The sequence below is a fragment of the Stenotrophomonas sp. P2112 genome (assembly GCF_041897515.1).
In the GTDB taxonomy this organism is placed as follows: domain Bacteria; phylum Pseudomonadota; class Gammaproteobacteria; order Xanthomonadales; family Xanthomonadaceae; genus Stenotrophomonas; species Stenotrophomonas sepilia.
Genome location: NZ_CP169216.1, coordinates 3477704 through 3593046, shown reverse-complemented (window position 1 = coordinate 3593046; position 115343 = coordinate 3477704). Strand labels below are relative to the sequence as shown.

Here is a 115343-nt window from a genome sequence, read left to right as displayed (position 1 = left end):
TCACTACGCCGTCGCCGTGGTTTGCGCGGCGGGCGCGGCCGGATGTCGGTGAGCAGGCCGGCCAGGACACCCGCATCGATATTCCCGCCGGACACCACCGCGCACTTGCGGCGGCCAGCGACACGGCGGCCTGCTGCCAGCGCCAGCGCACCGGCGCCCTCGGCGATGATGTGTTCTTCCAGTGCCAGCCGGACCAGGGTTTCACGCAGTTCGGCTTCGCGCACGATCACTACGTCGTCCAGCAGCGAGGTGCACAGGCGTCGGGTCAGGAAACCGGGAATCTTCACCCGCACGCCGTCGGCCAGCGAGGCGACGGGGGCGATCTCGCGTACGTCGCCGCGGATGGCGCGCGCCATTGAGTCAACGCCTTCCACCTGGGCACCGATCACGCGCACGCCCTGTGATTTCAGCGCCAGTGCAACGCCGGAGGCCAGGCCACCGCCGCCGATCGGCACGATCACCACGTCCGGTGCGTGCGCGGCCAGCTCGATGCCGACCGTACCCTGGCCGGCAATCACATCGGCGTCGTCGAACGCGGAAAGGAAGCGGTAGCCGTGGCGTTGTGCCAGTTCAACCGCGAAGGCGTAGGCCTCGTCATAGCTGGTGCCATGCTGGCGCACGGTGGCGCCCCAGTGAGCGACGCCGGCGATCTTGGTGGCCGGCGCGCCATGTGGCATCACGGTGATGGCCGGAACGTCCAGGCGGTAGGCCGCCCACGCCACGCCCTGGGCATGGTTGCCGGCCGAGGCGCAAATCACCGGCCGGGTATCGCCGCGCTCGCGGCCGGCCAGCAGCGCGTTCAACGCGCCGCGCACTTTGTAGGACCCGGTGCGCTGCAGGTTCTCCAGCTTCAGCCAGGTGCCGAAGCGCTCGGCATGGTGCAGCGGGGTAGGCGGCAGGAAGCGGCGCAGCCGGGCCTGCGCCGCCAGTACGTCGGCGACGCTTACGTCGCCGACATCGCTTTCCTGGCTGGCATCAGCGGCCGGCATGGGCCACCAGCGGGGTGCAGGCGACCGCCGCATGCGGGCACGGGCGGCGAAGAAGACGCCTCCGTACCGGCACCGTGGTCACTACGGTACGGGTGTTCATACGGATGCTCCTTCCACGGCGGTGACCTGCACGGACACGCAGTCGTAGATCTTCTCGATCTGCCGGCACAGCGTTTCCGCCGGGCGCTGGCCATCCACCACCAGTTGCAGGTGCCAGCGGCCATCGTCGGCGGCCACCGGCGCACCGCTGATCGCACGCGGCGCGAAGCCACGGCGCTCGGCCATGCCGATCACGCGCAACAGCGCGCCTTCGGCCGGGTGCAGCACCAGGTCAAGCCGGTAGTGCATTGGGGATCTCCTGGCGGGCATGGGCGGGGTTGCTTTCCAGCATCGTGCTGTTGGCGGTGTTCGGTGGCACCAGCGGCCATACGTTGGCGCGTGCATCGATGGCCACGTGCAGCAGTGCCGGGCCGGGTTCGGCCAGCAGCGCGGCTAGGCCACCCTCGACGTCATCCCGCGCGTCGATGCGGGTGGCGGAAATGCCGAACACCTGCGCCAGCGCCACGAAGTCCGGGTTGTCGGACAGGTCGATCTCGCTGTAGCGCTCGGCGAAGAACAGCTCCTGCCATTGCCGCACCATGCCCAGCGAACTGTTGTCCAGCAGCACGATCTTCACCGGCAGGCGGCAACGCGCGATGGTCGCCAGCTCCTGCACGTTCATCATGAAGCTGCCGTCGCCGGACACCAGCACCACGGTGCGATCGGGGCAGGCGAACTGCGCACCCATCGCGGCCGGCAGGCCGAAGCCCATGGTCCCCAGCGCGCCACTGGTCAGGTGGTTGCGCGGGTGGTTGAAGCGGCAGTGCTGCGCCACCCACATCTGGTGCTGGCCAACGTCGCAGGCGATCACCGCATCGGCCGGGGCCAGCTCGCTCAGGCGCTTCAGCAGCGCCGGGGCGTAGATGTGCTGGCCCGGTGCGTCGTAGCGCGCTGCGAAACGATCGCGATGCTGTGCACAGCGCTTGCACCATGCGTCCTGGTGGGCCTTGGGGGAGGGGAAGGCCGCACGCAGGGCGCGGATGGCGTGACCGACGTTGCCGGGCACGGCGACATCGGCGCTGCGCAGCTTGGAGATCTCATATGCGTCCGCATCGATGTGAACGACGCGGGCGAACGGTGCGAACTCGGCCAGCTTGCCGGTGGCACGGTCGTCGAAGCGTGCGCCCAGCACCAGCAGCAGGTCGCTTTCCTGCACCGCCATGTTGGCCGCGCGGGTCCCGTGCATGCCCAGCATGCCCAGCGACTGCGGATGGCTGGCCGGCAGTGCGCCCAGGCCGCGCAGCGTCATCACGGTGGGGATGGCACTGGCCTCGACGAAATCGCGCAGGTCCTGCACCGCATCACCCAGCGCGATGCCACCGCCGGCGTAGACCACTGGCTTCTCGGCCGCGGCCAGCGCGGCAATGGCTTCGGCAATGGCGGCCTCGGCCGGCGCCGGCGATGGTTCGACGCTGCTGGGCGCATGGGCCGGCAGATGGCTGGCGTCGGCCAGCTGCACGTCCTTGGGCAGGTCGATCAGCACCGGGCCGGGGCGACCTTCGCGGGCGATCCGGAACGCATCGGCCACCACGCGCGGCAGGTCATCGACGCTGCGCACCAGCCAGCTGTGCTTGACGATCGGCATCGTCAGGCCGAACACATCCAGTTCCTGGAAGGCGTCGGTGCCCAGCAGCGGCGTGCCGACCTGGCCGGTGATGCAGACCATCGGTACCGAGTCCAGCATCGCATCGGCGATGCCGGTGACCAGGTTCGACGCGCCCGGCCCGGAGGTGGCCACGCAGACGCCCACCTGGTTGCTGGCGCGGGCGAAACCATTGGCGGCCAGGGCGGCACCCTGCTCGTGGCGCACCAGGATGTGCTTCAGCGACGAGTCCACCAGCGCGTCGTAGAACGGCATGATGGTGCCACCGGGATAGCCGAACAGCGTGCGGACGCCTTCGGCCTCCAGCGCCTGGGTCAGCCAGCGCGCGCCGTTGGGCGGCGCGCTGCGGTGTGTGGAAGAGTTCATGGGGGAACCTTGCAAAGCGGGTGGGGGAGGGCCGCGCGGTTACGCGGCCTGTCCTTGCAACCAGACCATCTTGGCGCGCAGTTCCTTGCCCACCTTTTCGATCGGGTGCTCCAGGTCGGCCTGCTTGAACCTGTTGTAGTTCGGCAGGCCCGCTTCGTACTCGGCCACCCAGTTCTTGGTGAAGGTGCCGTCCTGGATGTCCTTCAGTACTTCCTTCATGCGTGCCTTGGTGCCGGCGTCGATCACGCGCGGGCCGCTGACGTAGTCGCCGTACTGCGCGGTCTCGGAGATGAATTCCAGCATGCGCGAGATGCCGCCTTCGTAGAACAGGTCGACGATCAGCTTCAGCTCGTGCAGTACTTCGTAGTAGGCGATCTCCGGCTGGTAGCCGGCTTCCACCAGGGTCTCGAAACCGGCCTGCACCAGCGCCGACGCACCACCACACAGCACCGCCTGCTCGCCGAACAGATCGGTCTCGGTCTCTTCCTTGAAGGTGGTCTGGATCAGGTTGGCGCGGGCACCGCCGAGGCCGGCCGCATAGGCCTGGGCATGCTGCGCGGCCTTGCCGCTGACGTCCTGGTAGACCGCCCAGATGCACGGCACGCCACGGCCGATCTCGTACTCACGGCGCACCAGCGCACCCGGGCCCTTCGGCGCGACCAGCACCACGTCCAGATCGGCGCGCGGCTCGATCATGCCGTAGTGCACGTTCAGTCCGTGGGCGAACAGCAGGCACGCCCCCTGCTTCATGTTCGGCGCCAGCACATCGTTGTAGAGCTTCTTCTGCACCATGTCGGGGGTCAGCACGGCGACCAGATCGGCGTCCTTCACCGCATCGGCGGGCGCGACCACGGTGAATCCATCGGCCTGGGCCTTGGCTTCGGTCGGACCGCCCGGACGCAGGCCTACCACCACGTCGAAGCCGGATTCGCGCAGGTTCAGTGCGTGGGCGCGGCCCTGGCTGCCGTAGCCGATGACGGCGATCTTGGTCTGGGGCAGGTCGTTGGTGCTCATGGGGGAGGTTCCTTGCGGTGGGAAGAAAAAAGAACGGCCGGTCGTCGAGGTGACGTGCCGGCCGGTCAGGGGAAAGCGGTGGAGGGGGCGCCGCGCATCGCACAGGCACAGCCACCACGAGGCGTGGTGCTGCAGGTCCGGGTTGTGCGATGAGCGTTGGTCATGGTGGTTGCGTCTGAAACCAGGTTCTGAAATGAAAAAACCCGCACCGGGGCGGGTGCGGGTTTTTGAAGAGTTCCGGTGTGTCTGTTGCTTACACGCTGGCTCGTCCCGCACCTGTGGGTTGGGTAATAAGTACGAGCACAAGAATCGAACGCAGCGAGGCGGCGCCGATGGCGGCGGCTTCGATGTGGGTTCGCGGTGGCGTGTTGTGATGCAACATGCGATCGAGAGAAACACAGGCGTTTTGGCGGTGTCAACCCTCACGACAGTTTTTTTATCGGTTTCCAGTGAGTCCAGCGAAATCGCTTGCGCCGCAAGGATGGTTGCCACTGAAAGTGTTTCAGTGAACCCGAATTCACTCCTTTCAACACGCTTTTTGCGCGGATTCCGGGTCGCTGTTCGCCATGCTGGGGCGGACCCTGGTCGGCACCCACCGAAAGGCCATCGCCCATGACCTCTGCCCGATACCGCATGAAGGCCGCAGCGGCGAAGATCGCGGAACCACCTTCCACCGGAACCCGACCGTGTCCCGACGCCTTGCCCGCTCCCTGCTCGCCGCCGCCGTGCTGGCTGCCGTGCCTGCACTGTCCATCGCCGCCGACCGCATCACCGGCCACGCCTTCGCCACCCGTTCGGAGGTGATCGCCCCGCATGCGATGGCGGCTACCTCGCAGCCGCTGGCCACCCAGATCGCGCTGGACGTGATGAAGGGCGGCGGCTCGGCGGTCGACGCGGCGATCGCGGCCAATGCCGCGCTCGGCTTGATGGAGCCGACCGGCAACGGCATCGGTGGCGACCTGTTCGCCATCGTCTGGGACCCAAAGACGCAGAAGCTCTACGGCTACAACGGCTCGGGCCGCTCGCCGAAGTCGCTCACCCTGGCCGAGTTCCAGCGTCGTGGCCTGAAGGACATCCCGGCCACCGGCCCGTTGCCGGTGTCGGTGCCCGGTGCGGTCGACGGCTGGTTCGCCCTGCACGACCGTTTCGGTCGCAAGCCGATGGCCGATAACCTGGCGCCGGCCATCCGCTACGCCCGCGAGGGCCACCCGGTGGCCGAGGTGATCGCCTACTACTGGGACCGTTCGGTGCCCAAGCTGTCGCAGTACCCGGGCTTCAAGGAGCAGTTCACGATCAACGGCCACGCCCCGCGCAAGGGCGAGATGTGGAAGAACCCGAACCTGGCCAGCACCCTGCAGAAGATCGCCGACGGCGGGCGCGACGCCTTCTACAAGGGCGAGATCGCGCGCACCATCGGTGACTACTTCAAGGCCAACGGTGGCTACCTGAGCTACCAGGACATGGCCGACCACCACGGTGAATGGGTCGAGCCGGTCAGCAGCAACTACCGTGGCTACGATGTCTGGGAGCTGCCACCCAACAGCCAGGGCATCGCTGCGCTTCAGATCCTCAACGTGCTGGAAGGCTACGATTTCTCGAAGATCCCGTTCGGCTCACCCGAGCATGTGCACCTGTTCGTTGAGGCGAAGAAGCTGGCCTTCGCCGACCGTGCGCGCTTCTACGCCGACATGGCATTCCAGCCGGCGCCGGTGCAGAAGCTGATCTCCAAGGAGTACGCCGCGCAGCGCCGCGCGCTGATCTCGATGGACAAGGCCTTGAAGGAAGTGCAGCCGGGCACACCGAAGCAGCTGGAGGAAGGCGACACGATCTACATGACGGTGGCCGACGCCGACGGCATGATGGTCTCGTTGATCCAGTCCAATTACCGCGGCATGGGCAGCGGCATGGCGCCGCCGGGGTTGGGCTTCATCCTGCAGGACCGCGGCGAGATGTTCGTGCTGCAGAAGAACCATCCCAACGGATACGCACCGGGCAAGCGCCCCTTCCAGACGATCATTCCGGCGTTCATCACCAAGGGGGGCAAGCCGTATGCCAGCTTCGGCGTGATGGGCGGCGCGATGCAACCGCAGGGCCATGCGCAGATCGTGATGAACCTGGTGGACTTCGGTATGAACCTGCAGGAAGCCGGTGATGCGCCGCGCATCCAGCACGAAGGCTCGACTGAACCGACGGGTCAGGCCACGGCGATGACCGACGGTGGTGAAGTGAATCTGGAAACCGGCTTCCCGTACGAGACCGTGCGCGCGCTGATGCGCAAGGGGCATCGCATCGTGTTCGCCGACGGTCCGTACGGCGGGTACCAGGCGATCATGCGCGATCCCGAGACCGGGGTGTACTACGGGGCTTCGGAGAGCCGCAAGGACGGGCAGGCGGCGGGGTACTGAGGTTTCCCGGCCACCGGGCTGAGCCCCCTCGCGGCTGAGCGCTGGAGCAGGTCCATGCGCTGGGGCGTGCGGGTGGGAGTGTCGGAGGACGCCGTAAATACGTCCTTGTAGGCTTAGCCGCGCCATCCATGGCGCGGATACCCCCGCCACTCCCACCCGCACGCCCCCCGAAAATTTCCGTGCGCGTCAGCCACGGAAGAGAAGGAAGAAGATCAAGAGCAAAGGCAACAGCGACAGCCGCGCGCTGTGGGTTGGGGTCGGATCCGTTTTCCGAAGGAAAACGGATCCGACCCCTTCTTGTTTTCCGATACACCTGATCCACGCATGGCGTGGATCTACTGCCGTCACTGGGAGATCGTCGGAGGCGGGGAGGGGGCAGATGGCGGGACCGTCCACGGCATGGATGCCGTGGCCGAGCCTACAGGGACGTACTTGCGGCGTGTCCCGCCATCTGCCCCCTCCCCGCCAAGCAAGCAGAAGCCCAGAGCCGCCTTGGCTTCTGCACTTGCACTTGCACTTGCTTGAAAAAGCGGTACAGCCGCAGGCTGCAAAACACCCTCAATCCTGATCGTGCGCGCGTGCGGCCTCGGCCTGCGTCTCCTCCTGCGCCGCCATCTCGCGTGCAATCCACGCATCGATCATGTGCCGCTGGCGCTGCGCCTGCCGCCGCTCCCGGGTGTATTCCTGGTCCAGCACCCGGTACAGGGACACCATCACAAGAAGCATCAGCAGCGCGAACGGCAGCGCAGCGATGGTGATCATGCCCTGCAGCGCCTCCAGTCCCCCTGCCAACAGCAAGGAACCCGCCACGAGCGCAATGCCGACACCCCACGCCACTTTGTGCTTGCGCAATGGCTCGCCCGCGTCGTCCGTGGACATGCTGGCCAGCACAAGTACCGCAGAATCAGCCGAGGTCACGAAGAAGATCATCAGTAGCACCAGCGCAATGCACGACAGCAGCAACGGCAGCGGCATGCTGTCGAACATGGTGAACAGCACCGTTTCATAGCCGTTGCCCAGTGCCTGCAGCAGGTCGGCCTGGCCGAAGATCTGCATCCAGATCGCGGTGCCACCGAACACCGAGAACCAGAAGAAGCCCAGCAGCGTCGGTGCCAGCACCACGCCGATCACGAACTCGCGCACGCTGCGCCCGCGCGAGATGCGCGCGATGAACGAACCCACGAACGGTGCCCAGGAGATCCACCAGGCCCAGTAGAAGATCGTCCAGTCCGCGACCCAGGTGCTGGACGAGAACGGTGACATGCGCAGGCTCATCGTCACCAGCTGATTGAGATAGGAGCCCAACGTCGTCGTGAAGGTGTTGAAGATCGCGCCAGTCGGGCCGAGTACCAGCACCAGCGCGAGCAGCAGTGCAGCCAATGCAAGGTTGAAGTTGGACAGCCATTTCATGCCGCGGCCGACGCCGCTGAGCGTGGACGCCATGTACAGTACGAAAGCCACTGCGATGATGGTCAGCTGCAGCGGCACGCCCGCCTGCACGCCGAACACGCGTTCCACGCCGGCCGCGATCTGTATCGTGCCGAAGCCCAGTGCTGTAGCCACGCCAACCGCGGTGGCGACGACCGCGGAGATGTTGACCATATGCCCGATCCAGCCACGATGGTGACGGCCGATGATCGGTTGCAACATATCGCTGATCTGGCCACGGCCGTTGCGGTTGAACTGGAACCAGGCCATTGCCAGGCCGATCAGCGCATAGATGGCCCACGGGTGCAGGCCCCAATGGAAGAACACATAGCGCATGGCAGCACGCGCGGCGTCCATGCTCTCTGGCGCCAATCCTTCGGGCGGCTTGCTGAAATGCGAGATCGGCTCGGCTGCGCCCCAGAAAACCAGGCCGATGCCCATGCCGGCGGCGAACAGCATCGACATCCAGCTGGCCCGCGAGAACTCCGGCTCGGCGTCTTCGCCGCCGATGCGCAGGTTGCCGAAGCGACCGAAGGCCAGGTACATCAGGAACACCAGGGCCAGGAACACCACCAGCAGGTACAGCCAGCCGATACCGCGGATGAGTTCGCCGAGGATGCTCTGCACCACGGTATTGAAGGGGCCGGGTGCAATACCGGCAAGCAGCACCAGCATCAGAACCAGTGCGATGGAAACACGAAACACCATGAAGGAGCTTCTCCGATCAAGGGATTGAGGGGAGCGAGCAGAGCTTGCAGCGAAGGGCCGGCGGCATGCGGCGCGAACCGGGCAGGGGCCGCGTCGGCGGCGAAGGAAGCATCGGTCGCGGGAGCGCGACGGACGTGCACGTTACTGAACGCGACGTCATGGTTCTGTTAACGAATAGCGATTGGGGTCAGATCCGGAGGCGGGCGGTCTATGCTCTAATGCACACCAAGAAGCGGGGGTACCGGGCCATGTGGCCACGGTTGAGACAGTCCCTTGGAACCTGATCCGGCTCATACCGGCGTAGGGAAGCTTTGCAATGCAGCCGTGCCCGGACTCCGCCCAAGGACCGTCCGTGCGCGGGTGCCGTGCGCCGCCGCTTCGTCCCTGACCTTCCTGGACGATGCCCGATGAACGCACAGCTCTCCGCCCTGCAGCAACAGGCCCAGCAACTCTCCGAATCCGTGACCCGGCCCATTCCCGGCTCGCGCAAGATCCACGTGCCTGGTTCGCGCCCGGATCTGCAGGTGCCGATGCGGGAGATCGCGTTGACCCGCACCCCGACGCTGTTCGGCGGCGAAGAGAATGCACCGGTCACGGTCTACGACACGTCGGGCCCTTACACCGATCCGGGCGTGCGTATCGATCTGTCCGCCGGCCTGCCGGCACTGCGTCGCGGCTGGGTGGAGGAACGTGGCGATACCGAGCAGCTCGAAGGCCTGAGTTCGTCGTTCGGGCGTGATCGCGAGCATGACCCGAAGCTTGATGCCGTGCGCTTCCCCGCGCGCAGCCTGCCGCGTCGTGCACGGGCAGGCGCGAACGTCACCCAGATGCACTACGCGCGCCGCGGCATCATCACCCCGGAAATGGAATTCGTTGCCATCCGCGAGAACCAGCAGCTGGAAGCGATCCGCGATGCGGGCCTGCTGCAGCAGCATCCGGGCGAGGCGTTCGGCGCTTCGATCCAGAAGATCATCACCCCGGAGTTCGTGCGGGATGAAATCGCGCGCGGCCGCGCGGTGCTGCCCAACAACATCAACCATCCGGAAAGCGAGCCGATGATCATCGGCCGCAACTTCCTGACCAAGATCAATGCCAACATCGGCAACAGCGCCGTTTCCTCGGGAATCGCCGAGGAGGTAGAGAAACTGGTGTGGGCGATCCGCTGGGGCGGTGACACCGTGATGGACCTGTCCACCGGCAAGCACATCCATGAAACCCGCGAGTGGATCATCCGCAACTCGCCGGTGGCGATCGGTACGGTGCCGATCTACCAGGCGCTGGAGAAGGTCGATGGCCGCGCCGAAGCACTGACCTGGGAGATCTTCCGCGACACGCTGATCGAGCAGGCCGAGCAGGGCGTGGACTACTTCACCATCCACGCCGGCGTACTGCTGCGCTACGTGCCGCTCACCGCCAAGCGGGTGACCGGCATCGTCAGCCGCGGGGGCTCGATCATGGCCAAGTGGTGCCTGGCGCATCACAAGGAGAATTTCCTCTACACGCATTTCGAAGAGATCTGCGAAATCATGAAGGCCTACGACGTGACCTTCTCGCTGGGTGACGGCCTGCGCCCGGGCTGCATCGCCGATGCCAACGACGCCGCGCAGTTCGGTGAGCTGGAAACGCTGGGCGAGCTGACGAAGACTGCCTGGAAGCATGATGTGCAGACCATGATCGAGGGCCCCGGCCACGTGCCGATGCAGCTGATCAAGGAGAACATGGACAAGCAACTGCGTGAGTGCGGCGAGGCGCCGTTCTATACGCTGGGGCCGTTGACCACCGATATCGCACCGGGCTACGACCACATCACCAGCGCGATCGGCGCGGCGATGATCGGATGGTTCGGCACGGCCATGCTCTGTTACGTGACGCCGAAGGAGCATCTCGGCCTGCCCAATCGCCAGGACGTGCGCGACGGCATCATGGCCTATCGCATTGCCGCGCATGCAGCCGACCTGGCCAAGGGCCATCCGGGGGCGCAGGTTCGCGACAACGCATTGAGCAAGGCGCGCTTCGAGTTCCGCTGGGAAGACCAGTTCCACCTTGGCCTGGATCCGGAGAAGGCCAAGGAGTTCCATGACGAGACGCTGCCGAAAGATGCGCACAAGCTGGCCCACTTCTGCTCGATGTGCGGCCCGCACTTCTGTTCGATGAAGATCACCCAGGATGTGCGTGACTACGCCGAAGCCGGCATGAAGGAGAAGTCGGAGGAGTTCCGCGCGGCTGGCGCAGAGGTCTACCACCAGGGATGACGAGCAGCCGGGTGCCGGCCGCTGGCCGGCGGCCGGTTGTGCAGGGGCCGGGAGGAGTGCTGGCCAGCGGCCGGCACCACCGCTCATCACGCCGCTCCCCGCTATGCTCCGCGCATCACCCTGGGGGAAGGACACCATGCCCGTTGCCATGACCACCCGTTGGCTGGCCATTGCCCGCCGTCATCCTTCGGCCTGGCTGCTGGGTGCCCAGTTGATCGCGGTGCTGCTGTACCCCGCGCTGGATGACACCGCTGCCGGTCGCGCGGCGCTGGGCATGTTCGGCATGGCGGTACTGGGCCTGGCGCTGTGGGTGGTCCAGCGCAGCCCACTGGGCACCTGGCTGGCACTGCTGCTGGCCATCCCGTCGGTGGTGTTCTCGCTGGCTGGCGCATTGCTCGACCGCAGCGCACTGCTGACCACCGCACAGTTGCTGGAGAGCCTGCTGTACTTCTATACGGCCGGCGCCCTGATTGCCTACATGCTCCAGGACCACAAGGTCACCCGCGACGAACTGTTCGCCGCAGGCGCGACATTCACCTTGCTTGCATGGGCATTTGCGTTCGCATTCGCGGTATGCCAGCAGTGGTACCCGGGCAGCTTCCAGGGCACCGGCGGAGGCTCGCAGCGCAGTTGGATGGAGCTGCTTTATCTCAGCTTCAGCTTGCTGTCTGGCGTCGGCTTGAGTGACGTTGTGCCGTTGCATCCACAGGCACGCGCACTGGTCATGCTGGAGCAGTTTTCCGGCGTGATGTACGTGGCTTTGGTGGTTTCGCGGCTGGTCGGATTGACCATGTTGCGGCGCATGTGAAAATGAACGCCAGATAAAAATTTCGCGCCCGAAAGGGCGCGAATGATGTCGCAAATTATGTGAATTCGTCGGCGAGAGAGAGCCTGATGTCGACCACGCGATAGGCGAGGTAACTTGCATAGGCTAGTATTCGCGCGCTCGATTGTTTTTGCGGTATGCGCCGATGCTTTGTGCGGAGTCTGGCTTTTCGCTGTTCCCAGGACGGGGCGGTATCGAAGGCAAACACTGCCCGGGACCTGTCTCTACTGTGTAGCAGAAAATGAACAGCAGCGAAATCCAGTTCCCGGTATCCGATCGGATCCGGATAGGAGAGTGCACCGTCACTCTGTCCTCGCGCGAAGTCGAGGTCGTCGGCGCGCGTCGCCCGCGCCGGCTGACGCCGAAGGCGCTGGGCGTGCTGCGCGTGCTGCTGCGGCAGCCGGGTCGCGTTGTCACCCGCGACGAGTTGTTCGCCGAGGTATGGCCGGACACGCTGCCGACCAACGATGTGCTGACCCAGGCCGTCACCCAGCTGCGCAAGGCGTTCAGCAACGACGACGACAACGGCCAGGCCTACATCGAAACCATCGCCAAGACAGGCTATCGGCTTCTGGTCCCGGTGCAGGTGCTGGACGATGCCGAGCCCGTGGCCGCAGGCGTCCCCGACGACGAAGGCATGGCCGCGCAGCCGGTGACCACTGCTGCGTTGCCTGCGCATCCACAGGCAGCGCGCCGCCGCTGGCGCCATATCCGTCGGCGCGTGCTGCTGGTGCTGGGCGTGTTGATGCTGGCCACGCTGCTGGTGTTGACCACGCTGCTGCTGCGTCGTGCACCGGCCGGCAGCTCGCCGGTGGAGGCTGCCGTGGAGAACGGTACGCGGGTGATCGGCAGCCCGCAGCGACCGTATCGGTTGATCACCGCAACCAGCGGCTTCGAAACCTATCCCACGCTGTCACCGGACGGTTCGCTGGTGGCCTATGAGGGCGCCAACGAGGATGGCAACGGCGGTGGCGCGATCAAGCTGCAGACCTCCGGCAACGCACCGGCGCGCCAGTTGCTGGCGCCACCGGCCGGTGCCGTCGATCGCTTCCCGAACTGGTCGCCGGATGGTCGCGAAATCGCCTTCGCGCGGTTCTCCGCCGACGGCGGCTGCCAGGTACTGATCGCCAGCGCCACCGGTGGCGCACTGCGCCAGGCCACACGCTGCGATGGCACGGAGCTGCTCAGTTTCGACTGGACGCCAGATGGGCGTGGCCTGGTGTTCGGCAGCATGGTCGGTCGCTACGCGCACCGTGGCATCCGCGTGCTGGACCTGGCCAGTGGCCAGTGGCGCGCGCTGGCCTACAGCGTCGACCAGGATGACTTCGACTACGCACCGCGTTATTCGCCTGATGGGCAATGGCTGGTGTTCGTGCGCAACCCGCAGCTGGGTGATCTGTGGCGGGTGCCAGCCGCAGGCGGTACGCCCGAGCAGTTGACCAACGAAGCGGCAGAGCTGCGCGGCTGGGCCTGGCTGGACGATGGCCGCACCATCGTCTTCGGTCGCCGCGTCGACAGCGAGGCGCGGCTCTATTACCTGGACGTCGAGCGGCACACGTTGCGCGATGCCGGCCTGGATGATGCGCAGTGGCCAGCGGTGTCGCGACGCGGTGGCATGCTGGCGTTCGTCCACCGGCGCGCGCAGTTCGGCGTGTTCAAGGTGCCGATGCAGGGCAGCGGCTCGCCCGAGCGACTGTTCGCCTCCAGTGGCCGCGATGGGCAGCCGATGGCAGCGCCTGATGGCCGCCAGCTGGTCTTCACCTCCGATCGTTCCGGCAGCTTCGCCCTGTGGTGGGCGGACATGCAGCGACCGGATTCGCTGCGTCCCATCGAAGGGCTGCGGCCGGAAGCGCGGCAGGCGCCTGACTGGTCGGCCGACAGCCGGCAGTTGCTCGTGGTTGGCCGCGATGCGCATGGGCGCACGGTGCTCTATGAAATCGCGCCACGCGATGAACGCCTGCAACCCTTGCCGGTTCCTGCCGAACAGCCGTTGCAGGCACTGTATGGCGCCTCGCCGCAGCAGCTGTTTGTGGTCGAGCGCGATGCCGACCAGCGCACGCGGTTGAGCCTGTTCGATCGCAGCGTCCAGCCCTGGCGCCGATTGGCCAGCATCGATGGGGTGTCGCAGGCGCGCTTTGACCGGAGCAGTGGCCGCGTGTTGTTCACCCGCTTGGCCGCCGGTGGCCTGTGGTCGGCGGATGCCGCGTTGTCCCCGGCCAGCGTGCAGCAGATCAGCGATGACCGGCCCAGCCGCTGGCGATACCGGGCCTGGACCGTGACCGGCAACAGCGGCATCGGCTACCTCGGTACCTCGACCACGTGTGGCACCACCTTCGTGCGCATCCAGCCCGGCCGCGAGGAGCCGGAACGTTGCCTGGACGCAGAACGGCTCAGCGCCGGCAACGGGCTCAGTGCCAGCGCCGACGGAAAGGACCTGTTCGTGGCGATGGCGGTCAGCGATGGCGCTGACATCGGCGTGATGCGGTTGCCCGAACGCCCGCCTGCACTGTTCCCCGCATTCTCCAAGTTGTTGTTGTTCAAGGGAAATGGGCCTTCGTAATTTCTTCGTCGGGATCTCGTCGCGAATTCGTGGCGATCTCGTCGGACCTTCCTGACGCAGTGCCGCCTGATTTGGCAAAACGGAGTCCTGTACTAGGCAAATCCGTGGTGCCCCCATGCGTCAACTCTCGCTGGCCGATCGCGGCCAAACTGTTTCCCTGGACCGGTCGCTCGACGACGTCGCACCGACCTGCCTGGGCGTGGCCCGGCTGGGCAGCCTGCAGACCGCCGGCTCCAGCTTCACTGTCTGGATGCAGGTGCGTGGCAGCTCGTGGGTCGAGGCCAAGGAAGGGCGCTTCCGCCTGCGCCAGGGCGAGTGGATCGCGTTCGAGAAGGAATCGCGGCCGCTGGTGCAGGCCGGTCGCAACGGGTTGTGCGTTGGCCTGAACCTGAACATCGAAGCGCTTCGCGTGCTGACCGAGATGGCCGACTGCGGCCTGTATGCAGGTCGTGGCCGGATGAACCGCACTGATGCGCGCGTGGCGCTGCGCCTGTGGCGCGACGCGCTGGCCAGCGGCCAGCCGGCACAGGCCCTGCGCCCGCTGCTGCTGCACCTCGCGGGCCTGCAGCGCGGCCTGGCCGACAACGTGCAGCGCTGCCCGGGCCGCTCGCGCAGCCGCAAGCGCCAGGTGTTCGGCCGCATGCAGCGCGCGCGCCTCTATCTGGAAGGCAACAGCCACCGGGTGGTGCGCATCGGCGAACTGGCCGAGCTGACCAACTTCTCCAGCTGGTACCTGTCCAAGACCTTCCAGAGCCTGTACGAGGAAAGCCCGCAGTCGCTTTCGGCACGACTGCGCCTCGAACGCGCCGCTGATCTGCTGCGCGACACCGACATGATGGTGGGCGAGGTCGCTGCCGCCAGCGGTTTCGACAACTGCTGCAGCTTCGCGCGTGCGTTCCGCGCCCGCTACGGCCAGTCCGCATCGCGCTTCAGGGAGAACGGCGGCTTGCTCCCGCCACAATCCGCAAAGTCTCCGGTTGGTTCGCGCAAATACAGCGCTGCAACGCAATCGTAACGTGCTGGGGTGTTTTAACACGCTGCTAACACGTACCTTGGAGAGATAGATGAACGTTCGTAATCCCGCAGTGCGGTTCGGCTTGCTGCCGGCCGGCATTGCGCTGGCGCTGGCGCCGGCCTTTGCTTCGGCGCAGGAAGCAAAGGGCACCACCGACCTGGACCGCATTTCGGTCACCGGCTCGCGCATCCGCGGCGCTGCCGTTGAAACCCAGCAGCCGATCGTCACCCTCAGCCGTGAGAACCTGGAAAAGCAGGGCTACACCTCGGTTGCTGACGTCCTGCAGAACCTGACCTCGGCCGGTTCCCCGGCCATTTCGCGTTCGGAGTCGCTGGCTTCGGGCGAGAACGTGGGCGGCTACTACGTCGACATCCGCAACCTGGGCGCCCAGCGCACCCTGGTGCTGATGAACGGCAAGCGCCTGGGCGCAACCACCGCCGGTTACCAGGATCTGAGCCAGATCCCGATGGCGGCCATCGAGCGCATTGAGATCCTGAAGGATGGCGCCTCGGCCATCTACGGTTCGGACGCCATCGCGGCCGTGGTCAACGTGATCACCCGCAAGCGCTTCGACGGCGCTGAAGCCAGCGTCTATGTCGGTCAGTACGGCAAGGGCGACGGCGACACCGAAACCTATTCTTTCACCCTCGGCAGCATGGGCGAGCGCGGCGGTGTCACCATGTCCGCCGAGTATTCCAAGCAGGATCCGGTGTGGGCGAAGGATCGTTGGTTCAGCCGTGACGGCAACGCCGGCCCGAACTACCCGCGTTCGGGCGCCAGCCCGATCAACCAGAAGGGTGGCTTCTGCGACCCGTGCGTCACCCCGAACTTGAAGCAGGGCGAGCCGGGCTATGTCGGCCCGAGCGACCAGCGCTGGTACACCCTGCGTGACGGCGGCAACCCGGCCAACCGCGCCGACTACCGTCTGGAAACCTCTGCTGACGCCGTCAATGCCAACGAGCAGATGATGGTGCAGACCGGTATCGAGCGTAAGTCGCTGTACGTCAACGGCAACTACGACTTCACCGACGCGATCTCGTTCAACGCTGACGTGCTCTACAACGAGCGCAACACCACCCAGCAGATCGCGGGCTATCCGTACCAGTCGGCGTCCTTCGGCACCCCGCTGTCGGCCGACAGCGCATTCAACCCGACCGGTGAAGACCTGACCTTCCGACGCCGTCTGTGGGAAGTGCCGCGCACCACCGAAAGCCAGGTCAAGACCCTGCGCTTCGCCCCGAGCATCAGCGGCTTCTTCGACTTCGCCGGCAAGACCTTCGACTGGGACGTCGGCGCGCTGTGGAACCGCAACGAAACCACCAAGCGTGGTCACGGCGACATGAGCCTGATCGCATCGGAACAGGCGCTGGGCGCTTCGTTCATCGGTGCTGATGGCGTCGCCCGCTGCGGCACCAGCATGTCCGATCCGCTCGCCACCAGCGGCTGCCGTCCGTGGAACCCGCTGCTGCCGTTCGGCGTTGCCGGTGCCGGTTCGCTGGCCGACCAGGCCACCCAGGACTTCTTGTTCCCGTACTTCACCGATACCGGTCTGACCAAGACCACCAGCTTCACCGCCAACCTGTCGGGTTCGATCGTGACCCTGCCGGCCGGTGACCTGGGCTTCGCCGTGGGCGTCGAGCACCGCAAGGAAGAAGGCCGCTTCTCGCCGGACGCCTTCGCGCAGTCGGGCCAGTCCACCGGCCTGGGCGCGCAGACCACTCAGGGTGAGTACTCGCTGGACGAGGTCTACCTGGAACTGAACGTGCCGGTCCTGGCGGACATGCCGTTTGCCAAGGAACTGACCCTGAATGCTGCGACCCGTTACTCGGATTACAGCAACTTCGGCGACACCCTGAATTCCAAGTTCGGCTTCACCTGGCGTCCGCTGGACGAGCTGCTGGTTCGCGGTACCTGGGCTGAGGGCTTCCGTGCTCCGACGATCGACAACCTGTACGGTGGCCTGAGCAGCAGCTTCGAGTCGTACACCGATCCGTGCGGCATCACCGCGCCGGGTTCGGTCAACGGCAACGCGGCCTGCTCGGCGGCGGGCGTCCCGGTTGGTTACACCCAGCTGGGCCAGGGCCTGATTCCGTGCACCTCGACCCCGTGTGCGACGCCGGACCAGTTCATCTCGGGTGCCAACCCGAACCTGACCCCGGAAACCTCCAAGAGCACCACCATCGGCCTGGTCTGGAGCCCGCGCTGGGTGCAGGGCCTGGACATCTCGCTGGACTGGTACAAGTACGAAATCAGCGACATGATCATCGCTGACAGCGTCGACCGCATCCTGCGTGACTGCTACGTGTTGGGCGATGCTTCGCGTTGCGCCGCACACACCCGTGCAGGCGATGGCCACATCAACGGCATGACCTACGGCCTGGCCAACCTCGGCCAGATGGAAACCCAGGGCTACGACCTGGGCATCAAGTACCGCCTGCCGGAGCTGGCCATCGGCCAGTTCGCGATCGACTGGCAGACGAGCTACCTGGCCAAGTACGACGAGCAGGGCCAGAACGCTGACGGTGACAACATCACCATCGGCCGTGTGGGTGAGCCGGGCCTGTTCCGCGTGCGTTCGAACCTGGGCCTGACCTGGTCGAAGGGTGACTTCGGCGTGGCGTACACCGCGCGTTACTACTCGGGCATGAACGAAGCCTGCGTGGCCAACCGTCCGTGCGACGACGCCGACCGCTACCAGAACGGTGAGAAGTCGCCGCTGCGCAAGACCGGCTCCAACACCTTCCACGACCTGCAGGTCAGCTGGAAGGCACCGTGGGATGCCACCATCGCGCTGGGCGCCAACAACGTGTTCGACCATAAGGGTCCGATCATGTTCACCCAGCCGAACTCGAGCTTCGCCTACTACGGCGGCTTCGACGTGGGTCGCTTCCTGTACATGAAGTACACCCAGCGCTTCTGATCCATCGAAGTGCGATAGCAGAACGAGGAGGGCGGACCGCAAGGTCCGCCCTTTTCATTTCTGTAAGGAAATTCTGATCATGTCGAGAAGGTGAGTGCAGTCACTGTCTGCTCTTGTCACATTCAGCACAGTAGGCGCGTCCAATACCGGACACTGGGAGATGGATATGAAGCGCACGCTTTTCCGCCAGGTATCGGCCGCAGTCCTGATCTATGCAACGCTGGTGGGCTCGCTGTCCGCACAGAACATCATCGTCTGCGGCGGCGGTGTGTACTGCGAGCAATTCCGGCTGGAGTGCCTGGCCAAGGGCAACGCCCCGGCCCTGTGCGAGCGCCAATGGCGTCTGTGCGTGCTGGACGCCTGTCCGCAGCGCTGAGACAGGAAAAAGGGCGCGTCCGTTGGACGCGCCCTCATGCGAGGCGGAGGCAGGCGCCCGCGTGCCGCTCAGGCGTCAGTGGGTGTCAGTCCCATCAGTGCATTGGCGTGCTCGCGCCATTGCGGCAGTTTGTTCAGCACGCCTGCACGCTGCAGGTAGTCCTCGTCCACCGGATCGCCATTGACCAGCGCCAGGGCCACGTGCACCGCGCCGGTCACCCAGAAGCTGCGGGTGTTGGCGCGCTGCGGCTGCAGGTGGAAGGCCACCGCTTCGATGATCGGCATCGGCAGGCCCCACAGGCCCAGCAGGTAGGCGCCGGCCTCGGCATGGCCTGGGCGGGTATCGCCGGCCAGCGCGGGCTCGCTGCGCTCGTTGCGCACGCCGGGCAGCAGCAGGCCGATGTCGGCCAGCAGTGCGGCGGTCGCCCCCAGTTCGGCGCTGGACTCGGGCAGCAGGCGTGCGGCCAGCCGGGAGGCGAGCAGTGCGCGCTGCTGCAGTGAGTTGCGCTCGGCAGCCGACAGCGTCGGCGCGGAGAACACTTCGCTGGCCAGCACCAGGTCACGCAGCGTGGCCAGGCCCAGCCGGGTGACCGCGGTGCGCAGGTCGGCAATGGTGCGGCCCTGGCTGAAGAAAGCCGAGTTCGACAGTTGCAGCACCTTGGCCGCGATGGCCGGATCGGCGGCGACCAGCTTGGCCACATCGGCACTGTCGGTATCGTCGTCATGTTCCAGGGCCTGGGTCAGGCTCAGGTACAGGTGCGGTGGCGATGGCAGTTTCTCGATACGGCCGATGGCATCGCGCAGGCGCGGGCTGTCCAGCACTTCGCGCAGTTCTTCCAGGCTGGTCAATGCCTCCAGCAGCACTTCCGGCGCCAGCGGCAGCGGCAGGAAGCGGTGGGCGACACCGATCAGGCGCGCCGGCGGCGGGCGGTTGCCATGGTGCGCATCGACCAGCGCGATGCGGATGGTTTCCGGGCGCAGTGTCCGGATCTGGCCCAGCAGCGTGGTGGCATTGAGATCGGGCAACTGCGGGCAGACGATTACCGCGTCCACGCCCTGCGTGGCCACCGCGGTCATCGCGGTCTGGCCATCGGCGGCGGTCAGCGGCTGCCAGTCTTCCCCAAGATCGGCAATGAATTCGGTCAGCTCAGCCGGCAGGCTGGCTGCATCCCCAACAAGCAGAATACGCACGACACGTTCCCCTGGCTGTCTCGACGATGGATGTCGATGACGTGTGAAGTGACGCAATTTACCTAATACGGCAGCAAGAGTGATGTGCCGTCGTCATGAAACGTGACCCGCATCGCTCCGGCAGGGTATCGCCGGAGCGATGCGGTTCAGGCTCAGGCCTTGCTGTCGAGATGGCGCTGGTGCGCCTCGATCAGGATCTGCTTGGCCTCAGCGGCGCCACCCCAACCGTCCAGCTTGACCCACTTGCCCTTCTCCAGGTCCTTGTAATGCTCGAAGAAGTGGCCAATGCGCTCCAGCCAGTGGCTCGAGACCTGGGCGATGTCTTCGACGTGGGCGTAGCCGCTGAAGATCTTCGAGACCGGCACGGCCAGGATCTTCTCGTCGCTGCCTGCCTCATCGCTCATCTTCAGCACGCCGACCGGACGGCAGCGCACGACCGAGCCCGGCACCAGCGGCAGCGGCAGCACCACCAGCACGTCGGCCGGATCGCCGTCGCCACACAAGGTGCTCGGCACGTAGCCGTAGTTGCACGGATAGCGCATCGGGGTGGACAGGATGCGGTCGACGAAGATCGCGCCGGTTTCCTTGTCCACTTCGTACTTCACCGGTTCCGAGTCCTTCGGGATCTCGATGATGACGTTGATTTCTTCCGGCGGGTTCTTGCCGGGCGAGACGAGTTCCAGGCCCATGGTGTGCTCCAGGTGGGGATATAGACGGATAGCTCACCATTTTATGCCTTTGCCGGGCGCTGTGCAGGGTAGGGCTGGGCCGACCTGCGCGCTCGGCCATGGCGGAGGAGCCAGAGCGGGCTTTCCCGATGGGTTCGACCCGGTCCCCGCGGCAGGCTGGACGTCCTTGCCAAGGAGACTTGCCATGAACTGGAACCGCTTGGGCTGTTGTGCCTTGCTGCTGCTGGCGCCGCTGCCCGCGCTCGCGCGCGGGTTGCATGTCAACCTGATTGACTATCCCTCCGACGAGGCCGGATGGGACCGTGCCTTTGCGCTGGAGGACGCGGTCGCCGGCGAATTCGCCGCATGGTGTGCCGACACCTTGTGTGAAGGTGATTACAGCAACTACCGGGTGATGGAGTTCCGCTGCGCCGTGCTCGCCCACCGCGGCACCGTGCAGCGCTGTGTCTGGGTGGTGGCCGCCAGCGAGCTGGAGGTTGAGCCCGACACGGGACACGTGCGGATCGACAACGGGAGCTGGGTCTGTCCGGTCGAAATCCAGCCCGGGGTGCCCGTCGACGCGTTCTACGCCTCCCTGGAAGCGCCGGGCGGCCTGACCGCGCCTTTGCCTGGGCTTGACCACGGCATCTTCGATGGGTTGCCTGAATGCCTGCGCACGCAGGGGAGGGTGGGCTGATGGGGAGCTTCCGTAGATGCTGGCTGTTGTGTGGCGTGCTGTCTGTCAGCCTGCCGTGCGCCGGTGTCGCGCAGGCTGCGCCTGCGTTCGTCGATGCGCGGGATTACGCCGGCCCGGGGGGCGGCCACGAGCGTTTCCTTGCTGCCGAGCGGCAACTGGTGCGTGGCTTCGATGAGGTATGTGGCGATACCTTCTGCGAGGGCGAGTACATCAATCTGTGGGCCATGCGCCTGCGCTGTTCCGTGGACCAGGCCACGGGGGTGGTTGTCCAGTGTGTATGGACCTTCGCCGGTAGCAACACCAGGGTAAAGTCCAGCGGCCTGATCACGGTCAACCGCGGACGCTATGCCTGCGTGCTGCCGCTGGCAACCGGAACACGCCTGGAAACCCTGTTGCAGGTGTGGGAAACGGGGGACGGGTTCGATGCGTTGCACGCGCCGCTGCCCGGCACGACTGCCAATACGTACGACGCACTGGCTGATTGCCTGTAGTCCCGGCAACGATACGAATGTGACTTATTCGCATTACCGGAGTAGCATGCGCGGTGCCTCCCGTCTGTCGTCCCGGCTCCGCGCATGTCCTCCAATGCTGCCTCCCTCACTGAGCTGCTGATCCGCGAGCGGCCCGCGCTGCTGCGCCGGGTGCAGCGCATCCTCGGGGGCGACAACGGCGCCGAGGACGTGATCCAGGCGGTCTGGTTCAAGGCCCGTGGGGTCGGTGACAGCCAGGCGATCGGCAACCCGCGGGCCTATCTGTATCGGCTGGCCGCCAACCTTGCCACTGACCACGGCCGCGAATCGAGCCGCCGCAACCGGCTGCTGGTCGACCACTACCTGTGGGGGGCCGACGAGGTGATCTCCACCGAGGAGCAGGCCATGGCACAGGATGAGCTGCAGCGGGTGCTCGATGCGGCGGGTCACCTGCCGGAGCCGACCCGCACCATCTTCCGGCTCAACCGCCTGCAGGGCCTCACCCAGGCCGAGATCGCACGCCGCTTGGGGGTGTCGGTGACCACCGTCGAGAATCATGTGCGCTCCGCGCTGCAGCGCCTGGCCTGGGCGCGCAGCGGTCGATGAGCGCGCCGGCTTGGGGCTGGCCTTCGCGCAGACGTCTTGATCACTGGACCGTGGATGCGGTCTAGTTCCCCGCCTGCGCTTGAATGCGCCTGTCCGCCAGCCGATGAGCCCGCCGAACATGCAGCCCGCCGCCAATGACGATGCCCTGGCCGAACAAGCCCGGGACTGGATCGCGTGGCTGGCCTCGGGTGACATCAGCGATGCACGCATGCAGGCGTTCGAGCACTGGCTGCAACAGCCGGGGCACCGCAGGGCCTTCGAACACGAGCGCGCGTTGTGGCGCAGTGTCGGGCCGCGCCCACAGGCCGCCGGGGCCAGCCGATGGCGTGGGCCGCATCGACTGCGCTGGGCGATGGCTGTGGCGGCAATGCTGGCGATGCTGGTGGCATGGCCGGAGGCGTGGCTGCGCCTGCAGTCCGATCATCGCAGCACGCATCAGGTGCAGCACGTGCGGCTGCCCGATGGCAGTCGGGCGGTGCTGGATGCGGACAGTGCGATTGCCGTGCGCTTCGATGCGGACGCCCGCGAGGTCGAGCTGCTGCGCGGGCGCGCCTGGTTCGAGGTAAGCCCGGATGCACAGCGGCGTTTCAGCGTGCGCGCCGGCAATGGCCTGGTCGAGGACATCTCGACCGCGTTCACCGTGGCGCGTGGAGACGAGGGGGTGGAAACCCAGGTTGGGCAGGGCAGGGTGCGCGTGGCCAGCCCGGCCGACGGTGGCTGGACCTACCTGCAGCAGGGGCAGCGCGCCGTCTACACTGAACGTGGCGGGGTCATGCGACGGGCTGACGTGACCGCCGACAGCGTCGGCGCCTGGCGCCAGGGCGAGCTGCTGCTGGAGCAGGCCAGCGTCGCCGATGCGGTGCAGTGGGTGGGGCGCTATCGCGCGGGGCCGACCTTCGTGCGCGGTGATCTGTCACGTCTGCCTGCAGTGAGTGCTGCGTTGCGCATCGACCGCCCGGAACAGGCGCTGGATGCGCTGGCGGCAACGGCAGGTCTTCAGGTTACTCGTCTTCCATTCGGCGTCGCCATCGTGCAGTAGATCCACGCCACGCGTGGATGAGCGTCCCTGTGCCGACCATCGGTCGGCACCCACCGCTACCACCGGCCGACCAACGGTCGGCACCCACCGCGCCCCGTCGGCATCCCCCGCGACCGCAAATCGCTCTTGGGGTTGTCGCGCGCCCAGCCGTCTTACCCGGCGAACGTACCCGCCGTCGCCACGTACGTCGCCGTGTCCGCCCGTGTTGCGGATGACGCCGCGTTCGCGGCACCGATTACCTGACAGGTTCTTCCATGTTCGACTCCCACCGCTCGGGCCGCGTACTGCGCCCGTCCCCTCTATGCATTGCGTTGCTTGCCGCCGGGCTGGCCAGCACGACGCCACCCGCACTGGCGCAGAGCGCCCGCAGCGACCACGCGGCTGTACTGCGCTTCGAAATTCCTGCACAACCGCTGGATGAGGCCCTGCGCAGCTACATGCGCCAATCCGGCGTGCAGGTCGTGTACCCCACATCGCTGGCACACGGCGCAACCTCCCACGCGGTCAGCGGCAGCCTGTCGGCCAACCAGGCGTTGCAGCACCTGCTGCAGGGCAGTGGCGTGGCGGTGCGCCGGGTCAGCGCCGATGCGGTCACTCTGGAGGCAGCAACGCCGGTGCGGGCCGACAGCGGTGTGATCGTCACCGGCACGCTGAGTGTGGCCGGCGACCGCGTCGACAGCGGTGCGAACAACGATGAAGCACGCCTGCTCGACAGCTACCGCAGCGTGGGTTCGACCACCACGCTCGACCGCGCGCATCTGGAGCGCTTCCGCGGCACCTCCAACGGTGACATCGTCAAGGGTGTGGCCGGTGTCACCGCCGGTGATCCGCGCGTCGGCAATGGCTTCGACGTCAACATCCGTGGCATCCAGGGCCAGGGCCGCGTACCGGTGATCATCGACGGTGGCCAGTCCAGCATGGACACCTACCGCGGCTATGCGGGCCAGTCACAGCGCACCTACCTCGACCCCGACCTGATCTCCAGCCTGACCATCACCAAGGGCCCGAGCCTGCAGGCCAATGCCTCCGGTGGCATCGGCGGTATGGTCGAGATGGAGACGCTGAAGATCGGTGACGTGCTGCGCGAGGGGCGCGACCTCGGCGTGCGCGTGCGCAGTGGCCTGGCCAATGGCAGTGCCAACAACCTGCCGTCCTACAGTGCGACGCCGCGCACCGATCGTAGCGCCACCGGCAGCCAGTTCTTCAACGTGGCCGGTGCCGGTCACTGGGACCGCTTCGACCTGGTTGCGGCCTACGCGTACCGGGACAACGGCAACTACTTCTCCGGCAAGCACGGCTACGATGATTTCCCGCAGACCCGTCGCACGCTGGCGCCGCTGAATCCGCCGCGCACCGAAGTGTTCAACACCTCCTCGCGTTCGAAGTCGGCGCTGCTCAAGGGCACCTGGCGCATCGATGACACGCAGAGCCTGGAAGCCGGCTACCGCCGCTATGAAGGCACGGCCGGCGAGATCATGGCCTCGCAGATCATCCGCGTCGACCGTGACCGCATCCCGCAGTGGGATCCGGGCCACGTCGACATGGACAGCTACACCCTGCGCTATCGCTTCGATCCGGACAGCGAGCTGATCGACCTGCGCGTCAATGCAGCGTACACCGACACCGACAGCGTGATGTACAACAGCCTGACCGGCATCACGCCGTGGTACTTCGATCGCCGCACCGAGTGGTACGACGCGCCCAGTTTCAGTGGCGATCCCGGCTACAAGGATGCCTACCGGAACCCGCTGCGGCAGAAGCGCTTCAACCTGGATGCCAGCAACACCTCGACGTTCGGCACCCGCGCCGGAGCGTTCACGCTCGACTATGGCCTGTCCTACAGCGACGAAGATATCGCCCCGGGCGGCTCGGGCCCGATCATGCACGATGACCTGGTCAACAACCGCTTCCTGCGTAATGCCGAGCGCAAGGAATACAGCGCCGTGGCCGCGCTGAAGTGGCAGCCAGACGAACACTGGGAGCTGCTGGCCGGTGGCCGCTGGAACCGGGTGGACGTGCACGACCGCAACCGGCTGGCCACGCCCGATGCCTACGAGGTGCAGGGCCAGTACCGCTACACCGAGCTGCTCAACGGCAACCCGGCACTGCCCTCGTGGCGCGCCAAGCGCATCGCGTTGCTGAACTGGTATCCGGATGCCAACGGCAACTTCACCCAGGCCTCGCTGCTGGCCTCGCCGTACAAGAAGGGTACGGTGGGCGACATCGCCGGCTGGAACTTCTACGACGCCGGCAAGCCGCAGGATCTGGAAGTGCCGGTCAGCTGGAGCTGGTCGCAGCCGATCCGCCGTCGCGACACCGCGTTCTCGCCGACCGCCAGCGTGGCCTACCGTTTCAGCGAAGACACCCTGGTCTACGTGAAGTACGCCGAAGGCACCAAGCTGCCGAGCCTGTTCGAGACCACGCTGGGCCTGTTCACCGCTGCCAAGCCGGTCGGTGAGCTGAAGCCGGAGCGCGCGCGCAGCTGGGAAATCGGTGCCAGCACCCTCCGCTACGACCTGTTTACCGCTGGCGACCGCCTGGCGCTGAAGCTGGCGTACTTCGATACCCGCATCGACGACCTGATCACCCGTGACTACCGCACGCTTTCGGCCGGCCTGATCCGCAACGTCGATCAGTTCAAGGTCTCGGGCATGGAATTCCAGTCCAGCTATGACAGCGGCAAGGTCTTCGCCGACCTGTCCGCGCATTACTATGTCAAGGCCAAGACCTGCGCGCCGGACATCGCCGCCGAGCGTCGTGCCTATGGCGCGCAGCGCAGGAACGACGAGCTGGCCAATACACCCAACTGCGTGGACGGTGGCTTCGAGGGCTCGTACACCAACACCCAGAACCCGCCGCGCTACACAGTCAACCTGATCCTGGGCTCGCGCCTGTTCGACGAGCGCCTGACCTTCGGCGCCCGCATGGTCCACAACGCTGGCCCCATCAGCAAGTTGGACAAGGACTGGAACGTGGGCCTGTCGGCGATCCAGCAGCTGTACCGGCCGAACACCTTGGTCGACCTGTTCGCCAGCTGGAGCTTCAACGACCAGCTGTCGGTGGAAGCCGGCGTCGACAACCTGACCGACCGTTACTACCTGGACCCGCTGGCCCTGGGCGTGATGCCGGCACCGGGCCGCACCGCGCGGTTGGCGTTGACCTGGACGTACTGATCTGCGGGGTCGGATCCCTTTCCTGCGGAAAGGGCTCTGACCCCAGCGGGAAAGACAACGGTAGCGCCGGGCCATGCCCGGTGCCTTCCGCCAGGCACTTACAGCCCACTCGAAGCCTTCACCGCATCTTCGTGCAGCGACTCGTTCAACTCGTCCACCACGGTGGTCCATGCCGCATCGGCCTGCAGCGACTCGGCCAGGAACTGGCGCTGGGCATCGTTCCAGTAGGGCGCCTCGACGACTTCGACGTCGGTGGCCAGCTGGTGCTCGCGGATGAAGCGGGCGATGCCTTCGGCGCTGGCGTCCAGGCCCAGCTGCAGGAACAGGTTGGTCATGCGCGGTTCGGTGGTGATCATCGTCGGTTCCGGATGGACAAGGGGATGGCCCATTATCGGTGTAGACGGCCTTGGGGAAAGCCCCGCGGCAGACGTCTACAGCAGGACGACCCTCCTGGCATTCCCCCATGAACGCACACATCGCTCCCGAAGACAGCCGCAGCCTGCGGCTCAAGGCCGCCACCCGCGACAGCCACGTTGCGCTGGACAAGCGCATCATGGCCGGTGACATCTTCGCCGACCGCAGCAACTTCGCCCGTTTCCTGCGCGTGCAGTATCGCTTCCACCGCAGCATCGATGCGCTGTATGCCAACCCTGCCCTGGGCGAATTGCTGCCCGATCTTGGAGAGCGCCGGCGCCTGACACAGGTCGCGCGCGACCTGCAGGACCTGGAGCAGGCCCTGCCTGGCGCGGACATCGACGCGCTGCCCTCGGACCTCGCGCTGCCGACTGCGTTGGGTTGGCTGTACGTGGCCGAAGGCTCCAATCTCGGTGGCACCCTTCTGTACAAGATGGCGGCCAGGCTCGGCCTGCACCGTGATTTCGGCGCCCGCCACTTGGCCGCCCATCCCGATGGCGCAGCGCGCCACTGGCGCGAGTTCACCGCTGTGCTGGACGCGGTGCCGCTGAGTGCCGAGCAGGACCAGCAGGTGATCGATGCAGCCGACGCTGCGTTCCGCAGCGTGTACCGCCACGTCGAAGTGGAATTCGCCTGATGGGCGGCGCGCGCCCGCAGGTGCAGCGCTGATGCGCTGGCTCTGGTTCGCGCTGGGCTGGCTGATGGTCGGCCTCGGGGTGATCGGCGCATTGCTGCCAGTCATGCCGACCACCATCTTCCTGATCCTCGCGGTGGGCTGCTTCGCGCGCAGCTCGCCGAAGTTCGAGCAGCGCCTGCTGGCGCATCCACGCTACGGCCCGTCGCTGCGGCTGTGGCGCGAGCAGGGTGCCGTGTCGGGCAAGGGCAAGGCGTTTGCCAGCGCAGGCATGGCGGCGGGCTTTGCCCTGTTCTGCTGGGGCGCGCATCCGTCGTGGCGCCTGTTGCTCGGCGTGGGCCTGTTCTTTGCCGCCAGCGCCGGTTACGTGCTCAGCCGGCCGGCACCGCGACCGGAGCCCCATCCGGTCGTGGAAGTGGACGACGCCAACGATCCTCGCGCGGCCCGCCGCCGCCCGAGGTGGCCGGCGACCCGGTGAACGTGATGGTGCCCGTGCGGTTCTTCCTGCGCGGGCGGTGACCGCCATCGGGGTCGGATCCCTTTCCTGCGGAAAGGGTTCTGACCCCGTCGAGCCTGCCATCCACGCGTCGCGTGGATCTACAGCAGCGGCACCAGCAGCAGCGCCACGATGTTGATGATCTTGATCAGCGGATTGATTGCCGGGCCGGCGGTGTCCTTGTACGGGTCACCGACGGTATCGCCGGTCACCGCAGCCTTGTGCGCTTCGCTGCCCTTGCCACCGAAGTGGCCATCCTCGATGTATTTCTTGGCGTTGTCCCAGGCGCCGCCGCCGGTGGTCATCGAGATGGCCACGAACAGGCCGGTGACGATCGTGCCGATCAGCAGGCCGCCCAGTGCGCGCGGCCCCAGCAGCAGGCCGACCACCACCGGCACGGCGACCGGCAACAGCGAGGGCACGATCATTTCGCGGATCGCCGAGCGGGTCAGCATGTCCACCGCCTTGTCGTACTGCGGCTTGCCGGTGCCCTGCATGATGCCGGGGATCTCGCGGAACTGGCGGCGCACTTCTTCCACCACTGCGCCCGCCGCGCGGCCGACCGCTTCCATCGCCATCGCACCGAACAGGTAGGGAATCAGGCCGCCGATCAACAGGCCGATGATCACCGTGTGGTCGCTGAGATCGAAGCGGAACTCCTGGCCGGGATTGGCTGCCTGCAGGTTGTGGGTGTAGTCGGCGAACAGCACCAGTGCCGCCAGCGCCGCCGAGCCGATCGCATAGCCCTTGGTCACGGCCTTGGTGGTGTTGCCCACCGCATCCAGCGGGTCGGTGATGTCGCGGATCTCCGAAGGCAGCTCGGCCATTTCGGCGATGCCACCGGCGTTGTCGGTGATCGGGCCGTAGGCATCGAGGGCGACGATCATCCCTGCCATCGACAGCATCGCGGTTGCGGCAATGGCGATGCCGTACAGGCCGCCCAGCGCGAACGCACCCCAGATCGCCGCACACACCGCCACCACCGGCAGCGCGGTGGATTTCATCGAGATGCCGAGTCCGGCGATGATGTTGGTGCCGTGGCCGGTGGTCGAGGCCTGCGCCACGTGCTGCACCGGCTTGTACTGGGTGCCGGTGTAGTACTCGGTGATCCACACGATCAGGCCGGTCAGGACCAGGCCGATCAGCGCGCAGCCATACAGCGCCATCGGTCCATGCACGTTGTCGGACATCAGTCCGGTGGTGATCGGGTAGAAGGCGATGGCGGCCAGCACGCCGGAAACGATCACGCCCTTGTACAACGCGCCCATGATCGAGCCGCCTGGCTTCACCTTGACGAACAGCGCGCCGATGATCGAAGCGATGATCGACACGCCGCCCAGTACCAGCGGATACAGCACCGCGTTGGCACCGGCTTCGGCCAGCATCAGGCTGCCCAGCAGCATGGTGGCGATGACGGTCACCGCGTAGGTCTCGAACAGGTCGGCCGCCATGCCGGCGCAGTCGCCGACGTTGTCACCGACGTTGTCGGCGATCACCGCCGGGTTGCGCGGATCGTCCTCGGGAATGCCGGCTTCGACCTTGCCGACCAGGTCGGCACCGACGTCGGCGCCCTTGGTGAAGATGCCGCCGCCCAGGCGCGCGAAGATCGAGATCAGCGAGGAGCCGAAGGCCAGGCCGACCAGCGCGTGCAGCGCCTGTTCCATCGGCAGGCCCATGCGCAGCAGCAGTGCGTAGTAGCCGGCCACGCCCAGCAGGCCCAGCCCGACCACCAGCATGCCGGTGATCGCGCCGCCGCGGAAGGCGACGTCCATCGCCGCGCTGATGCCGTTGCGCGCCGCCTCTGCGGTACGCACGTTGGCGCGTACCGACACGTTCATGCCGATGTAGCCGGCGGCGCCGGACAGCACCGCGCCGACTGCAAAACCAATCGCGGTGTACCAGCTGAGGAAGATGCCGACCAGCACGAACAGCACCACGCCGGCGATGCCGATGGTCAGGTACTGGCGGTTGAGATAGGCACGCGCACCTTCCTGGATCGCGGTGGCGATCGCGATCATGCGTGCATTGCCGGTGGGTTGGCGCAGGATCCAGCGCGCCGAGACGATTCCGAACAGGATCGCGAGAATGGCGCAGCCCAGCGCCAGTGACAGCCCGTGACGTTCCAGCATTAGACCCCTCCGCAGAATGGATGTAGGCATCCAGTGGCGATGAACGGCACCACGAGGGGGACGACGGGCTGCAGCCTGGAACCAACCCGTACCGACCTTGGCGGTCGTCCGACGTATGGCGGTGTTCAGCATTCCCTGGTGCCCGCAGTATGCGTGCCGCCACTTGTAGAGTCGAGCCATGCTCGACCGGCTCCTCGGAGCCGCGGCGCATGCCGTCGGGCCCTGGGCATGATTCGCGAGCCAACGGCCTTTGCACCCCGTTAAGGCAGCCTCTGCAAGCCTGCGCACAGCCCCGTAGGAGATTCCCCATGCGCCTGTCCCTGTTGATGCTTGCCGCCCTGGTCCCGGCCGCACCGGCCTTCGCTGCGGAAACGCCGGAACTGCAGCGTGCGGTCGGTGCGCCGCAGGCGGTGGGCGCGGTGCATACGCTGCGGCAGATCCCCGAGGCCTGCGCGCGGCTGGAAGGTGCGTTCACCGGTGATGCCGCCGCGCCATATCGCTTCTCCGCCGTCCGGACCAGCGAGCAATGCCAGCCACGCGCGCGCTTCGTCGATTACACCAAGGCGCAGCCGAGTGCCGACAAGGGCTGGAAGCTCAATGATGTGATCCGCGTGCCCAACGCCGCGTGCCCGGCGCAGCAGGCGGTGGTGCGGGTGTGGCGCCTGCCGTCGAGCCACAAGGTAGAGCTGGACGGGCAGGGCCAATCGCGCATTTACCTGGAGGAGGCGAAGAAGCAGGCCGCCGCCGGCCAGATTCCGCAGGTGACGATGTTCGCCGCGCAGCTGCAGATGGAAGGCAAGGCCTGCAATTGAAGTCGCGTGGGTGGTGCACCCGTGCCGTCATCCACGGCCGACATCCGGCTGATCAATCCGCCAGCATTGCCCCGCGCGCCACCAGCAGCTCGCGCAATGCCCTGCGGTGGCAGTGCGCTTCATCCTCGCAGTAGCAGCCCACGCTGATGTCGCTGTGTTGCGACATCGCGGCCAGAAGGTCCAGCGCGTGGGCGGCATCGGGCGCCTTCATCTCGGCCTTGTAATGGCGGAAGAAGGCGGTCCAATCGGCCGCCGTCGTTGCCTCATGTGCCCGCTTCACCAGCTCCGCGCTGGGTGACAGCGTAGGAAACCAGACGTCGTACCAGTCCTGTCGGGCGAACTCGCTGCGCGGCACGCCGCGCGGTGGGCGCCGAACGGTGCCGATGCGCAGTCCCTCGCCGGGTTGGCGCGGCGTACCGAGTCGGACAACACGCAGTGCCATGATGATCTCCATGAAAAGGGGACGGAGGGAATTAAGTCGTATCCGACCCACTGCTGATGCTGTTGGAGATGACAGAGGGGCGTATGCGACTTAATCCCCTCCGTTCCCTTTTTCAGGTCAGCCTTCGAAGGCCGGCAGTTTCTGCTTCACCGCTACGTTCTTCAGGGTGACGTACTTCGGCAGGCCATCGGTGCCATAGGGAAGCGGTGCTTCGCCCTTGATCAATGGTGACAGGTAGGCGCGCGCCCTGGCCGTGATGCCGAAGCCATCGCGGCGGATGAAACCAGCCGGCATCTTCTTCTCGTGGTTGGCGATCTTCGACAGCGGCGCCGCTTCGATCTTCCAGCGATAGGGCGCATCGCTGCTGCGCACGATCACCGGCATCACGCCATTCTGGCCCTTCAGTGCCAGCTGCACCGCGGCCTTGCCCACCGCCTGCGCCTGCTCCCAGTCGGTCCTGCTGGCCAGGTGGCGGGCCGAGCGCTGCAGGTAATCGGGCAGTGCCCAGTGCACCTTCAGGCCCAGCTGATCCTTGACCCGGCCGGCCAGGTGCGCCGCCACGCCGCCGAGCTGCGAATGACCGAACGAGTCCTTGCCACCGCCGGCATCGGCAACGAAGCGGCCATCGGCGGTTGCAATGCCTTCCGACGCCACCACCACGCAGTAGCCGACGCGCTCGACCACGGCTTTCACCTTGGCCAGGAATGTGGCCTCGTCGTAGGCGCGCTCGGGCAGCAGGATGATGTGCGGCGCTTCGTCATCACCGTTGCCGGCCAGCCCGGCGGCGGCGGCCAGCCAGCCGGCGTGGCGGCCCATCGCTTCGTAGATGAAGACACGGGTGGACGTTTCGGCCATCGCCGCCACGTCCAGTGCTGCTTCGCGCACCGAGACCGCGGTGTACTTGGCCGCTGACCCGAAGCCGGGGCAGGTATCGGTAACGGCAAGGTCGTTGTCGATGGTCTTGGGCACGCCGATACAGGTCAGGTCGTAGCCGGAGGCCTTGGCCAGCTGCGAGACCTTCAGTGCGGTGTCGGCCGAGTCGTTGCCGCCGTTGTAGAGGAACCAGCGCACGTCGTGGGCCTGCAGCACCTCCAGCAGGCGGTCATAGCGGGCGCGGTCGGCATCCAGCGATTTCAGCTTGACCCGGCACGAGCCGAAGGCGCCGCCCGGGGTATGGGCGAGGGCGCGGATCGCGGCGGCACTCTCCCTGCTGGTGTCGATCAGGTCCTCGCGCAGCGCGCCGAGGATGCCGTTGCGGGCCGCCAGGACCTTGATGCCCTTGGCCCGGGCCTGCTCGATCACCGCTGCCGCCGTGGCATTGATGACGGCGGTGACACCGCCGGACTGGGCATAAAGGAGAGTACCGTTGCGCATGCTTCTACCTGCTCGGGGGAGGGGACATTGCAGGGACATTACCCGGATGCGGTAAAGTGGCGCTATTGCGGTGCAGCGATACCGGACCGTCCGGGACGCGAACCTTCTTTGTTTTCAACACGTTGGAGTCAGGTCAATGCGATTGGTTCTGTTGGGACCGCCCGGTTCGGGCAAGGGGACACAGGCGACGCGCCTGAAGGAAAAGCTGGGGATCGCCCACATTTCGACCGGTGACATGCTGCGCGCGGAAATCGCCGCCGGCACGGAGCTGGGCAAGCAGGCCAAGACGGTGATGGATGCCGGCAACCTGGTGTCGGACGACATCCTGCTGGGCATGCTGGAGTCGCGCCTGACCCAGGCTGATGTCGCCAAGGGCTTCATCCTCGATGGCTACCCGCGCAATGTGGCCCAGGCCAATGCGATGGATGGCCTGCTGGCCAAGATCGGCCAGCCGCTGGACGCGGTGGTGCAGCTGGATGTGCCCACCGAGCTGCTGGTGGACCGCATCGCCGGCCGCGCCAAGGAGCAGGGCCGCGCCGATGACAACCCGGAAGCGGTGCGCCAGCGCCTGCAGGTCTACAACGACCAGACCGCCCCGGTGGTCGATTTCTACGCCGGCCGTGGCACCCTGGCCCGCGTCGATGGCGTCGGTGAGCTGGACGAGATCGAAGCCCGCATCCTGGCAGCGATCAAGGCCTGATCCGGCGGGGCCGGCATGCGTCCGGTCCTTCAGGCGCAAAAAACACAGGCCTGGTCCGCGAGGATCAGGCCTGTGTCGTTTGATAGGCGCCAGCGAAGGGCTTGCTCAGGGCCCCGCAGCATGAGCTCCCTTGGGGATGGCCTCTTGGGGAGTAGGACCGGTTCGGGTACTGCGGCTGGCAGTTCGAATTGTGTCCGGGTTCACAGAACATCGCTATCGGGAATTCCCTGACAGCTGATTGGAGTTTTCTCACATCCCGTGTAGGGGTTGTCTTACCCGATAGCGGACATTGGCCCTATACAGCCGTCATCGGTCACAATCCTCGGTCATGAGCAGCGTACATATCCTTGCAATTGCCGGCACCTTCATGGGCGGCGTGGCCGCCCTGGCGCGGGAACTTGGGCATTCCGTCAGCGGCAGCGACCAGGCCATCTACCCGCCGATGTCGACCCAGCTCGAACAGCTGGGCATCACACTGGACCAGGGCTACCGTGCCGACAGCGTGCCGGCCGGTACCGACGAGGTGGTGATCGGCAACGCGCTGTCGCGCGGCAATGCCGCCGTGGAAGCCGTGCTCGATGCCGGCCAGCGCTATATCTCCGGCGCGCAGTGGCTGTCCGAGCAGGTGCTGCCGGGCCGCGACACGCTTGCCGTGGCCGGTACCCACGGCAAGACCACCACCACCACCATCCTCACCTGGCTGCTGGAAAGTGCAGGGCGCTCGCCGGGCTTCCTGATCGGCGGTGTCGCCGAGGATTTCGGTGTCTCCGCCCGCCTGGGCCAGGGGCGCGAGTTCGTGGTCGAAGCCGATGAGTACGACACGGCCTTCTTCGACAAGCGCAGCAAGTTCGTGCACTACCGGCCGCTGGTGGCCATCCTCAACAACCTTGAGTACGACCACGCCGACATCTTCCCGGACGTGGCCGCGATCCAGCGCCAGTTCCACCATCTGGTGCGTACCGTACCCGCACGTGGGCGGCTGATCGTCAACGGCGAGGATCAGTACCTTGCCGAAGTGCTGGCGATGGGCTGCTGGACCCCGGTCGAGCGCTTTGGATTCGATCCGTCGCTGGAATGGCATGCCGAGCTGCTGGCCGCTGATGGCAGCGCCTTCCGCGTGCACCATCGTGGGCAGGCGCTGGGTGATGTGCAGTGGTCGCTGCTGGGCCGCCACAACGTGCTCAATGGATTGGCCGCGCTGGCCGCCGCGCATGCAGTGGGCGTGGCACCTGCCCAGGTTATTCCGGCGCTGGCACGCTTCCGCAGCGTCAAGCGCCGCATGGAAGTGATCGGCAGCCATGACGGCATCACCGTCTACGACGATTTCGCCCACCATCCGACTGCGATCGCCACCACGCTGGAGGGCCTGCGTTCCAAGGTGGGTGATGCGCGCATCGTGGTCGCGATGGAGCCGCGCAGCAACTCGATGCGGCTGGGCGCACATGCGCAGGCGCTGGCTCCCTCGCTGGCGCTGGCCGATGAAGTGGTGTTCCTGCATCGCCCGGAACTGGCCTGGGATGCTGCGGCGGTGATCGCCGCGGTGCGTGGCGAAGCCCACGCGGTGCCCGATACCGACGCATTGCTGGCGCAGCTGCAGGCCAGCGCGCGCAGCGGCGACCACGTGGTATTCATGTCCAACGGTGGCTTCGACGGTGCCCCGCGCCGCTTCCTCGCCGCGCTGCAGGCCCGATGAGCGGCGACGGCTCGCTGCCGCTGTTCCCGCTGCACACCGCGCTGGTACCGGGTGCAGCGGTAGGCCTGCGCGTGTTCGAGCGGCGCTATCTGGACCTGGTCCGCGACAGCGGCCGCAGTGGTGAGGGGTTTGGCGTCTGCCTGATCCTCGAGGGCGAGGAGGTCGGCGCACCGGCGACACCGGCCGCCTTTGGCGTGCAGGTACGCATCGAAGACTTCGATGTCGGCGCCGACGGCGTGCTGCAGCTGCGCCTGCGCGGTACTCGTCGCTTCCATGTCGAGCGCACCCGCGTGCGCGACAACGGCCTGGTGGTGGCTGACGTGCGCTGGTGCGAGGAAGACCCCGATGACGAACTGCGGCCGCAGCATGCACTGCTGGCCACGGTGCTGGGGCACATCATCGAGCAGGCCGGCGAGGCCTATGCGCCGGCCAATCCGGCGCTGCTGGACCAGGCCAGCTGGGTCGGCTGGCGGCTGGCCGAGCTGCTGCCGCTGAGCGAGCAGCAGCGCCTTCAGCTGCTGCAGATGGACGATCCGCACCAGCGGTTGCAGCAGCTGCTGGGCTGGATGCCGTAGAAGCCATCCATGTAGGGCGTGGATCTGCTGTAGAGCCGAGCCCATGCTCGGCTTGATGGATCCCGCGAAGAGCAGCCGAGCATGGGCTCGGCTCTACACTGGGTGATCGCGACCGGTACTGGTCAGGGCGTGGTGGTCTTCAACCGCAGCACCGGCAACCCGGTTTCGCTGTGCACGTCCTCGCGCTGCGGCAGGTCCTGCACGGCGTCCTTTACGGCATTCAATGCCGGGTCGACGCCACGCAGCGGATGCCACATGCCGATCCACTCGAAATGGCGTTCGTAGCGCAGGGTCTGTGCACTGCCCAGCCACAGCGGCGTGTTGCCCGGCTGCAACTGCGCAGGGGCCGGCCACAGGCGCAGTACGTAGCGCTCATCACGGTGTGTACCCGGGCGTACCATCAACAGCGCTTCCACGCGGGTTTCCAGCGTCGCCGGCAGCACCGGCAGTTCATCGGCGCCGGTGTTCTTGTCCAGCATCAGCAGCGCCTGCTGCCAGCCAGCCTGCTCCTGCCGCTTCCAGCCGCGCGCTTCCAGTTGCGCCTGCAGCGGTGCCAGCGGACCGGCCACCTGTACGTCCAGCGGCCAGCGCTGGTCGTCATCGAACTCGTTGCGGCGCGCCGGCAGTGTCGCCCAGTCGTGCTGCCACCAGGCCTGCGTGTCCATTGCCTGCGGGGCCGGCAAGGTCGGCTCGAAGCGTTCCAGCTTCACCGGGATGTTGCGCGGTGCGTACCACATCGCGGCGACGGCGAAGACGCCGTAGAACAGCCATGCCACCGGCTTCACCCAGAACGAGCGGTTGAAGCGGCGGCGGTAGGCGATGCCCAGCACCAGCAGCCAGAAGGTGCCGAACAGCATGCCGCCGATCACATCGCTCAGCCAATGCGCGCCCAGGTACAGGCGCGAGAAACCGATCAGGCTGACCACGATGCCCGACACCAGGTACGGCCAGACGCGGGTACGGCCGGGCATCTCGCGGGCGATCAGCACCGCGAAGAAGCCGAAGGTGATGGTGGCCATCGTCACCGACACCGACGGGAAGCCGAAGCCGCTGCTGGCGTCGACCGGGCGCACAACATCGACGGTAGCGCCGAGCAGCATGGTCAGCGCCAGGCCGAAGGCCAGCGCGGCCAGCCAGTGCGCGGCCGCCATCCAGCGCCGGCGCCAGACCAGGTAGCCCATCGCCGCCGCAGTGGCCGGCAGCAGCACCTGCCAGGCGCCCAGCGACGCCAGCGCGGCCATCGGGTAATCGGCCAGCGGGTTGCGCAGGGCCAGCATTGCCTGGTGTACCAGCAGGTCGATCGCCAGTGGCTCGCCATGCGCGACCACCACGGTCAGCAGCGCGAACCAGCCCCAGCCCAGCACCAGCAGCATCAGCGCCAGCATCGCCAGCGGCACCGACTCGCGCCGCTTCGGATCCAGCACGCCGACGGTGTAGCGGCCCAGCGTCGGATGGCGGTTGGACCAGTCGAGCAGGCGTGCCAGCCAGTTGTCCATGCGCGCGGCCGACCAGCGGTAGCCGTACAGCACGAGGGCCCAGACCAGGCCAAGGATCACCGCCAGCAGGCCGACCACCACCACCAGCCGACCGGCTACCGCGGCCACCGCGTCATAGGCCTCGCCAAGAATCCAGCCGGGGGCCAGGAACAGCACCGCCCATGAAATGCTGGCGATACCACTGGCCTGTACATAGCGGCTGGCTGGCATCTTCATCATGCCCGCGATGGCCGGCACGAACGGCCGGATCGCGCCGACGTAGCGTGCCACCAGAATGCTCTTGAACGCGTTGCGGCGGAACAGGTTTTCGCCGCGGTCGAGCAGCTGCGGGTAACGGCTGAACGGCCACACGCCACGCAGGCGGTCGCCCCAGCGGCGCCCGATCCAGTAACTGATGCCATCGCCGGCGAATGCGCCCAGTGCGGCCGCCGCCACCGCGTAAGGTCCGGAGATCTGGCCCAGGCCGATGAACACGCCCACCGCAAACAGCAGCGGCAGCGCCGGCACGATGGCGCCGAGAATGATCACCGCATCGCAGAAGGCGATGAGGAAGATAACGGCACCCGCCAGCACGGGGTGAGCGGCAATCCACGCAAGCGTGGCGTCGATCCATGAAGAGTCCATTGCCCGATTATAGGGGCGTGAAGGTGACTGGTTCCCAGCCGCTTGGTGACCGTTTGCAACCGGCGCCATCGCCTAGAATGGGCCCATGCCGCATACGCCAGACACGCCACCACATGCTTTGAAGGCCGACAGCTTCGGTCGCATCCTCCGTGTGGAAGGGCCTGCCGGCCCCTTCGTACGCCGTGACCTGGGCGCCACGCCGCTGTGGTTGCGCCTGCCGGCCTGGTGGCTGGCCCGCCGCGAAGCGCGCGCGCTGCGCCATATCCATGGCATGGCCGACGTGCCGCAGCTGCTGGCGTGGAATGGGCATCATCTCGACCGCAGTTTCATGGCCGGCGACGCCATGTACCAGCGCCCACCGCGTGGCGACCTGGCCTGGTTCCGCGCCGCGCGTCGGCTGCTGCAGCAGCTGCATCGGCGCGGCGTGGCCCACAACGACCTGGCCAAGGAAGCCAACTGGCTGGTGACCGAAGACGGCCGCCCGGCATTGATCGACTTCCAGCTGGCAGTGATCGGCAACCCGCGCTCGCGCTGGATGCGCCTGCTGGCCCGCGAGGACCTGCGCCACCTGCTCAAGCACAAGCGCATGTACTGCCGTGAGTCGCTCACCCCAGTGGAAAAGCGCGTGCTCAAGCGCACCTCGTGGGTGCGCGAACTGTGGTTCGCCACGGGCAAGCCGGTCTACCGCTTCGTTACCCGTCGCATCCTGCATTGGGAAGACAACGAGGGGCAGGGGCCCAAGCCGTGAGTCCACTGCAGGTAGTGACCGGCCCACCGAGTGCGGCCAGCGTCCTGCGCCCACAGCTGGCCAGTGCCGACTTCGTGCACGCCTGCCAGGCAACAACCCATCGTGATGGGCGCTCGGCCTTGCAGGCTTATCGCGATATGGCCGCGACCATTCCCGGCTGGTTCGATGGGCTGATGGCGCTGCGCAATCGCGGCATGCGCCTGCTCGGCATGAAGCACCTGGGCTCGTTGCGCGCGGTGCAGGATGTTGCGGATCCTCAACCCGGGCAGCGACTGGGCATCTTCACCCTGCAGTCGCTCAGTGACGATGCCATCGTGCTGGAAGACGACGACCGCCACCTGCGTGTGCAGCTGGCCCTGCAGTGGCAGGGCGACGTACTGGAAGTGGCGACCGTGGTGCATACGCACAACGCGTTCGGGCGCGTATACATGCTGCCGGTTGCGCCGGTGCATCAGCTGATCGTGCCGCATCTGCTGAGGAAGCAGGCGCAGGCGTACCGGTAGATCCACGCGATGCGTGGATGCGCCCGCTGACGGCCTTGATGTAGTGCCGGCGACCTTACGGCGTTGCCGGCACTACCTGCTGGCCGATGAAGTTGCGCTTGGCGTCGAAGTCGTAGGCGATCTGCAGCTGGCCTACATCCGGGCAGGCGTGGCAGTCACGCAGCGGCGTGCGGTACAGCAGGCGGATGCCGCCGTTCTCCAGCGGCGTGGCCCCGCCCGACTGCGCCGGTGCGAACGGCGTGGCCTGCGGGTGGTCCTTCAGCAGGGCCTGCACGGCGGGGTCGGCACGCAGGGTGTCGTCCAGCTGCACGGCATCCACATCGATGCGCTTGCCGGTGGCGTCGACCAGGCGGGTGCCCTCGTTGGTGTTGGCGCGGAACGGATACTCGACCGTGGCAATGCCCAGGCCTTCGTTCTCGTGCCAGGCCGTCACGTAGGCCAGCTCGCCGCCGGTGGACAACTGTTCGGCGGCAGCAATGGCATCGGCGCTTGCGCCACCAGCGCGCATCGCATCGCGCAGGCACTCACGCGTGGCTGAATTCCCGCCCTGGCGGCAGGCGTTGAGGTCGCCATCCCACACCACTGCCTCGCTCCAGCGCAGCTTGCCGTCTGCGGCGGCTTTCTCCGCGCTGGGCGTGTCACCGGCCGACGGTTCCTTGCCGGGTTCCGGCGAACGGCCCTGGCAGGCGGTCAGCAGGGCAAGCCCCAGGGCAGGCAGCAACAGGCGGGAACGGCGCATGGCGTGGACCTCGTGCGTTGACTGGAGGCGCCAGTATCGTCAAGGCCGGGTGAACTCCACGTCGGCGCGGCATACTAGCGGCTCATTGCATACGCTGGAGTGTGGAACGTGGGCAGTCTGCAGGGCAAAACGCTTTTCATCACGGGTGCCTCGCGTGGCATCGGCCTGGCCATCGCACTGCGCGCTGCGCGTGACGGGGCGAACGTGGCCATTGCGGCCAAGTCGGCGGTGCCGAACCCGAAGCTGCCAGGTACCATCCACAGCGCGGCCGAGGCCGTTACCGCCGCCGGTGGCCAAGGGCTGGCGCTGAAGTGCGATATCCGCGAGGAAGAGCAGGTGCAGGCCGCGGTTGCGGCCACGGTCGACACCTTTGGGGGCATCGACATCCTGATCAACAACGCCAGCGCGATCTGGCTGCGTGGCACGCTGGATACGCCGATGAAACGCTTCGACCTGATGCAGCAGGTCAATTCGCGTGGCAGCTTCCTGTGTGCGCAGGCCTGCCTGCCGTACCTGCTGCAGGCGCCGAACCCGCACATCCTGACCCTGGCACCGCCGCCGAGCCTGGAACCGAAGTGGTGGGGCGCGCATACCGGCTACACGCTGGCGAAGATGGGCATGAGCTTCGTCACGCTCGGCCTGGCCGCGGAATTCGGCCCGCAGGGTGTGGCGGTGAACGCGCTGTGGCCGCGCACGGTGATCGCCACCGATGCGATCAACATGATCCCTGGCGTGGATGCGGCCGGCTGCCGCACGCCGCAGATCATGGCTGATGCCGCGCATGCGGTGCTGGTGCGCGAAGCGGCGGGCTTCCATGGCCAGTTCCTGATCGACGATGACGTGCTGGCGCAGGCGGGTATCACCGATCTTTCGGGCTACGCAGTGGATCCATCGCGTCCGTTGCTGCCGGATCTGTTCCTGGATTGATCGCGCGTCGCCGGAAGAGGCCGAGGGCTGCGACCTTCGGCCTGCTGCGCTAGAATGCGCGGCTGTAATCGTTTTCAACAGGGATGTGAGCACATGTCACGCACTCTTTCGGTCGCGGCGCTGGTCGCTTCGCTGTCGTTGATCCTCGTCGCCTGCGGTGGCAAGGCACCCGCCGCTGCGGGCGGCGCCGCTGCCTCCGGCACGCCGGACGCCAGCGCGGCGCCGTCCGACCCGCAGCAGCAGTTGACCGCCAAGCTCAACGCCTACATCGGCTGCTTCAACGCGCTTGATTCGAAGACCCACGGCAGCATCGAGTCCTATACGCGCTGGATCAAGGATGTCGCCGCCGGCCCGACCGGTCGCGAGACACAGGTGTACGGTCCGTTCGAGATCAGCGATTACGACATGAAGCAGTGCGATGCCCCCGTGACCGAGGCGATGGCTGCCAAGCCAGTGCTGGCCGAACTCGATGCTGCTGCTGGCCACTACCAGCAGGCGCTGAAGGCACTGGTGCCGATCAGCAAGGACGCGCACGACTACTACGATCGCCAGGACTACGAAGACGACCAGTTCGCCAAGGGCAAGCAGCTGCACGCGCCCCTGATGGTCGCCTTCAAGGATTTCGTGGCTGCCAGCGAAACGTTCAATGCCGAGCTGGAGCGCCAGAACGACGCCGCCCAGCGCGAGCAGCTCAAGGCACTGGAGCAGGCCGAGGGTCGCACGCGCGAGTACTACCGCCTGGCGATGATGCTGGAAGCCAAGGCCATCATGGATCTGATGAGCGAGGATGATTTCGATCAGGCCAAGGCCAGCGAGCGTCTGGATGCGTTCAACCGCATTTCCGACGAAGCGCATGCGAAGGTGGCTGACCAGGAGCCGGGCAAGCTGGACTGGAACAGCTTCGAGCGCGAAGCCGAGAACTTCCGTCGGGAAGGCAAGGAGCGGCTGCACCGGGTCAGCAGCAAGACGCCCTACAGCGATTTCGAACGGCGTATGCTTGATTCGCCCTCGATGGCGCCGCGCGGCTCTGCCAGCAAGCTGATGCAGGAATACAACTCGCTGGTTTTCCAGAGCAACCGCCAGTAATCGCAGCGTCCATCGTGTCATTTGTGTCGCAATCGAACAGGTCGATTGCGACGCATCGCATCGCACACTTCCGAACGGCAGGGCCTTTGCGAGGCCGCCGATGCGGGTGCTTGCGTCATGCGCGAGGATATCTACCGCCTCTTTCTGCAAGGAATCGATTTGAACGCTTCTGTACGCCTGCTTCCCCTTCTTCTGCTCGGCACGCTGGTCGGTACGGCCGGTTGCGACAAAGTGCCGGGGCCGGCGGCGGCCGATCCCGGCCTGGAGAAGGTCAACGCCTACATCGAGTGCTACAACGGCGTTGAACAACCCATCCACGAAGGCTTCCAGACCTACACCGGCTGGATGAAGGATCCCGAAGCCGGTCCGACCGGCAAGGAAACGCAGCCGCGCTCACCGGGCAAGGTGCTGTCGCACCGCGTGGAGTACTGCGGCCAGGCGCTGACCGATGCGCTGGCAAAGAACCCGTCTACCGCGCTGGATGCACCGGCGCGTGACTACCAGCAGGCCTTCCAGTCGCTGTACGCGCTGATCGAACGCGCCGACGGCTACTTCACCCGTGAGGACTATCGCCGCGATGGTGGTGAAGGCCTGCGCAGCCAGCACGCGCCGTTGATGCAGGCCTATGCCGGGTTCTTCAAGGCCAGCGAGGCACTGGATGCGGCACTGGAGAAGAACGAGAACGATCGTCGCGCGGCACAGCTGAAGCAGATCGAGGAGAGCGAAGGCCGTTCGCTGGCCTACTACCATCTGCGCCTGCTGGGCGATGGCAAGCAGCTGGCCATGGCCTTCCAGGGCGACGCACCGGATCTGGCGGCGTTGCGCGTACAGCTGGCCGATTACCAGGCGCTGGTGACGGAAATCCAGAACTCCGGGGTGGGCAAGGACGACCCGATGTGGGGCCACGTGCAGCGTTCAGCGGACAAGCTGGTACGCACCGCCGGGCGCGGCGTGGAGCGTCTGCAGCAGGGCAAGCCGATCACCGCCGAAGGGCTGGCTGCCGAGCGCAAGGCCTCCGGTAGCTGGGACACCTCGGCGCCGGAAGGTGCGCAATCCACTCTGCTGGACGCCTACAACGATCTGGTCTCCACCAGCAACCGCCTGCGATGAGCAGCGCGCGCATCCATGCATAAGCGCCAAGGGTAGTGCCGGCCGCTGGCCGGCATGCGCCTCAATGGTTGAACGGATCCGGTAGCTGACCGCCGCACTTGCGGCAATACCGTGCATCCGGCTCGTGGCCTTCCAGCCCACACTCCGGGCAGCCACGCGCATCGCGGCGCGCGGCCTGCTCGGCTTCACGCATGGTGCTGGCCAGTTCGGCGGTGTAGATGCCGGTGGGCACGGCGATGATGCTGTAGCCGATCAGGATCAGCACCGAGGTGACGAAGCGGCCGAGCACGGTCTGCGGCACGATATCGCCGAAGCCGACCGTGGCCATGGTCACCACCGCCCAGTACATGCTGGCCGGGATGTTGGTGAAACCGTGGTCGGGGCCCTCGATCACGTACATCAGCGCACCGGCGATGATGGTGATGGTGATCACCGTGAACAGGAACACCAGCACCTTGCGCCGGCTGCGCCACAGCGACGTCATCAGGACGCCGCTTTCCTCGATGTAGCGGGTCAGCTTCAGGATGCGGAACACCCGCAGGATGCGCAGCGCGCGCACCACCAGCAGGCTCTGCGCGCCGGGGATGAACATCGACAGGTAGGCGGGCAGGATCGACAGCAGGTCGATGATGCCCCAGATGCTCACTGCATACCGCAGCGGGCGCTTGACCACCGCCAGCCGCAGCAGGTACTCGGCGGTGAAGATGATCGTGAATCCCCATTCCAGGATGTACAGGCCGGTGGACCATTCGGCATGCAGGTGCTGCACGCTGTCGATCATCACCACCAGGATGCTGGCGACGATCGCCACCACCAGGATCAGGTCGAAATTGCGCGAAGGGCGGGTGTCATGGCGGTAGATGATGTCGAACCACCGACGGCGCCAGCCGGTCTCGGTGGCGGGGTTGAGCTGGGGGGCGGAAAACGGTCGCATGGGCGCATTGTGCCGCAGGGGTTCCGGCGCGAGAATGGGCGTTCCTGAACCCCGCCGACTGCCATGACCGCCGCGACCGATCCGCTGATCTCCCTTTCGCACTATTACCTGCCGGTCTACAAGCCCCGCCAGGTGGTACTGGAGCGAGGCCAGGGCGCCCGCGTATGGGACAGCCAGGGCCGTGAGTTCATCGACCTGGCTGCCGGCATCGCCGTGTGCGGCCTGGGCCACAACGATCCGGACCTGGTGGCCGCGCTGGTCGAGCAGGCCGGCAAGCTCTGGCACACCAGCAACGTGTTCTACAGCGCACCGCCGCTGCACCTGGCCGAGGAACTGGTGAAGGCCAGCCGCTTCGCCGAGCGCGTGTTCCTGTGCAATTCCGGCGCCGAAGCCAACGAAGTGGCGATCAAGATGGTCCGCAAGTGGGCCTCCAGCCAGGGCCGTCCCGCCGACAAGCGGGTGATCATCACTTTCCGTGGCAGCTTCCACGGCCGCACGATGGGCGCGGTGACCGCTACCGCCCAGCCGAAGTACCAGGAAGGCTACGAGCCGCTGCCTGGCGGCTTCCGCTACATCGATTTCAACGATGAGGTGCAGCTGGAAACCGCGATGGCCGCCGGCGACGTGGCGGCGGTGATGCTGGAGCCGATCCAGGGCGAGGGCGGCGTGATGCCGGCCAAGTCCGGTTTCCTCAAGCGCGTGCGTGAACTGTGCGACCAGCACAACGCACTGCTGGTGCTGGACGAGATCCAGGCCGGCATGGGCCGTACCGGCACGCTGTTCGCGCACTGGCAGGATGATGTGGTGCCGGACATGGTCACCCTGGCCAAGGCACTCGGTGGCGGCTTCCCGATCGGCGCGATGCTGGCCGGCCCGAAGGTGGCCGAGACCATGCAGTTCGGCGCGCACGGCACCACCTTCGGCGGCAACCCGCTGGCCGCTGCGGTGGCCCGCGTGGCACTGCGCAAGCTGGCCTCGGCGGAGATCGCCGCCAATGTCAGCCGCCAGTCGAAGGCGCTGCGCGATGGCTTTGCCCGCATCAACGACGAGTTCGGTGTGTTCAGCGACGTGCGTGGCCGCGGCCTGATGCTGGGTGCGGTGCTGGGCAAGGACTTTGCCGGCCAGGCCGGGGCGATCCTCGACCATGCCGCCGAGCACGGCCTGCTGACCCTGCAGGCCGGCCCGGACGTGTTGCGCTTCGTGCCGTCGCTGAACATCACCGACGAAGAAGTGGCCGAAGGCCTCAAGCGCCTGCGCGCAGCGATTGCTGCGTTCATCGCCGCGCGCTGACGCCCCGGCGCTGGGGTCGGATCCCTCTCCTGCGGAGAGGGCTCTGACCCCGATCAGCCCACCGCGTAACGCTTCAACACCTTGCCCAGCCCTCGGCCATCGCGCACGGTTTCCGCGTGCAGGCCGGCGGCGCGTGCGCCGCGCACATTGGCGAACAGGTCATCGACGAACAGCGTGCGCGAAGGCGCCACGCCGAGGGCCTCAAGCGTGCGCAGGAAGACCTCCGGTGCGGGTTTGCGCAGGCCGAAATCGGCGCTGCAGAACACGCGTCCCTGCAGCGCAGGGAACAGTTCCGGCAGCAGGATGGGCAGCGCCTGCACCATCAGCGCGCCATTGTTGGTCAGTACCGCCAGTGGCAGCTGCAGGACCTGCAGCCGCTGCAGCACCGCGTGCTGCGGATGGCTGGCCGCCTGGCGTGCGGCGATCCAGCTGGGTACATCGACGGTCCTGCCCAGGCACTCCCCCAGCCGCGCCAGATAGGCCGGACCCTGCAGCGTGCCGTTGTCATGCGCCGCTTCCAGTCCGCTGTCGAACAGCGCCGCCTGCACTGCGGCAGGGGTAACATCCAGTACCTGCGCCAGGTGCAGCACGCGCTGCGCGCGCTGGTACTGCACCAGCACGCCATCCACATCCAGCAGCAACAGATCGATCCGCATCGGCCGAGCATGCCATTGCAGTGAACACTCGGGAAACCCTGGAGCAGCCATGCGACAGACGGTCGCAGACGCGGCCGCAGGGGCCTGCCTAGAATGGCGCTTGAATCCGCAGGAGAGGCAACGATGAAGGCTTGGTGGGTGGCAGTGGGACTGGGCGCGCTGATGCTGGCGCCGTCGGCGATGGCGCGGGTGTGTGCAGTGAGCATCGACAGCACCGACCAGATGAGCTTCAGCACTCGCGAGATCAAGCTTGCCGCCGACTGCACTGCCGTGGACCTGACCCTGCGCCACACCGGCAAGCTGGCCGCTACCGCGATGGGCCATAACTGGGTGCTGACCCGCACTGCCGATTACCAGCCGGTGGCACTGGCAGGCATGCGCATGACCCTGGCCGACAGCTACCTGCCGAAGGCTGACAAGCGCGTGCTGGCGCACACCAAAGTAATTGGTGGTGGCGAGACCACGCGCGTGCGCTTTTCCACCCAGGGCCTGCAGAAGGGCGGCGACTACACCTTCTTCTGCTCGTTCCCCGGCCACTTCGCGATGATGAAGGGCAAGTTCGTCTTCGGTTGAAAAAAGGGGACGGAGGGGATTAAGTCGTTTGTGCATAAACGACTCAATCCCCTCCGTCCCCTTTTTGTGCCAACCAAGGTTGGCACCTACCAGAGGGTGTCTCAGCCCTTGGCGGCCTTGAATGCCACGCGTGCAGCGGCGAGGGTGGCCTCGATCACGGCATCGTCGTGCGCGCTGGACAGGAAACCGGCCTCGTACGCCGACGGCGCCAGGAACACGCCCTGCTCCAGCATCGCGTGGAAGAAGCGGTTGAACGCTGGGATGTCACAGGCGGTGGCCTGCGCATAGGTCTCCACCTTCTCACTGGTGAAGAACAGCCCGAACATCGCACCCACGCGGGTGGTGGTCACCGCCACGCCGGCTTCGGCGGCGGCCGCTTCCAGGCCGGCGCACAGGCGTGCGGTGCGCTCGGCCAGGTCGGCGTGGAAGCCCGGCTGCTGGATCAGCTCCAGCATCGCCAGGCCAGCGGCCATCGCCACCGGGTTGCCGCTCAGCGTGCCGGCCTGGTAGATCGGGCCGGCCGGGGCGATCTGCTGCATCAGCTCGCGGCGCCCGCCGTAGGCGCCCACCGGCATGCCGCCGCCGATGATCTTGCCGAAGGTGGTCAGGTCCGGGGTGATGCCGTAGTGCGCCTGCGCACCGCCGAGGGCAACGCGGAAGCCGGTCATCACTTCGTCGAAGATCAGCAGCGCGCCGTGTTTCGTGCACAGTTCGCGCAGGTGCTGCAGGTAGCCCTCGCGCGGCGGGATGCAGTTGGCGTTGCCGACCACCGGTTCGATGATCAGGCCGGCGACGTCATCGCCCTGCTGCTCGAACAGCGCAGTGGCCGCTTCGAAGTCGTTGTAGGGCAGGGTCAGGGTCAGTTCGCTCAGCCCGGCCGGGACGCCCGGCGAGGTCGGCACGCCCAGGGTCAACATGCCGCTGCCGGCCTTGACCAGGAACGAGTCGCCGTGGCCGTGGTAGCAGCCTTCGAACTTGACGATGCGGTTGCGGCCGGTGGCGCCACGCGCCAGCCGGATCGCCGACAGGGTGGCCTCGGTGCCGGAGTTGACCATGCGCACCATCTCGCACGACGGCACCAGGCGGGTGATGGTCTCGGCCATGGTGACTTCGGCCGCGCATGGCGCGCCGAACGACAGGCCGTTGTCGATCGCCTTCTTCACCGCCTGGCGTACCGCCGGATGGTTGTGGCCGACGATCATCGGGCCCCAGGAGCCGACGTAGTCGATGTAGCGGTTGCCATCGACGTCGTACAGGTAGGCACCGTCGGCGCGTTCAACGAAGAACGGCTCGCCGCCGACCGACTTGAACGCGCGCACCGGCGAATTGACGCCGCCCGGCAACAGCTGCTGGGCGCGGGAGAACAGGGCGTGGGACTGGTCGTGGTTCATGGGGCTTTCCTGGGCATTACGCGAACTGGGCGAGGTAGGCGCGCTGGGTCGCGACCGGGTCTTCGGCGGCGAACACGCTGCTGACCACGGCGACCAGATCGGCGCCGGCGTCGATGATGGGACCGACATTGTCCGGCGTCAGGCCACCGATCGCCACCCGCGGCACGCCCAGTGCGGCGCTTTGCCGCAGCAGGTCGGTATGGGCGCGGCTGGTGGTGATCTTGGTGGTGGTCGGGAAGAACGCGCCGAAGGCCACGTAGCTGGCGCCGGCGGCCACGGCCCTCTCGGCATTGGCCAGCTGGTCATAGCAGGAGGCGCCGATGATGGCCTCGGGGCCGAGCAGGGCGCGCGCGCTGGGGATGTCGCCGTCGGTGCCGCCCAGGTGCACGCCCGCCGCGCCCACGGCCTTGGCCAGCGCCGGGTCGTCGTTGACGATCAGCGGTACGCCGTGGTCTGCGCACAGTGCCTGCAGCGCGGTGGCCTGCTCCCGCCGCAGCGCGTCGCTTGCGGTCTTGTTGCGGTACTGCAGCCAGGTGGCGCCCGCGGCCAGCAGCGGCGCGGTACGGGCCAGCAGGCGTGCGGTATCGGGCTCGTCCGGGGTGATCAGGTAGACGCCGCGGGGCGCCGGGGAAGCAGAAGTCATCGATGGCTACCGGTGAGTGGACCGCGATGGGACAATGGCGGCCCGTGAATCCAGTCCTGATTATCCGATGAGCGATGCCACCCCCACCACCTTGCGCACCTGGATGTGCGTGGTCTGCGGCTTCCTGTACAGCGAAGCAGAAGGCTTGCCGGAGGAAGGCATCGCGCCAGGGACGCGCTGGGAGGACATTCCCGAGACCTGGACCTGCCCGGATTGCGGGGTGACCAAGGCCGATTTCGAGATGGTCGAGGTCGATGGATGAAGGCAGGCGTGGACTGTCGGTCCACACACCGACTCCCTCAATGCAGCCGCGGCATCGGCCCGCCGAGGTCGATCAGCTTCTCGCGCAGCCACTGCGCGTCGCTGGCTTCCGGGTTGCGCTTCAGGTACTGGCCCAGATCGTGGCGGGCACCGGCCAGGTACTCCAGCTGCAGGTAGGCCAGGCCGCGGTCGCGCAGCGCATCGTCCTGCTCCGGGGCCAGCTTCAGCAGGCGGTCGGCACTGCGCGCGGCGCGGTCCCACTCGCCGGCTTCGGCATACACGCCGTGCAGGTTGCGCAGCATGCGCATCAGGATCGCGCGCGCGGGTGCCGGGTCGAGGATCTGCGCCAGCACCTGGTCGTCGGGCATCTGCCCGCCCAGGTGTGACTTGGCCCGCTCGCGCAGTTCGTCCACGTCCAGCGGCCGGCCGCCGTTGAACGGGTCCATCACCAGCACGCCGTCGTCCACCGGCAGGCGCACCAGGAAGTGGCCGGGGAAGGACACGCCATCGAGCGGAATACCCAGCCGGCGCGCGACTTCCATCTGCACCAGCGCCAGCGAGATCGGGTTGCCCAGGCGGCGCTCGAATACCTGGTTGAGGTAGCTGTTGCGCGGGTCGTAGTACTCGTCGTGGTCGCCGCTGTAGCCCAGCTCGTCGAACAGGTGGCGGTTGATCGCCGCCATCTTCAGCGGGCTGTTGTCGATGCTCTCCACTTCCGAGCGGAGGTGCTCGACATGGCTCTGGATCAGCGCGTCGTAGGTGGACGGCTGCAGATCGGGGTATTCATCGCGCGCGATCAGCAGCGCGGTCGGCAACAGTGGCAGCGCCTCGTCTTCGAGGTCGGCCAAGGCATCCCAGTCGGGGAGTGTGATCCGGTCCTGCATGGCCACAGACTGGCGTCATTCGCAGGCGGTTTCAAGCGGTGTCGCGTGAAAAATTCAGGGGTCAGATCCCTTTCGCTTGCGAAAGGGATCTGACCCCGGTCGGGTTGGATTGCCGGCCAGCGGCCGGCACTACCGTTATTTTTCGATGCCCGGACCGAATTTCAGCTCCGTGCCGTCCTTGAGCTGCAGCTTCTCGGCCTGGCCGGCGTTGAGTTCCAGCACATAACGCGCCGGGCCGCCGCTGGGATAGGGCGGGCACATGTCGCCGGCCGAGCACGGCGGTACGTCGCGCTGCTGGCTGACCAGCTTGCGCTGGCTGTCGAAGTAAAGGATGTCCAGCGCGATCTTGGTGTTCTTCATCCAGTACGCCTGCATTTCCTCGCGGTCGTGGATGAACAGCATGCCGTGGTCGGCCGCCATCTGGTCGCGGAACATCAGCCCGCGCGCGCGGGTTTCATCGTTGGTGGCCAGCTCGACCTGGTAGCGGGCGCCGTCCAGCTCGACCCAATGGCGGGCCGCGTCGGTGGCGCAGCCGGCCAGGGCCAGCAGCGGAAGCATCAGCAGCGAACGCAACAGCGACATTGTCAGGATCCTTGGGAAGGGTCAGAGCACGACCGGCGGCTCGCCACCGACGATCACCACATCGGCGCGACGGCGCGCGAACAGGCCGACGCAGACCACGCCCGGCAACTGGTTGAGCTCGCGCTCCAGCTTTTCCGGATCGGTGATCTGCAGGTTGTGGATGTCCAGGATCTGGTTGCCGTTGTCGGTGACCACGCCCTCGCGCCAGGTCGGCTGGCCGCCGGTCATGTCGCGGATCTGGCGGGCGACCAGGCTGCGCGCCATCGGGATCACTTCCACCGGCAGCGGGAACTTGCCCAGCACCGGCACCTGCTTGCTCGGGTCGACGATGCAGATGAAGCGCTCGCTGGCCTCGGCAATGATCTTCTCGCGGGTCAGTGCGGCGCCGCCGCCCTTGATCAGGCACTTGTTCGGGTCGCACTCGTCGGCGCCATCGACGTACAGCGACAGGTTGCCACTGTGGTTCAGCTCGATCACCTCGATGCCGTGCTGCTTCAGGCGTGCGGTGCTCTGCTCGGAGCTGGACACGGCGCCCTTGATGCGGTGCTGGATGCGGGCCAGGGCATCGATGAAATAGGCCACGGTGGAACCGGTGCCGACACCGACGATCATGCCGTCTTCGACGTACTCGATGGCTTTCTCGGCGGCCAGGCGCTTGGCTTCGGACATGGGAAGAACTCTCAGGCGGGGAATCAGGATTTCTTTTCCAGCGACAGCAGCAGCTTCCACTGCGCGGCGGTCACCGGGAACACCGACAGGCGATTGCCCTTGGCAACCAGCGGGAAGCCCTCGCCGAGCTCGTCAGCGTGCAGCTTGATCTCGTCCAGCGCGATCACCTGCTTGAGCTTGCGGTCGAAGGCCACGTCCACCAGCATCCAGCGCGGGTTTTCGCGCGTGCTCTTGGGGTCGTGGTAGTCGGATTTCGGGTCGAACTGGGTGTCGTCCGGGTAGGCTGGGCTGGCGACGGTGGCCAGGCCGACGATGCCGGGCACCTTGGTGTTGGAGTGGTAGAACAGGATGCCGTCGCCCACCTGCATGCCATCGCGCATGAAATTGCGCGCCTGGTAGTTGCGCACCCCGTTCCAGGGTTCGACCTTGACCTTTGCCAGGTCATCGATGGAGAAGGCGTCCGGTTCGGACTTCATCAGCCAGTAGCGCTTGCGGGCGGTCATGCGTTCACGGGGGCAGCGGAGGGGAACAGGGTGCCGTCTTCGGTGCAGATCGCATCCACCGGCACGTCCCACGACGCCACCGGCAAGGACTCGACCTGCTGCACCGCGAACGCAGCACCGACCAGCCAGGGCGGCGCCGGCCGGTCGTGGCGGAAGGCGAAGCTGCGATCATACCAGCCGCCCCCCATGCCCAGCCGGCGGCACTGTGCGTCGAAACCCACCAATGGGGTCACGACCAGCGCCATCCGTTCCGGTTCCAGGGTGTCTTCCACGGCCACGTCCGGCTCGGGGATGCCATAGCGGTTGCTGGTCAGCGGATGCCCGGGCCGCCATGGTGCGAAGCGCAGCACGTCGCCGGCCAGCACCGGCAGGCAGTAGGTGAGTCCTTCGGGCAGCTGCAGCTGCCAGCGGTGCAGGGCGATTTCGCCATCCAGCGCCCAGTAGCCGGCCACGGCGCCTTCGCGCGGGGCGAACGGCAGGGCGAGCAGGGCATCGGCAAGCGATTCGGCGGCGGCGATGCGCTCACCAGCGTTAAGGTCACGGCGGCGTTGCCGCAGGTCGTGGCGCAGGGCCTGGCGCGGGTCGGTCATGGCAGCGAGCGGCAAGGATCAGCCATCATTGTGCCGGAAAGAACAAGGGCGACGCCCGAAGACGCCGCCCTTGCTGGAATATTGCATTCTCCGCAATGTCGATGCATGCGAAACGACCTTGAACCCGGGGGCTCAAGTGGGAACGCTGGAGAACCATCGGGCTTCCCGCTACAAGGCGGACCTGCACTCCCGGCGCTGTCGCGCTCCCGGTGTCGTTCTTAAGGGACAAGGCGAATGTTTGCACATGCCGTCGAGTACCGCAGAGAACGCGTGGCCATTATAGCCAGCACGCAGGATCTGGATAGGCCGTTCGTCGGCAACAGTCCGTGCCAATTCAGACAAGCAAAAAGGGGACGGAGGGAATTAAGGCGTTTCCAGCACGGAAGGGGCGAATGCGCCTTAATTCCCTCCGTCCCCTTTTTCTATGGGGTGCCGTCGATGGCGCGGTCCAGGCGCCGGTTCAGGTCGGCCAGCGTCTGCTGCAGCGCCACGGCCTGGCGGGCGTTCTCGTCGCGCAGCAGCTGCAGTTCGTGGGCCAGGTTCAGCGCGGCCAGCACGGCGACGCGGTCGACGGCGGCCATGCGGTTGCTGCCGCGGATCTCGCGCATGCGCGCATCGAGCAGGCGCGCAGCAGCCATCAGGCTGTCGCGTTCGTCGCCGCCAACGCCCACGGTGTATTCACGATCGAGGATGCGGACACTGACCGGTTCGGCGCTCATGTGTGCTGCTCCAGGGATTTGAGCCGGCTGATCATCGCTTCCACCCGCGAGCGCGCCTGTTCGTTCTTGGCCAGCAGCGTCGAGCGCTCGGCCACCAGCTGTTCCTGCTGGTGGCGCAGGCTGCGGTTCTCCTCGGCCAGGCGCTGGTTGCGTTCAAGCAACGCGTCCACGCGGGCGGCAAAGTCCTGCAGCTGGGCAAGGGGATCGGCGGGTTCCATGCGGGCACGATAGGCAAGCCGGGTGAGGGCGGTCAAGCGCTGTCGCAGCAAGGCCGGACGGCCACGAGAGGATGACGCAGGGTTGCTACACTACAGGGTCTCACGGGCGCGCGCGTGCGCACCCCGGGTTTCCTTATTCCGAACGAGCCGCACGATGACCGAACTTCCCTCCGTCGACGACGTTACCCGCGCCAGCCAGGCGCTGGGCCTGGGCGCTACCGCTGCCGAGCTGCACGGAGCGCTGTGCGGCTGGCTGGCCGCCGGCGGCGCCCCCGGCAACGATTGGCCGGCGCGCGTGCTGGCCGACGACACCCTGCCACCGGTGGCCGCCGACAGCGTGCTGGGGCAGCTGCTGCAGGCCACCATCAAGCAGCTGGAAGACCGCGACTTCGCCTTCGAACTGCTGCTCGCCGACAGCGACGACGTGTCCGCGCAGGCCGATGCCATGTTCAGCTGGACCCGCTCGTTCCTGGGCGGCTTCGGCCTGGGCAGCGGCGGCCGCCGCCCGGCCCTGTCCGAAGAGGGCGAAGAAGCGCTGACCGACATGGCCAGCCTGGCGCGTGCGTCCAGTGAGGATTTCGAGGCCGGCGGCGATGACGACGACGAAGCCCTGTCGGAGATCGAGGAATTCATCCGCGTGGCGGTGCTGCTGCTGCACGGCGACGTGGTGCTGGCCGCGCGCCATCGGCAGCGCCTGAACTGATGGATATCAAGCAGCGCACCGGCATCGCGGCCGGCGAATACAAGCGTCGCCGCCGCCAGCTGATGGACATGGCTGGCGAGGATGCGATCCTGGTACTGCCGGCCGCAGCCGAGAAGGTGCGCAGCCTCGATACCCATTATCCGTTCCGCCAGGATTCGGATTTCCAGTACCTGACCGGCTTCCCGGAACCGGAAGCGGTGCTGGTGCTGATTCCGGGCCGCCGCCATGGCGAGGCCATCCTGTTCTGCCGCGAGCGCGATGCCGAGCGCGAGGCATGGGACGGCAGCCGCGCCGGCCAGGAAGGCGCGGTAGCGCAGTACGGGATGGACGATGCCTACCCGATCGATGATCTGGACGACATCCTGCCGGGCCTGTTGGAAGGGCGCTCGCGCGTCTACTACCACTTCGGCCGCGACGCCGACTTCGATCTGAAGCTGATCGGCTGGGTCAACCGCGTGCGTTCGCAGGTACGCCACGGTGCGCAGCCGCCCCATGAGTTCCTGGAGCTGGGCCACCTGCTGCACGAGCAGCGCCTGTTCAAATCCGGCGCCGAAGTGGCACTGATGCACCACGCCGCACAGATCAGCGTGCGTGCGCATCTGGCGGCGATGAAGGCCGCCAGGGCCGGCATCCACGAGTATGAACTGCAGGCCGAGCTGGAACGCGTGTTCCGCGCCAGCGATGCGGTGCCTGCGTATTGCAGCATCGTCGGTGCCGGCCGCAACGGCTGCATCCTGCATTACCGCGACAACAACGCGCGGTCGCGCGATGGCGAGCTGGTGCTGATCGATGCCGGTGCCGAGTACCGCGGCTACGCCAGCGACATCACCCGCACCTTCCCGGTGAACGGCCGCTTCAGTGCCGAGCAGCGCGCGCTGCACGACCTGGTCGGTGAAGCGCAGGCGGCGGCGCTGGCCCAGGCCAAGCCGGGCGTGCCCTACGAGGCCGGCCATCTGGCCGCAGTGCAGACCTTGACCGAGGGCCTGCTGCGCCTGGGCCTGCTGAAGGGCACGCTGGAAAAGAATCTGTCCGAAGGCCTGTACCAGCGCTTCTACCGGCACAAGACCGGCCACTGGATCGGATTGGACGTGCACGATGTGGGCGATTACCGCCTCGCCGGTGATTCACGTCTGCTGGAGCCTGGCATGGCGTTCACCATCGAGCCGGGGCTGTACATCGGCGTGGACGACACGACGGTGGAACCGCGTTGGCGCGGTATCGGCATCCGCACTGAAGACGATGTGCTGATCACCGATGACGGCCATCGCGTGCTGACCGAAGGCCTGGCGCGCAGCGCCGATGAGATCGAAGCGGTGATGGCGGGGTAGGGTGTTTTTCTGCAGGGCTTGCGGCCCTGCACCCGCAGAGGCCACAGCAACAGCAACCGCAACAGCGGCATTCCGTGGGATGGCGGGGCACTGTGGGTTTGCGGGGACGCCGCAAGTACATCCCTGTAGGCTTGGTCGCCGCATCCATGCGGCTCACACCCCGCAAACCCACAGTGCCCCACCTTCGACAGGTTCGCGCGGCTGTTGGTGGGTGCCGATCGTTGGTCGGCACATCTGTCAGATATCGAATGAATCATCCACGCATGGCGTGGATCTACTGGTAGGTGTCGACCTTGGTCGACACAGAGCGAGCGCAGCAAGCGACCCGCTTTTGCTTTTCTTTCTTTCTTCCGTGGTTGGACGCACACGGAAACTGTCAGAGGTGGGGCGGGGTGGGTTCGCGGGGGTGTCCGCGGCATGGATGCCGCGGCCAAGCCTCCAGGGATGGATTCACGGCGTCCCCCGCGAACCCACCCCGCCCCGCCAAGCGCGGCTATTGCTCCAAGCAGCCAACCACGAGGGGCTCAGCCGTTGGCCGCCGCAAACGCCGGCCGCGTCAGGTTGTCCGCCTCGCCATCAGTGCACAGCACTTCGTCTTCGATGCGGATGCCGCCATACGGACGGAAGAAGTCCACGCGGTCCCAGTTGATCGCATCGCCGTGGCCGGCGTCCTTCACTTCGTTCAACAGCATGTCGATGAAGTACAGGCCCGGTTCGATGGTCACCACCATGCCCGGTTCCAGCACGCGGGTCAGGCGCAGGTACGGGTGGCCCGCCGGGCGCTCGATGCGGCCGCCTTCGTCGCTGGCCGCGAAACCGGCCACGTCGTGCACCTGCAGGCCGATCAGGTGGCCGATACCATGCGGGAAGAACGCGGCGCTGACGCCGGTCTCCAGCGCGGTCTGCGGCGAGACCTTGATCACGCCGAAGTCCTTCAGTACGCCCATCAGCGAAAGATGTGCGTCCACGTGCAGCTGCTTGTAGTCGCAGCCCGGGCGCACCGCTGCGCACATCCGCTGCTGGGCGGCGTCGACGGCGGCGATCATCGCCGCAAACTCGTCGTGGCTCTGCGCGGCGTAGGTACGGGTGATGTCGCTGGCGTAGCCGTGGGCACTGGCGCCGGCATCGATCAGGAAGCTGCGCAGCGGCTGCGGTGCCTTGCGGCCCAGCTCGGTGTAATGCAGCACAGCGGCATGTTCATTCAGCGCCACGATGTTGCCGTACGGCAGCTCATTGGCATCCTGGCCGACTGCCTGGCAGTACGCCATGTGGATGCTGAACTCGTCGGCGCCATTGCGGAATGCGGCCTCCGCAGCGCGGTGGCCGCGCACGCCCAGCACCTGGGCCTGGCGCATCAGTGCGATCTCATACGGTGTCTTGCTGCCGCGGTGCCATTCCAGGTAGTTCACCACCGGCGCCGGGTTGTTCGGTACGTAGTTGCCCAGCGCGCTCTGCGGCTCGCCGAGGATCGCGCAGCGCGATGGATCGGCCGGCAGCAGCGCCAGCGCGTCTTCCGGCTTGCGGATGATGTGGATGTCGAAGTGATCCACCCACCAGCCGCTGGGGGCATCCGGCACCACGTGCCAGTAGTCGAAGGGCTGGTGGAAGATCACCGCCGGGCGCTTGCCGGGGCTGAACACGATCCAGCTGTTGGGCACGCGGGTCAGCGGCAGCCAGGCCTTGAACTGCGGATTGACCGCGTACGGGTAGTCGCGATCATCGAACACCTGGTAGTGCAGAGTGCCGCTGGGCACCACCAGGTGGTCGAAGCCGCCGCGGGCCAGCGCCTGTTCGGCACGTCGGCACAGCACGGCCAGGTGGTCGGGATACAGGGCGCCGGGGTCTTGCTGGATCATTGCGGTGGCTCGACACGGAAAACGGCCCTAGATTCTGCCGCATAGCGGGAAAAACCGCTGTGCTGGAACCGGCACTCAGGCCGTCGAAACCGGCCCCTCGTCGCTGTCTTCGCCCACCCACTGGCGCAGCAGCTGCCGATGCTCGCGCGACAGGGTGAGGAAGCGGAAGCCGGTCCAGCTCTGTCCGGGGGCGTGTGCGGGTTCGCTCCACAGCAGGTGCACGCCCACGTCGATGTCCTGGTGGCGGCCATCGCCCAGCGGCAAGGGGAAGCGCAACTGGTACAGCGCATCCTCGCGCAACGGTGCGCTGGCCAGCATCAGCATGCCGGTTTCGGAGATATTGCCGAGCCGGCCGACCACGCTTTCGCGCATCTGGTCGGTGACCGGTACCAGGTCCGAGACCTGGCGGCGCGGCGCGCGGCGGGTATCCTGCGGCGGTTGGGTGATCATGCGGAAGTCTCCTGCGTATGGCCGGCCGCCAGTGCACGCAATGCGCCAAGGCTGGCCTCCCAGGCACGGTCAACCAGCCGGGCCTTGTCCTCAGTGACCAGCTGCGCCTGGCCGGCACTGATCTGCCGGGCCAGCGTATCCAGGTCGGTATCGGCGATCTTCTGCCCGCGCGGATTGACCAGCAGGGCGTGGCCGGTCAGCAGGCTGTACCAGGACAGGCGCTGGCGGCGCAGTGTGCCATCGCCGGTATCGATGTCGAACCAGCTGCCGAAGGGCAGGGAGGACAGCTGCTGGTAAGCGGCTTCCTCGGCACTGCTGCGCGGTGTGGCCGGCGTCGTGCCGGCGGCCGTACCGGCGTGCTCGCCCAGGCGCGCGCGTGCCTTCAGGCGGGCACTGAGTTCGGTACGCGAGGTGCTCTCGTCCTCGCCGCCAGGCGTGGCCAGCCTGCGTGCGACGGCGGCGGCTTCCTCGGCGTGGTAGCCGACCTGCAGCAGGGCGGCCTCGACCTCGGCAGCAAGCGTTGCATCGGTGCCGCCGGGTGCATCAACGGGTTGCGCGGTGATGGCGGCGATGCGTTGGGTCTGCTGCAGGCGTTCCTGCCACTGCGGTGAATCGTCGCCGTGGCGCAGGCGGGTCAGGGTGAGGGCATCGGCCCAGGCCTGACGCAGCAGGGTCTGCACGAAGCGGGGCGGCTCTTGCGCGTCGCAGCACTGGTCGATCTGTGCACTGGCCTGTCGCCGCGCGAGTTCCAGCCGCTCCTTGCCGCGTGCAGCTTCCACATGGCGGCGCTCGGCCAGCTCGGCGCGATGCGCTGCGGCACGCTGATGCTGCTGCACGTCCTCGTTCGCGCTGGCGAAGGCCTCCGGCGCCCGCGCATCCTGGCCCAGCAGGCCCTGCACGCTCTGTGCCATGCGCTGCAGCAACTGCGGGTCGACATCATCGTCGGCCAGCCAGTTGGCGCCGACTTCGGCAATCTGGTTGAGCAGTTCGCGCGCGGGGTGCTCGTCGCGCACGAAGAAGCCGGGGTCGGCCATTGCCGCACGTGCCAGCGGCACCTGCAGGCGCGCCAGCAGGGCGGCCGGCACCGGGTCCGGACGCTGCTGCTGCTGCACCTGCTGCATCAGCATGCGCAGCAGGTCGAGGCTGTCGCGGTCGTGGCTGCCCAGCTGGGCCTGCATGCCATGCTCGCTGCGCAGTTGCGCCACCACGGCCGCCTGCAGGTCGGCTACGCCGGTGGCGGCGCTGGACTGCGCCTGCAGGCGTGCGAGGACCGCATCCACGGCCGCGCTCGGCACTGCATCGCGATCCGCAGGTGCTGCGCTGGCATGGCGTGCCTGCTGCAGCAGCGCATGCAGCGCGCTGCCCGTAGAGGTGGTCAGGCCCGGCAAGGCCGCGCCGGCCATGCTGTCATCCTGGAAAGCGTCCTGCACCAGGCTCGACCAGGAGCCGGCCGGTGCCGATCCGTTCCAGCCGGTCAGTGGCGCGGCGGCACGCTTTGCCGGCTGCGTGGTGCGACCACCGCCCACCGACTGGGTGATGATCCGCCGGGTGCTCGATGAACGCGCCAGATAGGGGGTGTAGACCAGGCCGGGCAGCACGCCATGCTGGGCCAGCAGGGCATTGGCACGGTCGAGGATGTCGCCCAGGCGTTCCAGTACCTGGCGTTCGAAGCTGCGGTACAGCGCCAGCTGAACGTCGACAGCGAGCGAATCCTGTTCGGCAATCCGGCGCAGCATGGCGCACAGTGCCTGCGGTGCCAGCGGCAGGGTGTCGGCCTCGAAGGCCGGTGCTGCCGCTAGTACGCCCAGGCGTTGGCCCAGCAGGTTCAGCGTGTTGGTCGAACGCAGCGTCTCCCGCCGCACCATCTCGGTCAGCAGCAGGTCGCGGTCCACTTCATGCTCATCGACCAGCGACAGCCCGAGCATGCCGGGCAGCGGCGGCGGCGTGGAACCGGGGCTGGAGTGGGCCGTGGGTTCGCGCAGCCGTATCAGCGCATCGGCCACGGCATCAAGCATGCGGTCAGCGAAATGACCGGAAAAGGCATGCAACTGGCCGCGCTGGGCCATCAGCTCCGCCTGCAGCTGCGGATTGCGCGCGCGATCCGCGTCGTGCAGCAGCGTCTGCTCCAACGCTTCGACGGTCAGGATCAGCGGCGCGGCCAGCGTCTGCCGGCACAGGCCGATCAATGCGCCCAGCAGCTCACGCACCCGCGGTGGCAGGTCGCTGGCGGCCAGGCGGGTTTTGTCGGCAGAGGTAGTGGAAAAGACAGCTGACATCGGCGAGCGGTACCCGGATTCCCGCGGATCGATCTTGTGAATCTACCGTGTCGGCCGCAGTCGGCGCTACTTTAGGGTGAACGTGTCTCGCGTCTGCTGGGGAGGGACGACGGATGAACGGTAGTGCCGGTCGCTGGCCGGCAGCGCTGTCTCCACCGGAGTGCCGGCCAGCGGCCGGCACTACCCGCTACGGCGCAAGGTCTATTCCTCCAGGAACAGGCTCACCACATCATTGGTGAATCGGCGGCCCAGCTCGGTTGGCTGTACGTGGCCGTCCGCCACATCCAGCCAGCCGCGCTGGACGGCCTCGGCCAGCGGTGCGTCCAGCACGCTGCGTGGCAGTCCGGTACGCGACTCGAAATCGCGCAGGCCGAAACCTTCGTGCAGGCGCAGCAGGTTGAGCATGTACTCGAACGGCAGCCGCTCCGGCGCGATCACGTCGTCACCACCGAACGAGGCCGGGGTGCCCGCGCTGTCCAGGTAGGCCTGCGGGTGCTTCAGCTTCCAGCGGCGCAGCACGTGTTCTTCGGCACCCGAGCTGATCTTGCCGTGCGCGCCAGCACCGATGCCCAGGTAGTCACCGAAACGCCAGTAGTTCAGGTTGTGCGCACTCTGGCGGCCAGGGCGTGCGTAGGCGCTGACTTCGTACTGGTTGAAACCGGCCTGCGCCAGCAGCGTCTGGCAGTGCTCCTGCATGTCCCAGGCGTTGTCTTCATCGGGAATGCCCTGCGGCGGCCGCGCGAAGAACACCGTGTTCGGTTCCAGGGTCAGCTGGTAGTGCGAGATATGGGCCGGTTGCAGTGCAAATGCGCGTTCCAGATCGGCCTCGGCACCGGCCAGGGTCTGTTCCGGCAACGCGTACATCAGGTCGATGTTGAAGTTGTCGTAGCCCGCGTCCTGCGCCATCTTCACCGCGCGCTCGGCTTCGCCACTGTCGTGGATGCGGCCCAGACGCTTGAGCATGGCATCGTCGAAACTCTGGATGCCGAAACTGAGGCGATTCACCCCGGCCGCGCGGTAGCGGTCGAAGCGGCCATGTTCGGCGGTGCCCGGGTTGGTTTCCAGGGTGATTTCGGCATTGGGCGCGAAGCGCAGGCGTGCGCTGGCCTGCTGCAGGAAACGGTCGATTGCTTCCGGCGGGAACAGGCTGGGGGTGCCGCCGCCGAAGAACACGCTGTGCACCACCCGGCCCCAGACCAGCGGCAGGTCCTGGTCCAGGTCACGCAGCAGCGCGTCGATGTAGGCGTCGAACGGCAGCTCGCCCTTGGCCTGGTGCGAATTGAAATCGCAGTAGGGGCATTTGCGCACGCACCACGGCAGGTGCACGTACAGCGACAGCGGTGGTGGCACCAGTCGCGGCGGGCTGTCGTGGTCAGCGGAGCAGGCTTCGCCCGGCAGGTGGTTGCAGTGGTCGTGGTCGTGCGGCATGGGCTTGTTCGGTAGTGCCGGCCACTGGCCGGCTTCCCTGGTTCGATCGGGTGGCGTCAGTACAGCGTCGCCAGCTGCTGCTTGAGCTGGTGCAGGGCAATGGCACGGTGGCTGATGGCATTCTTCAGTGCCGGCTCCATTTCCGCGGCGGTCAGGCCGTGGGTGGTGTCCAGGAATACCGGGTTGTAGCCAAAACCATTCGTGCCACGCAGCTCGCGGATGATCTGTCCTTCCCAGCGGCCTTCGCAGATCAACGGCTGCGGGTCGGTGGCGTGGCGCAGCAGCACGATCACCGCATAGAAGCGGGCGCTGCGCTGGCCGTCGGGAATGTCGGCCATCGCGTCCAGCAGCTTGGCGTTGTTGGCCGCGGCGTTGGTCGGGTGGCCGGCATAGCGCGCGCTGTACAGGCCGGGCGCGCCGCCGAGTGCGTCGACGATCAGGCCCGAATCATCGGCCAGTGCCGGCAGGCCGGTCGCTTCGCAGGCCGCGCGTGCCTTCAGCAGCGCATTCTCGACGAAGGTCAGGCCGGTCTCTTCCACGTCGCCCAGGCCCAGTTCGGCGGCCGAGGTGATCTGCAGCGGCAGGCCGGCGAGGATCTCCTGCATCTCCACCAGCTTGCCGGCGTTGTGGCTGGCCAGTACCAGTTTCTTCATTGACGGGGCTCCAGCAGGTCCCAGGTGTTGCCATACAGATCGCGGAATACCGCGACCGTTGCATAGGGTTCTTCGCGCGGCGCTTCCAGGAACTCGACTCCCGCGGCAAGCATCGCCGCGTGGTCGCGGTGGAAGTCGTCGGTGTTGAGGAAGAAGGCGACGCGGCCACCGGTCTGGTTGCCGATGCGGCTGCGCTGCGCCTCGTCGCTGGCACGGGCCAGCAGCAGGGCGGCGGCGCTGCCGTCGGTCGGGCCGACCACCACCCAGCGCTTGTGGCCCTGGTCGATGTCCTCCAGCAGCGCGAAGCCGAGCTTGGCGGTGTACCAGGCAATGGCTTCGTCATAGTCGGCCACCACCAGGGTGGTCAGGGCAAGGCGCCGGTTCATGCCGACAGCGCCGCCTGCTGCGCGGCCAGCAGCTCGGCCACGCCCTTCTCGGCCAGGCCCAGCAGCGCGTCCAGTTCATCGCGACGGAAGGCATGGCCTTCGGCGGTGCCCTGCAGCTCGATGAAGCCGCCGCCGTCGTTCATCACCACGTTCATGTCGGTGTCGCAGTCGCTGTCTTCGGCGTAGTCCAGGTCCAGCACCGGGGTGCCGCGGTACACGCCCACCGACACCGCCGCCACTGCGCCCAGGATCGGGTTGCGCTTGATGTCGCCGCGCTTGATCAGCACGTTCACTGCATCGACCAGGGCCACGTAGGCGCCGGTGATGGCGGCGGTGCGAGTGCCACCGTCGGCCTGCAGCACGTCGCAGTCCAGGGTGATAGTGCGCTCGCCCAGCGCGTTGCGGTCCACGCACGCACGCAGGCTGCGGCCGATCAGGCGCTGGATCTCCAGCGTGCGGCCGCCCTGCTTGCCGCGGGCCGCTTCGCGATCACTGCGGGTATGGGTGGCGCGCGGTAACATGCCGTACTCGGCGGTGACCCAGCCTTCGCCCTTGCCGCGCAGGAAGCCCGGCACGCGGTTCTCGACGCTGGCGGTGCACAGCACGCGGGTTTCACCGAAGCACACCAGCACCGACCCTTCGGCGTGGCGGGTGAAGCCGCGTTGGATGACGACCGGGCGGAGCTGGTCGGGCTGGCGGCCGCTGGGGCGGGAATCGGACATGGTGCGGGTTCCGTAATGGCGAGGGAGTACGCCGCCACGCCCGCGGCCTTCACGGTGCGGGCAAGGGGGCTCTGGTGAGGGCGCTAGGGTACCATTCCCCCTTTGCACGCACCGGACACATTCCATGATTCGAAGCATGACCGCCTATGCCGGCGGCGAGCGGGTCACCCCGTGGGGCACGCTGGGCTGCGAACTGCGCTCGGTCAACCACCGCTTCCTGGAGGTCGGCACCCGCCTGCCCGAGGAACTGCGGGCGCTGGAACCGCAGCTGCGCGAGCGCATCGCCGCGCGCCTGAGCCGCGGCAAGCTGGATCTGGTGATGCGGCTGCGTGCGCCGGAAGCAGCGGCCAACCTGCAGGTGGACGAGGCCCTGCTGGGCCAGCTCGGCCGCCTGGCGCACCGGCTGACCTCCGATTTCCCCAACCTGCAGGTCAGCTTCACCGAGCTGCTGCAGCTGCCCGGCGTGACCCGTGGCGAGGCCACCGATGCCGCGGCCCTGCAGGCCGAGGCACTGGCCCTGCTGGACCAGGTGCTGGACGGCTTCGTCGAGGCGCGTGAACGCGAAGGCGGCAAGTTGTCGGCGGCCATCAGTGAGCGCGTGGACGGCATCGAACGCATCGCCACCGAAGTGCGCACCTTGATTCCGGCCATTCGCGACGGCCAGCGCGCCAAGCTGGCTGCACGCCTGGCCGACCTGCCGCACCCGGTCGACCCCGGCCGCGCCGAGCAGGAACTGGTGCTGTGGCTGCAGAAGCTGGACGTGGATGAGGAGCTGGATCGCCTCGGCAGCCACATTGTCGAGATCCGCCGCGTGCTCAGGCAGCGCGAGCCGGTCGGCCGCCGCCTGGACTTCCTGCTGCAGGAGTTCAACCGCGAAGCCAATACGCTGGGCTCGAAGTCGGTGGACAGCCGTACGTCCAATGCCGCGGTGGAGCTGAAGGTGCTGATCGACCAGATCCGCGAACAGGTGCAGAACATCGAGTGATGTTGCATCCAGCATTACAGCAGGGGCGCCTTCGGGCGCCCTTCTCATTACAGCGTCTCAGCGGACGCTGACACCCGGCAGGCCCGCGCTCAATCGCCCCACGACGGCTGCCTGGCCGAACCCTGCGTCGTGGAAGCAGGCCAGCACCGCGTCCACCGCTTCCGGGGCGCAGGACACCAGCAGCCCACCGCTGGTCTGTGGGTCGGTCAGCAGCGGCTGCCAGTGTGCCGGCAACCCATCGGCGAAACGCACCTCCGCACCATACGAGGCCCAGTTGCGGTTGGACGCGCCGGTCAAGCAGCCGCGCTGCAGCAGCTCCAGGGCCTGAGGCAGCAGCGGCACCTGTGCGCTGTCCACCTCCGCAGCGACACCACTGGCGCGACACACTTCCAGCAGGTGGCCGAGCAGGCCGAAACCGGTGACATCGGTCATCGCGTGCACACCGTCCAGCGCGGCCAGGGCCACGCCCACGGTGTTCAGGCGGGTGGTCGACGCGATCATCTGCTGGTAGCCGTCGGCGTCCAGCACTTCTTTCTTCAGCGCCGACGAATACACGCCCACGCCCAACGGCTTGCCCAGCACCAGCACATCGCCGGCGCGGGCATCGGCATTGCGCCTGAGCCGCTGCGGGTCGAGCACGCCGATCGCGGCCAGGCCATAGATGGGTTCCACCGAATCGATGCTGTGGCCTCCAGCGACCACGATGCCGGCATCGGCGCAGGCACGCTCGCCGCCCTGCAGGATGCCGCGGATGGTCTCCTGCGGCAGCGTGTTGATCGGCATGCCGACGATGGCCAGCGCGAACAATGGTCGTGCCCCCATCGCGTACAGGTCCGACAGCGCGTTGGTGGCGGCGATGCGGCCGAAGTCGAACGGGTCGTCGACAATCGGCATGAAGAAATCGGTGGTGGCGACGATTGCCTGGCGGTCATCGAGGCGGTACACCGCGGCGTCGTCGCTGGTCTCGCGGCCGACCAGCAGTTCGGTCGGTGCCGGAAGCGCTGGCACGCCGCGCAGCAGTTCGGACAGCACGCCCGGCGCGATCTTGCAGCCGCAGCCGCCGCCGTGTGCCAGCGAAGTCAGTCGTTGCGGGGCATCGGCCGTTGAAGGGGCGGGGGACTGCGCGTGCGTGGCCATGCCGACATCTCCTGCGGAAACACCAATGGCGGAAGGCAGCAGGAGTCGAACCTACCAGGGAACGATCGACGCCCCCTACTGGGTTTGAAGCCCAGCCGCATGCCCGGATGCGCATGCCTTCCGAAAGTGCGGCGGCACCGGTGGGCTCAGTCGCGGGCTGCGTTCCACTGCAGGTCGCCGCGCGGCCGATGCTGGTCACCGACGCGTCGAGTGTAGCCAACGCGGTTGAAGAACTCCAAGATCTGGATGCTGCGCTTGCGGCCCAGGCCGATGGCATCGCGGAAGGTGGCCGCATCCACCGTGCCGGTGGCCTGCGACAGCTGCGCGACGATCGCGGCCAGCTCGGCAATGCGGGCCGGTGCATAGAACAGGTCCGGCACTACCTGGAACAGTTCGCCACGCGCGGTAGCGCGGCGCAGGACGGCGCGGACCTCGTCTTCGGCCAGACCAACGTCGGTGGCCAGCGTGCGCACCCACGGTGGATCGAAGCGACCTGCGTGCAGCTGCGGCAGCACGCATTCGAGCAGAAGTCGTTCGCGTTCCGGTGGCGCATGGTCATGGCCGGGCAGGCGCCACCAGGCGCCCACGCGCTGCACGCTGCCGTCGTCCAGCAGGCCTTGCAGCAGGGCATTCCACAGGCTCGCTGCAAGCGCGGGCAGCGTACTGCGCTGCAGGCGCCCGCTATCAACACCGGGCTCGTCCGGACGTCGCTCGTGCCAGCTGCGCAGCGACGTGATCACCTGTTCGCGAAGCGCCTGCCAGTGCGAAGCAAGGATGACCACCGTGTCTTCGTGGGTGACGATGCGCCGCGTGCCCGCAGGAAGATCGATCCGGTCGGCCGCGCGCCGGCAGTAGCGTTGCAGGGCGGCCATGGCTATGCCGAAGGAAGCCTGCTGCAACAGCGGGCCGATTCCCGCACCTGTGGCCAGCTGCTCCAGTGCGCCCAGCCAGGCGAGCCGTGCCTGGCTGCGCCGGCGCCGCTGTGGCGGGTCCGGATCGAGCACGATGCCACCACCTAGCGTGCGGATGGCCGCTGAATCACGGGCGATGAAGCGATCACCGCACATCGCGCAGACCGGTGCATCGAACACCAGTTGCACCAACTGTCCGTCGCCGTGATCGACGTCCTCCAGCAGCACCACATGGGCCTGCCGGTGCATCGTGCCCCAGTGGATGTGCAGCGGCGCCCAGTCGCGCAACGGTGTTGCCAGTGCGGAAAGCCGCAGGCGTACGTCGACGCGACGGGTCGCCAGCAGGGCGCGCGGGTCGGCGATCCAGTCGCCACGGTGGATGTCGTCGCGGGCGATGGCAGCCAGGTTCAACGCACAGCGCTGCCCGGCCATGGCGTGTTCGCTGGCCTGGTTCTGCGCGTGGATGCTGCGTACGCGCACGTCAGTGGCGGCCGGCATCAGCTGCAGATGCTCACCCACGGCAGCGATGCCGCCGTGCACTGCGCCGGTCACCAGCGTGCCGTGGCCGGCCAGCGAGAACACGCGGTCCACCGGCATGCGGAACAGCTCGCTGCGCAGTTCGGCCTGGCGCGTGTTGGCGTTGTCCGACGCCCACGCGTGCAGCTGGGTACGCAGCGCGTTGATGCCAGAATCGTCTGGTGCGGTGCTGTTGCAGGCGAATACGGGGGAATCCTGCAGCGGCGTTCCGGCCAGCAGCGCGGCGATCTCGATCTCGACCCGGGCGATGCGCGCGGCGTCCACGCGGTCGATCTTGGTCAGAGCGACTGCACCGCGATCCACGCCCAGCAACTGCAGGATCGCCAGGTGCTCGCGAGTCTGCGGCATCACACCGTCGTCGGCGGCGATCACCAGCAGGGCGACATCGATGCCGGTGGCGCCGGCCACCATCGTATGCACGAAGCGTTCATGGCCCGGCACATCGACGAAGCCCAGCGTCGCCTCGGCACTCCCGCCGCCTGTGCTTTCCACCGGGACATAGGCATAGCCCAGCTCGATGGAGATACCGCGCGTGCGTTCTTCCTGCAGGCGATCGGTTTCGATGCCGGTCAGTGCGCGCACCAGGCTGGTCTTGCCATGGTCGATATGCCCGGCGGTGCCGACGATCATGCCTGCAGCGTGCTCCATTGCGCGAGGAAGGCGGCTTCGTCGGTGGGTTCCAGGCAGCGCAGGTCCAGCCACAGCGCGTCATCGGCAATGCGGCCAAGCACCGGCCGCGGCAACTGGCGCAAGCGCTTGGCCAAGCGATCCAGCCCGCCGCGGCGCGCGCTGGTAACGCGCAGTCCGGCGCTTGCCAGCTGCGCCTGTGGCTGCGCGCCGCTGCCGATCTGGCTGTACATCGAGGCCCGTTCAAGCGCGTAGCCGGCGGCCAGCGACGCGCGCATCGGCTGCAGCAGGCGGTGTGCCTGCTCGTCGATGTCATCCCGCAGGCGCGAAAGGCTGCGCAGGGTCGGCAGCCGCAGTGCCAGCCGTTCCGGTTCGCGGTACAGGGCCAGCACGGCTTCCAGCGCGGCCAGGCCCATCTTGTCCATGCGCAGCGCCCGCTTGAGCGGGTTGCGGTTGATCCGTGCGATCAGGTCGGTGCGGCCGGCGATGATGCCGGCCTGTGGCCCGCCCAGCAGCTTGTCGCCACTGAATGAGACCAGGTCGGCACCGGCCGCCAGTGTTTCCTGCACGGTCGGCTCGTGCGGCAGGCCGAAGGCCGCCAGATCGCACAGGCTGCCACTGCCCAGGTCCACCACCAGCGGCAGGCCGTGCTCGTGCGCGATCGCAGCCATCGCCGCAGTGTCGACCTTGGCAGTGAAGCCGGTGATCGCGTAGTTGCTGGCATGCACTTCCATCAGCAACGCGGTACGTGCGCCGATGGCATGGGCGAAGTCGGCCGGGTGGGTACGGTTGGTGGTGCCCACTTCCAGCAGTCGCGCGCCGGCGCTGCGCATCACATCGGGAATGCGGAAGGCACCGCCGATCTCCACCAGTTCGCCGCGCGACACCACCACCTCGCGGCGGTTGGCCAGGCTGTTGAGCAGCAGCAGGACCGCCGCCGCATTGTTGTTGACCACGGTGGCGGCTTCGGCGCCGGTCAGTTCGCAGACCAGCGCCTGCACCCGTGCATCGCGGTCGCCGCGGCGGCCGCGGATGATGTCGAATTCCAGATCGACCGGCGCTGTCATCGCGCGGGTGACCGCCTGCACGGCGGCATCGGGCAACAGCGCGCGGCCCAGGTTGGTGTGCAGCACGGTGCCGGTCAGGTTGAACATCGGCTGCAGCTCCAGGCGTGCGTCGGCCGCCAGTGCGGCGCCGAGCGCCGCGACCAGCGACGGGCCGTTGATGGCCTGTTCGAGGCGTTCGGCCGAGAGCTGCGCGGCGCTGATACGGTCGCGTAGTTCCTGCAGGTGCGCGCGCAGCAGTTGGGTGATGCGGCTGCGGCCGTGGCGTTCGATCATGGCCGACAACGCAGGCAGGCGCAGCAGCCGGTCCAGCGAAGGCAGGGCGGCGGCCGATGCCGGCGTGGCGTGCGTGCGTGGCATAGGTCAGTCGCCGTCGGATTGCCACAGCAGCGGGTTCTGGCTGGCGCGCGCATAGCCTTCCTCGGCCAGCAGCAGGTCCAGCGCCAGCGTGCCGAGGTCATCGGCCACCGGCTCCAGTGACGGATCTTTCTCCAGGTACAGGATCTTGCGATAGCTGTGGCAGTGGTCGCAGGTCTCGGCGCGCACCGCACTCTCGCGCACTGCCTCGCCGCTGTCACCGTCCACCTCGGCCAGGGCGCGATAGGCAATGTCCTTGCCGGCGGCGCCGCACTGGCTGCACTGCACGCGCACGTAATGCCACTGGCAGGCACACAGCGAGCACGACAGGTAGCGATAGGCGGCGTAGGGCGGGCGCGCCTGCACCACGCTGGCCACCGGCAGCGTGCCACAGAGCGGGCACAACTCTGGCGCATCGGCCAGCGGCTTCAGGTCGGTCGGATGGAAGCTGGCGGCGAGCACCGCCCAGTACACCTGCAGCGCGTTCATCACCAGCAGCGCAGCGACGGCGTCGACCGAGGGCGCGTCATCGCGTTCCAGCACCGCATGCGCCTGTGCATCCAGCCACGCATCATCAGCGGCGGCGACGCGCTGTAGTTCCTGCCGGGTTTCCACAGGCAGCCCGGTTTCGTCGGCACAGTGCCGGCACAGGGTGCGCAGCCAGTCGCGCCAGCGCCCATCCAGTTGCAGTGTGTTGGCCGGCCGCAACGGCATGCCGGCGCTAGCCGCCGCGCTCGACTGCTGCGCGCGCGCCTGTGCCTGAAGCCCCTCGCGTTGCTGCGGCGTCAACTCATCCAGCAGTGCCTGCTGCGCATCGGCCAGCGCCGCCAGCAGCTGCAGGTAGCCACCGATGGCACTGTGCGCGGCCAGGCTGCGCAGGCGTGCCGCGCGCGTAGCGAACAGTGACCCGGTATCAGGCAGGATGATGCGCGGCACATCGCGCGAGGCGAGCGTCTCGATCTCACCGGGTTCAAGGATGCGTTGCGCCATGCAGGGCCAGCCAGAAGAACCAGGCTCCATCCTCGCTGTTGTCGGCGCTGGCGTCCAGCGTGTTGCCGGCCATTTGAAAGGTTGGGGTCAGATCCGTTTTCCACAGGAAAACGGTTCTGACCCCATCGGTTGGTTGAAAGTGGATCCCGAGCGTTGGTCGGGATTCGATCAGTGCCGACCAACGGTCGGCACCCACCGACAGATCGCGGCCAACTGTCGGCGGCTGGGCCGGGCCCCGGAGGGGTATTTGCAGCGTCTCCCGCAACCGGATCCACCCCGCCATCCCACGGATAGCCGCTGTTGCTGTTGCCTTGGCTTGAAGCAGGTGCAGGGCCGCAGGCCCTGCAGCTACCCCTGTTCCCGCCGCCCGCGCAGGATGTCCCGGAACCACTGTCGGTGGTGCTTGTACGCCCACCCATAGGTCACCTTGCCCTGGGTCATCGCCCGCACCGACCCCTTGATCCAGATCGCCGCATAGATGTGCACCACGATCGCGCAGATCAGCACCCAGCCGAACAACGCATGGGCGAGCACCGAGAAGCGGATCACCCCGATCGGGAAAAAATGGCTGAAGTACTGCCGCCAGATCACGAAGCCGGTCAGCAGCAGTGCCGACAGGCAGCCGATGATGGCCCAGAACAGCAGCTTCTGGCCGGCATTGAAGCGACCGACCGGCGGCAGCTTTTCATCCTCGTTGCGCAGTACATCGCGCATGCCGCGCATCCACGCGCGGTCGTCGGCGGTCGGCAGATTGTCGCGCCACATGCGCAACGCCAGCAGCGCAAAGCCCACCACCATGGCCAGGCCGATGAACGGATGCAGGATGCGCGTCCACGGTCCGCCACCGAACAGCTGGGTCAGCGGGAACAGGGCAGGGTGGAACAACGCCAGCCCGGACAGCGCGGTCAGCACGAAGCAGATCGCCACGATCCAGTGGTTGATGCGGGTCGGCGCGCGGTAACGGATGATCTGCCGCGGGTGCGGGGCGTACTTCATGGCCGCTGCTCCTCTTCGATCTTCTTCGCCTCGTGCTCGGCTTGTTCTTCTTCCTCGTCATTGACCGTGTTGCGGCCGATGCCGATGTAGTGCAGGAAGCCAGCAAAGGCCGTGGCGGCGATCGCCAGCACGCCCAGTGGCTTGGCTACGCCCTTCCAGACTTCCACCATCGTGCTGATGCGCGGGTCCTTGGGCAGGTCGGCGTAGAGCTCGGGCTTGTCCACATGCTGCAGCACGTACATCACGTGGGTACCGCCGACGCCCTGCGGGTCGTACAGGCCGGCGTTTTCATAGCCGCGTGATTTCAGGTCTTCCACGCGTCCGGCGGCGTGCTCGGTCATCGCCTGTTTGCTGCCGAAGGTGATCGCCCCGGTCGGGCAGGTCTTCACACAGGCCGGTTCCTGGCCGACCGCCACCCGGTCCGAACACAGCGTGCACTTGTAGGCCTTGTGGTCCTTCTTGGAGATGCGCGGTACGTCGAACGGGCAGCCGGTCACGCAGTAGCCGCAGCCGATGCAGTTCTCTTCCTGGAAGTCGACGATGCCGTTGGCGTACTGGATGATCGCGCCGGGCGACGGGCAGGCCTTCAGGCAGCCCGGGTCGCTGCAGTGCATGCAGCCCTCCTTCCGGATCAGCCACTCCAGCTTGCCCTTCTCGTCCTCGTACTCGCGGAACTTCATCACCGTCCACGACTGTTCGCTCAGGTCGGGCGGGTTGTCATAGCTGCCAACGCAGCTGCCCACTTCGTCGCGCAGGTCGTTCCATTCCATGCAGGCGACCTGGCAGGCCTTGCAGCCGATGCACTTGCTCACATCGATCAGCTTGGCGACCTGGCCGGTGTGCGCGCCCCGCGCCTCCGGCGAGGGCGTGGTGGTGGCCGAGCGGCGGATGATGTCCAGCGATTGCAGTGGCATGGCGTGTCTCCTACACCTTCTCGACCTTGACCAGGATGCACTTCGACTCGGGCGTCTGCGAGTTGCCGTCACCGATGGCATTGGTCAGCGTATTGGCGATATATCCGGGCTTGGCCGCACCGAGGAAGCCCCAGTGGATCGGCACGCCCACCTGATGCACGGTCTTTCCATCGATCTGCAGGGCCTTGATCCGCTTGGTCACCATCGCAACGGCTTCGATATGGCCACGCTTGGAACTCACGCGCACGCGGCTGCCGTTGGTGATGCCCAGCTCGTCGGCCAATGCCGCACCGATCTCGACGAACTGCTCGGGCTGGATGATGGCGTTGAGCTTGCCGTGCTTGGTCCAGAAGTGGAAATGCTCGGTCAGGCGGTAGGTGGTGGCCACATGCGGGAACTCGTCCGGCGAACCGATCTGTGCACGGTCGCTGGCGAACACGCGTGCCGCGGGGTTGTTCAGCGTCAGGGCCTGGCCGGGGCTGAGCGGATTGCTGCGCAGCGGGGTATCGAACGGTTCGTAGTGCTCCGGGAACGGGCCTTCGGCCATGCCGGCCTTGGCGAAGAAGCGGGCGATGCCTTCCGGGTTCATGATGAACGGGCCCATCCCGCCGGCAGGATCTTCATCGGCCTTGAAGTCCGGCACGTCCACGTTGCCCCAGTTCTTGCCGTTCCAGACCAGCAGCGTGCGGCGTGGATCGAACGGTTGGCCAGCCACGTCGCACGAGGCGCGGTTGTACATCACGCGGCGGTTGGCCGGCCACGCCCAGGCCCAGCCCAGCGTGTTGCCGATGCCTGTCGGGTCACTGTTGTCACGCCGCGCCATCATGTTGCCGGTCGGGCCCCAGGCGCCGATGTAGATCCAGCAGCCGGAGGACGTGCTGCCATCGTCGCGCAGCTCGCCGAACGCGGCCAGTTGCTCGCCGGCCTTGCGCACCAGCTTGGTCGGGTCCTTCGGATCGAACACGTCGGCCAGCGCCTTGCCGTTGTATTCCATCGCCAGTTCTTCCGGCGTCGGCAGCTCCGGGTTGGAATACTTCCAGGCCAGGTCGCGTACCGGCTCCCACCACGCACCGCCATCCTTCTCGTACATCGCTTTGATGCGATGGAACAGCTCGGACATGATCTCGATGTCGCTACGCGCTTCGCCCGGCGGGTTGGCCCCCTTCCAGTGCCACTGCAGCCAGCGCGAGGAATTCACCACCGCGCCGTTCTCCTCGGCGAAGGAAGTGGTGGGCAGGCGGAACACTTCGGTCTGGATCGTGCTCGGGTCGACGTCGTTCAGTGCGCCGTGGTTCTGCCAGAAGGCGATGGTCTCGGTTTCCAGCGGATCCATGCTGACCATGAACTTCAGCTTGGAGAACGCACTGATCAGCTTGCCCTTGTTCGGCGCCGAGGCCAGAGGATTGAAGCCCTGGCAGATGTAGCCGTGGATCTTGCCCTCGTTCATCAGCTCGTACGCCTGCAGCATGTCGTACGGCTTGTCGAGCTTGGGCAGGTAATCGAAGCACCAGTTGTTGTCGGCGGTGGCGGCATCGCCCCACCACGATTTCATCAAGCTGACGTGGAACTTCGGGTAGTTCTGCCAGAACGACATCTGGTTGGCGCGCAGGGGCTTCTGCGTGCGCTTGGCGATGTAGGCGTTGTAGTCCTGCTCATCCTGTTTCGGCAGCGTCAGGTAGCCGGGCAGCAGGTCGGACATCAGGCCGATGTCGGTCAGGCCCTGGATGTTGGAGTGCCCGCGCAGCGCGTTCATGCCGCCACCGGCCACGCCGATGTTGCCCAGCAGCAGCTGCACCATGGTGCCGGCACGCACGTTCTGTGCGCCGATCGAGTGCTGCGTCCAGCCCAGCGCGTACAGGATGGTCATCGCCTTGTCCTTGCCGGCGGTGGACGCGATCATGTCCCACACCTGGCGGATGCTGTCGGCCGGCGTGCCGCAGATGCGCTCGACCATCTCCACGGTGTAACGCGCGTAGTGTTGTTTCAGCAGGTTGTAGACGCAGCGCGGATCCTTCAGCGTCGGGTCGCTGCGCACGAATCCATCGTCACCGTAGGCATAGTCCCAGCTGGAACGGTCGTAGCTGCGCTTTTCTTCGTTGTAGCCCGAATACAGGCCGTCCTTGAAGGCGAACTCGTCCTTCACCAGGAACGACATGTCGGTGTAGTTCAGCACGTACTCGTGCTGGATGCGGTCCTCGGTCAGCAGGTAGTTGATCAGGCCGCCCAGGAACACGATGTCGGTACCGGTGCGGATCGGCGCGTACACATCGGCAACCGCGGCCGAGCGGTTGAAGCGCGGATCGACCACGATCAGCCGGGCCTTGTTGTGGGCCTTGGCCTCGGTCACCCATTTGAACCCGCACGGATGCGCCTCGGCGGCGTTGCCACCCATGATCAGGATCAGGTCGGCATTCTTGATGTCGACCCAGTGATTCGTCATCGCACCACGGCCTAGCGTCGGGGCAAGACCTGCCACCGTCGGGCCGTGTCAGACACGTGCCTGGTTGTCGAATGCCAGCATGCCGAGGGAGCGGACGACCTTGTGGGTCAGCACCGCGGTCTCATTGCTGGTGGCCGAGGCCGCCAGCATGCCAGTGGTCAGCCAGCGGTTGACCGTCTGCCCGGCTTCGTTCTTCTGCACGAAGTTGGCATCGCGGTCTTCCTTCATCAGCCGCGCGATGCGGTCCAGCGCATCGTCCCAGCTCAGCCGCTTCCACTCGTTCGAGCCCGGCGCGCGGTACTCGGGGTAGAGCAGGCGCGACTTGCTGTGGATGATGTCGGCCAGGCCGGCACCCTTCGGGCACAGCGTGCCGCGGTTGACTGGATGGTCTGGGTCGCCCTCGATGTGGAAAATGCTCGGCTCGGCGTTCTTGGCGCCATCGCCGAGGCTGTACATCAGGATGCCGCAGGCCACCGAACAGTAGGTACAGGTGTTGCGGGTCTCGGTCGCGCGGGTCAGCTTGTATTGCCTGACCTCCGCGAGCGCGATGCCGGGCGCGAAGCCCATCAGTGCCAGGCTGGAGCCGACCAGGGTTGTCCCGGTCACTTTCAGGAACTGGCGGCGGCTCATCGATGGCATGCCGTTCTCCTGGGATGGCGGGGAGGCGCAGGCCTCCGGGCTGTCGTTGGGTACGGGCCGGTTATAGCACAGGCCCCCGGATGCCCATGTGGCACAAGGCGCGGCGCCTGCCGGACGGGCCCGGAAAGGGCCTGCTCTGGTAAAGTTGCGTGCCCGCCCCCTGGGGAAGCGTCTGCCGGGCCTGGTTCCAGGATGTTCCGCGCAGCCCCCGCCGTCCTGGCGCGATCCTCCGCGCCGGATCTGGAACACCGAGGAAAAATTTTGCGAAATCAACCAATTGGGTTCCGCGCATGAGCGCCCCGTCGAAGCCGTCGGACGCCGTTGCGCGCGGCACGCTGTACATCGTGGCCGCCCCGTCCGGCGCCGGCAAGAGCAGCATCGTCAATGCCACCCTGGCCCGTGACCCGCAGATCGCCCTGTCGATCTCCTTCACCTCGCGCGCGATGCGCCCCGGTGAGGTGAACGGCCAGCATTACCACTTCGTCAGTGCCGAGAAGTTCGAGCAGATGATCGCCGCCGGCGACTTCTTCGAGCACGCCTGGGTGCACGGCGACTGGAAGGGCACGGCCCGGCAGTCGGTGGAGCCGCAGCTGGCCGCCGGCCAGGATGTGCTGCTGGAGATCGACTGGCAGGGCGCGCAGCAGGTGCGCCAGCTGGTGCCGGGCACGGTCACCGTGTTCATCCTGCCGCCGTCCAAGCAGGCCTTGCAGGACCGCATGCGCAAGCGCGGCCAGGACAGCGAGGCGGTCATCGCCCAGCGCCTGGGCGCGGCCCGCGATGAAATGCTGCACTTCAACGAGTTCGACTACGTCATCGTCAACGAGGTGTTCGACACTGCCGTGGACGAGCTGTGCGCCATCTTCACTGCCAGCCGCCTGCGCCGGGAGGCCCAGAAGGTCCGCCACGCCGGCCTGATCCAGGCGCTGCTGACCCCCGATCCGGGTGCAACTGACTGATTCCAAAAGAATCGGGTAGGGGTTGGCTTGATTTTGTCCAGCCCCTGCCAGTACACTCCGTCCCCTTTCCCTCATTCGACTGAGCGGCCGACCGGTCGCCGGGAGCCCGTATGGCCCGCATTACCGTAGAAGATTGCCTGGAAGTCGTTAACAACCGTTTCGAACTGGTCATGATGGCTTCCAAGCGTGCCCGTCAGCTCGCCAACGGCGTGCAGGCCACGCTGGACAACAGCGAGACCGAGGACAAGCCGACCGTGCTGGCGCTGCGCGAAATCGCCGCCCGCAAGATCGACAACGCCCTGATCGACGAAGTCGAAAAGGCCGAGCGTGAGCGCGCCGAGCGCGAAGCGCTGGAGTGGGCTGCCGCCGAAGTGGTGGCCGACGAAGACATGTCCAAGAACGACGATTGATCGCATCGATCAACGTAATCGTTGGATACACCGAACAGCCCGCCCCGTGCGGGCTGTTTCGCATTCAGGATTTGCCGTAAACGTCGCGCTGGAATAGGCTTCGGGCATGAACCCAGGCCCCACTGCCAAGGTCGCCGCAGCCCCCACTGCCGCCGTACCCGACTACGTCCTCCAGCTCGAACGCGCCGCCCATTACCTGCCGCCGGAACAGCTGCCGCTGTTGCGCCGTGCCTGGGAAGTCGGGGCCTCCGCGCACGCTGGGCAGACGCGCAAGTCGGGCGAGCCCTATATCACCCATCCGGTGGCCGTGGCCCAGGTGCTGGCCGAACTCGGCCTGGACGTGGAAGCGCTGATCGCCGCGATCCTGCACGACACCATCGAAGACACCCCGCTGACCCGCGAGGCGCTGGCCGCCGAGTTCGGCGAAGCCGTGGCCGAACTGGTCGACGGTGTCACCAAGCTGGACAAGCTGAAGTTCCGTGACCGCCAGGAGGCGGCCGCCGAGAGCTTCCGCAAGATGCTGCTGGCGATGTCGCGCGACCTGCGCGTGATCATGATCAAGCTGGCCGACCGCCTGCACAACATGCGCACGCTGGGCGCGCAGAGCCGCGAAGCGCGTGGCCGCATCGCCCGCGAGACGCTGGAGATCTACGCGCCCATCGCCCAGCGCCTGGGCATGAGCCTGGTCAAGAGCGAGCTGCAGAACCTCGGGTTCAAGGCGCTCTACCCATGGCGCCACGCCATCATCGAAAAACACATCCGCAGCCAGCCGGTGGTGCGCCGCGAAGCGATGGCGCAGGTGGAAGTGCAGCTGTCGCAGCGCCTGGCCAAGGAGGGCATCGAGCATCGGCTGATCAGCCGCATCAAGACCCCGTGGAGCATCTACAACAAGATGCGCGACGAGAACAAATCCTTCGACCAGGTGATGGATGTGTTCGGCTTCCGCCTGGTCGTGCGCAGCGTGCCCAGCTGCTATCACGCGCTGGGCTCGGTGCACGCCACCTTCAAGCCGCTGGATGGGCGCTTCCGCGATTTCATCGCCATTCCCAAGGCCAACGGTTACCAGTCGCTGCACACCGTGCTGTTCGGGCCGTATGGCTCGCCGATCGAAGTGCAGATCCGTACCGAGGAAATGGACCTGATCGCCGAACGCGGCGTGGCCGCGCACTGGACCTACAAGTTCGGCGGCGATTCGCCCAACAGCGCACAGAGCCGTGCCCACGCGTGGATCGTCGAGCTGATCGACTCGCAGCGCGCCGCCGGTTCCTCGCTGGAATTCCTCGACAACGTCAAGGTCGACCTGTTCCCGGACGAGGTCTACCTGTTCACCCCGAAGGGCAAGATCCTGGCCCTGCCGCGCAACTCCACCGCGCTCGATTTCGCCTACGCCGTGCATACCGACGTGGGCAACATGGCGGTGGCTTCGCGCGTGGACAAGAAACTGGTGCCGCTGCGCACCAAGCTGGTGTCGGGCCAGTCGGTGGAGATCATCACCGCGCGCTCGGCCACGCCGAAACCGCAGTGGCTGGAATTCGTGGTGACCAGCAAGGCACGCACCGCCATCCGCCACCAGCTCAAGCAGCTGGAGCACGAAGATGCCGTGCAGCTGGGCCACCGCATGCTCGACCGCGCGCTGGAAGCGATGGATTCGTCGCTGGAGCGCCTGCCGAAAGGCCGCTTGGATGCGTTCCTGGCCGAACACCGCTTCCCGCGCCTGGAAGCGCTGCTGGCCGAGGTCGCACTGGGCAACTGGATGCCGACCCAGGCCGCGCAGGCGCTGATGGCCTACGCCGAACTGCGTGGCGGCCCGCATTCGCGCCACCACTCGCAGGAGAAGATCCTGATCAACGGCAGCGAGCGCGGCGTGGTCACCTTCGCCGGCTGCTGCCAGCCGATTCCCGGCGACGAGATCATGGGCTACCACACCGCCGGCAAGGGCATCGTGGTGCACCGCATGGACTGCCCGAACCTGGCCGAGCTGCGCAAGTCGCCCGAGCGCTGGGTGCCGATTGGCTGGGACACCACCGTCTCCGGCGACTACGACACCTCGCTGGTGGTGGAAGTGGAGAACGGCACCGGCGTGCTGGCGCAGCTGGCCGCCGCCATCGCACAGAGCCATTCCAACATCGAACGCGTGGACTACCTGGACCGCGACTTCAACGCCGCCGTGCTGGCGTTCAACATCCAGGTGCGCGACCGCAACCATCTGGCCGAAGTGATGCGCCGCCTGCGCCGCCTGTCGGTCGTGCAATCGGTACGCCGCCAGTAGGTCCTGCGCGTACCGGTAGTGCCGGCCGCTGGCCGGCAACCCATGGATCCGCGACGGCATCGCGATTGCCGGCCAACGGCCGGCACTACCGAGGCGGCGCGGTAGATCCACGCCATGCGTGGATGCACCCCCAGCCGGTACAATCACCGCTCTGTTTTCCCCCAAGCACCGGAGCGACCCATGTCCCGCCAGATCATCAACACCGAAAAGGCCCCCGCCGCCATCGGCCCGTACTCGCAGGCCGTGCGCGCCGGCAACACCGTGTACTTCTCCGGCCAGATCCCGCTTGACCCGGCCACCGGCGACATCGTCGGCGCCGGTGACGTCGAAGCACAGGCCCGCCGCGCCTTCGACAACCTCAAGGCCGTGGCCGAAGCGGCGGGTGGCTCGCTGGACAAGGTCGTGCGCCTGGGCCTGTACCTGACCGACCTGGGCGAGTTCGCCAAGGTCAACGCGGTCATGCAGGACTACTTCCAGGCCCCGTATCCGGCCCGTTCCACCATCGAAGTCTCCGGCCTGCCGAAGGGCGCCAGCTTCGAGGTCGACGCGGTGATGGTCATCGACTGACCGCCACGTGGCACGCAAGGCGGCGGTCACCCCGGTCCTGTCACCGTCCGGCGAAGCATCCCTGGCGATGCTTGCCGGCGTCGGTCCGGCCGTGGCCGCCAAACTGCAGGCACGTGGCCTGGCCACCCTGCAGGATCTCTGGCTTCACCTGCCGCTGCGCTATGAAGACCGGACCCGGCTGACCCGCATCGAAGACCTGCGCAACGGCGTGCCGGCGCAGGTGGAAGGGCGGGTGGTCGCAGTCGAGCGTGGCATGCGCTACCGGCCGATGCTGAAAGTGGCGGTGGAAGACGAAGGGCAGGGCACCCTGGTGCTGCGCTTTTTCCACTTCCGCCAGCAGCAGGTCGGGCAGTTCGCGGTCGGCACCCGGCTGCGCTGCTTCGGCACGCCCAAGCCCGGCCACCTCGGCCTGGAAATCGTCCATCCCAGCTACCAGGTGCTGGGCCGCAACGACGATCCCGAACTCGGCGACCGCCTCGATCCGGTGTATCCCACCGTCGAAGGGGTCGGCCCGATGACCATGCGCAAATTGATCGGCCAGGCGCTGGACCGCCTGCCCGAGGAAAGCACGCTGGAACTGCTGCCCAACGGTTGGCTCGATGGCCTGGGCCTGCCGCCGCTGCGCAGCGCGCTGCTGACCGTGCACCGGCCACCGCCGGATGCCGATCTGGCCGCGTTGGCGGCTGGTACCCACCCGGCGCAGCGTCGCCTGGCGATGGAAGAACTGCTGGCCCATCACCTCAGCCTGCGTCGCCAGCGTATTGCATTGCAGGCGCACCATGCGCCGCCGCTGGCCGGCCCCGGAAAACTGGCCAAGGCGCTGCTGAAGCAGTTGCCGTTCGCGCTGACCGGCGCGCAGGCACGCGTGTTCAAGCAGATCCGTGAGGACCTTGCGCGGCCCAGCCCGATGCTGCGGCTGGTGCAGGGCGACGTCGGCTCCGGCAAGACGGTGGTGGCCGCGCTGGCCGCCATGCTGGCGGTGGAGCAGGGCAAGCAGGTCGCATTGGCCGCCCCCACCGAGTTGCTGGCCGAGCAGCACCTCAACAATCTGCGTGGCTGGCTGGAACCGCTCGGCGTGCGCATCGCCTGGCTGGCCGGCAAGGTCACCGGCAAGGCGCGCGCCAAAGTGATGGAGCAGGTCGCCAACGGCGAAGCGCAGGTGGTGGTCGGAACCCACGCGCTGATGCAGGAGGCGGTGGTGTTCCAGGACCTGGCGCTGGCCATCGTCGACGAGCAGCACCGCTTCGGCGTGCACCAGCGCTTGGCGCTGCGCGACAAGGGCGCGGGCGGCAACAGCGTGCCGCACCAGCTGGTGATGACCGCCACGCCGATTCCGCGCACGCTGGCGATGTCCGAATACGCAGACCTGGATGTATCGGCCATCGACGAACTGCCACCGGGCCGCACCCCTGTGCAGACCGTGGCCTTGAACAATGACCGTCGCCCGGAACTGATCGAGCGCATTGCGCTGGCCTGCCAGGAAGGGCGGCAGGTGTACTGGGTGTGCACGCTCATCGAGGAAAGCGAAGAACTGGATGCCACCCCGGCGCAGGCCACCTATGAATCACTGCAAGCGCTGCTGCCGGGCGTTCGCGTGGGGCTGGTGCATGGCCGCCTGAAGGCTGCTGAAAAGCTGGCGACGATGGTGGCGTTCAAGGCCGGCGAGATCGACCTGCTGGTGGCGACCACGGTCATCGAAGTCGGTGTGGACGTGCCGAATGCTTCGTTGATGGTGATCGAGAACGCCGAGCGCCTCGGCCTGGCCCAGCTGCACCAGCTGCGTGGCCGCGTGGGCCGCGGTTCGGCGGTGTCGCGCTGCGTGCTGCTGTACCAGGCACCACTCTCGCAGATGGCGCGTGAGCGCCTGCAGACCATGCGCGAAACCAACGATGGTTTCGTCATCGCCGAGAAGGACCTGGAACTGCGCGGCCCCGGCGAACTGCTCGGGACGCGCCAGACTGGCCTGGCCGGTTTCCGCATTGCCGACCTGGCCCGCGACGCTGGCCTGCTGCCCGGCGTGCATGAATTGGCCGAGCGCCTGTTGGACCAGCAGCCCGCGCTGGCCGACCGCGTGGTGCAGCGCTGGATCGGCACCGCCGTGCGCTACGCCTCGGCGTAGGCACCCCCGGGGTCGGAGCCCTTTGCGCAGCAATGGCCTCTGACCCCATTTCCGGGACGCTCATCCACGCACGGCGTGGATCCACTGTAGAGCCGAGCCCACGCTCGGCTGCTGTGCGCGCTGCGCGCGGGAGTCGAGCATGGCTCGACTCTACAGAGAGCTCTTCCCCGCCAGCCGCGGGAAACCCGTTTTTGACGTTGCTGTCGAAGTTGCCGGCCAGCGGCCGGCACTACCGCGGGTGCAGGGCGCAGCCCTGCCAGAACCCCAACCCCCGTACTTGCAACGGTCATCATCCCGGTCCACACTTCGTTGCCGATCTGAAGACGGCAACGATGACCCACAAGATCCCCCTGTTGATCGACACCGATCCCGGTGTGGACGACGCCCTGGCCCTGCTGATGGCCTTTGCCGATGAACGGCACGACGTGGTCGCCCTGACCATCGCCGCCGGCAATGTCGGCCTCGAATACACCGTCCGCAACGCCCTCAAGCTCTGTGACATCGTCGGCCGCCCCGACGTACCGGTGTTTGCCGGCAGCCCGGATCCGCTGCTGCATCCCTCCGTTGACGCTGCCCACGTGCATGGCCGTGATGGCTACGGCGACGTGGACCTGCCGCCGCCGAGCCGCCAGGCCGAGGCCGAGCACGCTGCCCTGGCCATCCTGCGCCTGTCGCACGAACACGCCGGCGAACTGATGCTGGTGATGTTGGGCCCGCTGACCAATCTGGCGCTGGCACTGAAGCTGGACCCGACCCTGCCCCAGCGCATCAAGCGCATCGTGGTGATGGGTGGCGCGGTTACCTGCCACGGCAACATCACCCCGGCAGCCGAATTCAACATCGCCTTCGATCCTGAAGCCGCGCACGTGGTGTTCACCTCGTTCAAGCACCTGCTGGTGTCGGACTGGGAGGCGACCGTTGCCCACGGCCTGCCGCTGGAGGACGCCGAGAAATGGCTGCAGGCCGATTCCGACCGCGCCCGCTTCTACGAACTGATCTCGCGCAAGACCCGCGCGCTGTCGGAAGATGCCAAGGGCGGCCGCTGGTATACGGCCGATGCGGTGGCCATGGCGTGGGCGCTGAATCCGGAAGGGCAGCTGCAGGTCGAGTCGCGGCCGCTGAACGTGGAGCTGAATGGCACGTTCAGCCGCGGCGCCACCATCGTCGACTGGAACCGCCAGACCGGCCAGCCGGACAACTGCGATCTGCTGATGGCCTACGACCAGCAGCGTTTCGAGGCCCTGGTGCGCCAGGCCCTGGGCGCGGACTGACCTCGATTGACCGCCACCGGTTGCCCCGAGCGGCAACCGGTGCTTATAATGCCGCTCTTGACCACCAGCCCATTTACGGTGTGAGCCCATGAAGGCCGATATCCATCCGAACTACCGCGACGTCGTCTTCCATGACGTCACCTCCGATTTCAAGTTCCTGACCCGCTCGACCATGGGCACGAAGGAAACCATCCAGTGGGAAGACGGCAACGAATACCCGCTGGTCAAGGTTGAAATTTCCTCTGCTTCGCACCCGTTCTACACGGGCAAGCACAAGGTCATCGACACCTCGGGCCGTATCGACAAGTTCCAGAAGCGCTACGCGCGCTGATCTGTCGATCCAGCTTCGAACCGACGGCCGCGCTCTGCGCGGCCGTTTGTTTTTCCCCAACGCCAACCCAACGGGCGTTTGGATGGACGGAACACTGCGTTCGTGTGACAACGCTTTTGCCGATCCGGGCCGCTCAACGGCCGGTGTCCGGCCGCCTGTCGTATACGACTTCCGTCTAGCACCCGACAAATGCTGCTGTGCGATAATGATGTGATCCCCGGCACAGGCCGAGGACGTCATTCACGTGCCTGACCAATGCGCTTGGGCAGGCGCCTTCCCATGAAGGAGCGCACACAGTGTCCGATCTTGATCAGGTCACGCTCAACGCCGGCGATAAGTCCGTCGTTCTGCCCGTCATCAAACCCACCCTTGGCAACGACTGCGTCGACATCGCGAAGCTGACCAAGGAAACGGGGTTCTTCACCTACGATTCCGGCTTCACCGCGACGGCCAGCTGCAAGTCCGCCATCACCTACATCGACGGCGACAAGGGCGTGCTGCTGTACCGCGGCTACCCGATCGAACAGCTGTCGGAAAAGTCGAGCTACGTCGAAGTGGCCTACCTGCTGATCAACGGCGAGCGCCCGAGCGCCGAGCAGCTGAAGGCCTTCACCGATGAGCTGACCGCCGAAGCCAACGTCGACGATTCGATCAACACCCTGATCGGCAGCTTCGCCAAGGATGCCCACCCGATGGCGATCCTGGCGGCCGCGATCGCGCAGCTGTCGGCCATCTACCACGACTCGCTGGACCTGTCCGACGCCGAGCAGCGCCGCAAGGCCGCCGTGCGCCTGATTGCCAAGGTGCCGACCCTGTCGGCGCTGATCTATCGCCACGGCAAGGGCCTGCCGGCCAACAAGCCGGACACCTCGCTGGACTACGTCAGCCGCTTCCTGAAGCAGACCTTCGAGTCCGCTGACGGCCAGTACGACCTGAACCCGGACGTGGTGAAGGCGCTGGACCTGCTGTTCATCCTGCACGCCGACCACGAGCAGAACGCCTCGACCTCGACCGTGCGCCTGGTCGGTTCGACCGGCGCCAACCCGTACGCGTCGGTCGCTGCGGGCGTCACCGCGCTGTGGGGTCCGGCCCACGGCGGTGCCAACGAAGCCGTGCTGAAGATGCTCGAAGAGATCGGCAGCGCCGACAACGTCGAGTCCGCCGTGGTCAAGGCCAAGGACAAGACCTCCGGCTTCCGCCTGATGGGCTTCGGCCACCGCGTCTACAAGAACTTCGACCCGCGCGCCAAGGTCATCGGCGAGATGACCAGCAAGGTGCTCAAGCAGCTGGGCGTGCAGGATCCGCTGCTGGACGTGGCCGTGAAGCTGGAACAGGCTGCGCTGCAGGACGAGTACTTCGTCGCCCGCAAGCTGTACCCGAACGTCGATTTCTACAGCGGCATCATCTACAAGGCACTGCAGATCCCGACCGAAATGTTCACCGTCATGTTCGCCCTGGGCCGTACTTCCGGCTGGGTGTCGCATTGGCTGGAACAGCAGGTCGATCCGGAAATGAAGATCGGCCGTCCGCGCCAGGTCTACACCGGCAGCGACGTGCGCGACTACCAGGGCTGATCGCCCGCAGCAGATTCTGCTGAGAACGCCCCGCATCTGCGGGGCGTTTTTTTTGTGCCCTGATCGGCTTCGGCGGATGGCGACCGCGGAACGTTGGTCCGCACGATAAGAGCCCGCTTCCGGATCTGAACGCGTTCTGACAATGAATGTCGCATTCACATCTTTTCGGATCTATTGCATGGGTATCACGTCGAAGGCGATAGAACCTGTGCGTACTGATCCCTGTATGGAGAACGCCATGAACCGACTGATCGCCATCGCTTTCATCGCCACGCCGCTGGCCCTGCTGAGCCCGCAGGCCTTCGCGCAGTACACCGGGCCGGGGGCAGGGGCCGCTGCCAGCACCGTCGCTGACGCACGTGCGCAGCGCGATGATCATCCGGTGGTGCTGCGTGGCACCCTCACCGCCAAGATCGGTGACGAGCGCTACCAGTTCCGTGATGCCAGCGGCCAGATCGAGGTCGAGATCGATGACGAAGACCTGCCGCCGCAGGCCATCGGTGCCGATACCGTGGTCGAGCTGCGTGGCAAGGTCGACACGCATCGCTTCAAGCCCACCGACATCGATGTCGATCACGTCACCGTCGTGCCTGCAGGTTGAAGCCAACGGTAGCCGAGCGTGGGCTCGGCTCTACAAATTCAATGCAATGAGGTTTGTTGCATTGAACCGATGAGGGAAATTGCATAACCCTCGAACATTGAGCGAATTCAAGAATTCTCCTTAACACTCAGTGTTTTAGGAATGCTTGAATGGCCTGCATGGCAATGGATTTCTAACATTCTCTCCGTCGCCCGCACCCATCCCCGCGGGCGATGCTCCCCTCCCTTTTCTCCTTGGGGAGGGGAGCTTTCATATTCCCCCTTTGTCCGAGAGAGACAACCATGCACGCCATCATCAAGAAGACCGCGCTCGCGGCAGCGCTGGCCACCGCTTCGCTGTCCGCGCACGCGCTGGAAACCAAGATCTCCGTCTATGCCGACGTCGACCCGACCCTGGCACTGCTGCGTGATGACGGCACCCCGTTGCCGGACCTGGTCACGCTGACCCACGATCCGCTGCGCGGCCTGATTCCGGACACGCAGCGCGTGCGCATTCACTCCAATGATGACACCGCGGATATCGAGGCACGCATCGACGGTGCGTTTGCCCTCGCAAATGAAACCGGCACCGTCACCGTGCCGATGACCATCAGCCTCAACAATCGCGCACTGGGTGCCGCCGCCATCGAATACAAGGCAGTCGACCTGTTCACCGGCGCCGGCTCGACCCCGGGCGCCTCGATCTCGATGCCGTTGACCATTGCCCAGGCCACCCCGGCCCCGATCACCACCAAGGGTCGCTACAGCGGCATCGTCAACGTCGTGCTGAACCAGAAGGCGACCTCGCCGTAATCCCCGCGCCGGCCCGGTTCCCGGGCCGGCCGCTTCTCCAGCGGTACCCCCATGACCTCACACGCCCCCGCCGTCACCCGGCTGGCGGTCGCGCTCGCCCTGGCGTTGTCCACTCCGCTGGCGGCCGCGCGCGGCGTCCCGCCCGGTTTCGAAGATCTGGTCGAAGGACAGACCGAACAACTCGACATCCAGCTGTTCGGCCGCTCGGCCGGGCTGTCGCCGGTGCGCGTCACCCTGGAGCATGTGCAGCTGGAAGATCCCGCGCGCGTGCTGCAGGCACTGGACCTGTCCGCCGAGGCGCAGGCCGCGCTGCTGCCGGCACTGTCGCAGCCGCTGCCACGCAACAGCCACCTGGCCTGCCGCTTCGGTGGCGCCGAGGCCGGTTGCGGCTATCTGGATCCCCCGCAAGACCCTGCGGCCGCGCGCGCGCTGTATGACGAAGGCGAGGGCGCCGTGCGCCTGTTCGTGGCGCGCAAGTGGATCGGTGGCGAGCCCGCCGCGGAACGCTTCCACGCGCTCAGCAGCAATGCCGAGAACGCTTTCCTGCACCAGCAGGTACTCAACCTTACCGGTGGGCGCGACTACCAGTCGTTCAGTGCGCGCGGCACCGGCGTTCTGGGCCTGTTCCAGCGGGGCCATATGTCCGCCGACTGGTACTTCACCCAGCAGCGCTACCGCAGCAGCGGTGGCGATGCGCATTTCGAATTCGACAACGTCTATTACCGCCATGACCTGGGCCAGCAGTACTACCTGCAGGCCGGGCGCATGGACCGCCGCAACCTGTCCAGTCCACAGGGCGGCACCTTCGGTTTCAGCATGCTGCCGCTGGACCGCTTCGACGGTGCCCGCGTGGGCACCACCCAGGCTTACGTGGACAGCGATGCTGCCGTGCAGGCCTCGCCATTGACGGTCCTGCTCGCCCGCGATGCGCGCGTGGACGTGTTCGACGGCGAGCGCCTGCTGCAGACCTACTACCTGCAGGCCGGCATCAACCAGATCGATACCCGCAACTTCCCGTTCGGCAGCTACCTGGTGCGCATGCGCATCTACGAGGATGGCGTGCTGGTGCGTACTGAAGAAGCCCCCTTCGACAAGGGCGGTGACTGGACCGACAGCCAATGGCAGTGGTTCGTGCAGAGTGGCCGCCGCAACGAGCGCCGCAGTGACCGCTTCGATGGTGAGCAGGTAACGGTGGCCGGCATGCGCGTGCCATTGGCTCGCGACCTGGCGGCTACTGCGGGCGTCGCCCACCTGGGCGGGCACAGCTATGGCGAACTGCGCGTCGACCTGCGCCGCGTGCTGGCCACGCAGGAGATGCGCGCAACGTTCAGCGGCATGCGCGGCAGCGATGGCAGCCACGGCCAGCAGCATCAGCTGTCATACCGGCGCAAGGCGTCCTGGAACATCTACCAGCAGCGCATGCGTGGCAAGGCCTGCCAGTTCGAGGCCGATGCACGGGACCGCCTGGGCTGCACCAACTCGCTCAGCGGATCGGTCTCGCTGCCGATCGCCGGTGGTACGGCGTACCTGGGGTACACCCGGCGCCAGACCTGGCGCACCGGTTGGAGCCGTCCTGGTGACGATGATCCGTCGGCGCCACTGGATCCGTTCCTGCCGCCGCAACCGCTGCAACCGCACCGTGAGCCGCAGCTCAGCCGCACCTGGCAGGCCAGCTTCAGCCGCAGCCATCGTTGGCAGGATTTCAGCGTCTCCACGCGGCTGGGCCTGTGGCAGCAGCTCAGCCACGACAGTGCCCGCGACACCCGCACGCGCGACCGTGGCATCTACCTCAACGTAAGCTTCACCCGCCTGCAGCGCAGCCATGTTGGCAGCGGCCAGCGCCGCTATGCGGTGGACATGCGCCAGCCGCAGCACCAGCGGCCGGAGATCAACTACAGCGTCGGCCAGAGCTATCGCCAGGAGGTGGACGCGCAGTTGCGTGAGCTGACCTCCGAGCTGCGCGCCAACAACAACGACCGCTACAGCGCATCGCTGGGCGGGCAGCTGCAGAACCGCTACGGACAGACCGGCGCCACCGTGGCGTACTACCAGCAGCATGGCCGCAGCGAGACCGCTTACAGCGGCACGCACAGTTCGGCCTTCGCCCTGGGCCGGCGCGGTGCCTACTGGGGCGCAGGCACCGGCGCCGATGCCGGGCTGGCGGTACAGGTAGCCGCCACCGATGACCTGGACCTTCAGGGCGTGGCGGCCGAACTGCAGGTGAGTGGCGCGGGCCGGCAACGGCTGCAGATCGGCGAGCGCCGGCTGCTGCCGTTGACCGCCTACCAGTCGCACCGTGCCGAACTGCAGGACGCCAGCAACGACACCAGCATGGCCGCCATCCGCGTGAGCGGCGTGGGCGGTGCACGCCCGATGTTCCTGGCCCCGGGGCGGCTGATGCGCATGCCGGTGCCGATCGAAGTGACCTATACCTTCATCGGCACCGCCCGCACGCTTGCCGGCGCGCCGCTGGGCGGCGCCCGCATCCTCAACGCGCCGGTGCCCGGCACCAGCGCCAATGGCGGCTTCGTCGCCGACTTCCCGCGTCGCGAGACAACGCTCTACCTGCTGCAGGACGACCGCCTGCTGCACTGCCCGCTGCAGGTGCGCGAGCGCCGCCAGGTGGTGCTGCTGGTCGGTGCCGTGCGATGCGAACCGCTGGCCGTGGCCCAGCTGCCGGCGGAGATCCGCCAGCAGGCCCGCGTCACCCGGCTGCTGCAGGAACGCGCGCTGATTGCCGCCACGCCCCAGACCGCTGCTGCAGGAGGAACGCCATGAGCCGGCGTTGGATGTTCGTGTTGATGCTGGTGTGTGCGCTGGTGCTGGTGATGCCGCGGGCGTGGGCGCAGTGGCCGCCGGAGACACATCCCACCGATCAGAGCCGGGACATCGTGATGTCGTGGGACCGCTCGGCCGTGCCCGGCGACGTGGAGCTGTGGGCGCCGAGGACGGTGCTGGGGTTCAGTCATGACGTGGCGATGAAGTATGGGCAGATCCATGTTGTGTGTGGGTCAGCGTTGAACTCGACATTTGGAAGGTGTTCGACGGAAGGATCTTTGACTCAGGTTCCAGGCGTTACCGAGATCGACCTGCAGTTCGTCGAGGAGCGGACAGGGTTACGCGCGGAAATACGCGTGCTTGGCTATCTGCAAAGGGCGATGTCGGGACGTGCCTGTGGACTGGACTTCTGGGAGGACATCGATACGCGTCGGATGCTGCACGCCGCATCTTGGTTTGTTTGTACAGTCGATCAACCTCTTGGGACGGGCGCAAAACTGGACTTGCCCGCATCCGAGCTCGCAAGGCTAGTCGCAGGCCACTGGAAGGCCACGATGCGCCTGTACATCAAGGCCGATCCCGCCGCAGCTCCTGTCGCCACCGCCACTTTCAACTTCGATTTCACCGTCACCGACTACGACGCGATCTCGATCTACTTCCCGGCCTTCGACACCATTGCGCCGCTGGTCAACATGGACCTGCGCTACGACCCCATCAAGCAGATGGTGGGCGGCCGCAAGCAGCTGGAGATGTGCCTCTACGACGGCCTCGGCTCGCAGAGCGAGTTCCTCGGCGTCACCGTGCGTGACAGCGGGCCGCGCCCGCCACCCGGCAGCGACTTCGCGGTCTGGCATCGCGATGGTGGCAGCGACGACCGCCAGCGCCTGGACTACCACGTCAGCCTGAACTACGGCGGGCGCGATATCCGCATGCGGCATGGCGTGGAAGAACTGCTGCATGGCATCGACAGCGCCGAACTGCGCCTGGTCATGCTGCCCGGCATCAGCCAGCCGGTCTATTGCGTGCCCACGCCGCTGACATTGCTGACACCTCCCACCCCCGTCGCCAGCAAGCGCCCCGGTCTCTACGAGGGCGAGCTGACGGTGGAACTGCGCGCCCCCACCGCCAAACCCTGATCCCACACGGAGCCTGCCATGAACAAACTGATCGTCTGGATGCTGCCGTTGAGTGCGCTGCTTGCGCCAGCAGCACACGCCAACCTGTCCATCCATCCCATGCGAACCGCGATGGATGCCAAGCGCGGTGCGCAGATCCGCGTCTACTCGCAGTCCACTCGACCACAGTATGTACAGGCCAGCCTGCGACGCATCGACAACCCGGCAACGCCCCGCGAACAGGAGCAGGATATCGAGGTCGCCGATTCGGCCATTGCCATCACCCCCGGCAAGTTCGCGCTGTCAGGCGGTGGCAATCGCCTGATCCGGCTGATCCCCCTGCAGCCGGTACAGAAGGAAACCGCATACCGGGTGTACTTCGAAGGTGTTCGCGGCCCGGAAGGCACTGAACTGGAAAGCAGCGACGACGCTGCGCACGCCGACGTCGGCGTCAGCCTGGTGTGGGGCGCGCTGGTGAACGTGGTGCCCGCCGATGGCGTGGTCGACCTGCAGGTGCGCGGCAACACGCTGCACAACAGCGGCACCCTGCGCGTGGGCATCGTCCATGCGGCCGAATGTACGGCCGCCGGCGTCTGCACGCCACACGACCTCTCGCACAGCCTGTACCCGGATGCCGATTTCACCCTGCCGTTCCAGCCACAGCCGGGCAATTTGCTGCGCCTGCGCTACCGGCTTTCCCAGGACGGCTATCGCGAGCATGTCCAGGACGTGGCCATCCAGTCCAGTTGACCCCCCTCCCTGCGTCCCGCGCATGGCGCGGGATGCCTTTTCCGAAAACTGTTAAGGAGAAAGACCATGAATCGAATCTATCGGCGTATCTGGAACCGGGCCAAGGGGTGCTGGGAGGTAGCCAGCGAGCTGATCAACCGCAACCAAGGCGGCGGGCGTGTGGCGAAAGCGTGCACGGCTACAGCGCTAGTCGCGCTTATGCAGATCGGGCCGGGCCTGAGTGGAGCAGAAGCAGCGGCCTTCTACATGGGGGGATGCAGTTACACCGACTCTGGAAACGTCAACTGTGTCCCGATCATTGGTAGAACGTCGGGAGTCTCCTACGCAGATGCTGTTCTGGGTAGTAAGGACTATCTCGCCATGGGAGGCGGGGCGGTAGCAGATGGCGACTGGATCACCATCTTTGGTCACCAAAGCTATGTGAAGGGGAACTTCAGTTCTGCATTCGGCGCCAAGGCAAATGCAAACGGCGTGGACAGCGTTGCTGTTGGCTACAATGCCAGCGCCAATGGCGGTCACAGCACAGTTGTGGGCACGAACGCCTACGGCAAGGGAATCGGCTCCACCGCATTCGGAAACAGCGCTGCTGCAACGCGTCAGAACGCGCTTGCGGTCGGCAGTGGCTCGTTGTCACAGGGCGAGAATGCGGTCGCAATGGGCGCAAACGCATTCGCCAATGGCGTTGATGGCGTAGCCCTGGGCAGCAAAGCCTCGGTCGATACCGGCGGCGGCACGTCCGGCATCGCCATAGGTGCTGCTGCGAAGGCCGGGACGCCGGGTTACACCGGTGCAATCGCCATAGGCGGTGGCGCCGAGGCGCGCATTGATGGCGTAGCCCTGGGCTACGGCGCGTCGACCACCGCGCAAGGAGCAGTTGCGCTGGGTGTGCGTTCTTCCGCAACCGAAAAGAACACTGTTTCCGTGGGCAGTTCCACGCTGCGACGGCGGATTGTGAACGTGGAAGACGGCCGCATCACGGCGTCAAGCTCAGATGCCGTTACCGGCAAGCAACTGCATGCGATGAACGAGCGGGTCGATGGCTTGATCAAGCAGGATTCCGCGAGTGGCATAGTGCGTATTGCCAACAGCAATACCGGCACGGAAGTCAGCATGCGCAATGCAGTGTTGGCGACGCGAAAAGTGAGTGGCGTTTCTGATGGAACGTTGACGACAAGCAGTACGGATGCCGTGAATGGAAGGCAGCTCAACGCCACGAACTCCAGGCTGGGGACAGTGGAATCGGCAGTGGGAACTGTAAAGGGAGACCTTGCCGACGTCCGTACGCTTGCGCAGTCCGCCACCAACCGCATCGATGCCACTACACTGGCACTGGGCAAGGGCGCGGTCGCAGAATCGGGGAGCTACGGCATCAGCACCGCCATCGGCAACAATGCCAAGGCCTACAACGGTCGCAGTGTCGCACTCGGATTCGACGCGCTGGCCGGCGTCGATGCAGAGGGCAACAAGGTGAACAACCAGAATGCCGGCGTGTCCATCGGTGCAAGTACGCGCAGCGCAAACGGCGCGGTCGCGACCGGCTTCCGGGCCATTGCCAGCGGCAACTTCTCCATTGCCGTAGGCGGTGACGCCAATGCGGCCGCCGAGCATGCCACTGCAATGGGGTACCTGAGCAAAGCGACGGCAAAGCAGTCCACTGCGCTGGGGCGTGGCAGCGAGGCCACCGCGCAGTTCGCCACCGCGTTGGGCAATCTTGCGGTATCGGCCAACACCAGCGCCGTTGCACTGGGTGACCGGGCCAACGCCCGCCATGACAATGCGGTGGCACTGGGTGCTGGCGCCGTCACAGCGTCGGTCAACTCCGTATCGGTGGGCAGTGCCACTCTCAAGCGCAAGATCCAGTACATTGCCGATGGCGCGGTCAGCAATGGCAGTACCGATGCCATCACCGGCAATCAGCTGTTCGCGACCAACCAGGCCGTGTCCACTGCGCAGAGCACGGCTACAAGCGCGCAGACGGCGGCCAATGCCGCAAAAGCCGATGCTGCCAAGGCACTGACCGAGACGACCGCGCTCGCCGGCCTGGTCTCTCAGACCGCCGTCAGCGGCAGTGTCCGCCTGGGTGAGAAGAACAGCGGCACCGTACTGGACGTGCGCAACAGCGCCGACGCCAGCCGTAAGGTTACCGGTGTGGCGGATGGCACGGTAAGCGCCAGCAGCAATGAAGCGGTCAACGGCAAGCAGCTCAATGCCACCAATGTGCAGGTGGCTGACGTGGAGAAAGCGGCTACGGCGGCGCAGGCGGATGCAACGGTTGCGAAGGCGGACGCTGCCAAGGCGTTAGTCAGCACCGCCGCGCTTGAAGGACTGGTCAGTCAGGCTGCCGCCAACGGCAATGTCCGCTTGGGTGAGAGGAATAGTGGAACGTTGTTGGATGTGCGTAACAACAGAAATGAGAACAGAAGAATCAGCGGAGTCTCAGATGGAACACTGAGTTCAGACAGTAGTGATGGCGTTTCGGGGCGCCAGCTATTCGCAACAAACATGCGGCTGACGGAAGTGGAGAACGTAGGCAAATATGTAAGCGTCGGAGTGGATGGATTCAGTAGGGACGCTGTGGCCGGGCAGGCTGGTGTCGCTATCGGGGATTCTGCAAAGGCTAGTGCTGAGGGCGGAACCGCGGTTGGCGCGTTCTCTACTTCTCTTGGACGGAACGGGGTGGCAATTGGCCGTGCATCCCTTGTCGCGGAGCTTGCCGCCAATGGATTTGCGTTGGGAGCGGGGTCGAGCGTACATGCAAGCAATGGCGTTGCAGTCGGCTCTGGTGCAAAGGTTGCTGCGACGGCTGTTGACTCTCTCGCGCTTGGCGCAGGTTCCGAAGCTACCGAGGCGGGGACCGTGTCCTTTGGTGCGTCCGGTATGGGCCGCCGACTTGTGAATGTCTCCCGCGGCACGGCGGATCACAATGCTGTCAACATCTCACAGCTTAAAGATGCCCTTGCTACGCTCGGCGGCGGGGCTGGAACAGATATCAATGGCAACATCATTGCACCGACCTACTCGGTGCAGGGCGGTACGCAGAGCACCGTTGAAGACGCGTTGATGGCGCTCGATGGCGCTGTCATCACCGCAGGCCGCCGTGCGGACAAGGTGGAAGGCCAACTCAACTCGATCTTCCAGGATTCGCCCTCGGCCCGTGGCGATGGCATGAGCCAGATCGTGCTGAGTGGCGCGAACGGCATGGTGTTGACCAATCTGGCTGACGGTCGGGTGGCGCTTGGAAGCCGTGATGCCGTAACGGGCAATCAGCTGTACGCCGCAGAGGAGAAGATTTCGCAGAATCGAAATGATCTGGAGGCGATGCGCAAGGAGCGGGAGATGGGCGAGCAGGCCATGCGTGGATTGGATACGAGCGGCCCGATCGATTTTGGCGGTGCGCGTTTGACTGGAGTGGCCGACGGCTCGCTCTCCGTGGATAGTCGAGATGTAGTTAATGGGCGCCAGTTGTTTGAGGTGAGCAATCGCATATCCGAGATTGAGTATCAGGGACGTTTTCTGAAGATCAGTACAGATGAGCTAAGCAAAGATGCATTTGCTGGCTTCTTGGGCGTGGCAATAGGTGATTCCGCATACACCGGCTCTGATGGAGGCACGGCGCTTGGTGCCTATGCGACGGCGCTTGGCGTTAACTCTGTTGCCCTCGGTCGTGGCTCGGCAGTTTCAATCGACGCACCTAATGGTTTCGCCGTCGGTGCGGGATCTCAAGTGCACTCCGCACGAGGCATTGCGATCGGGCTTGGGGCAATGGTTGATTCAGATGCGACGGGTTCTTTGGCCCTTGGCGCCGGCTCCGCTGCTACGGAAGCTGGAGTTGCTTCATTCGGCAACCCCGCGGCGCAACGTCGCTTGATAAACATCGCCAACGGCACCGCCAACCACAACGCCGCCACCGTCGGCCAGCTGCGCGATGCACTGTCCGCCCTCGGCAGCGAAGTCGATGCCAACGGCAACATCGTCGGCCCCAGCTTCACCGTGCAGGGCCAGTCCCAGTCCACGCTCAATGGCGCATTGGAAGCGCTGGATGGCGCAGTGGTCAGCACCACCTCGCGCGTGAACCAGGTCGAGTCCCAGCTGCGCAGCGTGTTCCAGGACACCCCCTCGGTCCGCGCCGACGGTCTCAACCAGCTCACCCTGGCCGGAACCCACGGCATGGTCATCTCCAACGTGGCCAATGGCCTGGTCGCCGCCGGCAGCCGCGATGCGGTCAATGGTGGCCAGCTGCATTCGATGCAGCAGCAGCTCAACGGCCGTATCGATGGCCTGGAAGAGCGCATCGATGCGCCGCAGCCGCGGGCAATGGCCGTCGCTTCGGCGCCGGAGCCGGAAGCACCGGTGCCGCAGGCCGAAGGCGGCCAGCAGGTGGCGTCGGTCGGCGAGGGTGAGAAGCCCGCGCCGCAGCCGAAGTCGAAGCAGGACGACACGCCCAAGCCGCAGGTCGATACCGCTGAATTGGAGAAGATGCTGGCCCGCGCCAACGAGTACACCGATGGCGCGATCAGCAATTTCGAACGTCGCCTGGACAAGATGGACAAGCGTTTCAACCGCATGGCGGCGATGAGCAGCGCACAGACCGCGATGGCGATGAACACTGCGGGCCTGGCCACCTACAACCGCCTCGGTGCGGGCGTGGGCTACAGCGAGGGTGAGTCGGCGATGGCCGTGGGCTACCAGCGCGTGCTCAACGAGAAGGGATCGGCCACCTTCAGCCTCAATGGTGCGTTCACCAACAGCGGTGAGCGCAGCATGGGCGTCGGCGTGGGCATCGGCTGGTAAGCCATGGAGCCCCGGCGTGACGCGCGTAATCCGCCCCGCCGCGCCGGGGCCCTTGCCGAGGAAATGGCAATGTATCGATGGGTAAGCCGGTTCATCAGCTACCGCACGTTCTACCTTTGGCGGGCGCGGTATTACTACTACACCCGCAATCTGGACCGCTGGCTGCTGTTCGCCCTGCTGTGCGTGGCGGGCATGGGCTTGGCGGCCTGGTACACCTGGCGGGTATCGAGCGTGCCGCCGCCGCGCGTGCATCCGGAGGCCGCCGCGCTGCGCGTGGAGAACATCACCCAGGAGGCGATCCATCGCATCGTGCTGGTGCGGCATGGCGGCCCAACCCCGGGCGAGCCGTTCACCACCCCGGAGGATGTCCGTGCCGGCACGCTGCGCACGCTGCGGGTGCGGCAGCTGCTGGACAGTGCGATGGTGTGGCAGCTGAAGGCTCACATGCTGGCCGACATCGCGACGTACATCGATGCCACGGGAAGCTGCTTCCCTTTCCCGTGCTGGCAGGTGAGCCATCGGCTGGAACTCATGCGTGCGGCGGAGGCGGAGAACGCGGCCATCAACCGGGCGCTGGAGCCGGTACTGGAGATCCCGCTGGACAGGATGCCCAACCTCAACGGCGGTGAGCGCGCGCGGATACAGACGGCGTGGTCCGATCCGTTCGGCGATGTCTACAACCAGACCTGGTTGTTGGGCGATCTGCAGAACATGCACGCGCGGATGATGATGGCGTACCCGCAGCGGGCGGGAGCCCCCTGGCTGATGCGCCTGCTTGGCGATGAGACGGAGGAGCAGCACCATGATGTCTGGTAGGGCAACGCACCTCCTGTAGAGCCGAGCCATGCTCGGCTGCTCTTCGGTCAGCTATCCGGATGCCTGACGCATCGTGCGGACCAACGGTCCGCACCCACCAGAAGAGGGAAGCAGGCAACGCACCTCCTGTAGAGCCGAGCCATGCTCGGCTGCTCTTCGGTCAGGTGTCCGGATGCCTGATGCACCGTGCGGACCAACGGTCCGCACCCACCAGAACCCGCGCAGCTGTCACCCGCCGATATACGCGGTGATCTCCGCTTCGGCCAGCAGCTGCCGCAGCTGTGCGACAGACGCGCGTCGCATCGGCTTCTCATCCACCGGCGACAGCGGCGCCTGGCGCAGCGCATCGTACGGCAGCACGGCCAGGTCAAAGGTCAGCTCCTCGGCACTGAACACCCACACCGGCACGTCCAGGCTGCGTTCGCGGTCCATGCGCAGCCGGCGCGTCCGCGATTCGGCGGGAATGCCGTGCTCGTCCAGGAAGCGATGCACGGCTTCCGGGTCGTCGCTGTGCAGGTGAAGCTGCACCGGGCTGTTGGCATCGGCGGTGCCTTCCAGTACCGGGCCGGCCAGCCGTGGGGCGAAGCCGTGCAGGAACTCCAGCGCGCGCATCGCAGCCTCGCGGCGGCGCTGCAGTTCATTGCCGTGCTGGGGCCCGGCGAACAGCCGCTGGTACTCGCGCAAGGCGTCTTCGATCTCGGTGTTGCGCGGCAGGGAGGCATCGTCGTGGATGCCGAGCCGGCTGGCGGCCTTCAACTTGGCCTGGTGGTAGTCGCGGATGCCGCCTTCAGCCATCAGGCGGGCGGCTTCGTGGGCGAGGCGGTGGCGCCGCTCGCGGGTCTGGCTGGCAGCATGCTGACGGGCGCGATGCATGCGATGACTCCTGTTGCGACCTGGCTACAGACTAGCGCACGGATGTGACATCCGCGTAGGTATTTCACGGAGGGGATGCAGAGCCGAGCCCACGCTCGGCTGCTCTACGCGGGGCCCTGAGCCGAGCATGGGCTCGGCTCTACAGTCGCATCGGTGCCAACCCACGGTTGGCACCCACTGCACCCTTCCTCAGAAGATATCGAACGCGGCGGCGTCGGCCTGCGGCGTATTGAGGTTCAGGTCGTAGTCGGTCAGGCGATCCATGTCTTCCACCTTCACCCACTCGGTCGCGCCGTTGAGCGTGGCCTGGACCATGCCGCTGGGCGGCTCGTTCTGCGCGATCGGGGTGTCCTTCAGCGCGGTGCGCATGTAGTCGATCCAGATCGGCAGCGCCGCCTTGCCGCCGTACTCGCGGTAACCCAGCGAGCGGAAGTCGTCGCGGCCCACCCACACGGTGGTCACGTACGGGCCGCCGAAGCCGGAGAACCAGGCGTCACGATGGTCGTTGGTGGAGCCGGTCTTGCCGCCCACGTCCTCGCGGCCGAGCACCTTGGCCTGCACACCGGTACCGCGCTGGACCACGTCGCGCATCATCGACACCAACTGGTAGGCGGTGCGGGCGTCGATCGCGCGCGGGGCGGTGCGGGCATCCGGGTTGGCCGGAGCGGCGGCAGTTTCGGTCTTGGCTTCGGCCTTGGCCGCAGCGGCCGGGTCCACCTTCGGGGCCGGGGCGCCGAAGTTGAAGCCATCCACCACCTGGTTGACCGGCTGATCGCTGCTGCCGGCGCAGTCGCGGCAGGCCAGCGCCGGGTTTTCCTTGAACACCAGGTTGCCGTCGCGGTCATTGACCTGGTCGATCAGCCAGGTATCCACGCGCGAGCCGCCATTGGCGAACACCGCGTAGCCACGCGCCACCGACAGCGGGGTCAGCGATGCAGTGCCCAGCGACATCGACAGGTTCGGCGGCAGCTCCGATTCGGCAAAGCCAAACTCGCTGATGTACTTGCGCGCGTAGTCCACGCCCATGCCATCAAGCAGGCGTACCGAGACCAGGTTGCGCGACTGCACCAGCGCTTCACGCAGGCGCATCGGGCCGCGGAAGCCGCCGCCATCGTTCTGCGGGGCCCAGGTCTTGCCGCGGCGATCGCGGAACACGACCGGGGCGTCGAGCACGATCGAGGCCGGGTTGTAGCCCTTGTCGAAGGCGGCCGCGTAGACGAACGGCTTGAAGCTCGAACCCGGCTGGCGGCGGGCCTGGGTGGCGCGGTTGAACTTGTTGCCGGAGAAGCTGAAGCCACCCACCAGCGCCTTCAGCGCGCCGCTGTGAGCATCCAGCGAGACCAGCGCGGACTGGCCGCGCGGGATCTGGTCCAGCAGCCACTCCCCGTCCTTGGCACCGGCGCGTACGCGCACGATGTCGCCGCGCTGCACCAGCTTGCCCGGGGTCTTGTTGGTCCACTTGGCGGCGCCGGCCGGCAGCACGATCTCGGTGCGGTTGGCCAGCACCACCGTGGCGCTGCCATCGGCCGCGGTGCTGGCGACGATTGCCGGCAGCAGGCCGGCCTGGCCGTACATGCCGCGCAGGTGCTCGGCCAGCGCGGCGGTATCGTCGCCGGCGCCCAGCTGCACCTGCTTCTCCACGCCGTGCCAACCGTGACGGTGGTCGTACAGCAGCAGGCCATCACGGACGGCCAGGTTGGCGGCGGTCTGCAGGGTGGAGTCGATCGTGGTGGTGACGTGGTAGCCCTTGTTGACCACGTCGCCGCCGAAGCGGGCGATCATTTCCTGGCGCACCAGCTCGGCCACGTAGGGTGCATCGACCTGCACCGGCGGCTCATGCGCGGTGGCGTGCATCGGCACGGCCTTGGCCGCGTCGGCTTCGGCCTGGCTGACGAACTTCAGGTCGGCCATGCGCTGCAGCACGTAATTGTCGCGGCGCTGGCGGGCACGTTCCGGGTTGGAGATCGGGTTGCCCGACGACGGGAACTTGGGGATACCGGCCAGCGAGGCCATCTCGTCCAGGTCCAGCTCGTTCAGCTTCTTGCCGTAGTAGAACTCGGCGGCGGCCGCCACGCCGTAGGCGCGGTTGCCGAAGAAACTCTTGTTCAGGTACAGCTCGAAGATCTCGTCCTTGCTCAGCTCGGACTCGATCTTGCGCGCCAGCAGGATCTCGGCCAGCTTGCGGGTGTAGCTGTACTCGGAGCTGAGGAAGAACTGGCGGGCAACCTGCTGGGTGATGGTGGAGCCACCCGGCACGCGCTTGTCGTTGGTGGTGGCCAGCAGCCAGACCGCACGGCCGATGCCCATGTAGTCCACGCCGCCATGTTCGTAGAAGCGGGCGTCCTCGGTGGCCAGGAAGGCCTGCTTCAGCCGCTCGGGCACGTCCTTCATGGTGACCGGGGTGCGCCGGGTCTCGCCGAACACCGCCATCAGCTTGCCGTCGGCAGCGTAGACGTACATCGGCTCCTGCATTTCCACGTCGCGCAGGGTCTGCACGTCGGGAAGCTTGGAGGAAACGGCATAGTACAGACCGCCCACGGCGGCCGCGCCGATCAGCGCCAGGACCAGGACAATCAGGAAGATCCAGCGCAGCCAGCGGCGGAGTCGAGTCATCGGGTTCAGATTCCGATTGCGAATTTCGTGGTCGCAGAGTATAGATTACGCAAGGTGGCGGCTGGGGTCGGCACCGGGGAGCGCAAGGGGAACAGTCAGGGGCTGCATGGTGAATCCGTGAGGGATTTCACAGCAGGGCCGTTGCCATTTGCTAAGAATACGTTATTAATGCTCGGACGCAGGTCTTGCGTCCAAGTGCCCGTCGGCAGGGGAGAAACCGTGGGGCTCATCCCAAAAAGTCAGTCGCCGCTTGTAGGCGTCGACATCAGTTCGACTGCGGTAAAGCTTTTGCAGCTGTCCCGCAGCGGCAATCGTTTCCGCGTGGAACATTACGCTGTGGAACCTCTTCCGCCGAATGCGGTGGTGGAGAAGAACATCGTCGAAGTGGAGGCCGTCGGTGAGGCCATCCGCCGGGCGATGAACCGTTCAGGCAGCAAGGCCAAGTTGGCCGCTGCCGCCGTCGCGGGGTCGGCGGTGATCACCAAGGTGATCCCGATGCCGGCCGATCTCGACGAAAACGACATGGAAGCCCAGATCGAGCTGGAAGCGGTCAACTACATTCCGTATCCGATCGAGGAAGTGAACCTGGACTTCGAGGTGATCGGGTCGATCCCGAACAACCCGGAGATGGTCCAGGTGCTGCTGGCCGCGTCGCGTTCGGAGAATGTCGAGCTGCGCCAGTCCGCGCTGGAGCTCGGTGGCCTGCAGGCCAAGGTGATGGACGTGGAGGCCTTTGCGGTCGAGAACGCCTACGCCCTGGTCGCCAGCGAGCTGCCGGTGTCCATCGACGGCGTGGTTGCGCTGGTCGACATCGGCGCCACCATGACCACCCTCAATGTCCTGCGCGGCGGTCGTAGCCTTTACAGCCGCGAGCAGGTGTTCGGTGGCAAGCAGCTGACCGACGAGATCATGCGCCGCTACGGCCTGAGCTACGAGGAAGCCGGGCTGGCCAAGCGCCAGGGCGGCCTGCCGGAAAGCTACGAGATGGAGGTGCTGGAGCCGTTCAAGGAAGCCACGGTCCAGCAGATCAGCCGCCTGCTGCAGTTCTTCTATGCGGGCAGCGAATTCAACCGCGTCGATCACATCGTGCTGGCCGGCGGCTGCGCCGTGCTCGGTGGCCTGCCGGAGATGGTCGAGGAACAGCTGGGTGTGCCGACCGTGGTCGCCAACCCGCTGGCGCAGATGACCCTGGGGCCGAAGGTGAACGCGCATGCGTTGGCCCAGGATGCCCCCGCGCTGATGATCGCGACCGGTCTGGCGCTGAGGAGCTTCGACTGATGGCACGCATCAATCTATTGCCCTGGCGCGCCGAGCGGCGCAAGCAACGCCAGCGCGAGTTCTACGCAATGCTGGGCATGGCCGCTGTCGGTGGCCTGCTTTTGTCGCTGATGATCTGGTTCTATTACGACCGCCAGGTGAGCGGCCAGATGGACCGCAACGCCTACCTGGAAGCCGAGATCGAGAAGGTCAAGGAACAGAACAAGGAGATCGATCGCCTCGACGCGCAGAAGGAACGCCTGCTGGCCCGCAAGAAGGTGATCGAGGAACTGCAGGCCAAGCGCTCGCAGATGGTCCACCTGTTCGACGCGCTGGTACGCACCATTCCCGATGGCGTGGTGCTGACCGCGCTGAAGCAGGAAGGGGATGTGCTGACGCTGGAAGGCCGCACCCAGTCCAACGCCCGCGTTTCGGCCTACATGCGCAACCTGGAGACCTCCGGCTGGATGACCAATCCGGAGCTGTCGATCATCGAAGCGCGTGACCCGGAGAAGGACAAGGATGGCAAGGTCGGTCCGCTGGCCGACATCAAGGCGCTGCCCTACGTGTTCGTGGTCAAGGTGAAACTGCCGGCACAGAGCGAAGAGGTCTCGGCGACGCCGGGCCTGAACGCCGATGGGTCGGTGGCGACGGCTCCGCCGGCACCGGTGGCTCCGTTGGCCGCAGGTCCGGATGCCGCGACGCCTGCGGCTCCGGCAGCGGGCCAGCCGGCAGCGGCTCCCGCCGCACCGGCCGCTGCACCGCCGGCCACTCCGGCCAAGCCGAACCAACCGGCCGCTCCGGCCGCCGCGCCGGCCCCGGCACCTGCCCCGAAGCCTGAGGGCAGCCGCCTGGCGCAGCCGCCGCAGGCCTTCAATGCGCTGCTGCAGGGGGACCGCGCATGAGCCAGAAGATCGACATCAAGAACCTGGATTTCAACGACATCGGCAACTGGCCGCAGAAGGCCAAGATCGTCTTCTGCTCGTTGCTGGCGCTGGTCATCATGTTCGTGGCGTGGATGCTGCTGATCAGCGGCAAGCGCGAAGAACTGGCCGGCCTGGAATCGAAGGAAGTCGAGCTGCGCGCCGAGTTCACCAAGCAGCAGGAACGCGCGGTGAACCTGGGGCCGCTGAAGCAGCAGCTGGCGCAGATGGAGCAGGTGCTGCAGCAGATGCTGCGGCAGCTGCCGAGCAAGACCGAAATGCCCGACCTGATCATCGACATCTCGCAGACCGCGCTGTCCAGCGGCCTGACCAACGAGCTGTTCGAGCCGGAGCAGGAGCAGATCAAGGAGTTCTACGCCGAGAAGCCGATCAAGCTGCGCATGGTGGGCAGTTACCACCAGTTCGGCGCATTCGTCAGTGGCGTGGCCTCGTTGCCGCGGGTGGTGATCCTGACCATGCATGACATCAACCTCAAGCCCAAGGAAAAGACCGGCGGCAACGTCCGCAGCGGTGCACTGGAACTGTCCGGTACGGTCAAGACCTACCGTTACCTGGACGAGACCGAAGTGCAGGCGCAGCAGGCGGCCGACGCTGGCAAGGAGGGCAAGAAGTGATGCGCGCGCAGACCGTACGTGGTGCGATGGTGCTGGCTGTACTGCTGCTGGCCGGTTGCGGCCGTGGCGTGACCAGCACGCCCGGCGACGCACCGAACCTTGAGAAGTGGGTGGAAGGCGAGCGCGCGCGACCGGCGCAACCGCTGGAGCCGCTGCCGGTGATGCAGCAGTTCGAGACCTTTGAATACTCCGCGCAGGGCATGCGCGATCCGTTCACCGATGCCTGGACCAATCCGCAGCAGGGGAACGGCGGATTGCGACCGGACCCGAACCGGCGCAAGGAGCCGTTGGAAGGCTTCCCGCTGGATGCGCTGGACATGGTCGGCACCATCGGTACCGGTGCAGGCACCGTGGCGCTGGTGATGGGGCCGGACAAGGTCACCTACCGGGTTCGCCCGGGCGGTTACCTGGGGCAGAGCGACGGGCGGGTCACGGCGGTCTTCGAAGACCGCGTGGAGCTGATCGAACTGGTGCCGGATGGCGCGGGTGGCTGGCTGGAACGGCCGGCAACGCTCTCGCTTGAAGATCAATGATCGTTTACTGGGGATAGCACGATGACCTTTCACCAAGCCAAGGGGCTGCGTCCCATCCGGCGCTCTACCTTGAACCGTGTCAGCGCGCTGGGAGTCGCGCTGATGCTGGCCTGCGCTCCGGCGCTGGCTGCCGCACCGGCGGAAAAGCCGGTGGGCGCCACCGTGGCACCGGCCGCTGCGCCGGCAGGCCTGTCGGTGGCCAAGATCGATTTCAAGCGTGGCGATGACGGCGCCGGGCGCCTGATCGTGCAGTTCGACGGGCAGGGCGCGATCCCTGACCTGCGCACGCAGGGCAACAGCGTCGTGGTCGACGTCGGCAATGCCCGACTGCCGGCCAACCTGCAGAAGCCGATGAACGTCACCGACTTCGCCACGCCGGTACAGCGCATCGACGCCAAACCGTCCGGTGCCGGTACCCAGCTGGTGCTGAGCACCGGGGGTGCCGTGGAGTCGCTGGCCTACCAGAGCGGCAATGAGTACGTGGTCGAGATCAGCCCGCGGCAGGCCCCGGCCGCCGTCGGCGCGGTCACCGCCGGCAGCGTCACCCAGGCGGCCAAGGCCGTCGGCCAGCGTGGTTTCACCGGCAAGCCGGTGACCTTCAACTTCCAGGACGTGCCGGTGCGCACCGTGCTGCAGTTGATCGCCGAGGAGTCCAACCTGAACGTGGTTGCGTCCGACTCGGTGCAGGGCAATGTGACCCTGCGCCTGGTCAATGTGCCGTGGGACCAGGCGCTGGACATCGTCCTGCGCGCCAAGGGCCTGGACAAGCGTCGCGATGGCAGCGTGATCTGGGTGGCGCCGCAGGCTGAACTGGCCAAGTTCGAGCAGGAGAAGGAAGACGCGCGCATCGCCATCGAGAACCGCGAAGACCTGCAGACCGACTACATCCAGATCAACTACCACAGCGCCACGCAGATCTTCAAAGCGCTGACCGAGGCCAAGGGCATTGGTGGCAGTGGCGGTGGTGGCAGCGGTGGTGGTTCGGGCAGCTCGTCGCAGGAAGACAGTGGCTTCCTGTCCTCGCGCGGCCGCATCGTGGCCGACGAGCGCACCAACACGCTGATGATCAGCGACATCCCGAAGAAGATCGCGCGCATGCGCGAGCTGATCAACGTGATCGACCGCCCGGTCGACCAGGTGCTGATCGAAAGCCGCATCGTCATCGCCACCGATACCTTCGCCCGCGAACTGGGTGCGAAGTTCGGTGTCAGCGGCAGCCGCGACAACGTGTACTTCAGCGGCAGCCTGGATGCCAACGCCAAGACCCGTGAGTCGCAGGTGACGACCGACCTGGCCAACGCCAAGGCCGAGCGTGACTGGGAAGCCGGTGGCCGGGTCGGCCCGCCGCCGGTGAAGTCCGGCTCGGCGATCACCCGTGGCCTGAACTGGAACCTGCCGGTGGCCGCCGCCAGCAACCCGGGTTCGCTGGCACTGTCGATCCTCAATGCCGGCTACCTGCTGGACGTGGAACTGTCGGCCATGCAGCAGGAATCGCGAGGCGAGGTGATCTCCAACCCGCGCGTGGTCACCACCAACCAGCGCGAAGCGATGATCAAGCAGGGCAAGGAGATCGGTTACGTCACCATCAGCGGTGGTACCGCTGGCGGCGTGGCGACGCCGAACGTGCAGTTCAAGGAAGTGGTGCTGGAGCTGAAGGTCACTCCGACCATCACCAACGACAACCGCGTGTTCCTCAACATGCAGGTGAAGAAGGACGAAGTCGACCAGCTGATCCAGCTGGAGGGCTACGGCACGGTGCCGTCGATCAACCGCCGCGAAGTCAATACCGCGGTGCTGGTCGAGGACGGGCAGACCGTGGTGATCGGTGGTGTCTACGAGTTCACCGATCGCAACAGCATCAGCAAGGTGCCGTTCCTGGGCGACGTGCCGTTCCTGGGCAACCTGTTCAAGAAGCGCGGCCGCAACAAGGACAAGGCCGAACTGCTGGTGTTCGTCACCCCGAAGGTGCTGCGCGTGGCCAAGCAGAACTGAGCCACCGCTCCGAAGTCTTCGAAGAAGGGCCGCCCTGTGCGGCCCTTCCTCGTTTCCGCCGGTAGATCCACGCCATGCGCGGATGCGCTGTTCAGCCGTTCTTGATGCCAATCGCAAGGCACCCTGCGATGATGTCGGGAACCCGTGCCGTCCTGCGCCGGTCAAAGGCCCCCATGAACCTGCCACCGCCGATGCCCGAAACTGTCTCGCCGCCGCCCGCGCCGGCAACCTCCCGCCTGCATGCGGCATTCACCCAGCTGCGCGATGCGTTGTCGACCGAGATCGTCGGCCAGGCGGCCCTGGTCGAACGCCTGCTGATCGCGTTGCTGGCCGACGGCCACCTGCTGGTGGAGGGCGCGCCGGGCCTGGCCAAGACCACGGCGATCCGTGCACTGGCCTCGCGCCTGGAAGCAGACTTTGCCCGCGTGCAGTTCACCCCCGACCTGCTGCCGGCCGACCTCACCGGCACCGAGATCTGGCGCCCTCAGGAGGGCCGCTTCGAGTTCGTGCCTGGCCCGATCTTCCACCCGATCCTGCTGGCCGACGAGATCAACCGTGCGCCGGCCAAGGTGCAGTCGGCGCTGCTGGAAGCCATGGGCGAGCGCCAGGTCACGGTTGGCCGCCATACCTATGCGCTGCCGCCGCTGTTCCTGGTGATGGCCACGCAGAACCCGATCGAGCAGGAAGGCACGTTCCCGCTGCCGGAAGCGCAGCTGGACCGCTTCCTGATGCATGTGCGCATCGGTTACCCGGACCAGGCCGCCGAATCGGAGATCCTGCGGCTGGCCCGTGAGCGTGCCCGCGGTGCATTGGGCGAGGCCGCGCCGGCGCCAGACAAGATGCCGATGCAGGACGTGTTCGACGCCCGCCGCGAAGTGCTGGACCTGCACATGGCACCGGCACTGGAGCGCTACCTGATCGAACTGGTGCTGGCCTCGCGTGATCCATCGCGCTACGACGCCGGCCTCGGCCGCCGCATCGCATGGGGGGCAAGCCCGCGCGGTTCCATCGCACTGGAACGCTGCGCCCGCGCGCGGGCGTGGTTGTCTGGCCGTGACTTCGTCACGCCCGACGACGTGCGCGCGGTCGCCGCCGACGTGCTGCGCCATCGCGTGCTGCCCAGCTATGAAGCCACCGCCGAAGGCTGGGACGGCGAGCGCCTGGTGCAGGAGCTGCTGGCCCGGGTGCCGGCACCCTGAGCCTGCGGATGACCGATCCATCCGTGGAACAGGCACCGTCTGCGCTCGAAGGTGACGGGCTGCGCCCGCAGCTGGCCGAACTGGTCGCGCTGCGCCGGCTGGCACAGCGTCCGCCGCCGCCGCGCCGTGGCCGCACCGGCAACGCGGGCCAGGCACCGTCCCCGCTGCGCGGCCGCGGCATGGAGTACGCCGAGTCGCGCGAATACGTGGCCGGCGACGACGCGCGCCACATCGATTGGCGTGTGACGGCGCGCACCGGTCGCGCCCATACCAAACTGTTCCAGGCCGAACGCGAACGAGTCAGCCTGATCGTGGCCGATACCTCGCCGGCGCTGTACTTCGGCACCCGCGTGCGCTTCAAATCGGTGCAGGCCGCACGCGCCGGTGCTGTTGCCGCGTGGTCGGCGCAGCGCCGTGGCGACCGCGTGGGCGCATTGCGTGGCAGCGACCGCGAAGCGCCGATCGCTCCGGCAGGTGGGCCACGCGGCGTGCTGCGCGTGCTCGACGCGCTGACCCGCTGGTACGCACAGCCGCCAGCCGACGATCTGGGCCTGGAGCGCGCGCTGGACCATGCCGGTCGCGTGCTGCGCCCGGGGGCACGCATGCTGGTGCTGGCCGATCCGCAGCAGGCCATCCGCATTCCGCCCGCGCGCTGGAGCGCGCTGGCCCAGCATCACGACCTCAGCCTGGTGCTGCTGGTCGATCCACTGGAGCTGCGGCCACCGTCGGCGGCGTTGCAGTTCCAGACCGCGCAGCAGCGCATCGGTCTCGACCTGCGCCGCAGCGAAGTGCAGGCGCACTGGCAGGCGCACTTTGTCGAGCCGCTGCAGGAACTTCGGCGCCAGCTCGGCGCACGCCGTGTCGACGTGCAGGTGCTGTCCTCCGATGCGCCCAGCGACGCCTGGCTGGCGCCGTCGCCGACCGAGGTGCCGGCATGAGCGCCGCGCTGCCGTTGCGCGATGTGCAGCTGCCGCCAGCACCGTCATGGTGGCCGCCAGCCCCTGGTTACCTGATGATCGGCGCGGTGGTCGTGCTGGTGCTGCTGGTGATCGCCGTGGTGATGTGGCGACGTCGCCGCCGCCGCCAGCGCTGGTTGCAGCTGTTCGATCAGGAACTGGCAATCGCCCCCGACGCTACGGCCGAACTGGCGGCCATCGCGGGACTGCTGCGCCGTGCCGCACGCCATGCGAAGCCGGGCAGCGAATCACTGCGCGATGACGCCTGGTGGCAACGCCTGGACCCGCAGGGCACGTTGCCCGATGCGCGCCGCAGCCTGTTGGCCGAAGGCGCCTATCGCCCGTGCGTCGACAGCAACGACGTGGCCGCTGTGCGCAGCTGGGCCCGCGAACGCTATCTGGCGATGCTGCTGGAGCGGCGCCGATGAACCTGCTGGCAAGTTACTGGCCATGGCCGGACCTGCAGCTGGCGTGGCCGCTGGCCCTGCTGGCCCTCCCGATGCCGCTGCTGATGCGCTGGTGGAAGCGCCGTGCAGAACCCGGCGCCGCACTGCGTGTGCCCTATGCTGCCGCCGAGCTCGAAGCCCTGTCTGGTGGCGGCCGTGTTGACGCGTCGTGGCTGCGCACGCTGCTGCTGTGGCTGGGCTGGTGTGCACTGTGCATCGCGCTGGCACGACCGCAGCAGCTGGGCGAAGCCATCACCCCGCCGCAGCAGGGACGGCAGATGATGCTGGCGATGGATGTGTCCGGCAGCATGGGCGAGGGCGACATGGTGCTGGGCGGCCAGGCGGTCGATCGCCTCACCGCGGCCAAGGCCGTGCTGGCCGACTTCCTGGATCGTCGTGCCGGCGACCGCGTTGGCCTGCTGATCTTCGGCGACCGCGCCTATACGCTCACGCCACTGACTGCGGACCTGGCCAGCGTGCGCGACCAGCTGCGCGACAGCGTGGTCGGGCTGGCCGGGCGCGAGACCGCCATCGGGGATGCCATCGGCCTGGCGGTCAAGCGCCTGCGTAGCCAGCCGGAGGGGCAGCGCGTGCTGATCCTGTTGACCGATGGTGTCAGCAATGCTGGTGTGCTGGAACCCCTGCGCGCCGCGGAAGTGGCGCGCGCCGAGGGCGTGCGCATCCACACGGTTGCGTTTGGCGGCGATGGCAGCATGCGGTTGTTCGGCATTCCGATTTCCACCGACCAGGATCCGGTCGATGAGGCCACTCTGAAGAGGATCGCCAGCATGACCGGCGGCCAGTTCTTCCGCGCGCGTGATACCGCGCAGCTGGCCGGCATCTATGCCGAGCTCGATCGCCTGGAGCCAGTGGCCGCAAAGGGCCCGAGCCTGCGCCCTCGCGAGGAACGCTATGCGTGGCCGTTGGGCCTGGCATTGCTGCTGGGCGCATTGGCATGGCTGTGGCCGGAGCGTCGCCGATGATCGCGTTTGCTTCGAATCTTCCCGACTGGAACGCGCTGCACTTCCTGCGGCCCGAGTGGTTGTGGGCACTGCTGGCGCTGCCGCTGATCATCGCGTTGGCGCTGTACCGGCAACGGCGCAGTGATGCGTGGCGGCAGGCGGTGGATGCACATCTGTTGCCACATCTGCTGGCCGCCGGCGCGAAGCGTCGTGTGCGCCTGCCATGGGCGCTGCTGCTGGGCTGGACACTGGCATCGCTGGCGATGGCCGGGCCGAGCTGGCGGCAGCAGGCGCAGCCGATGTTCCAGGCCAGCGCACCGCTGCTGGTGGTACTGGACCTGTCCAGCCGGATCAGCGCAACCGATCTGCCACCGTCGCGCCTGCTGCAGGCGCGCGCGAAAGTGGGCGAGCTGCTGCGCGCGCGCCAGGGCGGGCAGGTGGGCCTGGTGGTGTATGCCGATGATGCCTACACCGTGGCGCCGCTGACTGATGACGGCCGCAATGTTGCGCTGTATCTGGATGCGCTGTCGCCGGACGTGATGCCACGCGATGGCCAGCGTGCCGACCGCGGCATCGACTGGGCAACACGGCTGATGCGGCAGATCGGTGCGCTGCAGGGGCAGATCCTGCTGGTCAGCGATCAGGCGGATGGTGAAGCTGCACTGGCGGCAGCGCAGGCACGCAGCCTGGGCCTGCAGGTGTCGGTGCTGGGCCTGGGCACGCCTGCCGGTGCGGCCTACCGCGATGGCAGCGGGCAGATCCGCCAGGCTGCGCTGGATGAAGGCAGCCTGCGCGCGGTGGCCACTGCCGGCGGCGGCCGCTATGCACGCATCTCCGCCGATGACAGCGATCTGCGTGCGCTCGGTGTACTCGACGCGCGCGAAGGCACGCCGGCGCAGCGGCCGGGCGAAGGCAAGCAGTGGCGTGACGAAGGCTTCTGGCTGCTGCCGCCGGTGATGCTGCTGGCATTGCTGGCCTTCCGCCGTCGTGCGCTGCTGGCCGCGGTGCTCGCGGTCGGCCTCGTGCCATGGATGAATGACGCGCAGGCGCAGGCACCTGCGACGCAGGCCTCGCAACCCGCGCAGGGCACGCTGTGGAAGCGTAACGACCAGGCGCAGCATCAGCGCCTGGCCGAGGGGGTCCAGGCTTACCGCAAGGGCGACTTCGCCACTGCGCGCAGGCAGTTCGAGGGTATCGACAGCGATGCCGGCTGGTACAACCTGGCCAACACGCTGGCACGCGAAGGCAACTACGACGAAGCGATCGCCGCCTACGACCGCGCGCTGGCGTTGCATCCCGGCATGGCCGATGCGGTCGCCAACCGTGCCGTGGTCGATGCCGCGCGCAAGCGCAGGCAGTCGGGTGGCAAAGGCCAGAATCAGCAGAAGCCACCGCAGAAAGGGCAGCAGAAGCAGCAGAACGATGCCCCGGGCCAGCAGAACCCGCAGGGCCAGAAGCCGCAGCAGGGACAGCAGAATCCCGGCCAGGGCCAGCAGGGGCAGCCCAAGGCGGGTGACGACAAGAACCCGTCGAGCCCGCAGCCCGGCGAGCGCGGCCGCGATGGCCAGCAGGCGCCACCACAGGTGGAGGATGCCAAGGCACAGGCCCAGGCCGATGAGCAGCAGCGCCAGCGCATGCAGCAGGCGATGCAGCAGGCACGCGAGGGCGAGGCTGGCAAGGACGGCAAACCCGTACCGGGGGGGGAGGGCCGCACGCCGCGCGAGCGCGAGGAGCAACAGGCGGTGGAAGCGTGGATGCGGCGTGTGCCGGATGATCCGGGCGCGCTGCTGCGGGCCAAGTTCCAGCTGGAAAACGAACGCAGGAAGAGGGAAGGGCGATGACGCGGGCGATCAACATGCACGGGCACTGGTCACGGCCGGTACTGGCGGCGCTGTTGCTGTGGCTGCCGCTGCTGGCCTGGGCGCAACCACGTGCCTGGCTGGACCGCGACCGCATCGCGATGGGTGATACGGTCACCCTTAATGTCGAGAGCGATCAGGGCGCTCCCGACTTCACGCCATTGCGCACCGACTTCGACCTGAGCGGCCAGACCAGCAGCCGCCAGGTGGAATGGAGCAATGGCAGCATGCGGCAGCGCAACCTGTATGGCGTGGCGCTGACGCCGCGGCGCAGTGGTGCGCTGGTGGTACCGGGCCTGCAGGTGGGCAGTGTGCGCACTGCGCCGCTGACGCTGCAGGTCGATGCGGCCGCCGTGGCCAGGCCTGACAGCAATGCGATGGCCTTCATCGAAACCCTTGTCGATGACGATACGCCGTACGTGCAGCAGAGCGTGGGCGTGGTGGTGCGGTTGTATTTCGCCTCGCAGCTGGCCTCCGGCGAGCTGGTGCTGGATACCCCGGCGGGCGCGTCGTTGCAGCGCGTTGGCGACGACCGCACAGATGTGCGCCAGGTCAACGGGCGCCGCTACAACGTGGTCGAACGACGTTTCCTGCTGATCCCCGAGCGCAGCGGCGCGTTGCGGCTGTCCGGTGCGCGTTTCAGCGGGCGCAGTGCCGGAGGTTTCTTCGATGACTTCTTCGGGGGCGGCGATGGCCGCATGAATGCCACTGGCGCAGACCGCACGTTGCAGGTGCAGGCACAGCCGGCACAGGCGCCGCAGCCGTGGTTGCCCCTGCAGAGCCTGCAGCTGCGCTACACCAGCGCGCCCACCAGTGCCCGTACCGGCGAGGCAGCCAACGTGGTGGTCGAAGCGGTTGCCGAAGGCGCCACCCGAGCACAGTTCACCGACCTGCCGGTCCCCGATGTCGGCAACGCAGCGCAGGTGTTTGCCGAGCCGGCACAGTACGAAGAGACCTTCAACGGCAGCACGCCGCGCCTGAAGATCACCCGCCGCTATTCGATCGTGCCGCGCAAGCCGGGTTCGCTGGTGGTGCCGGGACCACGCCTGCCCTGGTGGGATGTGCGCAACGGCAAGGCACAGGAAGCCAAGCTGCCGGACCTGACGCTGGCCGTTGCGGCCGGTACCGGCGCTGCCACTGCCTCGCCGGCAGCGCTGCCACCGATCGACACCGCTGCCGCGCTGCCGGGCAGCGATGGACAGGATGCGCGTATCGCCGCGACCGATCCACGCGCCAGCGGCCTGTCCGAGCGTCCGTGGCCGTGGATGGCGGCGGCCATTGGCCTGGCGCTGCTGTGGCTGCTGACCCTGTTGTGGGGCTGGCAGCGAGGCCGACGCCCGCGTGTGGCGACGCCTGCAGCCGGCACGCCCTCTGTGCCGACCGTGGTGAGCGGACGCGCGGGCCTGGCCGAACTGCGCCGCGCGCTGGATGGTGAGGGTTTCGATCAGGTGGAGGCGCGTCTGTGTGCGATGGCGGGCGTGGAGCGCATCGAGCAGGTGATCGCCCGGCTGGATGACCCGGCCCAGCGCCAGGTGTTGCTGGACCTGCAGCAGGCGCGCTGGGGCGGGCAGGGCGAACTGGCCCCTTTGCGCACGCGCCTGCGCGAGGTCTTCCGTGACGGACCGCACTGGTCGGCGGCTACCGGCGCCGCCGACACTGGCCTGGCGCCGTTGTATCCAACGCGGCGAACCTGAACCGGCGCCGCTTGCGCGCTTTGTTAGAGTGCATTCATTTTTCGAGGAAACCCGCGCATGACAGCAGCTGCTGCCGACAAGAAGAAGTTGCCCCTGCATTGGAAGATGGGCATCGGCTTTGCGATCGGCCTGATCCTGGGACTGATCGTGCACGCCCTGGGCGGCAGCGTCGATGGTCTGCAGGCCGGTGCCAAGTGGGTCATGGACTACGTCACCACCCCGGCGTCGGGCCTGTTCCTCAACCTGATCTTCATGCTGATCGTGCCGCTGATCTTCTCGGCGCTGATCATGGGCGTGTCGGAGATGGGCGACATCCGCGCCCTCGGCCGCATCGGCTGGAAGACCCTGGCGTATACCGTGCTGCTGTCCGGCATCGCGGTGGGCATCGGCCTGGTGCTGGTCAACCTGCTCAAGCCGGGCGCCGGCGTGGATCCGCAGGTCGCCGCGATGATGCTGTCGGAGAACGCCGAACGCAGCAAGGAAATCGTCGCTGGCATCCATGGCACGCCGAAGGGCATGGACATGCTGCTGTCGATCGTGCCGAGCAATGTGCTGCAGGCCGCGTCGGACAATGGCGCGATCCTGTCGCTGATGTTCTTCGCGCTGATGTTCGGCATCGGCATGGTGCTGACCGACAACGAGAAGGTCGCCCCGTTGCGCCGCGCCATCGAAGGCGTGTTTGAAATCTCGATGACCCTGATCAACCTGGTCATCCGCTTGGCCCCCTATGCAGTGGCCTGCTTCATGTTCAATCTGGCCGCGCTGTTCGGCTTCGAGCTGATCATCCGCCTGGGCGCGTACGTGGGCGTGGTGGTGCTGGCGCTCGGCCTGCACATGGTCGTGACCTACGGTACTGCCGTATGGCTGTCTGGCCGCTCGCCGCTGTCGTTCTTCCGCGATACCCAGGAAGCGACGGTGATGGCGTTCTCCACCGCCTCCAGCAACGCGACCCTGCCGACCGCACTGCGCGTGGCGGACCAGATGGGCCTGCCGCAGCGCGTGTCGCGCTTCGTGCTGACCGTGGGTGCCACCGCCAACCAGAACGGCACCGCCCTGTTCGAGGGCGTGACGGTGATCTTCCTGGCCCAGTTCTTTGGCGTGGACCTGAGCATTGGCCAGCAGATCATGGTGATGGCGGTCTGCATCCTCGGCGGCATCGGCACTGCTGGTGTGCCGTCGGGCTCGCTGCCGGTGGTGGCGATGATCTGCGCGATGGTCGGTGTGAATCCGCTGGGCATCGGCCTGATCCTGGGCGTGAACCACTTCCTGGACATGTGCCGTACCGCCCTGAACGTGACCGGCGACCTGGCCCTGACCACGCTGGTGGCCAAGGGCGAGTCGCATGACGGACCGGCGCTGGGCACGCCCCTCGATTGAACGCGCCCTGAATGCCATGGATACTATCCCGACGCATGGAAGGCGTCGGGATTGGCGCCGTGCGAAAGGGAGCAGAAATGAGGATTTCGTACGTGATGGTCGCCGCCCTGGGCCTGCTGGCTTTCGACGCCAGTGCCCAGAAGGCCTGTGAAACCAACTACACCAAGACCGGCAGCTTCTTCGCCGGGCGCACCTTCACCACCTGGGACGTGGTGCCCAACGTTACCCCGGCCGACGCTCTCAAGCGTATCCAGATCGAGGGCGTGAAGTCGGGCCTGAAGGTGGCCAGCGTGGACAAGGACCTGGGCATGCTGACCCTGGAACAGAACGTCCAGTTCAATGGTGGCCAGACCACCCTGCCGTGGAACGTGCTGGTTGAAGCCGAGGGCAAGGGTTCGAAGATCACCGTGACCAAGACCACCCCGGCCACCTACGCCACTGGCGAGGACTTCCAGAAGAAGTCGATGTGTGGCGTGATCGAGGCTGCCGCGCCCAAGTAAGGGGTTGGCGGGACCAGATCCCTTTCACTGGCAAGGGATCTGGTCCTACGCCTGAACCCGGCCCCGCGTCTGTGGGACAATAGGCCGCCCGCACGTCCGCGGCCGCCTCCCGATTCCGACAGAACCATGACGCAGCCTACCCGTCGCCAGTTGGCCAACGCCATCCGCTTCCTCGCCGCCGATGCGGTTGAAACCGCAAAGTCCGGCCACCCCGGCATGCCCATGGGCATGGCCGACATCGCCGAAGTCCTCTGGAACGACTACCTCCGCCATAACCCGAGCAACCCGCACTGGTTCAACCGCGACCGTTTCGTGCTGTCCAACGGCCACGGTTCGATGCTGCAGTACGCGCTGCTGCACCTGAGCGGTTACGACCTGCCGATCGAGCAGCTCAAGCTGTTCCGCCAGCTGGGCAGCCACACCGCCGGCCACCCGGAGCGCCACGAGACCCCGGGCGTGGAAACCACCACCGGCCCGCTGGGACAGGGTTTCGCCAATGCCGTGGGCTTCGCCCTGGCCGAGAAGCTGCTGGCACAGCGCTTCAACCGCCCGGAGCTGGAAGTGGTCGACCACCGCACCTGGGTGTTCATGGGTGATGGCTGCCTGATGGAAGGCGTGTCGCACGAAGCGGCCTCGCTGGCCGGCACCTGGGGTCTGCACAAGCTGGTCTGCTTCTGGGACAACAACCACATCTCCATCGACGGCAACGTCGAGGGCTGGTTCACCGACAACACCCCGGAACGTTTCGAGGCCTATGGCTGGAACGTGATCCGCGATGTTGACGGCCACGACCCGGAAAGCATCAAGGCCGGCATCGAGGCCGCGCTGTCGCAGAGCGACAAGCCGACCCTGATCTGCTGCCGCACCACCATCGGCTTCGGTTCGCCGAACAAGGCGGGCAAGGAATCCAGCCACGGTGCTCCGCTGGGCAAGGACGAGCTGGAAGCCACCCGCAAGCAGCTGGGCTGGGAATACGGCCCGTTCGAGATCCCGCAGGCGATCTACGACGGCTGGCGCGCCAATGGCGCCGGCACGCTGCGCCAGGCCGAGTGGGAACAGCTGTTCGACAAGTACGCCAGCCAGTATCCGGCGGAGGCGGCTGAGCTGACCCGCCGCTCGCATGGCGAGCTGCCGGCCGACTTCGTTGCCAAGGCCGATGCCTACATCGCCCAGGTGGCCGCAGAGGGCCCGACGATCGCCTCGCGCAAGGCCTCGCAGCTGGCCATCGAAGCCTATGCGCCGCTGCTGCCGGAAATCGTCGGTGGCTCGGCCGACCTGGCGCACTCCAACCTGACCCTGTGGAAGGGCAGCAGGTCGGTCGCCAGCGACGACGCCAACGCCAACTACGTGTACTACGGCGTGCGCGAGTTCGGCATGACCGCCATCGCCAATGGCCTGGCCCTGCACGGTGGCTTCATTCCGTTCGACGCCACCTTCCTGGTGTTCAGCGATTACGCCCGCAACGGCGTGCGCATGAGCGCGCTGATTCCGGCCCACGCCATCCACGTCTATACCCACGACTCGATCGGCCTGGGCGAAGACGGCCCGACCCACCAGCCGGTGGAGCACCTGGCCTCGCTGCGCTACATCCCGAACAACGACGTGTGGCGCCCGTGCGATGCGGTCGAGTCGGCCGTGAGCTGGAAGGCCGCGATCACCCGCCAGGACGGCCCGAGCTGCCTGGTGTTCAGCCGCCAGAACCTGCCGCACCAGCCGCGCAGCGCCGAGCAGATCAAGCAGATCGAGCGCGGCGGTTACGTGCTGGCCGATGCCGCCGGTACCCCGGACGTGATCCTGATCGCCACCGGTTCGGAAGTCTCGCTGGCTACCGAAGCCAAGGCCCAGCTGGATGCGGCCGGTATCAAGACCCGCGTGGTCTCGATGCCGTCCACCGACGTGTTCCTGCGCCAGGATGCGGCCTACCGTGAATCGGTGCTGCCGAACGCGGTGCGCAAGCGCGTGGCCGTGGAAGCTGGCGTCACCGGTTTCTGGCGCCAGTTCGTAGGCCTGGACGGTGCCGTGATCGGTATCGACACCTTCGGTGCCTCGGCCCCGGCCGACCAGCTGTACAAGCACTTCGGCATCACCACGGCGCACGTGGTGGAGGCCGCCAAGGCGCTGTAAGCGGCGACATGGAGTGATGAAGGAAAGGCCGGCGCAAGCCGGC

At 66.7% G+C, this 115343-nt stretch carries 99 protein-coding genes, 1 tRNA gene, 1 other RNA gene and 1 riboswitch (1 of these 102 cut by a window edge); of the genes, 58 read left to right on the top strand and 43 right to left on the bottom strand.

Annotated features, from left to right (window positions below):
- From ACEPA4_RS16565 to ilvC, 4 genes are all read right to left on the bottom strand, one after another.
- Positions 1-989, bottom strand: partial view of a threonine dehydratase gene (locus ACEPA4_RS16565; protein WP_053499063.1) — the 5' portion only. The gene continues 103 nt to the left of window position 1, outside the view; only the first 989 of its 1092 coding nucleotides appear in the window; its start codon is at positions 987-989; its stop codon lies off the left edge, out of view.
- 96 nt (positions 990-1085) lie between these two features.
- Positions 1086-1337 (bottom strand): ACT domain-containing protein, encoded by a 252-nt coding sequence (locus ACEPA4_RS16560; protein ID WP_005419108.1) that lies wholly within the window; start codon positions 1335-1337, stop codon positions 1086-1088.
- Positions 1321-3057, bottom strand: coding sequence for an acetolactate synthase 2 catalytic subunit (gene ilvG / locus ACEPA4_RS16555; RefSeq protein ID WP_262090954.1), 1737 nt, complete (start codon positions 3055-3057; stop codon positions 1321-1323). The genes ACEPA4_RS16560 and ilvG overlap by 17 nt, the downstream gene beginning before the upstream one ends.
- A gap of 39 nt (positions 3058-3096) precedes the next feature.
- A complete protein-coding gene (gene ilvC / locus ACEPA4_RS16550; protein WP_053499062.1) occupies positions 3097-4071 on the bottom strand; it encodes a ketol-acid reductoisomerase in 975 nt (324 codons plus the stop codon).
- A 686-nt stretch (positions 4072-4757) separates the two neighbouring features.
- Between ilvC and ggt the strand changes: the two genes are divergently transcribed.
- Positions 4758-6476, top strand: coding sequence for a gamma-glutamyltransferase (ggt, locus tag ACEPA4_RS16545; protein WP_065178369.1), 1719 nt, complete (start codon positions 4758-4760; stop codon positions 6474-6476).
- Positions 6477-7034: 558 nt separating this feature from the next.
- On the opposite strand, the gene ACEPA4_RS16540 is transcribed toward ggt, so the two are convergent.
- Positions 7035-8612, bottom strand: a complete 1578-nt coding sequence (locus ACEPA4_RS16540) for a BCCT family transporter (protein ID WP_065178347.1) — start codon at positions 8610-8612, stop codon at positions 7035-7037.
- A 224-nt stretch (positions 8613-8836) separates the two neighbouring features.
- A riboswitch (TPP riboswitch) is annotated at positions 8837-8937 on the top strand.
- Between the two features lie 82 nt (positions 8938-9019).
- Between ACEPA4_RS16540 and thiC the strand changes: the two genes are divergently transcribed.
- From thiC to ACEPA4_RS16510, 6 genes are all read left to right on the top strand, one after another.
- Positions 9020-10864, top strand: a complete 1845-nt coding sequence (thiC, locus tag ACEPA4_RS16535; protein WP_164093377.1) for a phosphomethylpyrimidine synthase ThiC — start codon at positions 9020-9022, stop codon at positions 10862-10864.
- Positions 10865-11000: 136 nt separating this feature from the next.
- Positions 11001-11672: an ion channel gene (locus ACEPA4_RS16530; protein WP_050562719.1), complete on the top strand. Its 672-nt coding sequence runs from the start codon at positions 11001-11003 to the stop codon at positions 11670-11672.
- A 259-nt stretch (positions 11673-11931) separates the two neighbouring features.
- Positions 11932-14250: a winged helix-turn-helix domain-containing protein gene (locus tag ACEPA4_RS16525; RefSeq protein ID WP_065185348.1), complete on the top strand. Its 2319-nt coding sequence runs from the start codon at positions 11932-11934 to the stop codon at positions 14248-14250.
- Positions 14251-14365: 115 nt separating this feature from the next.
- Entirely contained in the window at positions 14366-15265 is a 900-nt protein-coding gene (locus ACEPA4_RS16520; RefSeq protein ID WP_053497516.1) for a helix-turn-helix transcriptional regulator, read from the top strand.
- A 49-nt stretch (positions 15266-15314) separates the two neighbouring features.
- Positions 15315-18185, top strand: coding sequence for a TonB-dependent siderophore receptor (locus tag ACEPA4_RS16515; protein ID WP_032954497.1), 2871 nt, complete (start codon positions 15315-15317; stop codon positions 18183-18185).
- 166 nt (positions 18186-18351) lie between these two features.
- Complete coding sequence (locus ACEPA4_RS16510) at positions 18352-18561, top strand: hypothetical protein (protein ID WP_032954496.1); 210 nt, start codon at positions 18352-18354, stop codon at positions 18559-18561.
- Between the two features lie 68 nt (positions 18562-18629).
- Here the strand turns inward: ACEPA4_RS16510 and ACEPA4_RS16505 are convergent, their stop codons facing one another.
- Together ACEPA4_RS16505 and ppa are read right to left on the bottom strand one after the other, a co-directional pair.
- Positions 18630-19751: an HDOD domain-containing protein gene (locus ACEPA4_RS16505; protein ID WP_065178351.1), complete on the bottom strand. Its 1122-nt coding sequence runs from the start codon at positions 19749-19751 to the stop codon at positions 18630-18632.
- 152 nt (positions 19752-19903) lie between these two features.
- The gene (gene ppa, locus ACEPA4_RS16500; protein ID WP_005410935.1) at positions 19904-20440 is read right to left on the bottom strand and encodes an inorganic diphosphatase; all 537 of its coding nucleotides are present in this window, start codon (positions 20438-20440) and stop codon (positions 19904-19906) included.
- Between the two features lie 184 nt (positions 20441-20624).
- On the opposite strand from ppa, the gene ACEPA4_RS16495 reads away from it, so the two are divergent.
- The 5 genes from ACEPA4_RS16495 (at position 20625) to ACEPA4_RS16475 (ending at position 26404) form a co-directional block, all read left to right on the top strand.
- Positions 20625-21116 (top strand): hypothetical protein, encoded by a 492-nt coding sequence (locus ACEPA4_RS16495; RefSeq protein ID WP_262090955.1) that lies wholly within the window; start codon positions 20625-20627, stop codon positions 21114-21116.
- Between the two features lie 35 nt (positions 21117-21151).
- Positions 21152-21607: a hypothetical protein gene (locus ACEPA4_RS16490; protein ID WP_262090956.1), complete on the top strand. Its 456-nt coding sequence runs from the start codon at positions 21152-21154 to the stop codon at positions 21605-21607.
- Positions 21608-21691: 84 nt separating this feature from the next.
- Positions 21692-22192: an RNA polymerase sigma factor gene (locus ACEPA4_RS16485; protein ID WP_065178353.1), complete on the top strand. Its 501-nt coding sequence runs from the start codon at positions 21692-21694 to the stop codon at positions 22190-22192.
- 103 nt (positions 22193-22295) lie between these two features.
- Positions 22296-23231: a FecR domain-containing protein gene (locus tag ACEPA4_RS16480; protein WP_164093376.1), complete on the top strand. Its 936-nt coding sequence runs from the start codon at positions 22296-22298 to the stop codon at positions 23229-23231.
- A gap of 254 nt (positions 23232-23485) precedes the next feature.
- A complete protein-coding gene (locus tag ACEPA4_RS16475) occupies positions 23486-26404 on the top strand; it encodes a TonB-dependent receptor (RefSeq protein WP_262090957.1) in 2919 nt (972 codons plus the stop codon).
- Between the two features lie 98 nt (positions 26405-26502).
- Here the strand turns inward: ACEPA4_RS16475 and ACEPA4_RS16470 are convergent, their stop codons facing one another.
- Positions 26503-26760 (bottom strand): DUF2789 domain-containing protein, encoded by a 258-nt coding sequence (locus tag ACEPA4_RS16470; protein ID WP_164093374.1) that lies wholly within the window; start codon positions 26758-26760, stop codon positions 26503-26505.
- A gap of 107 nt (positions 26761-26867) precedes the next feature.
- Here ACEPA4_RS16470 and ACEPA4_RS16465 point away from each other — a divergent pair, with 107 nt between their 5' ends.
- Together ACEPA4_RS16465 and ACEPA4_RS16460 are read left to right on the top strand one after the other, a co-directional pair.
- The gene (locus ACEPA4_RS16465; RefSeq protein ID WP_065178357.1) at positions 26868-27455 is read left to right on the top strand and encodes a biliverdin-producing heme oxygenase; all 588 of its coding nucleotides are present in this window, start codon (positions 26868-26870) and stop codon (positions 27453-27455) included.
- Between the two features lie 31 nt (positions 27456-27486).
- A complete protein-coding gene (locus ACEPA4_RS16460) occupies positions 27487-27930 on the top strand; it encodes a YbaN family protein (protein ID WP_065185343.1) in 444 nt (147 codons plus the stop codon).
- A gap of 119 nt (positions 27931-28049) precedes the next feature.
- Here the strand turns inward: ACEPA4_RS16460 and ACEPA4_RS16455 are convergent, their stop codons facing one another.
- On the bottom strand, positions 28050-30077 hold the full coding sequence (locus ACEPA4_RS16455) for a sodium-translocating pyrophosphatase (protein ID WP_065185342.1): 2028 nt from the start codon (positions 30075-30077) through the stop codon (positions 28050-28052).
- Between the two features lie 308 nt (positions 30078-30385).
- Here ACEPA4_RS16455 and ACEPA4_RS16450 point away from each other — a divergent pair, with 308 nt between their 5' ends.
- Entirely contained in the window at positions 30386-30889 is a 504-nt protein-coding gene (locus ACEPA4_RS16450) for a hypothetical protein (RefSeq protein ID WP_061480501.1), read from the top strand.
- A 52-nt stretch (positions 30890-30941) separates the two neighbouring features.
- Here the strand turns inward: ACEPA4_RS16450 and ACEPA4_RS16445 are convergent, their stop codons facing one another.
- Entirely contained in the window at positions 30942-31331 is a 390-nt protein-coding gene (locus ACEPA4_RS16445; RefSeq protein ID WP_005419050.1) for a DUF488 domain-containing protein, read from the bottom strand.
- 117 nt (positions 31332-31448) lie between these two features.
- Positions 31449-32705 carry a 6-phosphofructokinase gene (locus ACEPA4_RS16440; protein ID WP_139727620.1) on the bottom strand — a complete coding sequence of 419 codons (1257 nt, stop codon included), beginning with the start codon at positions 32703-32705 and terminating at the stop codon, positions 31449-31451.
- 136 nt (positions 32706-32841) lie between these two features.
- Between ACEPA4_RS16440 and ACEPA4_RS16435 the strand changes: the two genes are divergently transcribed.
- From ACEPA4_RS16435 to ACEPA4_RS16425, 3 genes are all read left to right on the top strand, one after another.
- The gene (locus tag ACEPA4_RS16435; protein WP_005419045.1) at positions 32842-33405 is read left to right on the top strand and encodes an adenylate kinase; all 564 of its coding nucleotides are present in this window, start codon (positions 32842-32844) and stop codon (positions 33403-33405) included.
- 328 nt (positions 33406-33733) lie between these two features.
- Positions 33734-35098: a UDP-N-acetylmuramate:L-alanyl-gamma-D-glutamyl-meso-diaminopimelate ligase gene (gene mpl, locus ACEPA4_RS16430; protein ID WP_005419043.1), complete on the top strand. Its 1365-nt coding sequence runs from the start codon at positions 33734-33736 to the stop codon at positions 35096-35098.
- Entirely contained in the window at positions 35095-35673 is a 579-nt protein-coding gene (locus ACEPA4_RS16425) for an LON peptidase substrate-binding domain-containing protein (RefSeq protein WP_005419042.1), read from the top strand. The genes mpl and ACEPA4_RS16425 overlap by 4 nt, the downstream gene beginning before the upstream one ends.
- Positions 35674-35795: 122 nt before the next feature.
- On the opposite strand, the gene ACEPA4_RS16420 is transcribed toward ACEPA4_RS16425, so the two are convergent.
- Positions 35796-37793 carry a bifunctional DedA family/phosphatase PAP2 family protein gene (locus ACEPA4_RS16420; protein ID WP_065178360.1) on the bottom strand — a complete coding sequence of 666 codons (1998 nt, stop codon included), beginning with the start codon at positions 37791-37793 and terminating at the stop codon, positions 35796-35798.
- A gap of 85 nt (positions 37794-37878) precedes the next feature.
- Here ACEPA4_RS16420 and ACEPA4_RS16415 point away from each other — a divergent pair, with 85 nt between their 5' ends.
- Positions 37879-38541 (top strand): serine/threonine-protein kinase, encoded by a 663-nt coding sequence (locus ACEPA4_RS16415; RefSeq protein ID WP_049413709.1) that lies wholly within the window; start codon positions 37879-37881, stop codon positions 38539-38541.
- Positions 38538-39044, top strand: a complete 507-nt coding sequence (locus ACEPA4_RS16410) for a DUF2867 domain-containing protein (protein WP_262090958.1) — start codon at positions 38538-38540, stop codon at positions 39042-39044. The genes ACEPA4_RS16415 and ACEPA4_RS16410 overlap by 4 nt, the downstream gene beginning before the upstream one ends.
- Before the next feature lie 55 nt (positions 39045-39099).
- Here the strand turns inward: ACEPA4_RS16410 and ACEPA4_RS16405 are convergent, their stop codons facing one another.
- Complete coding sequence (locus ACEPA4_RS16405; RefSeq protein WP_065185339.1) at positions 39100-39783, bottom strand: hypothetical protein; 684 nt, start codon at positions 39781-39783, stop codon at positions 39100-39102.
- A 108-nt stretch (positions 39784-39891) separates the two neighbouring features.
- Here ACEPA4_RS16405 and ACEPA4_RS16400 point away from each other — a divergent pair, with 108 nt between their 5' ends.
- The 3 genes from ACEPA4_RS16400 (at position 39892) to ACEPA4_RS16390 (ending at position 42906) form a co-directional block, all read left to right on the top strand.
- Entirely contained in the window at positions 39892-40710 is an 819-nt protein-coding gene (locus ACEPA4_RS16400) for an NAD(P)-dependent oxidoreductase (RefSeq protein ID WP_065178370.1), read from the top strand.
- Positions 40711-40803: 93 nt separating this feature from the next.
- Complete coding sequence (locus tag ACEPA4_RS16395; RefSeq protein WP_065185338.1) at positions 40804-41796, top strand: YiiG family protein; 993 nt, start codon at positions 40804-40806, stop codon at positions 41794-41796.
- Between the two features lie 159 nt (positions 41797-41955).
- Positions 41956-42906, top strand: a complete 951-nt coding sequence (locus ACEPA4_RS16390) for a YiiG family protein (protein ID WP_065185337.1) — start codon at positions 41956-41958, stop codon at positions 42904-42906.
- Positions 42907-42967: 61 nt separating this feature from the next.
- On the opposite strand, the gene ACEPA4_RS16385 is transcribed toward ACEPA4_RS16390, so the two are convergent.
- The gene (locus ACEPA4_RS16385; protein WP_065185336.1) at positions 42968-43840 is read right to left on the bottom strand and encodes an ion transporter; all 873 of its coding nucleotides are present in this window, start codon (positions 43838-43840) and stop codon (positions 42968-42970) included.
- Between the two features lie 63 nt (positions 43841-43903).
- Between ACEPA4_RS16385 and ACEPA4_RS16380 the strand changes: the two genes are divergently transcribed.
- On the top strand, positions 43904-45130 hold the full coding sequence (locus tag ACEPA4_RS16380; RefSeq protein ID WP_053497478.1) for an acetylornithine transaminase: 1227 nt from the start codon (positions 43904-43906) through the stop codon (positions 45128-45130).
- Positions 45131-45183: 53 nt separating this feature from the next.
- Here ACEPA4_RS16380 and ACEPA4_RS16375 read toward each other — a convergent pair whose 3' ends face one another.
- Positions 45184-45786 (bottom strand): HAD-IA family hydrolase, encoded by a 603-nt coding sequence (locus tag ACEPA4_RS16375; protein WP_005419017.1) that lies wholly within the window; start codon positions 45784-45786, stop codon positions 45184-45186.
- Positions 45787-45909: 123 nt separating this feature from the next.
- Here ACEPA4_RS16375 and azu point away from each other — a divergent pair, with 123 nt between their 5' ends.
- On the top strand, positions 45910-46359 hold the full coding sequence (azu, locus tag ACEPA4_RS16370) for an azurin (RefSeq protein ID WP_005419015.1): 450 nt from the start codon (positions 45910-45912) through the stop codon (positions 46357-46359).
- A gap of 101 nt (positions 46360-46460) precedes the next feature.
- On the opposite strand, the gene hemL is transcribed toward azu, so the two are convergent.
- Both hemL and thiE read right to left on the bottom strand, forming a co-directional pair.
- Entirely contained in the window at positions 46461-47750 is a 1290-nt protein-coding gene (gene hemL, locus ACEPA4_RS16365) for a glutamate-1-semialdehyde 2,1-aminomutase (protein WP_329953524.1), read from the bottom strand.
- Positions 47751-47766: 16 nt separating this feature from the next.
- Positions 47767-48393 carry a thiamine phosphate synthase gene (thiE, locus tag ACEPA4_RS16360; protein ID WP_053497472.1) on the bottom strand — a complete coding sequence of 209 codons (627 nt, stop codon included), beginning with the start codon at positions 48391-48393 and terminating at the stop codon, positions 47767-47769.
- A gap of 34 nt (positions 48394-48427) precedes the next feature.
- Between thiE and ACEPA4_RS16355 the strand changes: the two genes are divergently transcribed.
- Entirely contained in the window at positions 48428-48655 is a 228-nt protein-coding gene (locus tag ACEPA4_RS16355; protein WP_080375060.1) for a rubredoxin, read from the top strand.
- Positions 48656-48692: 37 nt separating this feature from the next.
- On the opposite strand, the gene ACEPA4_RS16350 is transcribed toward ACEPA4_RS16355, so the two are convergent.
- From ACEPA4_RS16350 to ACEPA4_RS16315, 8 genes are all read right to left on the bottom strand, one after another.
- Complete coding sequence (locus tag ACEPA4_RS16350) at positions 48693-49538, bottom strand: SirB1 family protein (protein ID WP_005419007.1); 846 nt, start codon at positions 49536-49538, stop codon at positions 48693-48695.
- A gap of 135 nt (positions 49539-49673) precedes the next feature.
- Positions 49674-50120, bottom strand: a complete 447-nt coding sequence (locus ACEPA4_RS16345; protein WP_005419005.1) for a DUF192 domain-containing protein — start codon at positions 50118-50120, stop codon at positions 49674-49676.
- Between the two features lie 21 nt (positions 50121-50141).
- Entirely contained in the window at positions 50142-50789 is a 648-nt protein-coding gene (gene rpiA, locus ACEPA4_RS16340) for a ribose-5-phosphate isomerase RpiA (protein ID WP_005419003.1), read from the bottom strand.
- 23 nt (positions 50790-50812) lie between these two features.
- On the bottom strand, positions 50813-51292 hold the full coding sequence (locus ACEPA4_RS16335; RefSeq protein ID WP_005419001.1) for an EVE domain-containing protein: 480 nt from the start codon (positions 51290-51292) through the stop codon (positions 50813-50815).
- Entirely contained in the window at positions 51289-51882 is a 594-nt protein-coding gene (locus ACEPA4_RS16330; RefSeq protein ID WP_111200510.1) for a 5-formyltetrahydrofolate cyclo-ligase, read from the bottom strand. The genes ACEPA4_RS16335 and ACEPA4_RS16330 overlap by 4 nt, the downstream gene beginning before the upstream one ends.
- A gap of 83 nt (positions 51883-51965) precedes the next feature.
- Positions 51966-52151, bottom strand: a non-coding RNA gene (gene ssrS / locus ACEPA4_RS16325) — 6S RNA.
- A gap of 153 nt (positions 52152-52304) precedes the next feature.
- A complete protein-coding gene (locus ACEPA4_RS16320) occupies positions 52305-52601 on the bottom strand; it encodes a cell division protein ZapA (RefSeq protein WP_005410899.1) in 297 nt (98 codons plus the stop codon).
- Entirely contained in the window at positions 52598-52819 is a 222-nt protein-coding gene (locus ACEPA4_RS16315) for a TIGR02449 family protein (protein ID WP_005418996.1), read from the bottom strand. The genes ACEPA4_RS16320 and ACEPA4_RS16315 overlap by 4 nt, the downstream gene beginning before the upstream one ends.
- 154 nt (positions 52820-52973) lie before the next feature.
- Here ACEPA4_RS16315 and ACEPA4_RS16310 point away from each other — a divergent pair, with 154 nt between their 5' ends.
- Entirely contained in the window at positions 52974-53522 is a 549-nt protein-coding gene (locus ACEPA4_RS16310) for a UPF0149 family protein (RefSeq protein WP_005418994.1), read from the top strand.
- A 5-nt stretch (positions 53523-53527) separates the two neighbouring features.
- Positions 53528-54850 carry an aminopeptidase P N-terminal domain-containing protein gene (locus ACEPA4_RS16305; protein ID WP_088123875.1) on the top strand — a complete coding sequence of 441 codons (1323 nt, stop codon included), beginning with the start codon at positions 53528-53530 and terminating at the stop codon, positions 54848-54850.
- Positions 54851-55374: 524 nt separating this feature from the next.
- Here the strand turns inward: ACEPA4_RS16305 and pepQ are convergent.
- The 7 genes from pepQ to rph all read right to left on the bottom strand — a co-directional run bounded on the left by pepQ (position 55375) and on the right by rph (position 62621).
- Complete coding sequence (gene pepQ, locus ACEPA4_RS16300) at positions 55375-56706, bottom strand: Xaa-Pro dipeptidase (protein WP_065185332.1); 1332 nt, start codon at positions 56704-56706, stop codon at positions 55375-55377.
- Positions 56707-56781: 75 nt separating this feature from the next.
- Positions 56782-57156, bottom strand: a complete 375-nt coding sequence (locus ACEPA4_RS16295; RefSeq protein ID WP_005418979.1) for a PilZ domain-containing protein — start codon at positions 57154-57156, stop codon at positions 56782-56784.
- A complete protein-coding gene (locus ACEPA4_RS16290; protein WP_374082900.1) occupies positions 57153-59432 on the bottom strand; it encodes a DUF1631 family protein in 2280 nt (759 codons plus the stop codon). The genes ACEPA4_RS16295 and ACEPA4_RS16290 overlap by 4 nt, the downstream gene beginning before the upstream one ends.
- 201 nt (positions 59433-59633) lie before the next feature.
- Entirely contained in the window at positions 59634-60860 is a 1227-nt protein-coding gene (hemW, locus tag ACEPA4_RS16285) for a radical SAM family heme chaperone HemW (protein ID WP_111128981.1), read from the bottom strand.
- A gap of 56 nt (positions 60861-60916) precedes the next feature.
- Positions 60917-61513: an RdgB/HAM1 family non-canonical purine NTP pyrophosphatase gene (gene rdgB, locus ACEPA4_RS16280; protein ID WP_164230429.1), complete on the bottom strand. Its 597-nt coding sequence runs from the start codon at positions 61511-61513 to the stop codon at positions 60917-60919.
- Positions 61510-61899, bottom strand: coding sequence for a VOC family protein (locus ACEPA4_RS16275; RefSeq protein ID WP_065185328.1), 390 nt, complete (start codon positions 61897-61899; stop codon positions 61510-61512). Before ACEPA4_RS16275 ends, rdgB begins: the two co-directional genes overlap by 4 nt.
- Positions 61896-62621: a ribonuclease PH gene (rph, locus tag ACEPA4_RS16270; RefSeq protein ID WP_053461298.1), complete on the bottom strand. Its 726-nt coding sequence runs from the start codon at positions 62619-62621 to the stop codon at positions 61896-61898. Before rph ends, ACEPA4_RS16275 begins: the two co-directional genes overlap by 4 nt.
- Positions 62622-62745: 124 nt before the next feature.
- Between rph and ACEPA4_RS16265 the strand changes: the two genes are divergently transcribed.
- Entirely contained in the window at positions 62746-63606 is an 861-nt protein-coding gene (locus ACEPA4_RS16265) for a YicC/YloC family endoribonuclease (protein WP_005418965.1), read from the top strand.
- 57 nt (positions 63607-63663) lie between these two features.
- Here ACEPA4_RS16265 and selD read toward each other — a convergent pair whose 3' ends face one another.
- The 9 genes from selD to fdnG all read right to left on the bottom strand — a co-directional run bounded on the left by selD (position 63664) and on the right by fdnG (position 74218).
- Positions 63664-64743, bottom strand: a complete 1080-nt coding sequence (gene selD / locus ACEPA4_RS16260) for a selenide, water dikinase SelD (RefSeq protein WP_374082899.1) — start codon at positions 64741-64743, stop codon at positions 63664-63666.
- Between the two features lie 26 nt (positions 64744-64769).
- A tRNA-Sec gene (locus tag ACEPA4_RS16255) sits at positions 64770-64865 on the bottom strand.
- A 24-nt stretch (positions 64866-64889) separates the two neighbouring features.
- Positions 64890-66821 (bottom strand): selenocysteine-specific translation elongation factor, encoded by a 1932-nt coding sequence (gene selB / locus ACEPA4_RS16250; RefSeq protein WP_065179105.1) that lies wholly within the window; start codon positions 66819-66821, stop codon positions 64890-64892.
- The gene (gene selA, locus ACEPA4_RS16245) at positions 66818-68242 is read right to left on the bottom strand and encodes an L-seryl-tRNA(Sec) selenium transferase (RefSeq protein ID WP_374082898.1); all 1425 of its coding nucleotides are present in this window, start codon (positions 68240-68242) and stop codon (positions 66818-66820) included. The genes selB and selA overlap by 4 nt, the downstream gene beginning before the upstream one ends.
- A gap of 3 nt (positions 68243-68245) precedes the next feature.
- Complete coding sequence (gene fdhE, locus ACEPA4_RS16240; protein WP_065185325.1) at positions 68246-69229, bottom strand: formate dehydrogenase accessory protein FdhE; 984 nt, start codon at positions 69227-69229, stop codon at positions 68246-68248.
- The gene (locus ACEPA4_RS16235) at positions 69210-69512 is read right to left on the bottom strand and encodes a hypothetical protein (RefSeq protein ID WP_374082897.1); all 303 of its coding nucleotides are present in this window, start codon (positions 69510-69512) and stop codon (positions 69210-69212) included. Before ACEPA4_RS16235 ends, fdhE begins: the two co-directional genes overlap by 20 nt.
- A 65-nt stretch (positions 69513-69577) precedes the next feature.
- Complete coding sequence (locus ACEPA4_RS16230) at positions 69578-70225, bottom strand: formate dehydrogenase subunit gamma (RefSeq protein ID WP_005418959.1); 648 nt, start codon at positions 70223-70225, stop codon at positions 69578-69580.
- Complete coding sequence (fdxH, locus tag ACEPA4_RS16225; RefSeq protein WP_374082896.1) at positions 70222-71139, bottom strand: formate dehydrogenase subunit beta; 918 nt, start codon at positions 71137-71139, stop codon at positions 70222-70224. Before fdxH ends, ACEPA4_RS16230 begins: the two co-directional genes overlap by 4 nt.
- A gap of 10 nt (positions 71140-71149) precedes the next feature.
- Complete coding sequence (fdnG, locus tag ACEPA4_RS16220; protein ID WP_374082895.1) at positions 71150-74218, bottom strand: formate dehydrogenase-N subunit alpha; 3069 nt, start codon at positions 74216-74218, stop codon at positions 71150-71152.
- Positions 74219-74508: 290 nt separating this feature from the next.
- Between fdnG and gmk the strand changes: the two genes are divergently transcribed.
- The 15 genes from gmk to ACEPA4_RS16145 all read left to right on the top strand — a co-directional run bounded on the left by gmk (position 74509) and on the right by ACEPA4_RS16145 (position 95357).
- On the top strand, positions 74509-75174 hold the full coding sequence (gene gmk, locus ACEPA4_RS16215) for a guanylate kinase (RefSeq protein WP_005410878.1): 666 nt from the start codon (positions 74509-74511) through the stop codon (positions 75172-75174).
- Positions 75175-75284: 110 nt separating this feature from the next.
- On the top strand, positions 75285-75584 hold the full coding sequence (gene rpoZ / locus ACEPA4_RS16210; protein ID WP_005410877.1) for a DNA-directed RNA polymerase subunit omega: 300 nt from the start codon (positions 75285-75287) through the stop codon (positions 75582-75584).
- Between the two features lie 106 nt (positions 75585-75690).
- Positions 75691-77853 carry a bifunctional (p)ppGpp synthetase/guanosine-3',5'-bis(diphosphate) 3'-pyrophosphohydrolase gene (locus ACEPA4_RS16205; RefSeq protein WP_005418955.1) on the top strand — a complete coding sequence of 721 codons (2163 nt, stop codon included), beginning with the start codon at positions 75691-75693 and terminating at the stop codon, positions 77851-77853.
- Between the two features lie 180 nt (positions 77854-78033).
- Entirely contained in the window at positions 78034-78420 is a 387-nt protein-coding gene (locus ACEPA4_RS16200) for a RidA family protein (RefSeq protein ID WP_005418954.1), read from the top strand.
- Positions 78421-78427: 7 nt separating this feature from the next.
- Positions 78428-80539 carry an ATP-dependent DNA helicase RecG gene (recG, locus tag ACEPA4_RS16195; protein WP_188247715.1) on the top strand — a complete coding sequence of 704 codons (2112 nt, stop codon included), beginning with the start codon at positions 78428-78430 and terminating at the stop codon, positions 80537-80539.
- A 332-nt stretch (positions 80540-80871) separates the two neighbouring features.
- Positions 80872-81810, top strand: a complete 939-nt coding sequence (locus tag ACEPA4_RS16190; protein WP_005418952.1) for a nucleoside hydrolase — start codon at positions 80872-80874, stop codon at positions 81808-81810.
- 88 nt (positions 81811-81898) lie between these two features.
- On the top strand, positions 81899-82141 hold the full coding sequence (locus tag ACEPA4_RS16185; RefSeq protein WP_005418951.1) for a type B 50S ribosomal protein L31: 243 nt from the start codon (positions 81899-81901) through the stop codon (positions 82139-82141).
- Between the two features lie 296 nt (positions 82142-82437).
- Positions 82438-83715: a citrate synthase gene (locus ACEPA4_RS16180; RefSeq protein WP_005418950.1), complete on the top strand. Its 1278-nt coding sequence runs from the start codon at positions 82438-82440 to the stop codon at positions 83713-83715.
- A 238-nt stretch (positions 83716-83953) separates the two neighbouring features.
- Positions 83954-84316 (top strand): NirD/YgiW/YdeI family stress tolerance protein, encoded by a 363-nt coding sequence (locus tag ACEPA4_RS16175; RefSeq protein ID WP_005418949.1) that lies wholly within the window; start codon positions 83954-83956, stop codon positions 84314-84316.
- Between the two features lie 281 nt (positions 84317-84597).
- Positions 84598-85107 carry a CS1 type fimbrial major subunit gene (locus ACEPA4_RS16170; protein WP_065185323.1) on the top strand — a complete coding sequence of 170 codons (510 nt, stop codon included), beginning with the start codon at positions 84598-84600 and terminating at the stop codon, positions 85105-85107.
- A gap of 51 nt (positions 85108-85158) precedes the next feature.
- The gene (locus tag ACEPA4_RS16165) at positions 85159-87885 is read left to right on the top strand and encodes a TcfC E-set like domain-containing protein (protein WP_065185322.1); all 2727 of its coding nucleotides are present in this window, start codon (positions 85159-85161) and stop codon (positions 87883-87885) included.
- Positions 87882-89021 carry a CfaE/CblD family pilus tip adhesin gene (locus ACEPA4_RS16160; RefSeq protein ID WP_374082894.1) on the top strand — a complete coding sequence of 380 codons (1140 nt, stop codon included), beginning with the start codon at positions 87882-87884 and terminating at the stop codon, positions 89019-89021. The genes ACEPA4_RS16165 and ACEPA4_RS16160 overlap by 4 nt, the downstream gene beginning before the upstream one ends.
- A gap of 18 nt (positions 89022-89039) precedes the next feature.
- Positions 89040-89750 carry a pilus assembly protein gene (locus ACEPA4_RS16155; RefSeq protein WP_065185320.1) on the top strand — a complete coding sequence of 237 codons (711 nt, stop codon included), beginning with the start codon at positions 89040-89042 and terminating at the stop codon, positions 89748-89750.
- Between the two features lie 66 nt (positions 89751-89816).
- Positions 89817-94541 carry an ESPR-type extended signal peptide-containing protein gene (locus tag ACEPA4_RS16150; protein WP_374082893.1) on the top strand — a complete coding sequence of 1575 codons (4725 nt, stop codon included), beginning with the start codon at positions 89817-89819 and terminating at the stop codon, positions 94539-94541.
- A 69-nt stretch (positions 94542-94610) separates the two neighbouring features.
- Positions 94611-95357 carry a hypothetical protein gene (locus ACEPA4_RS16145; RefSeq protein ID WP_374082892.1) on the top strand — a complete coding sequence of 249 codons (747 nt, stop codon included), beginning with the start codon at positions 94611-94613 and terminating at the stop codon, positions 95355-95357.
- A 228-nt stretch (positions 95358-95585) separates the two neighbouring features.
- Here ACEPA4_RS16145 and ACEPA4_RS16140 read toward each other — a convergent pair whose 3' ends face one another.
- Together ACEPA4_RS16140 and ACEPA4_RS16135 are read right to left on the bottom strand one after the other, a co-directional pair.
- A complete protein-coding gene (locus ACEPA4_RS16140) occupies positions 95586-96230 on the bottom strand; it encodes a hypothetical protein (RefSeq protein WP_049411389.1) in 645 nt (214 codons plus the stop codon).
- Between the two features lie 189 nt (positions 96231-96419).
- Positions 96420-98843: a penicillin-binding protein 1A gene (locus ACEPA4_RS16135; protein ID WP_111128205.1), complete on the bottom strand. Its 2424-nt coding sequence runs from the start codon at positions 98841-98843 to the stop codon at positions 96420-96422.
- Positions 98844-99062: 219 nt separating this feature from the next.
- Between ACEPA4_RS16135 and ACEPA4_RS16130 the strand changes: the two genes are divergently transcribed.
- From ACEPA4_RS16130 to tkt, 14 genes are all read left to right on the top strand, one after another.
- Complete coding sequence (locus tag ACEPA4_RS16130; protein WP_014038321.1) at positions 99063-100121, top strand: pilus assembly protein PilM; 1059 nt, start codon at positions 99063-99065, stop codon at positions 100119-100121.
- The gene (locus tag ACEPA4_RS16125) at positions 100121-101005 is read left to right on the top strand and encodes a PilN domain-containing protein (RefSeq protein ID WP_065185317.1); all 885 of its coding nucleotides are present in this window, start codon (positions 100121-100123) and stop codon (positions 101003-101005) included. The genes ACEPA4_RS16130 and ACEPA4_RS16125 overlap by 1 nt, the downstream gene beginning before the upstream one ends.
- Entirely contained in the window at positions 101002-101658 is a 657-nt protein-coding gene (locus tag ACEPA4_RS16120) for a type 4a pilus biogenesis protein PilO (RefSeq protein WP_057493352.1), read from the top strand. Before ACEPA4_RS16125 ends, ACEPA4_RS16120 begins: the two co-directional genes overlap by 4 nt.
- Complete coding sequence (locus tag ACEPA4_RS16115) at positions 101658-102191, top strand: pilus assembly protein PilP (protein WP_005418914.1); 534 nt, start codon at positions 101658-101660, stop codon at positions 102189-102191. The genes ACEPA4_RS16120 and ACEPA4_RS16115 overlap by 1 nt, the downstream gene beginning before the upstream one ends.
- Before the next feature lie 21 nt (positions 102192-102212).
- The gene (locus ACEPA4_RS16110) at positions 102213-104183 is read left to right on the top strand and encodes a type IV pilus secretin PilQ (protein ID WP_065185316.1); all 1971 of its coding nucleotides are present in this window, start codon (positions 102213-102215) and stop codon (positions 104181-104183) included.
- Between the two features lie 173 nt (positions 104184-104356).
- A complete protein-coding gene (locus ACEPA4_RS16105) occupies positions 104357-105382 on the top strand; it encodes an AAA family ATPase (protein ID WP_374082891.1) in 1026 nt (341 codons plus the stop codon).
- An 8-nt stretch (positions 105383-105390) separates the two neighbouring features.
- Positions 105391-106320 carry a DUF58 domain-containing protein gene (locus ACEPA4_RS16100; RefSeq protein WP_065179082.1) on the top strand — a complete coding sequence of 310 codons (930 nt, stop codon included), beginning with the start codon at positions 105391-105393 and terminating at the stop codon, positions 106318-106320.
- The gene (locus ACEPA4_RS16095; RefSeq protein ID WP_065179081.1) at positions 106317-106766 is read left to right on the top strand and encodes a DUF4381 family protein; all 450 of its coding nucleotides are present in this window, start codon (positions 106317-106319) and stop codon (positions 106764-106766) included. The genes ACEPA4_RS16100 and ACEPA4_RS16095 overlap by 4 nt, the downstream gene beginning before the upstream one ends.
- Positions 106763-107767, top strand: coding sequence for a VWA domain-containing protein (locus ACEPA4_RS16090; protein ID WP_053498463.1), 1005 nt, complete (start codon positions 106763-106765; stop codon positions 107765-107767). Before ACEPA4_RS16095 ends, ACEPA4_RS16090 begins: the two co-directional genes overlap by 4 nt.
- Positions 107764-109587 (top strand): VWA domain-containing protein, encoded by a 1824-nt coding sequence (locus tag ACEPA4_RS16085; protein ID WP_374082890.1) that lies wholly within the window; start codon positions 107764-107766, stop codon positions 109585-109587. The genes ACEPA4_RS16090 and ACEPA4_RS16085 overlap by 4 nt, the downstream gene beginning before the upstream one ends.
- Positions 109584-111299: a BatD family protein gene (locus tag ACEPA4_RS16080; protein ID WP_065185313.1), complete on the top strand. Its 1716-nt coding sequence runs from the start codon at positions 109584-109586 to the stop codon at positions 111297-111299. The genes ACEPA4_RS16085 and ACEPA4_RS16080 overlap by 4 nt, the downstream gene beginning before the upstream one ends.
- A gap of 57 nt (positions 111300-111356) precedes the next feature.
- Positions 111357-112676: a dicarboxylate/amino acid:cation symporter gene (locus ACEPA4_RS16075; RefSeq protein ID WP_065185312.1), complete on the top strand. Its 1320-nt coding sequence runs from the start codon at positions 111357-111359 to the stop codon at positions 112674-112676.
- Positions 112677-112753: 77 nt separating this feature from the next.
- Positions 112754-113176: a hypothetical protein gene (locus ACEPA4_RS16070; RefSeq protein ID WP_227837915.1), complete on the top strand. Its 423-nt coding sequence runs from the start codon at positions 112754-112756 to the stop codon at positions 113174-113176.
- Positions 113177-113302: 126 nt separating this feature from the next.
- The gene (tkt, locus tag ACEPA4_RS16065; protein ID WP_065179078.1) at positions 113303-115300 is read left to right on the top strand and encodes a transketolase; all 1998 of its coding nucleotides are present in this window, start codon (positions 113303-113305) and stop codon (positions 115298-115300) included.
- Positions 115301-115343 lie beyond the last annotated feature (43 nt).

Bases quoted from the DNA above. Each gene is read 5' to 3' on its own strand.
- ACEPA4_RS16560 (WP_005419108.1), bottom strand. From the start codon at position 1,337: ATGCACTACCGGCTTGACCTGGTGCTGCACCCGGCCGAAGGCGCGCTG.
- ilvG (WP_262090954.1), bottom strand. From the start codon at position 3,057: ATGAACTCTTCCACACACCGCAGCGCGCCGCCCAACGGCGCGCGCTGG.
- ilvC (WP_053499062.1), bottom strand. From the start codon at position 4,071: ATGAGCACCAACGACCTGCCCCAGACCAAGATCGCCGTCATCGGCTAC.
- ACEPA4_RS16540 (WP_065178347.1), bottom strand. From the start codon at position 8,612: ATGGTGTTTCGTGTTTCCATCGCACTGGTTCTGATGCTGGTGCTGCTT.
- thiC (WP_164093377.1), top strand. From the start codon at position 9,020: ATGAACGCACAGCTCTCCGCCCTGCAGCAACAGGCCCAGCAACTCTCC.
- ACEPA4_RS16530 (WP_050562719.1), top strand. From the start codon at position 11,001: ATGCCCGTTGCCATGACCACCCGTTGGCTGGCCATTGCCCGCCGTCAT.
- ACEPA4_RS16525 (WP_065185348.1), top strand. From the start codon at position 11,932: ATGAACAGCAGCGAAATCCAGTTCCCGGTATCCGATCGGATCCGGATA.
- ACEPA4_RS16520 (WP_053497516.1), top strand. From the start codon at position 14,366: ATGCGTCAACTCTCGCTGGCCGATCGCGGCCAAACTGTTTCCCTGGAC.
- ACEPA4_RS16515 (WP_032954497.1), top strand. From the start codon at position 15,315: ATGAACGTTCGTAATCCCGCAGTGCGGTTCGGCTTGCTGCCGGCCGGC.
- ACEPA4_RS16510 (WP_032954496.1), top strand. From the start codon at position 18,352: ATGAAGCGCACGCTTTTCCGCCAGGTATCGGCCGCAGTCCTGATCTAT.
- ppa (WP_005410935.1), bottom strand. From the start codon at position 20,440: ATGGGCCTGGAACTCGTCTCGCCCGGCAAGAACCCGCCGGAAGAAATC.
- ACEPA4_RS16495 (WP_262090955.1), top strand. From the start codon at position 20,625: ATGAACTGGAACCGCTTGGGCTGTTGTGCCTTGCTGCTGCTGGCGCCG.
- ACEPA4_RS16485 (WP_065178353.1), top strand. From the start codon at position 21,692: ATGTCCTCCAATGCTGCCTCCCTCACTGAGCTGCTGATCCGCGAGCGG.
- ACEPA4_RS16480 (WP_164093376.1), top strand. From the start codon at position 22,296: ATGAGCCCGCCGAACATGCAGCCCGCCGCCAATGACGATGCCCTGGCC.
- ACEPA4_RS16475 (WP_262090957.1), top strand. From the start codon at position 23,486: ATGTTCGACTCCCACCGCTCGGGCCGCGTACTGCGCCCGTCCCCTCTA.
- ACEPA4_RS16470 (WP_164093374.1), bottom strand. From the start codon at position 26,760: ATGATCACCACCGAACCGCGCATGACCAACCTGTTCCTGCAGCTGGGC.
- ACEPA4_RS16465 (WP_065178357.1), top strand. From the start codon at position 26,868: ATGAACGCACACATCGCTCCCGAAGACAGCCGCAGCCTGCGGCTCAAG.
- ACEPA4_RS16460 (WP_065185343.1), top strand. From the start codon at position 27,487: ATGCGCTGGCTCTGGTTCGCGCTGGGCTGGCTGATGGTCGGCCTCGGG.
- ACEPA4_RS16455 (WP_065185342.1), bottom strand. From the start codon at position 30,077: ATGCTGGAACGTCACGGGCTGTCACTGGCGCTGGGCTGCGCCATTCTC.
- ACEPA4_RS16450 (WP_061480501.1), top strand. From the start codon at position 30,386: ATGCGCCTGTCCCTGTTGATGCTTGCCGCCCTGGTCCCGGCCGCACCG.
- ACEPA4_RS16445 (WP_005419050.1), bottom strand. From the start codon at position 31,331: ATGGCACTGCGTGTTGTCCGACTCGGTACGCCGCGCCAACCCGGCGAG.
- ACEPA4_RS16440 (WP_139727620.1), bottom strand. From the start codon at position 32,705: ATGCGCAACGGTACTCTCCTTTATGCCCAGTCCGGCGGTGTCACCGCC.
- ACEPA4_RS16435 (WP_005419045.1), top strand. From the start codon at position 32,842: ATGCGATTGGTTCTGTTGGGACCGCCCGGTTCGGGCAAGGGGACACAG.
- mpl (WP_005419043.1), top strand. From the start codon at position 33,734: ATGAGCAGCGTACATATCCTTGCAATTGCCGGCACCTTCATGGGCGGC.
- ACEPA4_RS16425 (WP_005419042.1), top strand. From the start codon at position 35,095: ATGAGCGGCGACGGCTCGCTGCCGCTGTTCCCGCTGCACACCGCGCTG.
- ACEPA4_RS16420 (WP_065178360.1), bottom strand. From the start codon at position 37,793: ATGGACTCTTCATGGATCGACGCCACGCTTGCGTGGATTGCCGCTCAC.
- ACEPA4_RS16415 (WP_049413709.1), top strand. From the start codon at position 37,879: ATGCCGCATACGCCAGACACGCCACCACATGCTTTGAAGGCCGACAGC.
- ACEPA4_RS16405 (WP_065185339.1), bottom strand. From the start codon at position 39,783: ATGCGCCGTTCCCGCCTGTTGCTGCCTGCCCTGGGGCTTGCCCTGCTG.
- ACEPA4_RS16395 (WP_065185338.1), top strand. From the start codon at position 40,804: ATGTCACGCACTCTTTCGGTCGCGGCGCTGGTCGCTTCGCTGTCGTTG.
- ACEPA4_RS16385 (WP_065185336.1), bottom strand. From the start codon at position 43,840: ATGCGACCGTTTTCCGCCCCCCAGCTCAACCCCGCCACCGAGACCGGC.
- ACEPA4_RS16380 (WP_053497478.1), top strand. From the start codon at position 43,904: ATGACCGCCGCGACCGATCCGCTGATCTCCCTTTCGCACTATTACCTG.
- ACEPA4_RS16375 (WP_005419017.1), bottom strand. From the start codon at position 45,786: ATGCGGATCGATCTGTTGCTGCTGGATGTGGATGGCGTGCTGGTGCAG.
- azu (WP_005419015.1), top strand. From the start codon at position 45,910: ATGAAGGCTTGGTGGGTGGCAGTGGGACTGGGCGCGCTGATGCTGGCG.
- hemL (WP_329953524.1), bottom strand. From the start codon at position 47,750: ATGAACCACGACCAGTCCCACGCCCTGTTCTCCCGCGCCCAGCAGCTG.
- thiE (WP_053497472.1), bottom strand. From the start codon at position 48,393: ATGACTTCTGCTTCCCCGGCGCCCCGCGGCGTCTACCTGATCACCCCG.
- ACEPA4_RS16355 (WP_080375060.1), top strand. From the start codon at position 48,428: ATGGCGGCCCGTGAATCCAGTCCTGATTATCCGATGAGCGATGCCACC.
- ACEPA4_RS16350 (WP_005419007.1), bottom strand. From the start codon at position 49,538: ATGCAGGACCGGATCACACTCCCCGACTGGGATGCCTTGGCCGACCTC.
- ACEPA4_RS16345 (WP_005419005.1), bottom strand. From the start codon at position 50,120: ATGTCGCTGTTGCGTTCGCTGCTGATGCTTCCGCTGCTGGCCCTGGCC.
- rpiA (WP_005419003.1), bottom strand. From the start codon at position 50,789: ATGTCCGAAGCCAAGCGCCTGGCCGCCGAGAAAGCCATCGAGTACGTC.
- ACEPA4_RS16335 (WP_005419001.1), bottom strand. From the start codon at position 51,292: ATGACCGCCCGCAAGCGCTACTGGCTGATGAAGTCCGAACCGGACGCC.
- ACEPA4_RS16330 (WP_111200510.1), bottom strand. From the start codon at position 51,882: ATGACCGACCCGCGCCAGGCCCTGCGCCACGACCTGCGGCAACGCCGC.
- ACEPA4_RS16320 (WP_005410899.1), bottom strand. From the start codon at position 52,601: ATGAGCGCCGAACCGGTCAGTGTCCGCATCCTCGATCGTGAATACACC.
- ACEPA4_RS16315 (WP_005418996.1), bottom strand. From the start codon at position 52,819: ATGGAACCCGCCGATCCCCTTGCCCAGCTGCAGGACTTTGCCGCCCGC.
- ACEPA4_RS16310 (WP_005418994.1), top strand. From the start codon at position 52,974: ATGACCGAACTTCCCTCCGTCGACGACGTTACCCGCGCCAGCCAGGCG.
- pepQ (WP_065185332.1), bottom strand. From the start codon at position 56,706: ATGATCCAGCAAGACCCCGGCGCCCTGTATCCCGACCACCTGGCCGTG.
- ACEPA4_RS16295 (WP_005418979.1), bottom strand. From the start codon at position 57,156: ATGATCACCCAACCGCCGCAGGATACCCGCCGCGCGCCGCGCCGCCAG.
- ACEPA4_RS16290 (WP_374082900.1), bottom strand. From the start codon at position 59,432: ATGTCAGCTGTCTTTTCCACTACCTCTGCCGACAAAACCCGCCTGGCC.
- hemW (WP_111128981.1), bottom strand. From the start codon at position 60,860: ATGCCGCACGACCACGACCACTGCAACCACCTGCCGGGCGAAGCCTGC.
- rdgB (WP_164230429.1), bottom strand. From the start codon at position 61,513: ATGAAGAAACTGGTACTGGCCAGCCACAACGCCGGCAAGCTGGTGGAG.
- ACEPA4_RS16275 (WP_065185328.1), bottom strand. From the start codon at position 61,899: ATGAACCGGCGCCTTGCCCTGACCACCCTGGTGGTGGCCGACTATGAC.
- rph (WP_053461298.1), bottom strand. From the start codon at position 62,621: ATGTCCGATTCCCGCCCCAGCGGCCGCCAGCCCGACCAGCTCCGCCCG.
- ACEPA4_RS16265 (WP_005418965.1), top strand. From the start codon at position 62,746: ATGATTCGAAGCATGACCGCCTATGCCGGCGGCGAGCGGGTCACCCCG.
- selD (WP_374082899.1), bottom strand. From the start codon at position 64,743: ATGGCCACGCACGCGCAGTCCCCCGCCCCTTCAACGGCCGATGCCCCG.
- selB (WP_065179105.1), bottom strand. From the start codon at position 66,821: ATGATCGTCGGCACCGCCGGGCATATCGACCATGGCAAGACCAGCCTG.
- selA (WP_374082898.1), bottom strand. From the start codon at position 68,242: ATGCCACGCACGCACGCCACGCCGGCATCGGCCGCCGCCCTGCCTTCG.
- fdhE (WP_065185325.1), bottom strand. From the start codon at position 69,229: ATGGCGCAACGCATCCTTGAACCCGGTGAGATCGAGACGCTCGCCTCG.
- ACEPA4_RS16235 (WP_374082897.1), bottom strand. From the start codon at position 69,512: ATGGCGGGGTGGATCCGGTTGCGGGAGACGCTGCAAATACCCCTCCGG.
- ACEPA4_RS16230 (WP_005418959.1), bottom strand. From the start codon at position 70,225: ATGAAGTACGCCCCGCACCCGCGGCAGATCATCCGTTACCGCGCGCCG.
- fdxH (WP_374082896.1), bottom strand. From the start codon at position 71,139: ATGCCACTGCAATCGCTGGACATCATCCGCCGCTCGGCCACCACCACG.
- gmk (WP_005410878.1), top strand. From the start codon at position 74,509: ATGAGCGCCCCGTCGAAGCCGTCGGACGCCGTTGCGCGCGGCACGCTG.
- rpoZ (WP_005410877.1), top strand. From the start codon at position 75,285: ATGGCCCGCATTACCGTAGAAGATTGCCTGGAAGTCGTTAACAACCGT.
- ACEPA4_RS16205 (WP_005418955.1), top strand. From the start codon at position 75,691: ATGAACCCAGGCCCCACTGCCAAGGTCGCCGCAGCCCCCACTGCCGCC.
- ACEPA4_RS16200 (WP_005418954.1), top strand. From the start codon at position 78,034: ATGTCCCGCCAGATCATCAACACCGAAAAGGCCCCCGCCGCCATCGGC.
- ACEPA4_RS16190 (WP_005418952.1), top strand. From the start codon at position 80,872: ATGACCCACAAGATCCCCCTGTTGATCGACACCGATCCCGGTGTGGAC.
- ACEPA4_RS16185 (WP_005418951.1), top strand. From the start codon at position 81,899: ATGAAGGCCGATATCCATCCGAACTACCGCGACGTCGTCTTCCATGAC.
- ACEPA4_RS16175 (WP_005418949.1), top strand. From the start codon at position 83,954: ATGAACCGACTGATCGCCATCGCTTTCATCGCCACGCCGCTGGCCCTG.
- ACEPA4_RS16170 (WP_065185323.1), top strand. From the start codon at position 84,598: ATGCACGCCATCATCAAGAAGACCGCGCTCGCGGCAGCGCTGGCCACC.
- ACEPA4_RS16165 (WP_065185322.1), top strand. From the start codon at position 85,159: ATGACCTCACACGCCCCCGCCGTCACCCGGCTGGCGGTCGCGCTCGCC.
- ACEPA4_RS16160 (WP_374082894.1), top strand. From the start codon at position 87,882: ATGAGCCGGCGTTGGATGTTCGTGTTGATGCTGGTGTGTGCGCTGGTG.
- ACEPA4_RS16155 (WP_065185320.1), top strand. From the start codon at position 89,040: ATGAACAAACTGATCGTCTGGATGCTGCCGTTGAGTGCGCTGCTTGCG.
- ACEPA4_RS16150 (WP_374082893.1), top strand. From the start codon at position 89,817: ATGAATCGAATCTATCGGCGTATCTGGAACCGGGCCAAGGGGTGCTGG.
- ACEPA4_RS16145 (WP_374082892.1), top strand. From the start codon at position 94,611: ATGTATCGATGGGTAAGCCGGTTCATCAGCTACCGCACGTTCTACCTT.
- ACEPA4_RS16140 (WP_049411389.1), bottom strand. From the start codon at position 96,230: ATGCATCGCGCCCGTCAGCATGCTGCCAGCCAGACCCGCGAGCGGCGC.
- ACEPA4_RS16135 (WP_111128205.1), bottom strand. From the start codon at position 98,843: ATGACTCGACTCCGCCGCTGGCTGCGCTGGATCTTCCTGATTGTCCTG.
- ACEPA4_RS16125 (WP_065185317.1), top strand. From the start codon at position 100,121: ATGGCACGCATCAATCTATTGCCCTGGCGCGCCGAGCGGCGCAAGCAA.
- ACEPA4_RS16120 (WP_057493352.1), top strand. From the start codon at position 101,002: ATGAGCCAGAAGATCGACATCAAGAACCTGGATTTCAACGACATCGGC.
- ACEPA4_RS16115 (WP_005418914.1), top strand. From the start codon at position 101,658: ATGCGCGCGCAGACCGTACGTGGTGCGATGGTGCTGGCTGTACTGCTG.
- ACEPA4_RS16110 (WP_065185316.1), top strand. From the start codon at position 102,213: ATGACCTTTCACCAAGCCAAGGGGCTGCGTCCCATCCGGCGCTCTACC.
- ACEPA4_RS16105 (WP_374082891.1), top strand. From the start codon at position 104,357: ATGAACCTGCCACCGCCGATGCCCGAAACTGTCTCGCCGCCGCCCGCG.
- ACEPA4_RS16100 (WP_065179082.1), top strand. From the start codon at position 105,391: ATGACCGATCCATCCGTGGAACAGGCACCGTCTGCGCTCGAAGGTGAC.
- ACEPA4_RS16095 (WP_065179081.1), top strand. From the start codon at position 106,317: ATGAGCGCCGCGCTGCCGTTGCGCGATGTGCAGCTGCCGCCAGCACCG.
- ACEPA4_RS16090 (WP_053498463.1), top strand. From the start codon at position 106,763: ATGAACCTGCTGGCAAGTTACTGGCCATGGCCGGACCTGCAGCTGGCG.
- ACEPA4_RS16085 (WP_374082890.1), top strand. From the start codon at position 107,764: ATGATCGCGTTTGCTTCGAATCTTCCCGACTGGAACGCGCTGCACTTC.
- ACEPA4_RS16080 (WP_065185313.1), top strand. From the start codon at position 109,584: ATGACGCGGGCGATCAACATGCACGGGCACTGGTCACGGCCGGTACTG.
- ACEPA4_RS16075 (WP_065185312.1), top strand. From the start codon at position 111,357: ATGACAGCAGCTGCTGCCGACAAGAAGAAGTTGCCCCTGCATTGGAAG.
- ACEPA4_RS16070 (WP_227837915.1), top strand. From the start codon at position 112,754: ATGAGGATTTCGTACGTGATGGTCGCCGCCCTGGGCCTGCTGGCTTTC.
- tkt (WP_065179078.1), top strand. From the start codon at position 113,303: ATGACGCAGCCTACCCGTCGCCAGTTGGCCAACGCCATCCGCTTCCTC.